Source organism: Streptomyces sp. NBC_00568, from assembly GCF_026341855.1.
In the GTDB taxonomy this organism is placed as follows: domain Bacteria; phylum Actinomycetota; class Actinomycetes; order Streptomycetales; family Streptomycetaceae; genus Streptomyces.
On sequence record NZ_JAPENW010000001.1, the window covers coordinates 3338668 to 3451442 of the forward strand.

The window sequence follows — 112775 nt, forward strand, 5'->3', positions numbered from 1 at the left end:
ACGATCGCCTCCAGCTGGGGCTCCCGCCGCACCCCGGGCGGCGGCAAGGCGGTGTGGTGCGAGTTCGCACTCCCGCGCGCGGGGAGCTGAATCGGGGGGCCTGACGCGGGGACTGAATCCTGGACGGAACCCGGGGTGATCCCGGGGCCGAATCCGGGGGTGATCCCGGGACTGGACCGGGGGTGATCCCGGGACTGGACCGGGGGTGATCCCGGGACTGGACCGGGGGTGATCCCGGGACTGGATCCGGGGGTGATCCCGGGGCCGAATCCGGGGGTGATCCCGGGACTGGATCCGGGGGTGATCCCGGGGGCCGGCGGGAGTGAACCCGGGGCCGGATTCGGTAGTGACCTCGGGGCCGAATCCGGGACCGGATTCGGTGGTGACCCGGGGGCGAACCCGGAGGACTGACTTCGGGCGTGGCCCGGCCCCCGCTTCCTCCGGCCGCGTCCCGTGAGTCCTTCCTCCGGCCGCATCCCCGGCATCCCACTTCCGGACGCACTCCGCGCGTCCTCTGGCCGAGCGGGCCGCCCGGTGCTAAGAGCTCCCCATGGCAGACGAATCGGGCTTTCAGCTCAAAGGAAGTGCCCCCGAGCGCTACGAGCGGTACGCCGCGCCGTTCATGACGCCCTTCGTGGACGCGATCCTGGACGCGGTCGACCTGTTCCCCGGCGCCAAGGTGCTCGACCTGGCCTGCGGCACCGGCTTCGCGGCCCGCGCGGCGGCGGCCCGGGTCGGCCCAGCGGGCCGGGTCTCGGGAGCGGACGTCAACCCGGGCATGATCAGAGTGGCCGGAGAACACGCGCCCCGTATGTATCCGGACATCGAGTTCACCGTCGCCCCCGCGGACAAGCTCCCCTATGAGGACGCGGCCTTCGACGCGGTCGTCTGCCAGCAGGGCGTCCAGTTCTTCCCCGACCTGGACGCCGCCTTCGCCGAGACGGCCCGCGTGACCCGCCCCGGCGGCCGCTTCGCCGCTTCCGCCTGGGCCGCCCGGGAATCGATCCCGTACTTCGTCGCCCAGTACGAGGCCGTCGCCGAGTACGGCGGCCCCGAGGTCGCCGCGGACTACGAGGGAGCCTTCTCCGGCACCCCCGAGCGACTCTCCGCCGCGCTGCGAGGCGCCGGCTTCCACGACGTCGCCGTCCACCAGGTCGGCTTCGGCATCGCCTTCCCGCCCCTCGCCGCCTACGCTCCCGGCCAGCTCTCGTCCACATCCTGGGGACAGGCGATCGTCGACACCGCGGGCGAGGACGCCCTTCTTCGCGCGGGCCGGGCCATCCACAGCCGCCTCGCCGACCACACCGCCCCCGACGGCAGCGCGACCCTCCCCTTCACCGCCAACCTGCTGACCGGCGTCCGCTGAGACCCGCGACCGCCCGCACGAAACGGCCGCCACCACGTCGCAACGTGATGGCGGCCGTCGTCCGTTGGTCCGCGTCCTGCGCCAGGCCTTCAGCTTGGGCCCGGCTGTCAGGCGCTCGCCGGCACCTGTTCCGCCGGAGCCCCGCCCTGCGCGACCACCCGGCTCCTCGCGAGCGACGGCTGATTCTGTACGGGGGTGAGCTGCCGCCCGAGCCGCACGGCCAGGAAGGTGATCCCGAGCGAGAAGAGAAGGAACGTCGCGATGTACGGGCCGTGCAGTGACGCGCCCATCGGACCGCCCACCGCGGGGCCGATCGCCAGCGCGAGCTGCTTCACCAGGGCGAAGGCGGAGTTGTACTGACCCGCCATGCCCGTCGGCGCCAGATCGGCGACCAGGGGCGCCACCGTCGGCGAGAGCATCGCCTCACCGAGACCGAAGAGCGCGTACGTCGAGACGAAGGCCGCCGTGGCCATGGTCTGGCTGCCGTGCCCGAGGCCCGCGTACCCGGCCGCCACCCACGCGACGGCCCAGATGAGCCCGACCGCGGCGATCACCCGGGACCGCTTGCGGCGCTCGACGAACTTCAGCACCGCGAACTGCGCGACCACGATCATCGCCGTGTTCGCCGCCATCGCCGTACCGAGCGCGGACGTGGAGATACCGGCCGCCTCCACGCCGTACGCGGAAAGACCCGACTCGAACTGCCCGTAGCAGGCGAAGAACAGCACGAAGCCCAGCACGGACAGCTGCACCATGGCCCGGTTGCCGAGGAGCTGCTTCCAGCTGCCACCCCTGGCCTGCGGGGTGTCCCCGTCGATCCGCGGCGCGTGCGGCATCCGCACGGTCGCCATCAGCACGACCAGCACCAGGAACATCGCGGCCTCGATCGCGAACAGCAGCGTGAACGAGCTCGCCCGGTTCGGGTCGACGATGTGACCGCCGATGAGACCGCCGACACCGAGGCCCAGGTTCTGCAGGAAGAACTGCGTCGCGAAGGCGCGCGAGCGGGTGTCCGCCGTGGAGCAGTCCACGATCATCGTCGCGAGCGACGGCTGCATCACGGCCTGGCCGGCACCGAGCGCCGCCGCCGACAGGACCACGGTCGTCGCGCTGTTCGCCAGCCCGAGGCTCAGTGCCCCGAGCGCGGCGGTGACGAGGGCGGTGAGCAGAACCGGCAGCGGGCCCCGCCGGACGATCGCCCGCCCGGCGAACGGCAGCACGACGAGAGCGGCCACGGCGAAGACGGCGAGCACGACGCCCGCCGTCATGGAGCCGAGTCCCCGCACCTGCGCCACATAGACGTAGAGGAAGGGGACGGTAAAGCCGAGCCCGAACGCACTGAGTGCGTTGCCCACGTGGATCCGGCGCATCGCTGCGCCCATCGCCCTGGTCACTTTCACCTGCCTTGGTCGTGAAGCCGTGGCGGTCCGCCCGCGCCCGGCGCCGTGTTCGCGACACGTTCCCCGTGCATGGATGCAGACCTGAAGACTTCGAAGCTAAAGTTCGAACTTGAACTGTACACCTCGAAGGACTTCGACGCCAAGCTGCGTCATGCGATACTCGGGCCATGGGCGACACCCCCGGCGTCAGTGAGCCGACACTCGAAGAACAGATCGCCGCATACCAGCGCGAGTTCCAGGACCTCGATCCCCAGGTCGAGAAGATCGTCTCGGCGCTGTCCCGCCTGAACCGGCGGATGAACGTCGCCTACGGCCGCCAGACCGCCGCGCTCGGCATCAGCAACGCCGAGTGGGAGGTCCTGAAGGCGCTCGTCCTGGCCGGTGCCCCGTACCGCCTAGGCCCGAGCGAACTCGCCAAGCGCCTCGGCCTCACCCCGGCCGCCATGACCCACCGCATCGACCGCATGGTCGCGGAGGGGCTGGTCACCCGGGAGCGCGACGAGTCCAACCGTGTGCGCGTGATCGTCGAGCTGACGGACGAGGGCCGCGAGAAGTGGCTCGAGGCGATGCGTCTCGCCACGGTCTTCGAGGAGGACCTGCTCCAGGATCTGTCCGCCGAGGACCGGAGTGTCCTGGGCGAGGTCCTGACCCGTCTTCTGCGACGGGTGGAGGACGCCCAGCCGGACGCCGGCGGTCGGCTCAGCGACCTCGATTAAAGATCTTGACAGGGGAGGTTGACACTGCCCTGGCGGATCCGTAAGGTTCTTCGAGTTGCCACGGGGCCGTAACGGTTCTGCGACAGCACCTCCGCCGCTGATGCGGCACTCAAACCACCAGCACGATCTCCCAACCGGGGCGAATTCGGCGTGCCCGAATTCAATTCGATTTGGGCGCGGCGGCCCGATTAGGAACTGCCGAGAAGATCCGCTAAAGTTTGAGACGTCGGAACGGCCCAACAGCCGCGAAGACAAGCCCCGCTGACTGGGAGTCAGGCCCGAAAGGATCTGATAGAGTCGGACTCGCCGGAAAGGGAAACGCGGAAGCGGGAACCTGGAAAGCACCGAGGAAATCGGATACGGAAACGGTCTGATAGAGTCGGAAACGCAAGACCGAAGGGAAGCGCCCGGAGGAAAGCCCGAGAGGGTGAGTACAAAGGAAGCGTCCGTTCCTTGAGAACTCAACAGCGTGCCAAAAATCAACGCCAGATATGTTGATACCCCGTCTCCGGCCGATCGGTCGGGACGAGGTTCCTTTGAAAAAGTCCTGCCGGGCACTGCCTGGTAGGCGCATCAGCGAGGACGCTGTGAACGACCGGTCCTATTCCGACCGGTTGTTCCGCTCTCGTGATGTTCCACCGGATTACCGGTAAACATTCACGGAGAGTTTGATCCTGGCTCAGGACGAACGCTGGCGGCGTGCTTAACACATGCAAGTCGAACGATGAAGCCCTTCGGGGTGGATTAGTGGCGAACGGGTGAGTAACACGTGGGCAATCTGCCCTTCACTCTGGGACAAGCCCTGGAAACGGGGTCTAATACCGGATAATACTCCTGCCTGCATGGGCGGGGGTTAAAAGCTCCGGCGGTGAAGGATGAGCCCGCGGCCTATCAGCTTGTTGGTGAGGTAGTGGCTCACCAAGGCGACGACGGGTAGCCGGCCTGAGAGGGCGACCGGCCACACTGGGACTGAGACACGGCCCAGACTCCTACGGGAGGCAGCAGTGGGGAATATTGCACAATGGGCGAAAGCCTGATGCAGCGACGCCGCGTGAGGGATGACGGCCTTCGGGTTGTAAACCTCTTTCAGCAGGGAAGAAGCGAAAGTGACGGTACCTGCAGAAGAAGCGCCGGCTAACTACGTGCCAGCAGCCGCGGTAATACGTAGGGCGCAAGCGTTGTCCGGAATTATTGGGCGTAAAGAGCTCGTAGGCGGCTTGTCACGTCGGTTGTGAAAGCCCGGGGCTTAACCCCGGGTCTGCAGTCGATACGGGCAGGCTAGAGTGTGGTAGGGGAGATCGGAATTCCTGGTGTAGCGGTGAAATGCGCAGATATCAGGAGGAACACCGGTGGCGAAGGCGGATCTCTGGGCCATTACTGACGCTGAGGAGCGAAAGCGTGGGGAGCGAACAGGATTAGATACCCTGGTAGTCCACGCCGTAAACGGTGGGAACTAGGTGTTGGCGACATTCCACGTCGTCGGTGCCGCAGCTAACGCATTAAGTTCCCCGCCTGGGGAGTACGGCCGCAAGGCTAAAACTCAAAGGAATTGACGGGGGCCCGCACAAGCAGCGGAGCATGTGGCTTAATTCGACGCAACGCGAAGAACCTTACCAAGGCTTGACATACACCGGAAAGCATTAGAGATAGTGCCCCCCTTGTGGTCGGTGTACAGGTGGTGCATGGCTGTCGTCAGCTCGTGTCGTGAGATGTTGGGTTAAGTCCCGCAACGAGCGCAACCCTTGTTCTGTGTTGCCAGCATGCCCTTCGGGGTGATGGGGACTCACAGGAGACTGCCGGGGTCAACTCGGAGGAAGGTGGGGACGACGTCAAGTCATCATGCCCCTTATGTCTTGGGCTGCACACGTGCTACAATGGCAGGTACAAAGAGCTGCGAAGCCGTGAGGCGGAGCGAATCTCAAAAAGCCTGTCTCAGTTCGGATTGGGGTCTGCAACTCGACCCCATGAAGTCGGAGTTGCTAGTAATCGCAGATCAGCATTGCTGCGGTGAATACGTTCCCGGGCCTTGTACACACCGCCCGTCACGTCACGAAAGTCGGTAACACCCGAAGCCGGTGGCCCAACCCCTTGTGGGAGGGAGCTGTCGAAGGTGGGACTGGCGATTGGGACGAAGTCGTAACAAGGTAGCCGTACCGGAAGGTGCGGCTGGATCACCTCCTTTCTAAGGAGCATCTAGGCCGCCAGGCATTGCCTGGTGGTCCAGGGCCATTACGTCGGCACACGTTCGACGGTGGTTGCTCATGGGTGGAACGTTGATTATTCGGCACTCTTGACTGTCTTCTCCTTCCAGTACTGCTCTTCGGGGCGTGGAAAGAATGAGGGAAGCGGTAAGGGTGTCGGGCACGCTGTTGGGTGTCTGAAGGTACGGCCGAGAGGCTGCCTTCAGTGCCGGCCCCAGTGAACTTGCCTCAGGGCAGGGTGATGGGTGGTTGGTCGTTGTTTGAGAACTGCACAGTGGACGCGAGCATCTGTGGCCAAGTTTTTAAGGGCGCACGGTGGATGCCTTGGCACCAGGAACCGATGAAGGACGTGGGAGGCCACGATAGTCCCCGGGGAGCCGTCAACCAGGCTTTGATCCGGGGGTTTCCGAATGGGGAAACCCGGCAGTCGTCATGGGCTGTCACCCTTGCCTGAACACATAGGGCAAGTGGAGGGAACGCGGGGAAGTGAAACATCTCAGTACCCGCAGGAAGAGAAAACAACCGTGATTCCGGGAGTAGTGGCGAGCGAAACCGGATGAGGCCAAACCTTGTATGTGTGAGACCCGGCAGGGGTTGCATGCAAGGGGTTGTGGGATCTCTCTTTCACAGTCTGCCGGCTGTGAGGCGAGTCAGAAACCGTTGATGTAGGCGAAGGACATGCGAAAGGTCCGGCGTAGAGGGTAAGACCCCCGTAGTCGAAACATCAACGGCTCGTTTGAGAGACACCCAAGTAGCACGGGGCCCGAGAAATCCCGTGTGAATCTGGCGGGACCACCCGCTAAGCCTAAATATTCCCTGGTGACCGATAGCGGATAGTACCGTGAGGGAATGGTGAAAAGTACCGCGGGAGCGGAGTGAAATAGTACCTGAAACCGTGTGCCTACAAGCCGTGGGAGCGTCGCGCATTGAGTTTACTCAGTGCGTCGTGACTGCGTGCCTTTTGAAGAATGAGCCTGCGAGTTTGCGGTGCGTTGCGAGGTTAACCCGTGTGGGGAAGCCGTAGCGAAAGCGAGTCCGAATAGGGCGATTCAGTAGCGCGCTCAAGACCCGAAGCGGAGTGATCTAGCCATGGGCAGGTTGAAGCGGCTGTAAGAGGTCGTGGAGGACCGAACCCACCAGGGTTGAAAACCTGGGGGATGACCTGTGGTTAGGGGTGAAAGGCCAATCAAACTCCGTGATAGCTGGTTCTCCCCGAAATGCATTTAGGTGCAGCGTCGTGTGTTTCTTGCCGGAGGTAGAGCACTGGATAGGCGATGGGCCCTACCGGGTTACTGACCTTAGCCAAACTCCGAATGCCGGTAAGTGAGAGCGCGGCAGTGAGACTGTGGGGGATAAGCTCCATGGTCGAGAGGGAAACAGCCCAGAGCATCGACTAAGGCCCCTAAGCGTACGCTAAGTGGGAAAGGATGTGGAGTCGCACAGACAACCAGGAGGTTGGCTTAGAAGCAGCCACCCTTGAAAGAGTGCGTAATAGCTCACTGGTCTAGTGATTCCGCGCCGACAATGTAGCGGGGCTCAAGCGTACCGCCGAAGTCGTGTCATTGCAGCAATAGGGCCAACGCCCGCTGTGATGGGTAGGGGAGCGTCGTGTGCCGGGTGAAGCCGCGCCGGAAGGCAGTGGTGGACGGTTCACGAGTGAGAATGCAGGCATGAGTAGCGATACACACGTGAGAAACGTGTGCGCCGATTGACTAAGGGTTCCTGGGTCAAGCTGATCTGCCCAGGGTAAGTCGGGACCTAAGGCGAGGCCGACAGGCGTAGTCGATGGATAACCGGTTGATATTCCGGTACCCGCTGTGAAGCGTCAAACATTGAACCAGGCGATGCTAAGTCCGTGAAGCCGCCCCGGAGCCTTCGGGCAAAGGGGAGTGGTGGAGCCGACGGACCAGACCTGCAGTAGGTGAGTGATGGGGTGACGCAGGAAGGTAGTCCATCCCGGGCGGTGGTTGTCCCGGGGTAAGGGTGTAGGCCGTGTGATAGGCAAATCCGTCACACATCAAGGCTGAGACCTGATGCCGAGCCGATTGTGGTGAAGTGGATGATCCTATGCTGTCGAGAAAAGCCTCTAGCGAGTTTCATGGCGGCCCGTACCCTAAACCGACTCAGGTGGTCAGGTAGAGAATACCGAGGCGTTCGGGTGAACTATGGTTAAGGAACTCGGCAAAATGCCCCCGTAACTTCGGGAGAAGGGGGGCCATCACTGGTGATCCGATTTACTCGGTGAGCTGGGGGTGGCCGCAGAGACCAGCGAGAAGCGACTGTTTACTAAAAACACAGGTCCGTGCGAAGCCGTAAGGCGATGTATACGGACTGACGCCTGCCCGGTGCTGGAACGTTAAGGGGACCGGTTAGTCACTCTTCGGGGTGGCGAAGCTGAGAACTTAAGCGCCAGTAAACGGCGGTGGTAACTATAACCATCCTAAGGTAGCGAAATTCCTTGTCGGGTAAGTTCCGACCTGCACGAATGGCGTAACGACTTCTCGACTGTCTCAACCATAGGCCCGGTGAAATTGCACTACGAGTAAAGATGCTCGTTTCGCGCAGCAGGACGGAAAGACCCCGGGACCTTTACTACAGTTTGATATTGGTGTTCGGTTCGGCTTGTGTAGGATAGGTGGGAGACTTTGAAGTCATGGCGCCAGCCATGGTGGAGTCGCCGTTGAAATACCACTCTGGTCGTGCTGGATGTCTAACCTGGGTCCGTGATCCGGATCAGGGACAGTGTCTGATGGGTAGTTTAACTGGGGCGGTTGCCTCCTAAAGAGTAACGGAGGCGCCCAAAGGTTCCCTCAGCCTGGTTGGTAATCAGGTGTTGAGTGTAAGTGCACAAGGGAGCTTGACTGTGAGACCGACGGGTCGAGCAGGGACGAAAGTCGGGACTAGTGATCCGGCGGTGGCTTGTGGAAGCGCCGTCGCTCAACGGATAAAAGGTACCCCGGGGATAACAGGCTGATCTTCCCCAAGAGTCCATATCGACGGGATGGTTTGGCACCTCGATGTCGGCTCGTCGCATCCTGGGGCTGGAGTCGGTCCCAAGGGTTGGGCTGTTCGCCCATTAAAGCGGTACGCGAGCTGGGTTTAGAACGTCGTGAGACAGTTCGGTCCCTATCCGCTGTGCGCGTAGGAATATTGAGAAGGGCTGTCCCTAGTACGAGAGGACCGGGACGGACGAACCTCTGGTGTGCCAGTTGTCCTGCCAAGGGCATGGCTGGTTGGCTACGTTCGGGAGGGATAACCGCTGAAAGCATCTAAGCGGGAAGCCTGCTTCGAGATGAGTATTCCCACCCCCTTGAGGGGTTAAGGCTCCCAGTAGACGACTGGGTTGATAGGCCAGATCTGGAAGGCGGGCAACCGCTGGAGGTGACTGGTACTAATAGGCCGAGGGCTTGTCCTCAGTTGCTCGCGTCCACTGTGTTGGTTCTGAAACCACGAACAACCGTCGTAGCTATGCCACGGCTCCGGTTGACAGTTTCATAGTGTTTCGGTGGTCATAGCGTGAGGGAAACGCCCGGTTACATTCCGAACCCGGAAGCTAAGCCTCACAGCGCCGATGGTACTGCAGGGGGGACCCTGTGGGAGAGTAGGACGCCGCCGAACAAATTTTGAAGAAAACCCCCGTACCGGGAAACCGGTGGCGGGGGTTTTCTGCGTTTAGGGTCCCTTTTCCGGAACCCCAAAGGCCGAGGCGTGGGGATATGACGGACCCCAAAGGGCCGAGGTGTGGGGATATGGCGGACCTCAAGGGGCCGGGGTCGAGGTATGACGGACTCCGAGGGCCCGGGGCGCAGAGATACGACGGACCTCAAGCGGACCGTTCGTAGGGATATGAGAAAGGGGGCGGTCTCCTCGTGGAGACCGCCCCCTTTCTCGTGGTGCGGTTACTTCAGGCGGGACGACGCGACGATCGAGACGATGTGGGCAGGTACGAGCAGCCACACGATCGCCGTCACCGCGACGGTCACGATCCGGGTGGCGGTCAGGTCGCCGAGGGCCAGGTCGATGACCGCGGTGACGAGCAGCAGGATGGTGCACTCGATGCCGTTGACCAGGCGGTGGAGGCCGACGGCCGAGGCGAGCCGGCGGATCTGGGCGAGTCCGCTGGAGCGCGGGACGACGGACGCGTCGGTCGCCTTCTGCATGCCGCTGTCGGAGCGGGCCACGTGGACGAGGTCGGAGGACGACTTCAGGAGCAGGACGCCGATGGCCGCGGCCAGGCCGGCCACCAGATAGAGGTCGAGGCCGAGTTGGGCGGCGCGGATGCCCATGCCGACCATCACGGCCGCGTCGGCGAGGTAGGCGCCGAGGCGGTCCAGGTAGACGCCGAGCGGGCTGAACTGGCGGCGCCAGCGGGCCACTTCGCCGTCGACGCAGTCGAGCAGCAGGTACAGCTGCATGAAGAGGACGGAGAGTACGGCACCGCCGAGGCCCGGCAGGATCAGGGCGACTCCGGAGAGCACTCCCGCGAAGACCATGATCACGGTGATCTGGTTCGGCGAGATGCGGGTGTCGACGAGGTGGCGGGTCACGCGGAGGGAGAGGGACCTCATGTAGAGGCGGCCGGCCCAGTGTTCGGCCCTGCTGTCCAGCTTGCCCGTGGGGTGAATGACGGTGCGGAGTTCCTCTAGTTGAACCTTGGGCATGCGGCGTTTCTCCCTGGCGAGCTGGCATGTGACCGGGTCGGTCGGTTGGCGATGTCGTACAGGGAAGAGCATGACGGGGGTCCGGACGGCGGTGTTCGGCAGGGTGGATATCAGGTGAGCCCGGTCGTACGCGCGTACTACGGTGATCCCCATGACCCAGGTGATCCGTTCCATACGTCCCGACGAGTGGCGTCAGGTGAAGGAGCTCAGACTCGACGCCCTGCGGGACCCCGTCGCGCATCTCGCGTTCCTCGAAACGCATGAGGAGGCGGCGGCCAAGTCCGATGCCTTCTGGCAGGACCGGACGGCCGGAGCGGCCGTCGGTGTCACCGAGCGGCAGCAGATCGTGGCCGTGGCCGAGGACGGGGTGTGGGCCGGGTCCGTGACCGTGCTGGTCGAGAAGGCCGGGGAGCGCGATCCGTTCGGGAAGGTGGCCGAGCTGAACCAGGGCCATCTGGTGGGGGTGTTCGTGCGGCCCGAGTACCGGGGGAGCGAGGCCGGGGTGACCCGGGCGCTCTTCGACGCCGCTCTCGCGTGGTCCTGGGGGATCGGGCTCGACCGTGTGCGGCTCTTCGTGCACGAGAGGAACGGCCGCGCCGAGGCGTTCTACCGGAAGGCGGGTTTCGTACCCACCGGAGAGACCGCCCCGATGCCCGGGGACACCGGGGAGTTGGAGCTGGAGTTCGTGATCACTCGGGGGTAGGGCGGCCCGCGGAGAGCGGCTTCCTCGGTCGGTCCGGGTGCGGGCGGCGTCGGGCCCGGTGTCAGACCGGAAGCTCGTACTGCGGCCAGCGCGACCGGAGTTGCTCGCGGGAGCGGAGGAGCGCCAGGGTCGGCAGGCCGCGGGCCGGTCCCGTGGTCAGGAGGTCCGGGAGCTGGGGGAGCGGAGCGACCGCCGCGACGTCGTCCAGGACGAGCGTGAGTGGTGGGTCGAGGCGACCGGAGGATGACCGTTCGGCCATGCGCCGGCCACGCTCGACCACGCTTGAGGCGAGAGCCGTGAGGAGCGGCATGGCGCCGGGGTTCGCCTTGGGGTCCTCGATGGGTTCGCCGACCACATAAAGCGTGCCCCCTTCGTTGACGAAGGAATCCAAGGCGAGGCTGTCAGTTCGGTTCGGAGCGCAGGACTCGCGGATGTTGACCGTGCCGAACGACGAAAGCGCACGCGCCGTCAGCTCCTGGGCGATGTCCCGGCGTTCGGGGTGCGAGATGAGGGCGGCCTCCAGCTCGCCGGCGGCGCCGGACGCGGCCTTGGGATTCGTCCGCAGGGCCCGTACGGCGTCCTGCACCTGGGAGCCCTGGGCCCAGCGGTGGACATGGCGGAAGGTCTTGCCCTCCACGGCGGCGGCGTGCAGATAGCTGCGCATGAGCGTTTCCGCCACATCGACCATCGCCTGGTCCGCCTTGGCGGTGGGGCGTACCGGGGCGAGGAGCGCGGCAGCCCTGGCAGCCGCCGTCTCCTTGTCCTCGCAGCCCCCCGCGGGGGACCAGTGGAGCCGGGCCGGGGTGTCGCAGAGGTGGGCCGGGTCGTAGAGGAGGACGGGACCCAGTTTGGTGCGGGCGTCCTTGGTCTCCGACCAGGTGCGGGGGTCGGAGGTGATGACGAGGACGGGGCCCTCGGCGTCGCGTACGGCCTGGGCCGCGGTGGGGTGGCGGGTCTCGGCGGGGGCGAGGACGACGGCGCGGGCGGACGTCCACGTGGGCTTCGGCTGGGCTGCCGCCGTGGGTTGGGCCGCCGCTGCGGGGCCGGGGTCCGGTGCTTCGGTGGGGGCGGCCTCCCAGCCGCCCTGACGTTCGCCCGTACGTTCGCCGGTACGTTCGTGTGCCCGCTCGCCCGCTCGCTCGCCCTCCGCCGCCGTGTAAGCGGCTTCCAGGGGCTGCGCCGGCATCGGCTGCCTCGCGGTGGGCCGTTGTTCCGTCCTGGCCGGCGGGACCAGCGGGCCGGGGGCGTCCGCGGCCGCGGCGGCCTGTGCCCGTCTTCGGGTCCGTCCCGCCCGCCAGCGTGCCACCGTCCCCATCACGAACACCGTGAGGACCAGCAGCACCATCAGCTGGCCGATGAACAGGCCCCAGAAGAGGCCGTAGCCGGACAGCTGCGCGGCGGGGGTGTCGGGCCAGGCGCCGGGGATGTCGTGCGGCGCGCCGATCAGGTGCCGCATGGCCAGTGGCGTACGGGCGAAGGTGATCGCGTCCGGCCAGGCGCCGCGGGAGAACCAGCCCGCGAGGCCCGTCGCCGTCCACACCATCAGCGTCATGCCGAGGAGGAAGCCCAGCACCCCGATCAGCAGGCCGTCGGGGATGCCGCCCGCTGCCTCGCGCCGGGGGTCGTGCCGGTCGTCCTGTCTCATCTCAGGCCACCGTGGACTCGGAGGAGCCGTCGAGATCGCTGAGGTGCTGCTCCATGAAGGCCGCCGCCCGTTCCTCGGCCTCCAGTTCGGCGGCGCGCATCGCGTCGTCGGAGAGGAGGAAGTCGGCGGACGACTCCGTCATCGCCCGGTCGGTGAAGACCAGCGGGCGTTCGGACTCGGTGATGAGGTGCTTGACCACCTGGACGTTGCCGTTGACGTCCCAGACCGCGATGCCGGGGGTCAGCGTCGGGATGATCTCGACCGCCCAGCGGGGCAGGCCGAGGACCCGGCCCGTCGATCGTGCCTCGTCCGCCTTCTGGGCGTAGATGGTTCTCGTCGACGCCATCTTCAGGATCGCGGCGGCCTCCTTGGCCGCCGCTCCGTCGACGACGTCCGACAGGTGGTGGACCACCGCCACGAAGGACAGGCCGAGGCGCCGCCCGAACTTCAGCAGACGCTGGAACAGCTGGGCCACGAAGGGGCTGTTGATGATGTGCCACGCCTCTTCCACCAGGAAGATGCGCTTCTTGCGGTCGGGCCGGATCCAGGTGTGCTCCAGCCACACACCCACGATCGCCATCAGGATCGGCATGGCGATGGAGTTCCGGTCGATGTGCGACAGGTCGAAGACGATGAGGGGGGCGTCCAGGTCGATGCCCACCGTCGTCGGGCCGTCGAACATGCCCCGCAGGTCACCGTCGACCAGCCGGTCCAGGACCAGTGCGACGTCCAGGCCCCACGCCCGTACGTCGTCTATGGCTACGTTCATCGCCTCGGCCGACTCCGGTTCGGGGTGGCGCAGTTGTTCCACGATGTCGGTGAGCACCGGCTGGCGCTCGACGATCGTCTCGTTGACGTAGGCGTGCGCGACCTTCAGGGCGAAGCCGGACCGCTCGTCGAGGCCGTGCCCCATCGCGACCTCGACGATGGTGCGCAGCAGGGCGAGCTGGCCCGTCGTCGTGATCGCGGGGTCGAGCGGGTTGAGCCGGATTCCCATGTCCAGGGCGGCCGTCGGGTCGAGCCGGATGGGAGTTATCCCCAGCTCCTGCGCGATGAGGTTCCATTCGCCGACACCGTCCTCGCCCTGGGCGTCGAGGACGACGACCTGGCGGTCGCGGAAGCGCAGCTGCCGCAGGACGTACGTCTTCTCCAGGGCGGACTTGCCGTTGCCGGACTCGCCGAGGACCAGCCAGTGCGGGGCCGGGAGCTGCTGCCCGTACAGCTGGAAGGGGTCGTAGATGTAGCCCTTGCCGGAGTACACCTCGCGGCCGATGATGACGCCCGAGTCGCCGAGGCCCGGCGCGGCGGTGGGCAGGTAGACCGCCTGCGCCTGGCCCGTGGAAGTGCGGACGGGCAGGCGGGTCGTCTCGACCTTGCCGAAGAGGAAGGACGTGAAGGCGTCCGTCGCGGCGGACAGCGGATCCCGCATCAGTGCATCAGCCCCTACCTGCGGATTCCGGTGGCGAACGGGAGGGTGTTGACGAAGGCCCGGTGGTGCTCGCGGTCGCACCACTCCAGCTTCAGGTACGACTTGCCAGCCGAGGCGCGGATGGTGCGCTTGTCGCGCGCGAGGGCCTCGGGGTTGCGGGAGGAGACGGTGATGTAGCCGACGAGGTTGACGCCCGCGGCGCCGCTCGCGAGGTCCTCACCGCGCTGGTCGAGGCGGTTGTGCGAGGCGATGTCGCGCGGGTCGACGGTCCGGTTCATCTTGGCGGCGCGGCTGGCCTCGGCATCGTCGTTCGTCTTCTCGGTCAGCATGCGTTCGATGGCGATCTCGGTGGGTTCGAGGTCCATGGTCACGGCGACCGTGCGGATGACGTCGGGGGTGTGGACGAGGAGCGGGGCGAGGAAGTTGACGCCCACCGGGGTCATCGGCCACTCCTTCACCCAGGCCGTGGCGTGGCACCAGGGCGCGCGGGTGGAGGACTCGCGGGTCTTCGCCTGGAGGTACGTCGGCTCCATGGCGTCCAGCTCGGCCGGCCAGGCGTTGCGCTTGGTCATCGCCTGGATGTGGTCGATCGGGTGGTCCGGGTCGTACATCGAGTGCACGAGGGAGGCCAGCCGTCCCTGACCGAGCGGCTGGCGTACGCGGATGTCGGCTTCCTGGAGCCGGGAGCAGATGTCGGTCAGCTCGCGGGCCATGACGACGGCGAGTCCGGCGTCCCGGTCGAGCCTCCGCCCGCCCTGCGGCCGCGCGGCCCGTGCCATGGCCTGCGCCTCGGAGGCCAGTTCGCGAGAGTAGTGCATACAGGCGACGAGATAGGCCCGGTGCTGCTCACTGCTGGTGGACACCATCGACTGGAGCTGGTCGTAGGACTGCTGGAGCCATCCGGGAGCCCGCTCGTCGCCGCGTACGGCGACGTCCTTGGCGTGGGCGTCCGGGTCGGCGGGGAGGGTGCGGGCGAGCATCTGGAGGCGGGTGACGAAGCCGTCGCCGTTCGCCACGTGCTTGAGCAGCGTGCCGAAACGGTCGACGAGGGCCTCCTGGTCCTCGCTGTCGCGCAGACCGACACCCGGCCCCTCGATCTCGATCGCGGCCGTCACGGTCCGCCGGTCGGCGTGCAGCAGCACGGCGATCTCGTCGGGTCCGAACGGGGCGGCGAGCCAGGAGATCCGCCCGATGCCGGGCGGCGGCCCGATCTCGATCTCCTTCCCGTCGACGCGGGTACCGGCCTCCATCACATGGCTGCGGTACTCCGTTCCCCGGCGCAGACTCCGCTTGTAACTGCGGTTGATCTCGAACCACTTGTAGAACGTGCGGCGCTTGTACGGGACGTACACCGCGGCGAGCGCGAGCAGGGGGAAGCCCATGAGCAGCACGATCCGCAGGGACAGGACCGGGACGAGCAGGCCGCACATCATGCCCAGGAACGCGCCCCCGATGATGAGCGCGATCTCGCCGGACTCGCGGTTCCGGCCGACGATCGCGTTCGGCCGGGCGCGGCCGATCAGATATGTACGGCGGGGCGTGACCGGATGGGACAAGTGGGACTCGGTCGTCAACGCCCTTCACCTCCCGTGCGGTTGGTACTGCTGTTGCGGGTATTGCTCGCGTGCGGGGTGTTGGCCGGGCTGGTACGCGGTGGGGGTGCGGCGGAGGGGACAGATCCGCCGCCTCCGTTCGGCGTACGACTGCTGTGCGCGGCCACACCGCCGGACGCGGGGTTGGAGGGGCGCGGCTGGCTGTTGCCGCCCCCTCCGCCGTTGTTGTCGGCGCGCGTGCTGTGCGTCTTGATGCCCTGCGCGACCAGGGTGGCCGGCGAGCTGATCACGGCGGCGGCCTTTCCTTCGGCGCCCTGCATGATGCGGTTGTTGCGGGAGCCGGCGATCTCGTCACCGAATCCCGGTACGAAGCGGTAGATCATCGCGCTGGCGAAGATGGCGAGCAGGATGATGGCGAGCCCGGAGACGACGGCGGAGAACGCGTCGGGTCCGCTGTCGGTGCTGAGGGCTCCGGCGAGGCCGAGCACTATCACGATGACCGGTTTGACCAGGATCACCGCGATCATGATGCCCGCCCAGCGGCGGACGTGGCCCCACAGGTTCTTGTCGACGAGGCCCGCGTAGACGACGGTGCCGAGGAGGGCTCCGACGTAGAGCAGGGCGGCCCGGATGACCAGCTCCAGCCAGAGGACTCCGGCGGCGAGGATCGAGACCAGCGAGACGACGATCAGCATGATCGGGCCGCCGCCGATGTCGTCGCCCTTGTTCAGCGCGCCGGAGAACGTCCCGAAGAACGCGTCCGTCTGGTTGCCGGTCGTCTTGGCCAGCACCTCCGTCACGCCGTCCGTCGCCGAGACCACCGTGTAGAGGATCAGCGGCGTGAACGCCGAGGCCAGCACCGTCAGCCAGAGGAAGCCGATCGCCTCGGAGAGGGCGGTGCTGAGGGGGACACCTCGCACGGCCCGCTTCGCCACGGCCAGCAGCCACAGCAGCAGGGTCAGGATCGAGGACGCCGCGAAGACGACGGCGTACTGCTGGAGGAACTTGGGGTTCGTGAAGTCGACGTTGGCGGTGTCGTTCACGGCGGCCGAGAGTTTGTCGACGGTCCAGGAGGCGGCGTCGGCACAGCCCTTGGCCAGGGAGGAGAGGGGGTCCAGCGTGGACCCGAGCCCGGGGTTGTCACTCAGGCCAGACCGGCCGGATCCCTTGTTGTCGCTCTCGCAGTATTTCTTGGCGGGGCCGATCAGGAGGCCGCACGGGTCCTCCTTGGAGGCCGAGGGCGTCGGAGTCGGCGCCGCGGCGGCACGGGTGGCGAGCAGGACGGCCGTGCTCTGTACGGCGGTGACGACGGCCGCGAGTTTGAGGACAGTGCTTCGGCTACCGGGCATACGTGAACCCTCCGTACTCCTCGATGGCCTTGCTGATCTCGTCGGAGGCGGCGGCTTTGTCGTCGCCGGGGACCGGGGCGGGCCCGTCCTTCTGGGAGTCCGTCGCGATTTTCCAGTCGCCGTTGTCCCACTGGAGCTCGAAGGTCCAGGTCTTCCACGTCGAACCGACCGGATCGGTCGACGTCTGCCCGGACATGCCGATGAGGCCCATGTACCAGACGGAGACCTTGGCGTCGGAGTCGCTGTACTGCTTGATCTTGGTGCCGACCGGGATCGTGCGCGAGACGAACGTGCTGCCCTGCGGCGCGTTCCCGTCCGCGTCGAGCCCCAGCTTGCTGAGAAAGTCCGTCGAGTAGGCCTGGTCCATCGGGTCCTGGAGCCGGTCGGCGGCGGCGGACGTGTAGATGGTGCCGACGATGTCGTGCCGCGTGGCCGTCTTGAACATGCCTGTCGAACCAAGCGCCACCGCGTAGTTCGCCGCCGCGCTCTGTGCGCCCTCGCCCGTGTGGGGGAAGCCCGAGGGGATGCCCGCGACCTTCGCGTCCACCGGGTGGTCGCCGGAGGCCGCCGTGGGAGAGGTCTTCGCCTTGTCGCCGTCCTCACCGCCCGAGGACGGCGAGTCGTCGCCGCGGTTCGCGAAGGCGATTGCGGCGATGAGGAGGACGACCACGCCGACGACCGTGATCAGGCTCCGTGAGGAGGATCCGCGGCGACGCGCGCCGCCGTAGACGTCGCCCGGGCGGTCGGGAAGGCGGGTGCGGGTCTGGCCGGAGCCCCCGTACCCCCCGTCCTCGCCGCGCGAGGCGTCGCCGTACCCGGGTTCGTCACCGAGACTCATGCCGCGTACGCCCCCTCAACCTCTCGCTGAACCAAGTAGTACGACGGTAGCCGTGCTGGTTCCCGCGCGGGCGCGGTGTGGTGACTCGACATCAGGGAAACGCAACCTCAGCCGGTGGGCACGACGGACGGGTGGGTCGGAGTGGAGAGAATCCGGGCGCGCCCGGCCGGGGACTGACGGTGCGCCAGGGGTGGCGCGCCCGGCCGGGCTACACGGCCATGCCGTACACGATGGTGAAGAGCGTGCCGAGGGATCCGATGATGAAGACTCCCGTGAGCCCGGCGATGATGAGGCCCTTGCCCTGTTCGGCGCTGAAGGTGTCGCGGAGGGCGGTCGCGCCGATGCGCTGCTTGGCCGCGCCCCAGATCGCGATGCCGAGGCAGAGCAGGATGGCGACCGCCATCACCACCTCGACCATCACCTTCGCTTCGTTGCCCAGGCTGCCGAAGGGGCCCCAGTCTGGGGCGATTCCACCGATGATTGTGTTGATGTCGCCCTTGTCGGCTGCGAAAAGCATGTAAGTCACCGCCCCTAGTGGGTAGTTCTGCACCCCCTGCCACTGCGCAGAGGTCGGGCCCATTCTCGCCGACAATGACGCCGTCGTATGTCGACTTGACGTCATTGGTTGGCGGGATTCGTACGAATTCCTTGTCACCGGCGTACGCGGGACCCTCGCGGGAGGCGTACGGCGGTATACGAAGAGTCGTATGGTCACTCTGTGTATCACGGCCGGTCACGCCGGGCAATGAAGTGGAAGCGAAACCTCGCGCGTGGTTCCGTCGTTGTCCCCTTCTACGGCTCACGCGCGGGACGCATTCGAACGGACGCGGCCCCGCAGTACCGCTTCTGACGGTCCGTCGAGCCGATGTTCCCCGGGTCCCGCGCCTGCGTGAGGTGGACGCAGTACGCCGAACCGGTGACCTAAAGGCTAACGCCCTCCGGGGTGCCCCGGGGCCTGCCCCCCTGGTGATATCGACGTGTGGCTGGACCGGTTCCGCGACGCCAAGGGAAGACCTCCGGAGGAGCAACCGTGATCGACGTGACCTACCAGATCAACGCCGTGCGCCGCAGCGTCGGCACGCGCGAGTTCAAGGCGGGCGAGGCCCGTGTGGTGACGCTGAGCCAGACCTACGACGCGACGGTCGAGGACGTCTGGGACGCCTGCACCAGCGCCGAGCGCATCCCCCGCTGGTTCCTGCCCGTCTCCGGTGACCTCCGCCTCGGCGGTACCTACCAGCTGGAGGGCAACGCGGGCGGCACGATCGAGCGCTGCGAGCCGCCGGAGAGCTTCGCCGCGACCTGGGAGTACGGCGGCGAGGTCAGCTGGATCGAGGTGAGCGTGACCCCGGAGGGGGACCGCACCCGCTTCCAGCTCGAACACATCGCCCACGTCGGCGACGAACGCTGGGACCAGTTCGGGCCCGGCGCGGTCGGCGTCGGCTGGGACCTCGGCATGATGGGCCTGGCCGGCCACCTCGGCTCCCCCGGAGGCTCCCTGGATCCGAAGGAGAGTATGGCCTGGCTGGCCTCCGACGAGGGCCTCCGCTTCATCACGCTGAGCAGCGAGAGCTGGTACGAGGCGAATGTCGCCGGTGGCGAGCCGGAGGAGGCCGCGCGGTCCTCGGCGGACCGGACCACGGCGGCGTACACGGGGGCCGAATCGGCGTGAGGCCGCCCGGCCTCATCTCATGAGCGGCCCTCGGCGGGAGCCGGGGGCCGCTCGTCCTCCAGCCCCGCCACGAAGTGGTCGAACTCGCCCGCCTGGACGCCCAGGACGAACGCGTCCCACTTCCTGCGGGTGGTGGTGACGACGTTCCCGGGGTCGCCGGTCTCCCGGATGTAGACCAGGTCGTCCGCGCCGAAGGCGAGTTCGATCCAGGGGCCCGGACCCGTCGCGCCCTCCGGGGCGGCACGCACCCAGTCGAGGTTCGGGGGGATGTCAGTCACGGTCCTGTTCCTTCTTGTCCTGCTTGAGGGTACGGAAAAAGGTGCGGAAGGCCGCGGGAGCGGCGGTGAGTATCGCTCCGCTCGGGTCGCCGGATTCGGTGAGGTGGATCGCGCCGGTGGCGCGCTCTCCGGCTATGTGGACGCAGGCTTCTCCCTCGCCGCAGTACGAGGACTTCTGCCAGGTGACGGTGGGCATGTCGGGTCCTTTCACAGGTCCTGGGCGATGGCGTGGATGAACTCGCGCGACTCGTGGGGGCCGAGGGCGAGGCCCGTCATGCGCTCCAGGAGTACGCGGTACTTGTCGAGCTGGGCCTCGGCGTCGAGCAGAGCGGAGCCGTGGGACTGGTCGAGGTGCACCGTGTCGAGCTGGGGGACCGCTCCGTGGGCGTACAGGATCGACTGCCCGGACCCGGGGTAGGCCCCGGCGGCGAACGGGATGACCTGGACGGTGATGTGCGCGCGCTCGCTCATGTCGAGGATGTGCCGGAGCTGCTTGGTCGCGACGGCGGGGCCGCCGAACTGCATGCGCAGGGCGGCTTCGTGGATGACGGCCCGATACGGCGTGGGGGAGTCCTTGAAGAGGACGGCCTGACGCTTGATCCGGAACGACAGCCGGTGTTCGACGTCGGGGGGTGAGAGCTCCGGCACGACCTGGCGGAAGACCTCGCGGGCATGGTCGTGGATCTGGAGCAGGCCGGGCACATGGGCGGTGACTCCGGCGGACAGACGGGTGGCGTGGTGCTCCATCTCGGCCAGGTCGATCAGGCCGCCCGGCAGGATCTCGCGGTACTCCTCCCACCAGCCGCGGATACGCTCGGCGGCCATGCTGCTGAGTGCCTCGACGAGGGTCCTGTCGGCACTGTCGTAGTGACAGGCCAGGGCGCGTACTCGCTCCGGGCTCACCCCGGCACGCCCGGCTTCCACGTTGCTGATCTGGTTCTGCCGGACTCCGAGCAGCTTGCCCGCCTGGGTGGAGGTCAGGCCCGCACGCTCCCGGAGCTTGCGCAACTCGGTACCCAATCGGAGTTGACGACCCGTCGGGTTGTTTCTCACGGGGCTGGCCCGCCTCCCTCGCGCAGCAGGTCACCCACACGGGTGATAGATCATCACTTTCACGGAAACCGTGTAAGACCTTTTACGGTTGCCGCTACTTTAAAGCTCGGGCCTCGCCCAGAAGCACCCCGCTCGACGGAGCGGCCGCGGTCACTGGGCAACGTAGCGACACGACACCACCCAACTCCCCTCCGTGATCGGAGACTTCCATGGCAACCGTATCCCCGCCCTGGTCCTACACCCTCCAACTCCCGCACGATCCCCGTGCCCCGGGCGTCGCCCGTGCCACCCTGCGTGCCGTTCTCGCCGCCCACGGGCTCACCGAACTCGCGCCCACGGCCGAGTTGTTGGCCTCCGAGCTCCTCGCCAACGCCCATCTGCACGCACCCGGCCCCTCCGCCCTTCGGCTCCTCTCGGCGGAGCCGGACCGGCTGAGGGTCGCCGTGTGGGACTCGGACCCGACCGTTCCGTCCGGATTCCGGGAGGGCGCTCCCGCAGGCCCGGCCCCGGAGGACGGCGAGCACGGCCGGGGGCTGCACCTCGTCCGGGCCTGCGCCGACGCCTGGGGCGTCGCCGTGCTGCGCGAGCTGGGGGCGTCGCGGGGCGGGAAGCTGCTGTGGGCGGAGTGCCGGGGTGCCGGGCGGGCGGCTCGGGGCTGAAGCGGTGCGTGGTGGCCGCCGGGCACCGGTGGCCGGGCGGGGCGGCCTCTCACAGGTGATACTCGGACTGGTCCGAGGGTTTTGCTCACCCGCTCGGGGCAAGGTGAGAGGCGATGAAGCGCACCCGCGTCACCCGTCCCCCCGGCGCCCGGCGGCCCGCGCTGCTCGGTGCGGCGGCCGTGCTGCTGGCCGCGACGTCCGCGTCCGTGGCGGCGGCCGACGACGGTCCGGGACCGTTCGGCGTGACCGTCCAGGCCGCCGAGAACGGCCGGACCGCCCGCGTGGGCGCCCTGTTCCACGGGAGCGCCGCGAGCGGCGGCAGCGGCGGGCACTTCTGCACCGCCTCCGTCGTGCACAGCGCGGGGCGGGATCTCGTCCTCACCGCAGCCCACTGCCTGGACGGGGGAGGAGCCCTCACCTTCGCGCCCGGCTACCGGGACGGCAGCGCGCCGTACGGGTTCTGGGACGTCGAGGGGGTCTTCCTCCCCGAGGGGTGGACGGACGGCCGGGACGAGGGCAGTGACATCGCCTTCGCCGTCCTCGGCACCCGCGACGGCAAGGAGGTCGAGGACGCCGTCGGCGGCGGGAACCCCTTCGCCGCGCACCGCGCCACCGGGGCCACCGCCGTCACCGTCACCGGGTACCCCAGCTCCGCCGACGCCCCCATCGCCTGCACGGACAAGCCCACCGCGCACAGCCGTACGCAGCAGCGCGTCGCATGTCCCGCCTTCACCGGCGGGACCAGCGGCAGTCCCTGGGTGAACGGGGACGGGGCGGTCGTCGGGGTGATCGGCGGCCACGAACAGGGCGGGAACAGCGCCGACGTCTCGTACAGCGCCGTGTTCGGGACCGAGGCCGCGAACCTCTACCGCGAGGCCGGCCGGGCGAGTTAGAGCCTGTCCGGCGCAATATGCCGCCGTCCTTGTGCGCGACAGCCCTGTCGCGCGGGGGCCGCCTCTACACTGACGTCGGCGGACTCCTGTGCGGTGAGGGGCGGTTGACGGTGCGTAAGGCATGGATCGCGGCGACCCTTGCCATCGGAGCGGCGCTCAGCCTCGTGATGCTGCTCGTCGTCGGCGTCTACATGGTGGCCGGGAACCTCGCCAACGGCATCGGCGGCGGATCGGTCGGACTCGCCAAGGGAGCCGTACCCGCCGCGTACCAGCCGCTCGTCCAGAAGTGGGGCAATCTCTGCGGCGCGATCAATCCCGCGCTGCTCGCCGCCCAGCTGTATCAGGAGAGCGGATTCAATCCGAACGCGAAGAGTCCGGCGAAAGCGGAGGGGATAGCGCAATTCATTCCGGGGACCTGGGCCACGCATGGAGTCGACGGCGACGGAGACGGCGACCGCGACGTATGGGACCCGAATGACGCGATTCCGTCGGCCGCCTCGTACGACTGCCAGCTCGCCTCCTATGTGAAGGACGCGCCGGGGAACCCCACCGAGAACATGCTCGCTGCCTACAACGCGGGCGCCTACGCGGTCATCAAGTACGGGGGCGTGCCGCCGTACAAGGAGACCCAGAACTATGTGAAGACGATCACCACGCTCTCCAAGAGCTTCGCCGCGCCGGTGACCCGGGTGGACCCCTCGAAGCAGGCCGCCGCCGCCATCACGTACGCGCAGAAGAAGCTCGGCACGCTCTATCTGTGGGGCGGCAACGGCACCGCTGACCAGGGTGGACGCTTCGACTGCTCGGGGCTCACCAAGGCCGCGTACGAGAGTGTCGGGGTCACCCTGCCGCGCGTCGCCAACGACCAGTACAACGCCGGGCCGCACCCGAAGCGGGAGGAGCTGCTGCCCGGGGATCTGGTCTTCTTCTCGGACGACCTCACCAACTCCCGTGCCATCCGGCACGTGGGCATCTATGTGGGCGGCGGCTACATGATCGACGCCCCCAGGCCGGGTGCCGTCATCCGCTTCGACCCCGTCGACACACCCGACTACTTCGGGGCCACCCGGGTGACGGAGGATGGCGCGAAAGCATTGCCCACTTCGGTCTGAACCCACCCTGATCTGCGACGATGTATCTCTCTTCGATAACGTCTGCGTGATCATTCCGTGGAGTGTGGAACGTAGTGGAGGGGACTGTGCGTTCCTTTTGACGTAGAGAACTGATCTACACCACGGGGGTGGATCGAGCGGCACGCGAAAGGGCGTGTCCGCGGGAAAGACGACGAAGGGGCCGCAGCACCATGGCTGGACTCGCCGAATCCGGTTCGAACCCCGACGTCGAGCTGCTGTACGACATCAATGGCCTGGCCAAGGACGCGCCGCACTGGTTCGACCGGATCATGGAGTTCGTCGGCGAGTGGGGTCTCCTGCTCGCGATGGTCCTCCTGGTCGTGTGGTGCTGGTGGAGCGTCCGGCGGCGGGCCGACACGGACGCGGCGTCGTCCGTGGCCGGACTCGTCTGGGCACCGCTCGCGGCCGGTATCGCGCTCCTCGTGAACGTTCCGATACGGGGTTTCGTGGAGCGCCCCCGCCCCTTCGTCGACCACCAGGGCCTCGACGTCCTCGTGAGCGGCAAGACCGACTTCTCCTTCGTCAGCGACCACGCGACGCTCACCATGGCGATGGGCGTCGGACTCTTCGTCGCCAACCGGAAGTTCGGACTCGCGGGGATAGGGCTCGCGCTGCTCGAAGGGTTCTGCCGGGTCTACATGGGCGTGCACTACCCGACGGACGTCATCGGCGGCTTCGCGCTCGGCACGGCCGTCGTCCTGCTGCTGTCCCCGCTCGCCATGGCGCTGCTGACCCCGGTCATGAAGGCCGTCGAGAAGGCCCCGCGCGCCGGCCGGCTGATCCGTGCGCGGGACGCCGTACCGGCTGGGCAGGAGACTCTGATCCCGGGGGCGCGGGCCGAGCAGTCCGAGGAACGGGACCTCGCCGCGTAGCGCTCGAGCCGCCCGGGCCTACGGCAGCGGGCGGCTCGGGGCGCGGGCGCCGCAGCGGCGACGCGCACTCGCGTGTGCGGCGCACGGTGTGTGTGCGGCGCACGGTGTGTGCGGCTGCGGAGCCTGTCCGCGGCTACAGCGCCTGGGGGAACGAGAAGAAGCGGTCCGGGTCGTAGCGGTGCTTCAGAGCCTTGAGACGCGTGGCCGCGTCGCCGTAGTACGCCTTGCGCCAGTCGGTCAGCGACGCGTCCGTGTAGTTCTGGTAGGCCGCGCCCGAGGCGTAGCGGGCCATCGCGTTGTGCGCGCCGGTCAGCCAGGACTGGGCGGTGGTGCCGGAGGTGCCCGCCTGCCAGGAGGCGATGTACTGGGCGAGCATGCGCGAGCGGCGGTGCACGAACGCCGTGGACGTCGGCGAGACGCGGTTGACGGCGCCGCCGAGCGCGGTGAGCGCGATGCTGCCCGCGCCGCCGCGGACCGCGGATATCTGATTCAGGAGCGTCTGCACGCCGGACGCCGATATCGAGCGGTCGAAGAAGTCCGAGCGGGCGGCGTACGTCTCGCGGCCGAGGGCGCCCTGCGGGCTGCGGCCCGGCGTCGAGCCCGGCAGATGGCACTGGGCGTCGGCGGAGAAGGACGAGCAGCCCGCGTACACCTCCATCGAGTCCTCGTACGAGCGCCGCTTGAGGGTGACACTGCGCGCCGGGGAGCCGATCTTGTCGGCCAGCCGGTCCACGGCGTTCTGGAGTTCGCCGTAGGTGCCGAGGGAGAAGGCGGCCACCGAGACGGTGGGCGTGCCGCCGGCCGCGCTGGACAGGTGGCAGGACGACCAGATCTCGTCCGGCTGGCTCGGCCCCCACTCCTGCCAGGCCTTCACCACGGCGGCCGCCTTGGCCCACGGCCAGGTCATGTACGCGGTGACGCCCTGCGGCGCCGGGTGGGTCTTGAAGCGGAGCTCGGTGACGACGCCGAAGTTGCCGTTGCCGGCGCCGCGCAGGGCCCAGAACAGGTCCTTGTTCTCGGTGGCGTTCGCGACGAGCTGCTTGCCGTCGGCGGTGATCAGCGTCGCCTGGGTGAGGCTGTCGCAGGTCAGTCCGTACGCCCGCGACACGACGCCGTGGCCGCCGCCGAGGGTCAGGCCGGAGACGCCCACGGTGGGGCAGGAACCCGCCGGGATGGTGACGCCCTTCGCGGCCAGCGCGCGGTACACGTCGATCAGCTTGGAACCCGCGCCGACGACCGCTTCGTTCGCCGACGCCCGGATCTTGTTCAGCTTGGACACGTCGATGACCAGGCGGCCGTTGCCTGAGGACCAACCGGCGTACGAGTGGCCGCCGTTGCGGATCGACACCTTCACGCCGTGGGCGCGGGCGTAGTCCATGGTGGTGCGGATGTCGTCGGCGTGCGCGACATAGGCGACGGCGGCGGGCTTCAGGTTGTCGAAGCGCGTGTTGTACAGCTGGTGGGCGGCCGGCCAGCTGCGGTCGCCGGGGCGGACCAGGGCGCCGTCCAGCTGATGGGAGAGCCCGGTCCAGTTGGCGGCCGCGCGGTTGGCGGCGGTCGCCGTGCGGATGCCGGTGCCCTCGGCGCTCGTGCTCTCGGCCGTGCCGGAAGCCTTGCCGTCACCACTGTCGCTGCCGTTGCACGCGGACGTCGCCGCCGCCGCGAGGACGGCGGTGGCTCCGCCGATGAACGTACGCCGTTGCATGTGCGCCTCCCGTGGGTTCCGTGGAACGAGACGGGCGCCCGGGCTCTGGGGTTCCAGGGCGCATGTCGCAGAACCGCTACAGCACCCGCATCCCAGCACGCGTGCTCCGGACCGGGCACGGCGGGGTGGGTGCGAGCGTGGGTGGGGGAGGAGCGGGGAGGGAGAGGGGCGAGGGACGCGGAGTCCCGGGGCAGGGCGCGCCAGGTGCGGCCGGGCGGACGAGACGTCGCGGGCAGCCCTGGGACAGAGGTCCTAGGCGATCACGGCCGTGGTGTGGGCCACTCCGTCCGTGCGGGCCTGGCTTCTGGCGCGGCGAGCGGGGCCCTGCCAGCCGCAGGTGCAGCGGGCCAGGCAGAACCGGCCTTGTTCGATCGTCGTCGTGAGGTGTTCGGGGGAAGCGTCCACGTGCCTCTGCTGCTCCACAACGACAACGTTACCCAAGGCAAGTGAACGGACTCCTCCCGCGTGACGAGCGCTCCCACCCGTCGTTAAGCGGAACGACAGGAAGGCCCGGGACGGACCGGCTGGGGGTCGGCGGACGATGGTGGCGCAGCAGCAGGGTCGGGCGGTCGTGATCGCGCTCGCCGCGGCGGGGCTCATGGTCTGTGGCACCGGATGCTCGGGCGGCGGTGCCGTCGCCCGCGACGTCCGCACCGGCCCCGGCACCGTCGAGACGCTGCGTCAGGCCGCGGGCGCGCTCGAGCGCGCGGGCACGGCGAAGGCCAGTACGTCGATGGAGATGGCAACCGGCGGGACCCGGGTCACCATCCGCGGGCAGGGCGTGTACGACTTCAGGAAGCAGACGGGGCGGCTGAAGGTGATGCTGCCGCAGGACCCCGCCGGGACGGCGGAGCACCGGCCGATCACCGAACTTCTCGCCCCGGGCGCTCTGTTCATGAAGAACCGGGGTGCCGGAGTGCCCGCCGACAAATGGGTCCGCGTGGCGACGGGCGGTCTCACGGACGGGAATCTGGTCACGGGCGGCGCCACCGACCCGTACGCCGCCGCCGAACTGCTGCGCGGCGCACGGGCGGTGACCTATGTGGGGAAGACCGAGCTGGCCGGGGTCCCGGTACGGCACTATCGCGGGACCGCAGACCTCGACATCGCCGCGCGGGACGCCTCGCGGGGGCAGCGGCCGGCGCTGAGGGCGGCGGCGAAAGGGTTCGCCACCACCGAGGTTCCGTTCGACGCCTACCTCGACGACCAGGGGCGGCTGCGGAAGGTCCGGCACCGGTTCAGCTTCGTCAACGGACAGCAGAAGGGAACCGTCGCCGTCGCCTCGACCATCCTGCTGTACGAGTTCGGCACCCCCGCCGACGTACGGCTGCCGGATTCCGCGGACATCTTCGCCGGCAAGATCGCGGACTAGTGGGTTCCGGAGAAATGGGCAAGAGCATCCGGAGCCGTAGCTTCACAGGAGGGCCGGAAATGGCCCTTCCGTGCCATGCGCGGTGCGTAGGCCGCTCCCTACTCTAGGAAGTCGGTGACGGCAGGAAGAGGTGATGCACGTGGCTCCGGTCGGCGGTACGGCAGTTCAGGACCACGTGGCCCTCGCCGAGATCGAACTGTGCGGCGAACTGATCATCGCGGCCTCTGCCGCCCACGAGGACCGGCTCAGCCTCGAGAGCATCGACGAGGTGCTGAAAGTGGCCGAAGAGCGCACCCGTGAGCGGGGTGCGGCGGAGTAGTCCTTCCCCGGTTCTTCCCGGGGGACCGGAGGTCCGTGCCGGGACCGGAGCTCCGTGCCGGCGTCCCGCTCGGCGGCTCGCGCGGCGTTCCGCCCGCTCGGAAGGCGCGCGTCTTGCGCGTCACACGCGTCGCGGGCGCCCTGAACGCCCCGCTGTATCCCGTACGGCATGTATGTCATCGGCGTCAGGGTTGTCGCATGTGCCGGATGCGCCGCATGCGTCGTATCTCTCACTTCCCCCGCGGCCCGCGCGTGTATTGCACCTAGCTCAGGTGCGGAGCAGGCGGCCGATCGCCTTCGTCGCTTCCTCGACCTTCGCTTCGATCTCGTCGCCGCCCTTGAGGGCCGCGTCCGCGACGCAGTGGCGCAGGTGCTCCTCCAGGAGCTGGAGGGCGAAGGACTGGAGGGCCTTCGTGGAGGCGGAGACCTGGGTGAGTATGTCGATGCAGTAGACGTCCTCGTCGACCATCCGCTGGAGACCGCGGATCTGCCCCTCGATGCGGCGCAGCCGCTTCAGGTGCTCGTCCTTCTGCTGGTGGTAGCCGTGGATGCCGCGGTCGTGGTCGGTCACGATCTCCTGCGCGTCGCCGGAGGGCGCCGTCGCGCCGGCCTCGGTGGTCGTCATCGCGTCCTCCTGCTGGATTCGAACGGCGATCATGTCTGAAACGCCACATACATATACCCCTGGTGGGTATATGGTATCGAACTTTGCTGGGTAGAGAGCCCTTGCCCGGCGCCGGTACCGGACCCTGTGCTGATCACTGTGCCTGATGGGCGACACTGGGGGACGGCCCATTAGCCGTGGCCGGATGATGCGCCTAGCATCAGCCTGACCGAACCGAAGCACCCCGAGGACCCCAACGTGCGCTTTCGTCTGACCCCCAGGGAGACGAGCTTCTACGACATGTTCTCCGCATCCGCGGACAACATCGTCACGGGCTCGAAACTCCTCATGGAACTGCTCGGGGCGGACGCGTCCGCCCGGGCCGAGATCGCAGAGCGTATGCGGGCCGCGGAGCACGCCGGTGACGACGCGACACACGCGATCTTCCACCAGCTGAACTCCTCCTTCATCACGCCGTTCGACCGCGAGGACATCTACAACCTCGCCTCCTCCCTCGACGACATCATGGACTTCATGGAGGAGGCCGTCGATCTGGTCGTCCTGTACCAGGTCGAGGAGCTGCCCAAGGGCGTCGAGCAGCAGATCGAGGTGCTGGCGCGGGCCGCGGAGCTCACCGCCGAGGCCATGCCCAACCTGCGGACCATGGACAACCTCACCGAGTACTGGATCGAGGTCAACCGTCTGGAGAACCAGGCCGACCAGATCCACCGCAAGCTGCTGGCCCACCTCTTCAACGGCAAGTACGACGCCATGGAGGTACTGAAGCTCAAGCAGATCGTGGACGTGCTGGAGGAGGCGGCCGACGCGTTCGAGCACGTGGCGAACACGGTGGAGACCATCGCCGTCAAGGAGTCCTGACCCGTTCATGGACACCTTCGCTTTGATCGTGACCATTGGGGTCGCGCTCGGATTCACGTACACGAACGGCTTCCACGACTCGGCGAACGCCATCGCCACCTCCGTGTCCACGCGTGCCCTGACGCCGCGGGCCGCGCTCGCCATGGCCGCGGTGATGAACCTCGCCGGTGCGTTCCTCGGCAGCGGGGTCGCCAAGACCGTCAGTGAGGGGCTGATCCAGACACCCGAGGGCTCGAAGGGGATGGGCATCCTCTTCGCGGCGCTCGTCGGCGCGATCACCTGGAACCTGATCACCTGGTACTTCGGTCTGCCGTCCTCGTCCTCGCACGCCCTGTTCGGCGGCATGGTCGGCGCGGCGCTGGCCGGTGGCACGACGGTCTACTGGAGCGGCCTGCTCGACAAGGTCATCATCCCGATGTTCCTCTCGCCGGTGATCGGCCTGCTCGTCGGCTATCTCGTGATGACCGCGATCATGTGGATGTTCCGGCGGTCCAACCCGCACAAGACCAAGCGCGGTTTCCGTATCGCGCAGACGGTGTCCGCGGCCGGCATGGCGCTCGGGCACGGTCTCCAGGACGCCCAGAAGACGATGGGCATCGTGGTGATGGCGCTGGTCATCGCCGGCGAACAGGGGCCGAACGACCCGATCCCGGTCTGGGTGAAGATCGTCTGCGCGACCATGCTGTCGCTGGGTACGTACGCGGGTGGCTGGCGCATCATGCGGACGCTCGGGCGGAAGATCATCGAGCTCGATCCGCCGCAGGGCTTCGCCGCGGAGACGACCGGTGCCTCGATCATGTTCGCGTCGGCCTACCTCTTCAAGGCGCCGATCTCCACGACCCATGTCATCACCTCGGCGATCATGGGTGTCGGGGCGACGAAGCGGGTGAACGCCGTGCGGTGGGGTGTCGCCAAGAACATCGTCCTCGGCTGGTTCATCACCATGCCGGCGGCGGCGGTCGTCGCGGCGGTCGCCTTCTGGATCGTGAACCTGGCGTTCCTGTAGGAGCGGGGTCGCTCCTGCGGCGCCCAGTCCTCACGGGGCCGGTCCTTCGGGACCGGCCCTTGGTGTTTTCGCCCCCTCCGCCCCTGCCCTTCCCGGCCCCGGGGCTGCGCCCCCAGACCCCCCTTCGGCCTGAACGGCCTCGTCCTCAAACGCCGGACGGGCTGCAAAGGGCCTGCCCGTCGGGAAGGCGGGCGCCGGGTGGCTGTGAGTGTGTCGGTGGGGTCGGGGTTGCGGCCCGGGTGCCGGTGGGGCCTGGTGGAGAGGTGGGGTGGGGAAAACGAGCGGGCCCGCCCCCGGGAGCCAGGGGCGGGCCCTTCTCGTCCTCGCGGTGGCACCGCCATGCAGCACCGCGAGGGGTTTTCGGGAGGCGGTCCGGTCAGCCGAAGCGACCGGAGATGTAGTCCTCCGTGGCCTGGACGGACGGGTTGGAGAAGATGCGCTCCGTGTCGTCTATCTCGATGAGGCGGCCGGGCTGGCCGACCGCGGACAGGTTGAAGAACGCGGTGCGGTCGGAGACGCGGGCGGCCTGCTGCATGTTGTGCGTCACGATGACGATCGTGAAGCGCTCCTTCAGCTCACCGATCAGGTCCTCGATCGCGAGGGTGGAGATCGGGTCCAGGGCCGAGCAGGGCTCGTCCATGAGGAGGACCTGCGGCTCCACCGCGATCGCCCGCGCGATGCACAGACGCTGCTGCTGACCGCCGGACAGGCCGGACCCGGGCTTGTTCAGCCGGTCCTTGACCTCGTTCCAGAGGTTCGCGCCCTTGAGGGACTTCTCGACGACGTCGCCGAGCTCGGACTTCTTGTACGAGCCGTTGAGCTTGAGGCCCGCCGCCACGTTGTCGAAGATCGACATCGTGGGGAAGGGGTTGGGACGCTGGAAGACCATGCCGATGGTGCGGCGCACCGCGACGGGGTCGATCCCGCTGCCGTACAGATCCTCGTCGTCCAGCAGCACCTTGCCCTCGACACGCCCGCCGGGGGTGACCTCGTGCATGCGGTTCAGGGTGCGCAGGAAGGTCGACTTGCCGCAGCCGGAGGGGCCGATGAAGGCCGTCACCGAGCGGGGCTCGACCGTCATGGAGATGTCTTCGATCGCCTTGTGGGCGCTGTAGTAGGCGGTCAGACCGCTTACGTCGATTCGCTTGGCCATGTCAGTCACTGCTTCTTTCGCGAAGGTTCGGGTCGCTGATCGGCCGCGTCAGCGGCCCGTCTTGGGTGCTTTCCAGCGTGCGATGGCGCGCGCACCCATGTTGAGGATCATGACGAAGAGGATGAGCGCCAGTGCTGCCGCCCAGGCCCGGTCGGTGGCCACGTCGGTTCCCGCGCTGTACTGACGGTAGATGTACAGCGGGAGCGAGGCCTGCGGGCCGTCGAACGGGTTGTTGTTGATGAAGTTCGTACCCCACACCAACAGCAGCACAGGGGCGGTCTCGCCGGCGATACGCGCGACGGCGAGCATCACACCCGTGGTGATACCGCCGATGGACGTCGGCAGGACCACCTTGATGATGGTGCGCCACTTCGGGATGCCGAGCGCGAGGGAGGCCTCGCGCAGCTCGTTCGGGACGAGCTTGAGCATCTCCTCGGTGGAGCGGACCACCACGGGCATCATCAGGATCGACAGGGCGAGCGCGCCGGCGAAACCGGAGTAGCCCATGTCGAGGATCAGGATCCAGAGGCTGAGAATGAACAGGCCGGCGACGATCGACGGGACACCGGTCATGACGTCGACGAAGAAGGTGACCGCCCTGGCGAGCTTGCCCCGTCCGTACTCGACGAGGTAGATCGCGGTCAGCACGCCGATCGGCACGGCGATCAGGGTCGCGATGCCCACCTGCTCCAGGGTGCCGAGGAGCGCGTGGTAGATACCGCCACCGGGCTCGTTGTCGGCGATCACACCCATGGAGTGGCTCAGGAAGTACATGTCGAAGGCCTTCACGCCACGCTTGACGGTCTCCCAGATCAGGGAGGCCAGCGGGATGACGGCGATGACGAAGCAGGCCCACACCAGGTTCGTGGCGACGCGGTCCTTGGCCTTGCGGCGGCCCTCGACGCGCGCGGCGACGACGTACGTACCGAGGACGAAGAGGATCGCGGCGAGCAGGCCCCACTGGACCTTGCTGTCCAGGCCGGCGGCCAGACCGATACCGGCGGCCACGGCGAGGGCGCCCGCGGCGATGGCCCAGGCGGACCACTTGGGGAGGCTGCCGCCGCGCAGGCTGCTGGCGTGCTTGCGGGTGACGGGTGCGTTGCTCATGCGTTGGCCCCCGAGTACTCCTTGCGGCGGTTGATGATGTAGCGCGCCGCGCCGTTGACCAGCAGGGTGATGACGAACAGGACGAGACCCGAGGCGATCAGGGCGTCCTGGCCGAACTCGTTGGCCTCGTTGAACTTGCTCGCGATGTTCTGCGCGAAGGTGCCGCCGCCCGGGTCGAGCAGGCTGGCGTTGATCTCGAAGGTCGGGGAGAGCACGGTGGCGACGGCCATCGTCTCGCCGAGCGCGCGGCCGAGGCCGAGCATCGAGGCGGAGATCACGCCGGAGCGGCCGAAGGGCAGCACCGACATACGGATGACCTCCCAGCGCGTGGCGCCGAGGGCCAGTGCGGCTTCCTGGTGCATCTGCGGTGCCTGCCGGAAGACCTCACGGCTGACGTTGGTGATGATCGGGAGGATCATGATCGCGAGCAGGATGCCGACGGTGAGCATCGAGCGGGGCGCTCCGCCCTGCCACTCGAAGATGCCGGTCCAGCCGAAGTAGTGGTCGAGCCAGCCGAACAGGCCGGTCATGTGCGGCACGAGGACGATGGCGCCCCAGAGGCCGTACACGATGGACGGGACGGCGGCGAGCAGGTCGATCACGTACGCGATGGGTCCGCCGAGCTTGCGCGGCGCGTAGTGCGTGATGAACAGGGCGATGCCGACCGCGACCGGGACCGCGAGGGCCATGGCGATGATCGCGGAGACGACCGTGCCGAAGGCCAGCACCGCGATGCCGAAGACCGGCGGTACGAGGTTGGTGTTCCACTCGAACGTGGTGAGGAAGTTGCCCTCGTTCTTGCTCAGCGCGAGGGAGGCGCGGTAGGTCAGGAAGACCGCGATGGCGGCCATGATCACCAGGAGCAGGATGCCGGAACCACGGGAGAGCGCGAGGAAGACGCGGTCGCCGGGACGGGTGGCGCCGCGTTCCGCACGCTTCTGCGTGGCATCGGAAATCGGTGGGGTCGGGGGAGGCGCGTCGGTGTTCTGTGTCGATATGTCCATCAGGAGTCTCCGGTCTGCGGAGCCGGATCGAGTGGCGGCTCCAGGCGGCGGTGCACCGGACGGTGCGGCCCGCCTCGGCGAGGCGGGCCACACTCGGGTCAGCTCAGGTTCGAGAGGGTGGAACGAACCTTGGTGATGATCTCTTCGGGGATCGGCGCGTACTGGGCGGCGGTCAGCTGGTCCTGGCCGTCCTTGCTCGCGATGTAGGTGAGGAAGGACTTGGTGGCGGCCAGGGTGTCGGCCTTGTTGCCCTTCTCGCAGACGATCTCGTAGGTGACCAGCGTGAGCGGGTAGGCGCCCTCGGCGGTCGGCTTGTAGTTCAGCTCCAGGGCCAGGTCGTTGCCGACGCCGGCGACCTTGGCGGTGGAGATGGCCTTGGTGGCGTTCTCGACGGTGGCCTTGACCGGGGTGGCGGCGTCCGTCTTCAGGTCGACGGTCTTGATGCCGTCAGCGGCGTAGGAGAGCTCGAAGTACGAGATCGCGCCCGAGGTCTGCTTCACCTGCTGGGCCAGGCCGGAGGAGCCCTGCGCGGACTGGCCGCCCTTGGCCTGCCAGGCCTTGCCGCCGGAGTAGCTCCAGTCGGAGGGGGCGACGGCCTTCAGGTACTTGGTGAAGTTGTCCGTGGTGCCGGACTCGTCCGAGCGGTGGAACGCCTGGATCTTGGTGCTGGGAAGCTTCGCGTCGGGGTTCAGGTCCGCGATCGCCTTGTCGTCCCACGTCTTGATCTTGCCGTCGAAGATCTTGGCGATCGTGGAGGCGTCCAGGACGAGGTTGTCGACACCGTCGACGTTGTAGCCGAGGGCGATGGGGCCGCCGACCATGGGCAGGTCGACCGCGGGATTGCCGTCGCAGACCTTCTTGGCGGCCGTGACCTCTTCGGGCTTGAGGGGCGAGTCCGAGCCGGCGAACGCGGTCTGGCCCTGGGTGAACGCCGTGACACCGGCGCCGGAGCCCGTCGGGTTGTAGTTGATCTGAACGTCCTTGCAGGCGGCCGTGTAGGCCTTCACCCAGGCGTCGATCGCGTTCTTCTGCGCGGAGGAGCCGGAGGCCTGCAGCTGACCCTTGGCGTCGTCACACTTGATGGAGCCCGCGGCCGCGGTCGGCGCCGAGCTGCCGCCGGCGTCGCCCTTGCCCGTGTCGTCAGAGCCGCACGCCGTGAGGGCCAGGGCGCCGGAGACGGCGAGAGCACCGAGGGTGAGGGCCCGCCGGTTCATGCGCTGAAGCTTCACTTCGGGAGTTCCTTCCAGGAGCCGCCGTCTGGTGGCGGCGTGCGAAGTCTGTGTAATGCGGTCCGTAGCGGTGCGGCGAGAACGTCCAGGACGTCCCTCGCACCGTGTAAGGCCGAAATTAGGCAGATCAGGTGAAGGCGCCGATGGCCATAAGTGAACGGGGGGTGAACCCCTGACGGCGGTGCGGTGAGGTCACGGAACGCTTACGTCGAGGACACGGCTGTATCCCGGCTCAGGGGGCCAGGAGGGAAACTCTAGGTAATCGAAAGGGTTCGCCCGTGTCTCGCACGGCACATGCTTCCGACATCCCTCGATCGCCTCACTATTTCTTGAGTACCGGCGAGGGGCGGGTGCTCACCACGGTGAGCAGGCCCGGGCGGCGTCAGGCGAGACGCAGCGCGTTCAGCAGCGCGTCCACGAGATCGCAGTCGCGCGGCTGGGAGAGGCGGTGGCGGGCGGCGGTGGGGGAGAGCCAGAGGACGCGGTCCACCTCGTCGTTCGGGGTGAAACAGCCGTCGGCCGCCTCGGCCGCCCAGTAGCGGACCTCCTTGGGGCGGCCGCCGACGAGGTAGTGGAGGGTGGGCAGGACCGCCCCGGGGACGGCGCCGTAGCCCGTCTCCTCCTCGACCTCGCGGAGCGCGCCGGCGAGGGAGGCCTCGCCGCGTTTCAGCTTCCCCTTGGGATGCGACCAGTCGTCGTACTTGGGCCGGTGGACGAGGCAGATCTCCAGCGCGGAGTCGACCGGGGAGCGGCGCCACAGGACGCAGCCCGCCGCTTGGATGGTGTCGTCAACCATGGGGCCTCCCTCAAGGGGTGGGTACGGCTTCCTTCTGCCAGGCCTGCTGGAAGGCGAACCGCGCCGCCTCCACCTCGTGCCGCTGGTCGGCGTGCAGTACACCGAGCGCGTACGCCGTCGCCGGCGCGATGCGCGGGGTGCGGGCCGCCGACGCCGCGGCGGACGCCGCCTCCGCCGCGTCCCGGTGCCGGTTGAGCGCCTGGCCGGCGCCGAGCAGGCGTACGTCGGCGGGGCACTCCCCGTGGTGCAGCACCTCGCGGGCGTAGCGGTGCAGCCGCAGCAGCAGCCGGACCTGGTGCCAGGGCGCGTCCTGCGGCTGGGGGGCGGTGTCGGCGGAGAGGCCGTGCACGAGGGCCTCCGCGTTGTAGGGGTGGCCCGCGGTGACCAGCGGCAGCGCGGTGACGGCGTCGGTCAGCCGGTCCTGGGCCGCGGCGGCGAGCGGTCGCAGGTCGGTCGAGTCCGCGGAGGGGGTCAGCGGCACCTCGCTGGCGAGTAAAGCGACGCTGTCGGCGACGGCGTGGAAGCGGGAGGAACCGAGCGCCTGGAGGGCCGCGGAGTGGGCGCGGGTCCGCGCGAGCGTCAGCTGCCGGTCGAGGAGTGCGCCCGCCTTCGCGGCGCCGACGGTCAGATGGCCCTTGGGGGCCGGGGCCCGTCCGGCCTGGGCGGGCAGCACGGCCGTGCCCGACAGCCGGTTCAGCGCGCCGAGCAGCCGCTCCAGGCGTGCGGCATAGGCGTGTTCGCGCGCCAGCGTGCCCGACAGCCAGGCCAGTTCGGGCCGCACCCCTTCCGACCAGTCCGCGTCGAGCAGCGGCCGGAAGGTGTGCAGGCTGCCGCTGATGCGGCGGGCGGAGCGGCGCAGGGAACGCGCCGCGTCGCCGGACTCCCCGGCACCGCTCGCCCCGGCACCGGTCTCCCGGTGCTGGCGCAGTGAGCGGAGGAACTCCGTGGCCTGGGCCCGCAGATAACCCGCCAGGGCGTCACCGATGGGGGCACCTCCCTCGTCGAGGGGGGCCGGGGCTGCCCTGGGGCCTGTCCCGGCCGCGGAGTTGGTGGGGGGATCAAGGTGCTGCTGTGCCACGCCGGCGCCTCCGGGCGTCTATGAGCATCTCCTGGACGTTCCGCAGGGGCTGGCCATCCGCGTCGGTCGCGTGTCGGGTCCACTCGCCGTCGGGGCCGAGGTGCCAGGAGGCCGTGGTGTCGGACATGCCGGTCTCCAGCAGCCGGTTGAGGGCTGCCCGGTGGGCCGGGTCGGTGACCCTGACCAGGGCCTCGATCCGCCGGTCGAGGTTGCGGTGCATCATGTCGGCGCTGCCGATCCACACCTCGGGTTCGCCGCCGTTGCCGAAGGTGAAGACCCGGGAGTGCTCCAGGAAGCGGCCGAGGACGGAGCGGACCCGTATGTTCTCGGACAGGCCCGTGACGCCGGGTCGGACGGCGCAGATTCCGCGCACCCAGATGTCGACCGGCACGCCGGCCTGGGAGGCGCGGTACAGCGAGTCGATGAGCGCCTCGTCCACCATCGAGTTGACCTTGATGCGGACGAAGGCGGGACGCCCGGCGTTGTGGTGCTGGACTTCCTTGTTGATCCGCGCGATCAGGCCGTCGCGCAGGGACTTGGGAGCGACGAGCAGACGGCGGTAGGTCTCGCGGCGCGAGTAGCCCGAGAGCCGGTTGAAGAGGTCGGAGAGGTCGGCGCCGACCTGCGGATCGGCGGTGAGCAGTCCCAGGTCCTCGTACAGCCGGGCGGTCTTCGGGTGGTAGTTGCCGGTGCCGACGTGGGAGTAGCGGCGCAGGGTGTCGCCCTCCTGCCGGACCACGAGCGACAGCTTGCAGTGGGTCTTCAGACCGACGAGGCCGTACACCACGTGGCAGCCGGACTCCTCGAGCTTCCTGGCCCACTTGATGTTGGCCTGCTCGTCGAAGCGGGCCTTGATCTCGACCAGGACGAGGACCTGCTTGCCGGACTCGGCCGCGTCTATCAGCGCGTCCACGATCGGCGAGTCGCCGGAGGTCCGGTAGAGCGTCTGCTTGATGGCGAGCACGTCCGGGTCGGCCGCGGCCTGCTCCAGGAACGCCTGCACGGAGGTGGAGAAGGAGTCGTACGGGTGGTGCAGCAGGACGTCGCGCTCGCGCAGCGCGGCGAAGATGTCGGGCGGGGACGCCGACTCGACCTCCGCGAGATCGCGGTGGGTGCCCGCGATGAACTTGGGGTACTTCAGCTCGGGCCGGTCCAGGGCTCCTATGCCGAAGAGGCCGGTGAGGTCCAGGGGACCCGGCAGCGGGTACACCTCGGCCTCGGAGATCTTCAGTTCGCGTACGAGGAGATCGAGGACGTACCGGTCGATGGACTCCTCGACCTCCAGGCGCACCGGCGGACCGAAGCGGCGCCGCATGAGCTCCTTCTCCAGGGCCTGGAGCAGGTTCTCGGCGTCGTCCTCCTCGACCTCCAGGTCCTCGTTCCGGGTGAGGCGGAAGGTGTGGTGCTCCAGCACCTCCATGCCGGGGAAGAGCTCCTCCAGGTGGGCCGCGATCACGTCCTCGATGGGGACGTAGCGGTTCGGGGAGGCCTCCAGGAAGCGGGAGAGCAGCGGCGGGACCTTGACGCGCGCGAAGTGGCGGTGGCCGCTGACCGGGTTCCGTACGACGACGGCGAGGTTCAGGGACAGGCCCGAGATGTACGGGAAGGGGTGCGCGGGGTCGACCGCCAGCGGGGTCAGCACCGGGAAGATCTGGTGCCGGAAGAGAGTGAACAGGCGGGCCTGCTCCTTCTCGGTCAGCTCGCTCCAGCGGACCAGGTGGATGCCCTCCTCCGCGAGCGCGGGGGCGACGTCCTCCTGGTAGCAGGCGGCGTGCCGGGCCATGAGCTCGCGGGAGCGGGCCCAGATCATCTCCAGGACCTCGCGGGGCTGGAGGCCCGACGCGGACTTGGTGGCGACACCGGTGGCGATACGGCGCTTCAGGCCGGCCACCCGGACCATGAAGAACTCGTCCAGGTTGCTGGCGAAGATCGCCAGGAAGTTGGCGCGCTCCAGAAGGGGTGTGTTCGGGTCCTCCGCGAGTTCCAGAACGCGCTCGTTGAACGCCAGCCAGCTGCGCTCACGGTCCAGGAACCGGCCTTGCGGCAGCATGATCCCGTCCTGCACGGTGTCCTCGTACTCGTCGAGGTCGGCGTCGAGGTCGGGCTCCAGGTCGGAGACGTTGGCCGCGACGGTGTGCGGACGATGTGCGGCGATGGAGCCGACGGAGGGCTGCGGGTGCTGCACGGGTGCCTGGGCGCTTGGCTGGTTCATGGACCCATTCTTCCGTGCCGAAGGCGAGACCGGCGCGTCGGAGAGGGCGGGGGCCAGCGCGGCGATGCGGAAATTGCCGTTCCGCATGGCTGGCGTACGCTCACTCCCCGTCGACGGTGAGGACTCGTTCTCCGGCGGGGGAGAAGGCTCGGGCACGGCGGGCTGCATTCCCTGAGCGTCGCAAGGTCACCTGAATCGATGGTTACGGGGACATGACGTGCGGGCTATCGGGGGGCGGCTCCCGGACGTCTGCACGCCCGGGAACCGTGTACACACCCACCCCCGTGAGGTGCGTGCCCGCCGTGGCCGCCGCGGGTCACGGAGTGCGACGGCGCAGCAGGGTGAACGCGGCGGCGGTCGCGAGCCCGGCGACGGCCAGGAGCAGGCCGCTCTCCACGAGCTGGAGGGGCCAGAAGTGCGACTCGGGCTGATAGGTGGCCCAGATACCGGACCGTCCGCCGGCGCTCGGCTCCGTACCGCGTTCGAGCACCAGGGCGCCGCGCGGGAAATGAAGGGGCGCTTGTCCGGTGACCGTCTCGGTGGGCCACAGGCTCATCCGGAAGGTGTCCAGCACGCCGTGCAGGACGAACACGGCCGCGAGGGCGGCCGCGGCGGCGGGCAGCGCTCTGCGCAGGACCAGGCCCGCGAGCGCGCCGAGGGCGAGGCCCGCGAGGGCGTACGCGACGGCCACCGGCCCGGAGGAGATGAAGACGTTCGTGTTGAACCAGTCGCCGACCAGCTCCCTGTTCCCGGCACGGCGGGTCCACGCGGCGAGCAGAACCGCCAGTGTGGTGCCCGCCGTGAGCAGGACCGCGGGGACGGCGAGCCTGGTGGCGAGCCAGCGTGCCGGGGTGACGGACTGGGTCCACGCCAGCTGCGCCGTGCCGCTCTCCAGCTCGCGGCCGGTCAGGGCGGCACCCGCCCAGACCGCGACCGGGAACATCAGATAGGTGACGCAGCCGGAGACCAGGTCGAGACCGTAGGTGTAGCCACTGTTCGCGGCGGTCGTGATGATTCCGCAGTCCATCGGAAAGGGGTCCGACGGGGCGCAGTCGCCGACGGCCGCGCGGGCGTCGGGACCGATGGCGTGCATCCAGATCAGGGCCGCCGCGGCGATGAGCAGGGCGGCGCCCCAGGCGTACAGGGCCGTGCGGTGCAGGCGCAGCACCGTCCAGGTCAGGCCGGACGGGCGGTACGCCACCAGGGCGGACGGGCGGTCCGGGGCGGGGCCGGAGGGGCGGTCCGGGGCCGGGCCGGACGGGTGGAGCCGGGTCGGGGCGCTCATGAGGTGGACGTCCTCCTCAGGACGCCGAAGGCGATGGCGACCACGATCGCGGTGACGGCCAGCAGGACACCGGTCTCCAGGAGCTGGCGGGGCCAGTAGTCGGGGGAGGGGAGGTACTCGCGGGTGAAGCCGACGACATCGTGCCGGGCGAGACACGGGCGGCTCTGGTAGCAGCCCGGGTCGCGGATCTCCGCGCCGGTGGAGGTGATCGCACGGCTTCGTACGGACAGCTCGGGCTGCTGGTAACTGCCCTGGAAAGGCCAGGAGTTGGCGCGGAACGCGATCGCTGCGGACTGGACGACACCGGCGACGGCGAGGGCGGGCAGGGTGCGGCGCAGCACGAGACCGGCGAGAACGCCGACGGCCAGGCCGAGGAGCGGCAGGGCGACGGTGCCCGGGCCGAGGGCGAAGTACAGGGCGCGCGGTCCGATGCCGGCCAGCAGGAGGTCGCTGTGGGCCGACCACAGCATCCGGTACAGCGCGACCAGCAGGCCTGTGCCCACGGTGATGAACAGCGCGGGCACCGCCAGTTTGGCGGCGAGCCAGCGGGCCGGGGTGACGGACTGGGTCCAGGCCAGCCGGGCGGTGCCGTTCTCCAGCTCGCGGGCGATCAGCGAGCCGCCCGCGAAGACGGCGACGGCGAACGAGGCGAGGTTGAGCAGGGAGGCCGGGTCGTAGAAGAGGTCGTTGTACGCGCCGGAAAAGGGGGAGCCGATGGTGCCGGCGGACCAGGCGTCCTCTTGCACGCCCGCGTAGCCGAAGGTGTCGAGGAGGTGTTGTGTGTGCGTGGCACCCGGGCCGTACAGCCACAGCAGCAGGCCGGCGGTGAGCACCACGAAGGCGGTCCAGATCCACAGGGCGGTGCGGTGCAGCCGCAGGACCGTCCAGACCAGGCCGCTCGGCCTGGGCAGAACGCGGCGCAGGGGGGATGTGAGGGTGGTGGCGCTCATCGGGTCACCTCCGCGGGGGTCGCGGTCGTGCCGGGCGTGAGCAGCGCCGGGGTCGAGGGGGAGCGCAGATGGGCGAGGAGCAGTTCCTCCAGGGACGGTGGCTCCGCCTCCCAGTGATCGTCCACCGGCCCGTCGTTGCGTATCAGGGCGGTGAGACCGCGGCCGGTGGCGCGGGACTCGACGACGAGGTGCGGTGCGAGGTCCGCGGGGGTGCCGCGTCCGGTCACCACCGTGTGCGCGAGGAGCAGGTCGTCCAGGCCGCCGCCGAGCCGGATGCGTCCGCCGCCCATGAGCAGCAGGTGATCGCAGGCGTCAGCGAGTTCGGTGACGATGTGCGAGGACATCAGCACCGTGGTCCCGCGTTCGGCGGCGTCCGCCATCAGGGTGCCCAGCAGTTCGTGGCGGGCCAGCGGGTCCAGGTCGGCCATCGGTTCGTCCAGCAGCATCAGGTCGGGCCGCTTGCCCAGTGCGAGGGCGAGGGCCACGCGGGTCCGCTGGCCGCCGGACAGGCCCCTGACCCTGGCCCCGGGGTCGAGCGAGCCCTGTTCCACGATCGCCGCGGCGTGCGAGGCGTCCCAGCGGGCCGGGTTGAGTTCGGCGCCCAGACGCAGGGTCTCGGCGATCGTGAGCTGGGGGTGCAACGGCTTGCTCTGGGAGAGGTAGGCGATCCGTTCGCGTGCTTCGGCCGGGCTGCCGCCCAGCACGGTGAGTGTGCCGGCGGCGGGCCGCAGCAGTCCGGCCGCCGCCGCCAGCAGCGTCGACTTGCCCGCGCCGTTGGGGCCGACGAGGGCGCTGATCCGCCCGGCCGGGAGGCGGAACGAGCAGTCGTCCAGCGCGGCGGCGGAGCGCCGGCCGTAGCGCATGGTGAGCCCGTGCGCCTCGACGGCGACGGTGGGGCGGGTGGTGCTGGTGGAACTCACTGGTCCCCCTTCGGGAAATGTGCGTCCAGTACGGAGCCGAACAGTGCTGCCACGTCCTCGCGGTCCAGGCCCGCCGAGCGGGCGTTCCGGGCCCAGGTCTCGAGGTCTTCGCGCAGGGGCGAGTCCGCCGGGGCGGCGCCGAGTGTCCTGCGGACGAAGGTGCCGAGGCCGCGCCTGGCCTCGACCAGACCCTCGCGCTCCAGTTCGCGGTAGGCCTTCAGGACGGTGTTCGGATTGATGGCGGTGGCTTCCACGACCTCGCGGGCCGTGGGGAGCTTGTCGCCCGGTTCGAGGAGGCCGAGACGCAGGGCCTGCTTGGTCTGCTGGACGATCTGGACGTAGGTGGCGACGCCGCTGCGCCGGTCGATGCGGTACGCGACCACTCGGACAACCACCCTTTCACTAATTGAGTAGTGAAAGGGTGGTGCAAGGGGGTGGTCGCCGTCAAGTGCGGGACGTCCGAACGGTGTTGCGCCGACGGTGGATCAGGCCGCCCACCAGGCACGGAACGGCGTTCGCAAATTCTTGGCCGATGGGTGAACCGATCGGTGGGGCTCGTCCGATGAGGGGTTGTGAGGGAAACGAGAAGCGACGGAGAGCTGCTGCGGGCCATCGCAGCGGACGGGGACCGTCGCGCCTTCGAAGAGCTGTACCGGCGGTACGCGCCATGGCTGACCGCGCGGCTGCGCGGCCGGTGCGCCGACGCCGGGATCGTCGACGACGTCGTCCAGGAGACCTTCCTCGCGGTCTGGCGCGGCACCGCCCGCTACCGCGAGGAGGGCGACCCGGCCGGCTGGCTGTGGCGTATCGGCTCGCGGCGGCTCGTCGACTCGATGCGCGGCGACGGCGCGCGCGGCCGGCTCCGGAACGCGCTGGCCCGGCTCCGGCACCGCGACGAGGCCTCGGCCGAGGAGCGCGTGCTGGCAGGCGTCGAGCACGGCGACCTGGCGGGCGCGCTGACCAGACTCTCGCCCGAACTCCGGGCGGTTCTCCAGGCCACGGTGATCGACGGGCTCAGCACCCGGGAAGCGGCCGTCCTGCTCGGTATTCCGCCGGGCACGGTCAAGACGCGGGCACTGCGTGCGCGCAAGCAGTTGCGGGAGGCGTTGGCATGAGCGACGACCGTCGCGGAAGCGATGGCAGCGGCAGGAGCGGTGACAGCCGTACGGCCTGGCATGTGCCGGAGGAGGACCTCCGGGCCTATACGCGGGGCGACTTGGCGCCGCCCCGCCTGTGGTCCGCCGACACCCACCTCGCCGCGTGCGCGCGGTGCCGCGAGACGCTGGCCGCGTTCAGCGACCCGGCGGCCCTCGACGCAGGCTGGGAGCGGCTCGACGCCGAACTGGACGCCCCGCGTCCGGGCCCGGTCGAGTGGCTGCTCGTCCGGCTCGGCGTCGCCGACCACACGGCGCGGCTGCTGGCCGCCGCCCCCGTCCTGCGCCGTTCCTGGCTGGGCGCGGTCGCCGCCGTGCTCGCCATGACCGTGGCCGCGGCCAACGCGGTGCAGGTCGCGAGCACCCCCATCCTCTTCCTGGCCCTCGCGCCGCTGCTCCCGCTCGCCGGGGTCGCCCTGTCCTACGGTCCGGCGCTCGACCCGACCTACGAGATGGCGGTCGTCTCCCCCATGCACGGCTTCCGGCTCCTGATGATCCGCACGGTCGCGGTTCTCGTCGTGGGTTTGGGGCTCAACGGCCTCGCGACCCTCGCCCTCCCCACCTACGGCCTGCACGCCCTGGCCTGGCTGCTGCCGGCTCTGGCCCTCACCGCGACCGGCCTCGCGCTCGCCTCCCGGCTCGGCCCCGTCCTCGCCCCCTCCCTGGTCGGCGGCGGCTGGATCGCCCTGCTGGCCGCGGCCCGCGCGACCACGGAGCCCGACGCCACACTCGCCCCGTTCACCGTGGCCGGGCAGGGCGTCGCCGGGGCCGTCGCCGCACTGGCCGCCGGACTCCTCTACCTCGCGCGGGACCGGTTCGACGCGTCGCGCCTCCCGCTCACCGACTTCACCGACAGGAATGCCGCATGATCCCCACCGTCTCCGCCTCCGGGCTGACCCTCCGCTTCGGGGGGACGCTCGCCCTCGACGACGTCTCCGTCCGCCTCGGCGAGGGAGTCACCGGACTCCTCGGGCCCAACGGCGCCGGAAAGACCACCCTGTTGCGGGTGCTCGCCACCGCCGTGCCCGCCGACCGGGGCTCCTTCACCGTCCTCGGACACGACCCTGGCACCACCGCCGGACGCATGGACGTGCGTCGCTCGCTGGGCTACCTGCCGCAGACCCCAGGGTTCCACCAGGACTTCTCGGCCTTCGAGTTCGTCGATTACGTGGCGATCCTCAAGGAGCTCACGGACCGCACCGCCCGGCACCGCGAGGTGCGCCGGGTGCTGGAGGCCGTCGCCCTCTCCGATGTGCGCGGCAAGCGCATCAAGCGGCTGTCCGGCGGTATGCGCCAGCGAGTCGCGCTGGCCGCCGCGCTCGTCGGAGACCCCGGCTTCCTGGTCCTCGACGAGCCGACCGTCGGCCTCGACCCCGAGCAGCGCATGCGCTTCCGGGAGCTGATCGCCCAGGCCGGAGAAGGCCGCACCGTCCTGCTCTCCACCCACCAGACCGAGGACGTGGCGATGCTCTGCCACCAGGTGATCGTCATGGCCTCGGGCCGCGTCCGCTTCGAGGGCACCCCCGCCGAGCTGACAGAACGCGCGGCCGGCCGGGTGTGGAGCAGCACGGAGCGCGATCCGGCCGCCAGAGCCGGATGGCGTACGGGCACGGGCGCCTTCCGCAATGTCGGCGACCCGCCCCAGGGCGCGGAACTGCTCGAACCAACCCTGGAAGACGGCTACTTGCTCACTCTCGACGGCGAGTCCGCGGAGGTGGCGGCATGAGCGCCACCACGGGCACGATCGCGCAGGCGGCTCCCACGGGGGTGGAGCCGCCTGCGCGGGGCCGGGAATCCCGGGCCGGCGCGGTCCTGGCTCTCGCCCGCTTCGAAGCACGCGAACTGCTGCTCCAGATCCCGATCCTGGTCTTCCTCGCGCTGTACGTCGGCTACACCGGCTGGACGCTGTTCTCCGGCAGCGAGGGCATGGACGACTTCCCGGTCCTCCAGGACGTCGACCGGTCCACGCAGGAAGTCCCCATACTCCTCGGCATCGCCCTGTTCGTCGGTGTGAACCGCGCGGTGCTGCGCTCCCGCCGGCAGTCCACCGACCGGCACTTCGACGTCCTGCCCATGGAGGCGTGGCGGCGTACGGTCGCGCACGCGCTGTCCGTGCTGCCGTTCGTCGCGATCACCGCACTGGTCGTCGGCTTCCAGTTCACCTGGTCGGCGCTGAAGCCGGGTGCCGTCGGCCACGGCTCACCCGCCGAACTGGCCGTGGGCCCCTTGGTGATCCTCCTGTCCGGTGTCCTCGGCGTCCTGCTCGCCCGGCTGATCCCGGTCGGGTTCATCGCACCGCCCTTCGTGATCGGCGCCTACGCCCTCACCGCCATGGTCTCCGCGTCCACGCAGGGAACGCACTGGGTGCGCTGGCTCGGACCGGTCATCTCCGACGCGGGCGCCGACCCCTTCCCCTCCGAGCTGCTGGGCCGCCCGGCCGCCTGGCACGCGCTCTATCTGACGGGCCTCGCGGTCCTGCTGCTGTGCCTCGCCGTACTGGTGAGCGGTGGCCGGACACGCCTGGTCCAGGCGATGACCGTGGTCGCCCTCGCGGTGACGGCCGTCGGCGTGGTGGGACAGTCCCCCGACGAGCCGGCCTCACTGATCGCGGCCCGCACCAAGGCGTCCGCGACCCCGGAGAAGGTGCAGACCTGCGTCCGGCACGGACGGTCCACGTACTGCGCCTACCCGGAGTGGGCCGGCCGCACCGCCGACTGGGCGGAGGCCGTCGACCGCATCCAGTCCCGCGCGGGGGGTTCGGCCGGAGGCCGGCCGCTGACCGTGCGCCAGGTGATCGACGCCCGGTACGGCCTCCAGAGCGACGCCGCGATCCCCGCGTCCACCACGCCGGGCGCCGTGACGGTCGGCACGCGCTGGGGCGGCAACCGCCTTCCCGAGTTCGCCGTCGGCGTCGCCTCGGTTCTGGTCGCGGGCGACCAGAACCGCGCCGGTGAGATGTGCGACGCCCGCGTGGTGACCACCATGTGGCTGGCGCTCAGCACACTGCCGGACCCGATGAAGTCCCTCCGCAGCGTCCGGCTCGACGACAGCATCGAGGGCTCCGCCATCGCGCTGACCCCCACGGAACCCGTCTCCATGTCGGCCCAGCAGACCACGGTGGTCCGCGAGTTGCTCCAGAAGCCGCACTACGGCGTCGCCGCCAAGGTGAAGGCCCACTGGACGGAGCTGACATCGGCGAAGACGTCCACGGCCCGGGTTGCCGAGCTGCTCGGGGTGCCGGCCGGAGGCAAGGGGACCGCGGCGGACAAGGGGAGCGGATCGTGCGGGGAGTAGCGGGAAGCGCGGGGGAGAAGGGGGAGGACGGCGGCGTTGCCTCGGGGATGAGGACGGCCGCCGCGGGGGACCGGAACGGTGCCGGGGCCATACCGTCCCCATCGCCCACGGGTCCCACTAATCCCACGGGTCCCACCGGCCCCGCAGGCTCTAACGGTTCCGCAGGTTCTACGGGTTCCGGTCCCACAGGCTCTCCCGGTCCCACAGGCTCTACGGGTTCCGGTCCCACAGGCTCTACCGGCCCCGCAGGTTCTACGGGTTCCGCAAGTTCTACCGGTTCCGCAGGTTCTACGGCTCCGGCAGGCTCTACGGGTGCCGTCCCTGTCGCCGGGCGGTCGTCCGCGTACGTCGTGGCTCTCGCCCTTCTCCGCCCCGTGTGGCGGGGCCTGCCCCACACGTCCCTGGCGACGGGAGCCGCCCTCGGGCTGCTGCTGGCCGGTGCTCCGCGGATGCTCTCCGCTCCGGCCGACCCGTGGCTCTGCCTCAACCTGCTGCGGGCCGCCGCGCTCGCCTTCGGCCTGGGCCTGGCCTTCCTGCTGGACGACCCGGCCCGGCACACCACGGCGGCGGTGCCGACCAGGCGTCCGGTGCGGACCGGGCTGCGGGTGGGGCTCGTCGTCCCGTTCACGGCGGCGTGGTGGACGGCCGCGCTGCTCCTCATACCCGACAAGGGCCGGCCCCCGGTGGGCGCGATCACCCTGGAGGCATCCGCCTTCGTCGTCCTCGCGCTGGCCGGCGCGCTCCTCGCCGTGCGGCACTCGGAAGTCACCGAGCCGGGCATCGCGGTGTCCGCCGGACTCGTGGGCGCGTCCTTCGCCGCCGCCCTGCTGCTCCCCGACCGGTGGGCGCTCTTCGTGGCCACGTCCGACCCGGACTGGGGCGACGCGCACCGGCGCTGGGCGGGCGTGCTGGTCGTGGCGGCGCTGACGGGGGTGTGTTCCCTGACCGAACCCCTGCGGCGGCGCCGGACAACCCTCCTTGCCCACCGCTGACTTCGGCTCCCGGGGCGGCGCTCGCGCGGCGGGCGGTCAGGACTCCGTTCGGTACATCAGGTCCGTCTCGTGGGTGACGAAGCCGAGACGCTCGTAGACGGTGACCGCGGCCTTGTTGTCGGCGTCCACGTAGAGCATCGCGGTGGGCATCCGCTGCGCGGCGAGGTGGCGCAGTCCGATCGTGGTCAGCGCCTTGCCGAGGCCGCCGCCCTGGGAGCCGGGGCGCACACCGAGGACGTACACCTCACCGAGCCCCTCCTCGGCGTGGACCTTGGTCCAGTGGAAGCCGACGAGTTCGTCGCCACGGAAGGCGAGGAAGAAGCCGGCCGGGTCGAACCACGGCTCGGCCGTCCGGTCGTCCAGATCGCGCTGGGTGAGGGAGCCCTGCTCGGGGTGGTGGGCGAAGGCCGCGGCGTTCACGGCGAGCCAGGCGGCGTCGTCCTGTCCCGGCACGAAGGTCCGGACGGTCACCCCATCCGGCAGCTTCGGTTCGGGCAGGTCGAGACCCTCCAACGGGCGTCGCATCTGGCGCAGTTCGCGGAAGAGGGTGAGGCCGAGGACCTGGGCGAGATGCCGGGCGGCGGAGTGCCCGCCGTGCGCCCACACCCGCAGCCGCTTCCCGGACTCGTGGAGCATGGCCGAGCCGAGCGCCCGTCCGTGCCCGTGCCCGCGGTGCGCCGGGTGGACGACCAGCTCGGCGGCCGGGGCCTCGACCGGGTCGGTGTCCTCCAGCTGTGCGTAGCCGACCAGTTCGTCGCCGAGGGTCAGCAGCAGATGCCGGACGCCGTCACGGCTCCCGCCCTTCAGCTGGAGCCGCCCCTGCTCGGACACCGCCTGCTGCCCGTCGGTCCGAGCGGCCTCCGAGAGCAGCCGGAGCACGTCGTCGGCCTGATCCGGGGTGAGCGCGGAGTAGGTCTCGATGGAGCGGGAGAGGGCGAAGGGTGCCGCGTCGTCGCTGGTCATGGATACGAGGGTACGGCTCGGTGATGGGCGGACAAGGAGTTGGGCGGGGTGGACGTGGATCGTGGCGGAGAGGGAGAGGCCGGGAGAGCGATGACGTGCTCGTCGGTCTCCGGTGAGGCGATGGCAATCACTCCGTAACCCCGAACCCCCTGTTGCGCTACGCGCGTTGATTCTAAAGTGCGTGCAAAAGCCACGGCTGTCACTCGGCCCGCACGGTTCGCACGGCACGCGTCATGTGCGGGACCGGCGGTACGCACAGCCCGCGCAACCCGCACCACCTGCGGGGCCCGCACACCACGCACCGCGTGCGGGGCCGGCAGTTCGCACAGCCCGCACCACCCGCGAGTCCCGCAGAGCAGGCGTCACCCGCGGGGCCCGACAGCCCGCACCGCACGCACCACCCGCTCGGCTCGCACACGTCACACCGCTCTCGCATCTCACCGTTCTCCAGGGGGAACCATGCCGCCCACGTTCCGGCACAGACGCACGCACCGCCTCCTCGCGGCAGCCGCCGGCCTCGCCACCGTCGGTGCGCTGGCTGCGGCGATGCCCGCGAGCGCGCACCAGGACAAGGCGACTCCGCTGCACCACCACGGCAGCGGCCGCTACCAGGACGTCCAGCTGCTGTCCTTCAACGATCTGCACGGCAACCTGGAGCCGCCGACCGGTTCCTCCGGGCGGGTCACGGAGCTGGCGGCGGACGGTACGACGAAGACCATCGACGCCGGTGGCGTCGAGTACCTGGCCACGCATCTGCGCAACGCCCGCCAGAACAACAAGTACTCGATCACCGCGGCCGCCGGTGACATGGTCGGCGCCTCCCCGCTGATCTCCGGTCTCTTCCACGACGAGCCCACGATCGAGGCGCTCAACGGCCTCGACCTCGATGTCACTTCGGTCGGCAACCACGAGTTCGACGAGGGCGCCAAGGAGCTGGCCCGGCTCCAGAAGGGCGGCTGCCACCCGACGGACGGCTGTTACGGCGGCGAGGAGTTCGGCGGCGCCGACTTCCCCTACCTCGCGGCGAACGTCACCGACGAGAAGACCAAGAAGCCGATCCTCAAGCCCTACTGGGTGTGGAAGAAGAACGGCGTCAAGGTCGGCTTCATCGGCGTCACGCTGGAGGGCACGCCGAACATCGTCTCCGCCGAGGGCGTCAAGGGCCTGAAGTTCGGCGACGAGGTCGAGACGATCAACAAGTACGCCAAGGAGCTCCAGCGCCAGGGCGTGAAGTCGATCGTCGCGCTGATCCACGAGGGCGGTTCGCCCGCGTCGACGGCGTACAACTACGACTGCGACAGCCCCGGCGCCGGTGACGGCATCTCCGGGCCGATCGTGGACATCGCCAAGAACGTCACGCCGGCCGTCGACGCGCTCGTCACCGGCCACACCCACCAGGCGTACGCGTGCACCATCCCCGACCCGGCGGGCAAGCCCCGCATGGTCACCTCGGCCTCCTCCTTCGGCCGGCTCTACACGGACACCACGCTGACGTACGACCGCTGGACCGGCGACATCGCCCGTACGGCGGTGAAGTCCGCGAACCACGTGGTCACCCGTGACGTCGCGAAGGCCGCCGACATGACGTCGCTCATCACCAAGTGGAAGACGCTCTCCGCGCCGGTCGCCTCGCGTCCCATCGGCTACATCGCGGGCGAGATCGGCAACACGGGGACCGAGTCCCCGATGGGCGACCTCATCGCCGACGCGCAGCTCGCGTACGCCAAGTCGGTCGACGCCGAGGCCGACCTCGCGGTGATGAACCCGGGCGGCATCCGCGCCGGGCTCACGTACGCGGCGAGCGGCGGTGAGGGCGACGGGGTGGTGACCTTCGGGGAGGCGTACACGGTCCAGCCCTTCGCCAACACCGTCAACCTGGTCGACCTCACCGGCGCCCAGGTCGTCACCGCACTCCAGCAGCAGGTCAGCGGCTCCAACGAGGCCGCCCCGAAGATCCTCCAGATCTCCAAGGGCCTCACCTACACGCTCGACCTGACCAAGACCGGCGCGGCGCGTGTCGTGGCCGACTCGGTCAAGCTCAACGGCACGGCGATCGATCCGGCCGCCACCTACCGCGTCGCGATGAACTCCTTCCTCGCGGGCGGCGGCGACGGCTTCGCCGAGCTCGGCAAGGGCGCCAACGTCCGTGTCGGCAGCGACGACCTGGCGGCCCTGGAGGCCTACCTGACGGCCAACTCCTCGGCCACCACGCCGTACCCGGTGCCGACGGCGAACCGGATCACGGTCGTCAAGTAGCCGCCGGCGCCGCGTCCCGATCCGCCGAAGGCGACGCGGATCGGGACGCGGACCGTGAAGCGGAAGGTGACGCGGACCGTGAAGCGGACCGTGAAGTTGATCGCATACGGGCGGTAGCGGTTGCGGGCAGGGGCGGTGCGCATGGTCGGATGAGACGATGCGTACCCCCCACCGCATAACAACGCATCCCTGTCCGAACCCGTACGAAGAACTGGGCGCCCTCGATGACGTAGGGCCGTTGGAGGAGTTCCTCCGCGAGGACCGGCCGCCGGACGAGCCGTCGCGCGAGCCGACGGAAGAACCGGACGACGGCTGGTCCCCGCCCAACCACCGCCGCGGCGGCAGGCGCCGCCGCAAACGCCTCGCCGGACTTCCGTTCGCGGTGAAGGCGACCGCGTTCGTCCTGTCCCTCGCCGCGTTCCTCGCTCTCGCCGATCGCTGGGCGCTGCTGTACGCCGAACACCGGGCGGCGGACCGGGTCAAGGACCAGCTGCGTCTGACCGCCGCGCCCGAGGTCGAGATCGGGGGCTTCCCCTTCCTCACTCAGCTCGCCCGCGGCCGGCTGGACTCCGTGAAGGTGACCGTGCCCGACGTGGCCGCCGACCGGGTCTCCCTGGCGAAGGTGTCGGCCACGGCGACGGACGTACGGCTCGACGGCGACGGCCCTACCAGCGTGCGCGGCGCCCGTATCCCCCGGCTGCACGGTGAGGTGCTGCTCTCCTTCGACGACCTGAACCGTGAACTGGGCGCGTCGCAGGTGACGTTCACCGGACACGGCCGCGACCGGGTGCGGGCGCGCGGCACACTGCCCGTCGCCGGACACGATCTGTCGCTCAGGGCCGACGCGCGCATCCGGCGTGACGGCGCCCGCGGCATCTCCACCCGCATCGGCGGAATGCGCCTGGACATCGGCGACTTGGCGACCTACCGCCCCGGCGTGCGCGCCTCGGAAGGCCTCCACCTCACCCGGCCCACGGCCGCCCGGCTCGGAGAGGAGACCGCGAAGGCGCGGGCCCTCCTCTCCGTCCCGTCGATCGTCCGCAGGCTCGGCGTGCCCGACGCGGCGGTGCGCGAGGCGCTGCGCGACGACACGAAGCTCAAGTCCCTGACGGGAGCGCCCGCCTTCGTCCACCGGGCGATGCGGCTGAACCTTCTCGACGTGGCGGTGGCCCACCCGGAGCTCCTTCGGCGGCTGGGCTTCGACCCGACCCTGCTCAAGGACCTGACCCGTCTCACCCGCCCCGTTCTCGCCGACCGGCTCTCGCTGGGATTCCGGCTGCCGCGTCCGGCGGACGGTGCGGTCCGGCTGCGGGACGTACGGGTGGAGCGGGACGGGATACGGGTCGAGGTGTCGGGCGCGGACCTGCGGCTCGGGCGCTGACCGGGAGCTCATGAATTCAATGACCCTGGCAATTACCTCGGTAAATTCCAGGTGAGTTCGGTAATAAAGTCTGTGTGAGTTCCGGATCTGTTCCGGGGTTCGACTGAGAATTCATTTCAGTCGCAATTCATCGAGGTCTCAGCCGGTTCGGTCATTTCCGGGTTCGAGGTCCCGTAGTGTTTTCCATGTCGAAAGCGAACAGCGCGAACGGCAAAGGGAATTCACCCGCACGGAAGAAGGAGAACCCATGAGCTTCCACAAGATCGTCCCGGTCAAGAAGCAGCACAAGGACGCTCCCAAGCGGGCCGCCAAGCCGGCGCCGAAGCCCGCCGCCAAGAAGGCCGCCGCTCCGAAGCGGCGCCCGGTGGGCCGTCAGGGCCGCTGACAGCCACCACGAGGCGGGGCACCGGATTGGTCCGGTGCCCCGCCTCGGCCATGTCCGAAGGGAGTTGAATCCGTATGCGGGAAATCAAGGAGGCATTCGCGCGCTTCTGGCCGCTGACACGCGGAGACCGTAAATGGCTGGTGCTGATCATCGGCTGCGTGATCGCGGCGGCACTCGCCGAGACCGCCTCGATCCTGCTCTTCGCGGAACTCACCGACCACGCCTTGCAGGCGGGGTCGCTGTCCGCGTTCTGGGGACCCGCCGGGGCCTGGCTCGGCGTCGCCGTACTCGGCGCGCTCGTCGGATTTCTCGGCAACTCGCTCGCCGTGTGGACCGCGGAGAGATTCGTCCTGAGGCTGCGGGCGGGCGTCTTCCGGCACGTCCAGGATCTGCCGCCGCACTTCTTCCAGAAGCATCGCCGGGGCGACCTGGTCGAGCGGCTCACCGGAGATGTCGAGGCCATCGAGCAGATGGTCGTCTCGGGTGTGGTCGGCACGGTCTCCGCGGCCTTCTCCGCCGTCTTCTACGCCGCCGCGGCCCTCTGGCTGCGCTGGGACCTCGCCCTCGTCACCTTCGTCCTCGCCCCGCTCTTCCTCGTCGCGGCCCGCCGGTTCTCCGGGCGGATCAGGACCGCCGCCCAGGAGGAACGAGCCGCCGACGGCGCGATCACCTCCGTCGTCGAGGAGTCGCTCGCCAACGTGGTGCTGACGCAGGCGTACAACCGGCGCGGCGCCGAGGAGAAGCGGCTCGACCGCGAGGCACGTGCCTGGATGCGGGCGTCCGTGCGCGGGGCACGGGCGAGCGAGATGTACGAGCAGTTCGTCGAGGTCGTCGAGACGTTCTGCGTGCTCGCCGTGATCGGGTTCGGTGCCTGGGAGATCTCCCAGGGGCGCATGTCGCTCGGGCAGCTGCTCGCCTTCGCGGCCTTCCTCGGGTACCTGTATCCGCCGATCCGCGATCTGGGGCAGCTCGGGCTCACCCTCACCGCCGCGACCGCGGGCGCCGAGCGGCTCCAGGAGATCCTGGACGCGCGACCGGCGGTCACGGACCCCGCCGAACCCGTCCCCGCCTGGCCCGTGCGCGGCTGGGTCGCCTTCCACGGCACGTCGTTCCGCTACCCGGGCGCCGGGCGCGACTCCCTGCACGGGGTGACCTTCACGGCGGGACCCGGTGAACTGGTCCTCGTCACTGGCCCGAGCGGCGCCGGGAAATCGACGCTGTCCAAGCTGCTGACCCGCTTCTACGACCCCACGGCGGGCGTCATCAGCCTGGACGGCGTGCCGCTGACCGACGTGTCCCTGCCGTTCCTGCGCGAGAGCGTGGCGCTGCTGCCCCAGGAGACGCTGATCCTGCGCGGCACCGTCCGCGAGAACATCGCCTGCGGACGACCGGGAGCCTCTCCCGCCGACATCGAACGCGCCGCCGTCGACGCCGTCGCGCACGAGTTCATCAGTGCCCTGCCCGAGGGGTACGACACCGAGATCGCACCCGGCACGGCCACGCTCTCCGGCGGCCAGCTCCAGCGCATCGCCATCGCCCGCGCCATGCTGCGCGGCGCACCCGTCCTGGTCCTCGACGAGCCCACGGCCGGGCTGGACTCGGTGGCCGCGCGCCGGGTGGTGCAGCCGTTGCGCCGGCTGATGAAGGGCCGTACGACCATCATGATCACGCACGATCTGTCACTGGCGCCCGACGCCGACCGGATCCTGGTCGTGGACGGCGGACGCCTGGTGGAGGCCGGCACCCATGACGAACTGATGGCACACGACGGGATGTACGCCCGCCTGGCGACACCCGGGTCGACACAGACACAGACACCGGCACCGACACAGACACCGGCACCGGCCTCGACCTCCGTACCGGCCTCGACCCTGGCCTGACACGGGAGCCGAACGGGCCCCGTGAGACGAACGAGCCCCCACCCGAATCCGGGTGGGGGCTCGTTCGTCGGGAGCGGCCGCTACGGCTACGGCATTCCGGGCGGAGCCGTCGGAGCCCCCGGAAGCCGTACGATCGCGATCGTGCCGACACCGTCCGCGGGGCGCAGCGACACCTCGCCGCCGGACTGCTGGACGGTGCGGGCCACGATGGACAGGCCGAGGCCCGAGCCGGGGAGGGCCCGCGCGTCGGGGGAACGCCAGAAGCGGTCGAAGACGTGCGGGAGTTCGTCGGTGGGGATGCCGGGCCCGTGGTCGCGCACGGTCAGCTCGCCGTCCTTCAGACGGACGTCGATCGTGCCGCCCCCGGGGCTGAACTTCACCGCGTTGTCCAGGATGTTCACGATCGCCCGTTCCAGCGCGGAGGGCTCCGCCCGGACGTACCAGGGTTCCAGATCGGCCGTGATCGTCAGTTCCGGTCCGCGCAGCCGGGCCCTGCGCAGGGCCGCTTCCACGGTGTCCTGGAGCGCCACGACCTCCACGCGGTCGGCCGGGTGTCCCGCGTCCGAACGTGACAACGTCTGAAGGTCGCCGATCAGCGCAGCCAGCTCGGTCATCTGCGCGGTCACCGAGGTGAGCAGCGCCTTGCGGTCCGCCGGGGGGATCGGGCGGCCGATCTCCTCGCTGCGGGTGAGGAGTTCGATGTTCGTCCGCAGGGAGGTGAGCGGCGTCCGCAGTTCGTGTCCGGCGTCGGCGATGAGCTGCTGCTGCACCTCGCGCGAGGTCGCGAGGGAGGCGGTCATCGAGTTGAAGGAACGGGAGAGCCGGGCGATCTCGTCGTCGCTCTCCTCGTCCACGGGGATGCGGATGGTGAGGTCCTCGGTCCGGGCGACGTGCTCGACGGCCTCGGTCAGCTCGTCGACGGGACGGAGCCCGGCGCGGGCGACCCAGAGGCCCACGGCTCCGGCGCCGACCACTCCGATGCCGGAGACGAGCAGCAGGACCAGCGCCAGATCGTTGAGCGTGGACTGGGTGCTCTTCAGAGAGACGGCGATCATGAGACCCACGTTGGGGCCGGGCCGTCCGTCGGCCGCGGTGGCCAGCGGCTGAAGCATCACGCGCACCGCGTTGCCGTCCTCGTCGGTGCCGTCGCGGAAGTAGGACTTGTCGAGGTCGCCGCTCTTGATCGCGGTCTTGTCGGACTGGGTGACCTTGACCTTGCCGACGGAGTTGTCGAGAACGCAGGCCGTTCCGTCTTCCTTGACCACTTGGACGTAGTTGTTCCGGAAGGGGGGAACAGCGGTGTCCGGGGTCGCGGTGCAGTAGTTGAGGGCGCTGACGATCGCGGGGTTCGGGGCCCTCATACCCCGCTGCAGATCTTTGTCGACCTGCTCGTACAGCTTCCCCTGCACGATGAACCAGCAGGTGACCGAGACGGTCGCCACCCCGAACGCCACGGCCGCGGCAACGAGAAGCGACAGCCGGGCCCGGATGGGCAGGGACCGGAACCGGCGCAGTACCTTTCTCACTCCGCGCCACCGGACCGCAGCACATACCCCACGCCCCGGACCGTGTGGACGAGGCGCGGCTCGCCGCCCGCCTCCGTCTTGCGGCGCAGATACATGACGTACACGTCGAGCGAGTTCGACGACGGCTCGAAGTCGAAGCCCCAGACGGCCTTCAGGATCTGCTCGCGGGTGAGGACCTGGCGCGGGTGGGCCAGGAACATCTCCAGCAGGGTGAACTCGGTGCGGGTGAGCTCCACCGGGCGCCCCGCACGGGTGACCTCGCGCGTCGACAGGTCCATGCGCAGGTCGCCGAAGGCCAGCGCGTCGTCCTCGACGACGGCACCCGTCGACGCCGCGTACGAGCTGCGCCGCAGCAACGCCCGGATGCGGGCGAAGAGTTCGTCGAGCTCGAAGGGCTTGACGAGGTAGTCGTCCGCCCCGGCGTCCAGCCCCGTGACCCGGTCACCGACCGTGTCACGGGCCGTCAGCATGAGGATCGGCGTGGTCGTGCCCGCGCCGCGCATCCGGCGGGCCGCCGTGAGACCGTCCATGCGGGGCATCTGGATGTCGAGGACGACCAGGTCGGGCTGGTAGGCCGTCGCCTTCTCCAGGGCGTCCGCGCCGTCGACCGCGACCTCGGTGTCGTACCCCTCGAAGGCGAGGCTGCGCTTGAGTGCGTCGCGCACGGCCGGCTCGTCGTCGACGATCAGGATGCGCTGGGTGTCACGGTCGCCTTCGGCGGAGCTCATGGGTGTGGGTTCCTCGAGTGGGATGGGTCGTGATCGGGTGCTTTCAGCCTCGCACGTTCCTGGCTGTCCCGGAATGGATCAGCTTCGTACGGTACGGCGGTGGGCGGAGGGCCGGTGCGCGGCGGGCCGGGAGACGGCGGGGACCAGTTCCGGGGCCCGCCGCGCGGGTGCGTGCAGCTCGCGGGCGACCGCGAGGGCGAGGCGGAGTCCGGCCGGGTCGCCATCGCTGTCCGAGGCGGTGTGCGCGACGTTCTGGATCATCATGGCGACCTCCGGGGTCAGCTGTCGGAACCGCCGGCCCGCAGTGTGGCCAGGTCGGACTTGACGGTGTTGATCGGGATGGCGAAGCCGAGGCCGACGCTGCCCGCGCTCGACGAGGACGACGAGGAGTCCGAAGCGGCCGAGTACATCGCGGAGTTGATGCCGACGATGTTGCCGTTCATGTCGATCAGGGCGCCGCCGGAGTTGCCCGGGTTGAGCGAGGCGTCGGTCTGCAGGGCCTTGTACGTCGTCGTGGAGGAACCGGTGTCACCGTTGAACTCCCGGCCGCCGAACTCGAACGGCCACTGGCCGCTGCCGCCGTCCTGCTGTTGCTGCCGGCCCTGGCTCTCGTCGGTGGAGACGGTGACGTCCCGGTCGAGTGCGGAGACGATTCCGCTGGTGACGGTGCCGGTCAGGCCCTCGGGGGAGCCGATCGCGACGACCTGGTCACCGACCTGGACGCCGTCGGAGTCGCCGAGTGTCGCGGTCTTGAGCCCGGACGGCGCGCTCTCGAGCTTGATCAGCGCGAGGTCCTTCTTGCTGTCGGTGCCGAGGACCTTCGCGGTGTACGACTTTCCGTTGTTCAGCTGCACCTTGATCTCGGAGGCTCCCGAGATGACGTGGTTGTTGGTGATGATCTCGCCGCCGGTCGTGATGATCACGCCCGAGCCGGTGGACGAGCCCGCGTTCGAGGTCGCGCTGATCTCGACGATGCTCGGGCTGACCGCCTTCGCGACGCCGGAGACCGTGCCCTTCTGGCTGGTCGGCACCACGCTGGTGCTGGTGCTGCTGGAGGCGACGGTGTCGTTGCCGGTCAGCTCCTGGAAGCCGTACGCGGTGCCGCCGCCGATCGCCGCCGCGACGATCGCGACGGCGGCGAGCAGGGCGAACGGGCCCTTGGCGCGCCGCTTGGCGGGGGCGGGGCCGGCGGGCTCCTGCCCGCCGGGAACCGTGGAGAACACCGCGGTGGAGCCGGCGGCCTCGGGCTCGGGGTGGCCGGCGTACGGGCCGGCGCCGTGGCCGCCGTTCCCGCCGCCACCGTGACCGGAGCCCGGCCACACGGTGGTGCCCGGTTCGACGTGGACCGGCGTGACCGGGGCGTACGCCGGCGGGGGAGGCCACTCGGGGTTCACGGGGGTGGAGGGGTGCGACTGCTGCTGGGGGTACGCGGACCCGTGGTCGTCGCCCTGGGGGTACTCGCCGCTGCGGCGGAAGCTCTCGGTCATGAAAAAAGACTGTCCCCCGATCATGAGAGCTCCCTGAGTGGCCCCTGAGAAGCCCGACAGAACCTCGTATGCCCGATATAAAGGCGCTTCCTGTGAGCTCCCGGTGGGTGCTCGCGACCCGCTACCGGTGGAGCTCGCGGCCCGCTCCCGGTGTGCTCGCGACCCTTCCCGGCGCCTTCGGGACGGGCTCGGCGAACAGTGGGTTGCACCCGGGTGATGTCACGGAAGGCCGGGGGCGAACACTTGCCCGACCGCTGTGAAGGCCGTGTGTTCAGGGGCGGGTGGTGCCTACGATCTCCGGGCCGGAGGGGGGCTCCGCGGTTACGCCCGATGTCGATGCAAGCGATTGCCGTCGTCGATCGGGCCGGTGCGTCGTATGCCCTTCCCGGGCCTCTGACGAAGACAGCTCACGCACCCATCCCAGGAGTCCTGAGTGATACCTGCCCTGCGCGCCCGCTGGAGACGCTCCGCCACGGCGTTGCCGGCGGCCGCTGTCGCGCTGGCGCTGACCTGCGCCGGCGCCCTCGCGGCACAGCCCGCCACCGCGGCCGACAACCCGGCCGGACTGCCCGACGCGAGCGTCGCCCGGTCCGCGGCGGCGCCCGCGCCGACCGCCTCCGACAAGGAGCTGCGCCACCGTGTCGTCGAGGCCGCCAAGACCCAGGCGACCCCCGACACCGCGCCCAAGAAGACGCATTTCATCATCGGCGGCAGCGAGACGACGATCTCCTCCGCGCCGTGGATGGTCCAGCTCTCCTACTACGACAGCACGGCCGGGGCCGGCTACTTCTGCGGCGGCACCCTCGTCGCCCCGAACAAGGTCCTGACGGCCGCGCACTGCGTCGCCGGCCTGGACTGGGTGGACAACGGCGCCGTCGTCGCCGGTGCCACCGGTCTGCTGGACGACACCAACGGCACCGTCGCGGGCGTCTACCGCCAGTGGAACCACCCGCACTACAACGAGACGACCATCCAGAACGACATCGCGGTCCTCACGCTGGACCGCCCGCTGGAACAGCAGTGGACGAAGCTGGTGGCCGCGGGCGACAGCGCCTCGTACAAGACCGGCAACTCCGCCACCGTCTACGGCTGGGGCCTGACCTCCGGCGCCGAGGACGCCGACCTGTCGGCGAACCTGCGCAAGGTCACCCTGCCGCTGGTCGCCGACTCCACCTGCGACACCGCGATGCGGTCGGTCCTCGGTGAGGACGACTTCGTCGAGGGCTCGATGTTCTGTGCGGGCACCCCGGCGACCGGCACCGACGAGGGCACCAAGAGCCCGTGCAACGGCGACTCCGGCGGTCCGGTGATCGTCGGCGGCAAGGTCGTCGGCATCGTCTCGTGGGGTGTCTCCGGCTGCACCGCGAAGGGCGCCTACCCGGTGTTCACCAAGGTGTCCTCGTACACGTGGGCCGCCCAGCCCCGCATCGACGACACGGACCTGACCTTCGACGGCCGCGCCGACCTGCTGGAGCGCACACCCTCGGGCGGTCTGTTCGAGCAGGACAGCAAGGGCACCTCGCTGGCCGCCCGCGCCTACCAGGGCAACGGCTGGCAGAACGCCACCTGGGTGATGCAGGCCGACCTGGACCGGGACTTCTTCCAGGACCTGATCGTCCGCGACAAGGGGGACGGCAAGCTGTACCGCAGCTACCTGAACCACGGCTCGGGCGAGTTCGAGTGGATGCCGATCAGCTCGGTGTGGGGCGGCTACAAGTCCTACGCCATCCCCGGCGACCTGACCGGTGACTCCCGCCCCGACCTGGTCGCGGTGGACGCCGACGGCTCGGTCTACCTCTACCCGGGCAAGGGCACCGGCCAGTTCTACGGCCGCGTCAAGGTCGTCGACAAGGCGTGGAAGAACGTCAAGATCTTCGGCCGCGGCGACCTGTCCGGCGACGGCCGTGCCGACCTGCTGGTCCGCAACAGCTCCGGCGTCCTGTACCTCTACCGGGGTACGCAGGTCGAGAAGACCCCGTTCGCCGCGCGCATCCAGGCTCGTACGGGCTGGAACTTCACGTCGTACGTGGCCAACGGGGACATGACCGGCGACGGTATCGCCGACGTCCTCACCCGCGACTCGGGCGGCACGCTCTGGCTCTACCCCGGCACCAACAAGGCTTCCAGCAGCCTCTTCGGCACCCGGAAGAGTCTCGGCACCGGCTTCAACCAGTACAACCTGCTGTTCTAGCTCCTGCCTCTCCCGCCCCTCCCGCTCTTCCTTCCTTCGGAAAGCAGAGATCCCCGCGCCCCGTCAGGGGCGCGGGGATCTCCGCTTTCGTATGCGTGGTGCGTGGCGCGTGGCGCGTGTGGCCTCGTCGGCCCGCGGGGCCTACGCGCAGCCGCAGGACTGGCGTACCACCAGCCGCGAGGGGAACAGCTTCAGCCGCTCGCGCCGGGAGCCGGCCACCCGCAGCCCGTCGTCCAGGACGAGGTCCACGGCCGCGCGGGCCATCGCGGAGCGGTCCGATGCGATCGTTGTCAGAGGGGGGTCGGTCAGGGCCGCTTCCTTGACGTCGTCGAACCCTGCGACGGCCAGCTGCCCCGGCACGTCGATGCGCAGTTCGCGCGCGGCGCGCAGGACACCGATCGCCTGGTCGTCCGTGGAGCAGAAGATGGCCGGCGGCCGGTGCGGCCCGGCGAGCAGTTCCAGGCCGACCTTGTAGGCGTCGTACCGGTTGTACGGGGCCTCGAAGAGGCGTCCCTCGGTCGGTTTGCCGGCTTCCTGCATGGCGCGCCGCCAGCCCTCGACGTGGTCGGAGACGGGGTCGCCGACGGCGGGCGTCTCGGCCGTACCGCCGAGACAGGCCACGTACTCGTACCCGTGCTCCAGAAGGTGCCGGGTGGCGAGCTGGGCGCCCCCTATGTCGTCGGTGACGACGGCGACGTCGTCGATCGCCTCGGGGCGCTCGTGGAGGAGCACCACGCGCGCGTCCCACGCGTCGATCTCGGCGGCCGCGTGGTCGTTCAGCGCGTGGCTGACGAGGATCAGTCCGGAGACCCGCATGCCGAGGAAGGCGCGCAGATAGTGGACCTCGCGCTCGGCGATGTAGTCGGAGTTGCCGACCAGGACCATTTTCCCGCGCTCGGCGGCGGCCTGTTCGACGGCGTGCGCCATCTCCCCGAAGAAGGGCTGGCGCGCGTCCGGCACGATCAGTCCTATGAGCTCCGTCTTCCGCGAGGCCATGGCCTGGGCGACCCGGTCGGGCCGGTACCCCAGCTCCTTGATCGCGGCGAGAACGCGCTCGCGCGTGGCCGGGGCGACCGGCCGGGGTCCGTTGTTGATGACATAGCTGACGACGGCGGTGGACGTACCCGCCAGTCGCGCTACATCATCCCTAGTCACCTTGGCCACGCGCGGAGTCTACGCGGATGGACCTACCTCTGGGCAGGGCGTACGGAGGCTTCCTGCGGCTCCGCCGGGGCCTGTGCCGGGGTGGCGGCGTCCAGGTGCGCCGTCTCGTCCACATCATCCGGCTTTGGCTGGGCCGCCTTGGCCTTCGCCTCGTCCGCGGCGCGGTCCACTTTCTCGGGGGTAACGAATCGATAACCGACGTTCCGGACGGTCCCGATCAGCGACTCGTGCTCGGGCCCGAGCTTCGCGCGCAGTCGTCGTACGTGGACGTCGACCGTCCGCGTACCGCCGAAGTAGTCGTAGCCCCAGACCTCCTGCAGCAGCTGGGCGCGGGTGAAGACCCGGCCCGGGTGCTGCGCGAGGTACTTCAGGAGCTCGAACTCCTTGAAGGTCAGGTCGAGGACCCGGCCCTTGAGCTTGGCGCTGTACGTCGCCTCGTCCACGGAGAGGTCGCCGTTGCGGATCTCCATCGGGGAGTCGTCGTTGACGATCTGCTGGCGGCCCATCGCGAGCCGCAGGCGCGCCTCGACCTCGGCCGGACCGGCGGTGTCGAGAAGTACGTCGTCGATGCCCCAGTCGGCGGTGACGGCCGCGAGGCCGCCCTCCGTCACGACGAGGATGAGCGGACAGCCGGGGCCCGTGGAACGCAGCAGCTGGCACAGGCTGCGGACCTGCGGGAGATCACGTCGTCCGTCGATCAGGATGACGTCGGCACCCGGGGTGTCGACGAGAGCTGGGCCCTCCGCCGGAGCCACGCGCACGTTGTGCAGCAGCAGGCCGAGAGCGGGAAGCACCTCCGTCGACGGCTGAAGGGCATTGGTCAGGAGCAAGAGAGAACTCATCGCGCCTCACCCACTTGGGTCGTACTGCCTTCGTGCACGGTTCGCTCGCCCATAACGTCTGGTTCCTCCTCGGTCCCTGCGAGGACGTTTGCGGCACTGCTCTGTACGTGCGGTTCCCGCGCCCCTGGGATCCGCTGCACGTCCGGAGCCCCGTACACCTGCGGTTTCCCGCTTCGTATACAACGCTTCCGAAAGCACAAAAGGACCCGGGGGCTACTCTGCCCGAGTCCTCATGCCCAGCAGAATAGCCCACATGAGCTCAGGTCCGGCAGGTCAAGTGACGCGATCTTTCAATAGTCCACGCCTTGAGACAGCGTCGCGCGTCCCTTCGCGGAGGTTTCTGCGCACGGTCGACGGGGTGACGATCGATGCCGCCTACGACCCCGGAACGGGTTCTTCAGGTGACCTTGCGTTCATCGTCGCGCACGGATTCACCGGAGATCTGGACCGCCCGCACGTGCGCCGGGCGGCCGGCGTCCTGGGCCGCCGTGCGGCGGTGGTCACCTTTTCCTTCCGTGGTCACGGCGGATCGGGCGGCCGTTCCACGGTCGGCGACCGCGAGATCCACGATCTGGCGGCCGCGGTCGCCTGGGCGCGTGAACTCGGGCACACCCGGATCGTGACGGTCGGCTTCTCGATGGGCGGCTCGGTGGTGCTGCGGCACGCGGCGCTGTACGGGGGAGAGGGCCCGGAGCACGGTCGTGAGCCGGTGCCCGGCCGGGAGCACGAGGGGCGCACGGAGGCGCGACCGGACGCGGTGGTTTCGGTGAGCGCACCGGCCCGCTGGTACTACCGGGGCACGGCCCCTATGCGGCGGGTGCACTGGCTGGTAACCCGCCCGGCGGGCCGGGTCGTGGGCCGTCTCGGCCTCGGGACCCGTATCCACCACCGCGACTGGGACCCGGTGCCGGCGTCCCCGGTCGAGTGCGTTCCGCGCATCGCGCCGACCCCGCTCCTCATCGTCCACGGCGACCGGGACGGCTACTTCCCGGTGGACCACCCCCGGATGCTGGCCGAGGCCTCCGGCGGCCACGCCGACCTGTGGCTGGAGCACGGCATGGGGCACGCCGAGAACGCCGCCGCGGACGACCTGCTCGCCCGTATCGGTGACTGGGCTCTCGCACACGCGGGCTAGCCTGACGGGGTTCACGCGGACACGCGCGCGGACGACCACAGACACCGGATCGCTGATTGAGGGACGAGATGGCAAAGGGCACGGTGCGTTACTGGGCCGCCGCCAAGGCCGCGGCAGGCGTCGCCGAGGAGCCGTACGAGGCGGGCACGCTCGCCGAGGCACTCGACGCTGCCCGCGAACGACACCCCGGCGAACTCGTCCGCGTCCTGCGGCGATGCTCGTTCCTCATCGACGGTGATCCCGTGGGTACCCGAGGGCATGAGACGGTACGGCTGGCCGAGGGCGGCACGGTCGAGGTGCTCCCGCCGTTCGCAGGAGGGTGAGCGAGACGATGAGCAACCAGCCGTACGAGGGTCAGTACGAGGGGTACGACCCGTATCAGCAGCAGCAGCAGCCGCAGCAGCAACAGCCGCAGCGGCAGTCCCAGCGGCAACAGCCCCAGCAGCAGCCCGAGTGGCAGCAGCACACCCAGCAGTGGGAGGGGCAGACCTGGGAGACGCAGGCGCAGACTCCGGTCTCCGCGGCGGACACCGCGTATCTGCCCCCGCAGGGCTACCAGTCCTACGGCGAGCCCCAGGGGTACGGCGGCGCCGTGGGAGACCCCCTGCCGCCCGAGGCCCCGGAGCAGCCCTGGACCCCTGAGCACGCGCAGGCCGCCCCCGGGGCACCCGGCACCGACGGCCGGGCCGACCCCTCCCGTCCCGGCGCGACGCTCCGCGAGAGCGCGAGCGAGGCCGGCGGGGGGTACGGCCCCGCGACCGTCACGGGCAACGCCCGGATCACCGACGCCCAGCGCGCCCGCGCCGAGGGACGGTCGCCGATCATCGAGCCCGGGATGCAGCCTGCCGCGCTGACGGCGGTGCTCGCGCTGCTGCTCTCCGGGGCGGCGGCGATCGGGGAGTACGCGCTCGTCGTCCCGCTCGTCCTGCTCCAGGCCGTCACCGCGGCGGGTTGGTTCCGGCTGAACGGGATGTGGCCCGCCCGGCAGGGCATCGCGCTGGCGTTCGCCGGTGCGCTGACCGCGGACGTCGCGCTGCTCGCCGCGGGCCGGGAGAACGCGCCGGCCGCGATCCTCGGCACCCTCGGTGTCTGGGTGCTGCTGACCCTCGTGCTGCAACTGCGCAGCCACGCCGACCCGGACACCCGGATGTACGGCCTGATGGCGACCGTCGTCTCCGCGGCACTGTCGATCATCGCGACCGGGCATCTGGCGGCCGAGCCGGACGCCGTGACGGTGGGCGCCGCCGCGGTCGCCGTGGCGATCCTGGCCCGCGCGCTGCCGCTGCCCACGGCCGCCTCCGTGGTCGTCGCGCTGCTGGCCGCCGCGGGCGCCGGCATCGCGGTCGGCGGAATGACGGACCTGGGCACGCAGGGCGCCTTCCTGGGCCTCGGCGCGGGTGTGTGCGCGCTGATCGGGCACCGGGTGGCGAGCTACGACTACCCGTCCCGCTTCGTCCACTTCACCGCGGGTGTGGCGCTGCCGCTGGCCGCCGCCGCTCCGGCGGTCTACCTGCTGGGCCGCGCGCTGGGCTGATCGGCCGTTCCGGCCGTTCGGATCCGGTCGTCCGGCCGCGCCGAATCGTCACAGCTGATCGACAAGCACCATGAAGGGCCCCCGTTCCGGGGGCCCTTCGGGGTTAGGCTCACGCTCGGCGGCCACTCGGCTGTCCGGACGGGGCCGTCAAAGGTGGGGGAACACCGAGCATGCGCGCACTGCGAATAACCCTGATTCTCTTCGTCATTCTCGGCGGTCTGTTCGTGCTGGCCGACCGGGTGGCGGTCGGGTTCGCGGAGGACGAGGCGGCGGACCGGATCAGGACCACCGAGGGCCTCGCGGCCACCCCCGACGTGTCCATCGGGGGCTTCCCCTTCCTCACCCAGGTCGTCGGCGGCGAGCTCGACGACGTGACGATCGGCATCAAGAACTACGAGGCGTCGACGGGCGGCACGGACTCCGCCGCCGGCACGATCCGCATCGACGACCTCAACGCCGAGATGCACGGCGTCGCCTTCAGCGGCGACTACAGCTCCGCCACCGCCAACAGCGCCACGGGCACCGCGTCGATCACGTACGCCGAGTTGCTCAAGGCCGCGAAGTCCGAGCCCGTGGACGTCGGGTTCGGCATCAAGACCCAGGTCACCGGCCTCTCCTACGGCGGTGACGGCAAGGTCAAGGTCGCCGTCGCGGTGACGATCCCCGGCGCCAAGTCGTCCCGGACGCTCTCGGTGCTCAGCTCCGTCGCGGTCTCCGGCGACACGGTGAAGGTGCACGCCGACTCCCTGCCCAAGCTGGGCGTCCAGCTCGCCGAGGGCAAGATCCGCTCGATCACCGACTTCCAGCAGAAGATCGACGAACTGCCCGGCGGCATCAAGCTCGACAAGGTCGAGGCGGCCCCGGGCGGCGTCGAGATCTCGGTGAAGGGTTCGGACGTCCGGCTGGTCGGGTAGAAGGCCCTACCGGACGGGCCGGGTGGCAGGCTCCACCGGGCCGGCCCGGTCGTCGGTCCTGCCGTCGGTCCCGCCGGATTCCCCTGGCAGATGGCCCTGCCGGGGCTGATCCCGCAGATCGCCCGGCCTCACCGGGCGGCTCCGGTGGAAGTCCCTTCGGAGGGCGGCTGTCCGAAAGGCGAGACGGCCCCGTCCGTACCGCAGATGCGCTGTCGATGTGGCGACCGATACAGGCCCCCGGAACCCGTGCGGGCCGGGCCCCGACAGTGCACGCGTACCACTATTCGGACGATCGCGTCTCAATATACGACACACCGGTGACATGCCCGCCTGTCCGTCCCTACGATCGGACCCATGAAGCGACAGGCGGATCTCACGAAGCGGCGGGCAGTAGACCTGTGCCGCGTCGCCGCCATGCTCTGTCGCACCTTCTGAGCGGAAGCTTTCCGTCTTCCGCGAGCCGGGCCCTTGGACCTCTCTCGTCAGGGCCACCATTGCGCCGCGCAGCCCTCACCGGCCCGCATGACCGCGCACCCTCTCCATCGCACCACCCCGCCGCAACTGCCCCGGAGGAGAACGAGCATGAGCCGCAGCGACGTCCTGGTAGACGCCGACTGGGTCCAGGATCACCTGGACGACCCGAACGTGGCCGTCGTCGAGGTCGACGAGGACACGTCGGCGTACGAGAAGAACCACATCAAGAACGCCATCCGGATCGACTGGACCAAGGACCTCCAGGACCCGGTCCGCCGTGACTTCATCGACCAGGAGGGCTTCGAGGAGCTCCTCTCGTCGAAGGGCATCGGCAACGACACGCTGGTCGTCCTCTACGGCGGCAACAACAACTGGTTCGCGTCCTACGCCTACTGGTACTTCAAGCTCTACGGCCACGAGAACGTGAAGCTGCTCGACGGCGGTCGTAAGAAGTGGGAGCTCGACTCCCGCGACCTGGTCGACGGTTCGCAGATCCCCGAGCGCGCCGCCACCGCCTACAAGGCCAAGGCCCAGAACACCTCGATCCGCGCCTTCCGTGACGACGTCGTCGCCGCGATCGGTTCGCAGAACCTGGTCGACGTCCGTTCGCCCGACGAGTTCAGCGGCAAGCTGCTCGCGCCGGCGCACCTGCCGCAGGAGCAGTCGCAGCGTCCGGGCCACGTCCCGAGCGCCCGCAACATCCCGTGGTCGAAGAACGCCAACGACGACGGCACCTTCAAGTCGGACGACGAGCTCAAGGAGCTCTACGCCGCCGAGCAGGTCGACCTCGCCAAGGACACGATCGCGTACTGCCGCATCGGTGAGCGTTCCGCGCTCACCTGGTTCGTGCTGCACGAGCTGCTCGGTGTGCAGAACGTCAAGAACTACGACGGCTCCTGGACCGAGTACGGCTCCCTCGTCGGCGTGCCGATCGAGCTCGGCGCCAACAAGTAACCCTCAAGGCCTGAAGGACGGAATCGAAATATGTGTGGAGCGAAGGCCGGCGGCCCCGACGCCTCGACGATCAAGCCCGGTGAGACGACGATCCAGGGTCAGGTGACCCGCGACGGCGAGCCGGTGACGGGCTACGTCCGTCTCCTGGACTCGACCGGCGAGTTCACCGCGGAGGTCCCCACCTCCGCGACGGGCCAGTTCCGCTTCTACGCGGCCGAGGGCACGTGGACCGTCCGGGCCCTGGTCCCGGGTGGCACCGCCGACCGCACGGTCGTCGCCCAGACGGGCGGCCTCGCCGAGGTCGCGATCGCCGTCTGAACGGCAGACCGCCGTCCGTGACGGCAGTCGACTGAACGGCCGAAGGGCCGCACCCCCGGGGGTTGGACGCTTACCGGATCGGGGTGCGGCCCTTCGGCTCGTCCTGGCTTCGCCCGCCCCGTCCCTCAGGGGTCCGCCGACGCTGCGCCGGACGGGTTGTCCGGGCCTACGCTGGTGGTATGTACGCGCGCAGGCGTCACCTGTACTTCGCCATGATGGGGACGTGCATCGGGCTGTTCGTCCTCGCCTGGAGCGTCGTACGGCTGTGGTCGGTTCCCGTGGCCGTCGGAATGTGCGTGGTGGCCATGGTGATCCCGCCGGTGGCCGCGATGGTGGCCAACCGGCGGGGGCCCGAGGACAGATGGTGGGACGACCCGTCCGGCGACGCCAAGTCCGACGAGTGGTGGGACGAGCTGGACGGCAAGAAACGGCGGCAGCAGTGAGCCGGCGGCAGCGGTGAATCGGCGGCAGCGGTAGGAGCGGAAAAGCGTCTATGTCGCGTACGAGGTTGTCCACGGTGGTGCTCGACGCGCCCGACGCCCATGAACTGGCCGACTTCTACCGGCGGCTGCTCGGATACGAGGTGCGCGCCGAGGAGCCCGACTGGGTGCTGATCGGCCCGCCGTTCGGCGGGATCGCGCTCGCCTTCGAGACCGAGCCGCTCTACACACCCCCGGTCTGGCCCGCGGGCCCGGGCGACCAGCGGATGATGCTGCACCTCGACATCGAGGTCGACGATCTGGCCGAGGAGACCGCCCACGCCGTCGGCCAGGGCGCCCGGCTCGCCGACCACCAGCCCCAGGATGACGTACGGGTGCTCTTCGACCCGGCGGGCCACCCCTTCTGCCTCTGGGTGGACACGCGCGGGAGGCGCGGACGCGGCTAGTAGAGCGCGGGCGCGGCCGGCAGAGGCGCGGGCGCGGTCGGCAGAGGCGCGGGCGCCGTGAGCCGGGGCGCGGTGCCGTCAGTAGACCAGCGCCTGTGTCCCGTCCGCCATCGCCTCCTGCACGAACACCTGCGCCCCCGCGATCCGTACGCCCTCCAGGACGTCCTTCTCCGTGATGTCGCGCCGGGCCGCGCACTGGGTGCACAGGGTGATGCGTCCGGCCGCCAGGATCGAGTCGATCAGATCGGGCAGCGGCGCCGCGTGCGGCAGCTCGAACTCCGTGGCGCGGCCCGGCAGCGCGAACCACGCGGACTCGCCGGTCAGCCACAGGGAGACCTCGACGCCACTGGCCACGGCCACCGCCGCGACGGTGAACGCCTGTGAGCAGCGCTCCGGGGCATCGGCCCCCGCCGTCACCTTGATCACGAGCTTGTTCGCCATGGCCGCCATGGTATTCCGAATCGTGATCATCGCCAGGGCAACCCCATGTATGGGTCATGGGTCTCCTGTGCGCGCGGATACGGAATCCGTGCTTCACGTTCGTGGGGGGACGTCTTGGTAGTACCCGAACGACCCGAAACACCGGAAAGACCGAGCGTGTCCGAGGGCGCGCCGATTGTCGATCCCGGTACGACACCGCGTGAGCCGGCCCGGCCCGCGCCGACCGAGGAATCTTCGGCCCCGGCCCCGGCTGCGGCATCGGCAGAGCCCACGCCGGTTGTGAAGTCCGCAGAGCCCGCGAAACCCGTGAAGTCCGAGGAACCCGTGGCCCCTGCCGAGCAGTCGGCTCCTGCGGCTCCTGCGGCTCCTGCGGCTCCTGCGGCTCCTGCGGCTCCTGCGGTGCCCGTGGCGCCCGTGGAGGCGGTGGGCTCGGCGGTGTCCGTCGAGTCCGTCCAGCCGGTCCCCGATGACGCCCCGGCCGTACCGCGTGCGCGTCGGCGCGGCCGTACGGCCCTGCTCATCGCCACGGCCGCCGTGCTCGGTCTCGTCGCCGGGACCTGCACCGGATTCCTGGTCCAGGCCGACCGCGAGCCCACCAAGCTGCCCTCGTTGTCGCAGCCGGTGGTGTCCCAGGCCAAGGGCGGAGGCCCCGAGCCGCTGTCCGCCGCCCAGGACCACCGGGTGAGGACGGACGGCGACCTGCGCAAGCTGCTGGTCAAGCGGCCGCACGGTTCCCGGGACCTCGAATACGCGGTCGGTGACGACGGCTGGATGGACCTGCCGCAGTACGCGGACGCCTACGAGAAGCCCGTCACCGCCTTCGCCGACCTCCTCGCCGAGGAGTTCCGCCGCGCGGCCGTCACCGGATGGCAGCAGGGCAGTACCTATGCCGTGGAGGTCCGCCTGGTGCAGTTCCGCCAGGAGGAGACCCTCGAAGCCGCCGACGCCTCGGAGAGCGGGCACTACTGGGCGGAGAAGGAGGCCGGCACCCGTAGCTGGCCGGTCCCCGGCACCGGTGACGGCATGGCGTACGTCCACACCCGGCCCGACAGGGAGCCGGGTTACCTCCCGGTGTACTCGGCGGAGGCGCACGCCTGGCGCGGTGACATCCACATGGAGATCTGGATCTACGACACCAAGCCGATCCCCAAGGAGAAGATCATGGATCTGGCCGAACGGCAGATGAGGCAGCTGTGAGCGAGAACCATGTCGAGACTCCCGCTGGAAGCCTCGCCGGGGTTTCCAGCGAGGCCGCCGGCGAGAACTCCACGGCCGTCTCCACCGAGAACTCCACCGAGAACTCCGGCGAGAACTCCGGCGAGAACTCCGGCGAGAACTCCGGCGAGAACTCCGGCGAGAACTCCGGCGGGGGTCCCGCCCAGAGCTTCGGTGAGCCCGCCGGTGAGCCCGCCGCGGGTGACAGCGCCGTGCCCAGGAAGCGGCTGCGCCGGGGCCGTATCGCCGCGGTCTCCGGTGCCGTCCTGCTGCTCGGTGCCGTCGTCGCCGGTGTCGGCCACACCGTCGTGACCGTGGACGAGGCCGACCGTGACCCGGGGAAGCCCACCTGGCATTTCCCGAAGGCCGTGAAGGACAAGAAGCCGAAGGCCGCCACCGGCCTGGAGGGCATGCTCCTGCCCTACGACGAGGGCTACACGCGCGGCCCGGACCTCGGTGAGTTCGGGTCCGGCACCGAACTGACCGGCCGCCAGGCCGCCGCGGTGCGCAAGGAGGCGATCAGCGGGCTGCCGCGCACCCAGCGGCGGCAGTTGGAGAAGCGGATCGACGAGCAGCACATCAAGGGCATGGTGATGCGCAGCTACCTGAGCTCCGACCCGTATGCCGTCTACAAGAAGAAGTCCTTCATCGTCAGCGTCACGCTGTCCCAGATGGAGAACCAGCGGACCGTGCGGGAGATCTCGGCGGGACAGAACAGGTTCTTCGACGGACTCGGGATCTTCCGGAAGGGCCCGAAGATCGAGGGGCACAAGGACGCCGGGTGCTTCCTGCCGCCCAAGGACAGTGACGAAAAGCTCGACGAGATGATCTGCTCCGCGTACGTGGGAGACGTGCTGGTGAGCGCGACGGTGTCCGGCGTCAAGCCGCTGGACAGCCAGGCCGTCTCCCGCTTCCTGGCCGCCCAGCTCGACCGGATCACGGACCCGGGGGAGGCCGTATGACCGAGAACCTTTCCGTGCCGCTTGATACCGAAGCGCCGACGGAAGTACAGACGGAGGCACCGACCGAAGTGCGGACGGAAGCGCCGACGGAGGCATCGACCGAAGTGCGGACGGAAGCGCCCACGGACGTACTGCCGGAAGCGCCGGTGGGCGGGCTGGACGGGCCGCCGGCCGTGTCCCCGGCCGATCCGTTCCCGGCGCAGCCCCCTGTGAAGAAGGATCGTCGTGTCCTCCGCGCCACGCTGCGCTGGACCGCGGCGGTCGTGGCGTTCGCGGCGGCCTGCACGGCCGCCACGTACGGCATCACGGAGATGAAGCGCACCGACGTCCCGGGGCTGGCCACCGCCTCCGACGGGCGGTGGGACTACCCCGAGATCCAGCTGCCGCCGCTGCCCTCGGGCAGCCCGCGCCCCTTCGACGAGGCGAACACGACCAGCGTCCACCACGCCGACCTGCGGAAGCTGCTGCTGCCCTCGCCCAAGGGCGCGACGGCCGACAAGGGCCTGCGCGGTGCGGACGGCTGGCTGCCGAGGAAGGACTTCCTGGCCGGGTACGCCTCGAAGGACGACCGCGACGACATCGGCCAGTTGCTGACCGACTACGGCCTGCGGCACATCGCCGCCCGCGGCTGGACCACCCCGGACGGCACCCACACCCGGATCTACCTGCTCCGGTTCGATACTGCCGCGGTCGTCGACGCGCTCCAGCAGGACGAGTTCACGAGCTGGGACAGCCCGAACTTCGCGCTCCGGGGCGCCGCCGACGTGCACAGCGACGAGAGCTTCCCGGACAGCACCCGGATGGACGACGTCGCCCGCTACGCGTACACGGAGGCCAAGCCGTACGGCGCCGAGCAGGTCCGGCAGGCGTACCTGGTGGCCGGAGACACCCTCGGGCTGGTGGTGCAGTCCCGCAAGGGCCGGGCGCTCGCGGTTCCCTTCCAGCAGACGGTGGTCCTGCAGAGCCAGCTCCTCGGCTGAGGCCGGACGCCCCGACAGGGTGTACCTGAAAGAGAGTGCCGGGCCCCAGCCGCGTAAGCTGGGGCCCGGCCTTGTGTACCTCCCCAGTCTCGGCTGCGCCCGGGCGGGGACCCCGTTCCGCTCATCGAGGAGCACCCCGTGGAGATCTTCTTCGAAACCCTGCTGGTCCTGGTCTGCGTCGGCGTGCTCGCCTTCGCCGGACTGGCCGTGAAGAAGCTGTACCAGGGCCAGCGCTGACCCCCATCAAGGAACTGCTCAGCTCATGATCGAGATCCCGTCGGACCTCCATAAGGACCTGGTCCCCCTTGTCTTCCTGCTCGGCGACTGGGCCGGAGTCGGTGTCCACGACTTCCCCGGCTCCGAGAAGTGCAACTTCGGGCAGGAGGTCAGCTTCACGCACGACGGGCGGGACTTCCTGGAGTACCGCTCGCACAGCTGGGTGCTCGACGCGGACGGCGAGAAGGTCCGGCCGCTGGAGTCGGAGGCCGGTTTCTGGCGTATCGACTCCGACCGCAAGGTCGAGGTCGTGATGACCCGCGACGACGGCGTCGTCGAGATCTGGTACGGCGAGCTGGCCGACAAGAAGCCGCAGATCGACCTGGTCACCGACGCCGTGGCCCGTACGGCCGCGGCCGGTCCCTACAGCGGCGGCAAGCGCCTCTACGGCTATGTGAACAGCGACCTCATGTGGGTCGGCGAGAAGCAGACCCCCGAGGTCGAGCTGCGCCCCTACATGTCCGGACACCTGAAGAAGGTCGTCACCCCGGAGGACGTCGAGCGCTGGGCCAAGGCCCTGCCCGACGACATGCCGGACGACGGGATCGCCTTCTTCAAGTAGGCCGCCGTGTAGTTCATCAGGTCGGCACCGACGGGAATGGTCCTAGACTTCCAGTGTGGTGAGCACCGACTGGAAGAGCGACCTCAGGCAGCGCGGCTACCGGCTGACGCCGCAGCGCCAGCTTGTCCTCGAAGCAGTGGACACCCTGGAGCACGCGACCCCCGACGACATCCTCGTGGAAGTGAGGAAGACGGCGTCGGGGGTCAACATTTCCACCGTGTACCGGACCCTGGAGCTTCTGGAGGAGCTCGGGCTGGTCAGCCATGCCCATCTGGGGCACGGCGCGCCGACCTACCATCTGGCCGACCGGCACCACCACATCCACCTCGTCTGCCGTGACTGCACGAACGTCATCGAGGCCGACGTCTCGGTCGCCGCCGAGTTCACCGCGAAGCTCCGGGACACCTTCGGCTTCGAGACGGACATGAAGCACTTCGCCATCTTCGGACGCTGCAAGGACTGCGCGGCCCGGAAGAAGTGATCGTGAAGAGGCGATCGTGAAGGTGCGACGTGGAGGGACGATCGGATCAGGTGATCATGCGGTCGTCGTCCCAGAAATAAAATCGGCGACCTCGCGGTCGTAGTGTGTATGTCCATGAAGAGCTCCCTCCTGTCCCTGCCCGGAGCCGTTCCCGCCGAGGGCGTGGACGAAGGCGTCGCCGCCCACTACGGCGACCTGTTCCGTGAGCAGCGTGCCCTTGCCGACGGCATCGGCTTCGTGGACCTCTCGCACCGCGGAGTCGTCACCGTCACCGGCGGCGACCGGCTGGCCTGGCTTCACCTGCTGCTCACCCAGCACGTCACCGACCTCCCGGTGGGCCGCGCCACCGAGGCGCTGATCCTCTCCGCGAACGGCCACATCGAGCACGCGCTGTACCTCGTGGACGACGGCACGACGGTGTGGATGCACACGGAACCCGACACCCAGGAGGCGCTGATCGCCTACCTGGAGTCGATGAAGTTCTTCTACCGCGTCGAAGTCGCCGACCGCACCGCCGACTTCGCGGTCGTCGAGCTCCCGGCCGGTTCGATCGCCGAGGTCCCCGAGGGCGTCGTCGTCCGCGAGACGCCGTACGGCCGTGATCTCTTCCTCCCGCGCGCGGACCTGGACGCGTACGCCGCCAAGGCCGGCCCCGCGGCCGGACTCCTCGCCCACGAGGCCCTGCGCGTCGAGCAGCACCGGCCCCGCCTCGGCTTCGAGACCGACCACCGCACCATCCCGCACGAGCTGGGCTGGATCGGCACCGCGGTGCACCTCCAGAAGGGCTGCTACCGCGGCCAGGAGACGGTCGCCCGCGTCCAGAACCTGGGCAAGCCCCCGCGCCGGCTGGTCTTCCTCCACCTCGACGGCAGCGAGGTCCATCTGCCCCCGCACGGGACCGAGCTGCGCCTCGCGTCCGAGGACCCCGACGGCCGCAAGATCGGCTTCATCACGACGTCCGTACGCCATCACGAACTGGGCCCGATCGCGCTGGCGCTCGTGAAGCGCAACGTGCCGCTGGACGCCGCGCTGATGGCGGACTCGACGGCGGCGGCACAGGAGGTCGTGGTCGAGCCGTAGGGCTCACATCTCCGGGAGGGGCCATGTCCTCGGGAGGGGCGATGCCCTCGGGAGGGATCAGTCCTCGGGAGGGCTCACATCTCCAGGAGGACGGTGAACGGGCCGTCGTTCGTCAGTGAGACCCGCATCTGGGCGCCGAAGCGGCCCGTGGCCACCGTGGCACCCAGGGCGCGGAGTTGGGCGACGACCTCGTCGACGAGGGGCTCGGCCACCTCGCCGGGGGCGGCGGCGTTCCAGGTGGGGCGGCGGCCCTTGCGGGCGTCGCCGTACAGCGTGAACTGGCTGATGACGAGCAGCGGCGCGTCGATGTCGGAGCAGGACCGTTCGTCGGCCAGCATCCGAACGGACCAGAGTTTGCGAGCGAGTTGGGCCGCCTTCTCCTTGGTGTCCTCGTGCGTGACCCCGACCAGGACGCACAGTCCCTCGCCGCTGATCTCGCCGACCGTCTCGCCGTCCACGACGACGCTCGCGCCGTCCACCCTCTGCACCACCGCACGCATGCGGACCATGATGCCGTGTCACGCCGGGGTCACGCGCTGCGGGCCCTTCGCGTGATTTCTGAGGGTAACCAACCCGCCATCTGGGGCCGATAGGGTCACTCGGGCACATAGCGACCATCCGGGGTGGCACCATGCGGGGTGTCGCGGTGCACCCGTTGGGTGGACCGCTGTTCGAGGGGACGGTAGAGGCACATGAGCACATCGAGGACCGGGCAGCAGCCCGGGGCCGTGTCATTGACCCGCACGAGTGAACGGGCGCGGAGGATGACGGCCCGGCCGCCGGTGCAGCGCACCGACAGCGGCCCGCGGGCCGCCGAACCGGCCCGGCCCGGCGTCGCCTCGCTCCGGCTGCCCGAACTGCGGACGCTGCGCCGCGACGCCCAGCGGGACGAGGCCGACCTCAGTTATGTCCGGCGGCTGCTCCAGGGGCGTATCGACATCCTGCGCGCGGAGCTCGCGCGCCGCGGGGAGCGCCGGGTGCCCGGCGCGGTCTCCGGACCCTGGTCGCTGGTGGACGGCGGGAAGCCGTCCGTCGTCGAGCGGCTCTCGGAGATCCTGACGGACGCGCCGGCCCGGTACCGCTCCTCGGCCCGCCATGTGACGGTGGGCACGCCGCACGGCGAGGAGTACCGGGCGCTGGCCGCCGACATGCTCGCCGAGGTGGAGCTGTCGGACCTGGACGCCCGGACGGACGAAGAGCTGGTCGCGGGACTGGGACGCCTCGTCCGCTATGAGCAGCAGGTCTCCCGGCAGCGCCAGCAGCTTCAGCGCACGGCCGACGACTGCAGCGCCGAGATCGCCCGCAGGTACCGTGAAGGCGAAGCACAAGTAGACGACCTGCTCATGTGACGTGGCGGCCCCGGCGATCCCGGGGCCGAGGGCGCGCCGGAATCCAGGAGGCGCGCGCCCGCTCCACGCGGGTGGGGCGCGGTCCGGGACACGACCCGGCCGACGCCTTCCGAGCGGGTCCCCGTTCCGGAAGGCCACCGCCGATGTCCGTCGCTCCCAGCACGCCCGAAGGTTCCCCCGCTCCCGACGACACCTCCCGCATACCCGGCACCTCCGGCATACCCGCCACGCCGAGTGTGCCCGGCACGACGGGCGGCACGGGCAGCACGGGAACGCCAGGTGCGGCCGGTACACCCGCCGCACCGGGCACGTCCGGTACACCCGGTACACCCGCCGCTCCCGGCACGCCCGGACCCGTCGCTCCCGGACCCGCCGCTCCTGGCACGTCCGGTACACCCGCCGCTCCCGCCGCCCCCGGCATGCCCGGCACGCCCGGTGGGCTCCCGGTTCTCGCCGAGATCGTGCGGTCCGGCTTCGTCGAGGGCCGCCACCGCGGCAGCCTGGTCGTGCTCGCCGCCGACGGGACGGTCGAGCTGGCGCTCGGCGACGTGACGGCGCCGGTCTTCCCCCGCTCGTCGAACAAGCCCATGCAGGCCGCGGGCGTCCTGCGCGCGGGCCTGGATCTGGCCGGGGAGCGCCTCGCCCTCGCCGCCGCGAGCCACTCCGGGGAGATCTTCCACCGCGACCTGGTGCAGAAGATGCTCGTCGAGCACGGACTGATCACCGAGCAGCTCCAGTGCCCGCCGGACCTGCCGCTGGACCCCGTCGAGGCCGAGGCCTACCTGGCCTCCGGTGCCGTCCGCGACCGGGTCACCATGAACTGCTCCGGCAAGCACACGGCGATGCTCGCGGTGTGCGCGCTGCGCGGATGGCCCACCGAGTCGTACCTCGATCCCGGGCACCCCCTCCAGCAGCTGATCCACTCCGTGGTCGAGGAGGCCGCCGGGGAGCGGGTCGCCGCGGTCGGCACGGACGGCTGCGGGGCGCCCCTGATGGCCATCACCCTCACCGGCCTCGCCCGCGCCTTCCGCTCCTTCGTCCTCGCGGCCCCCGGCTCCGCCGAACGCCGCGTCGCCGACGCCATGCGCACCCACCCCGAGTACGTGGCCGGCACCCGGCGCCCCGACACCTGGCTGATGCGCGAGGTCCCGGGCGCTCTCTCCAAGATGGGCGCCGAGGCCGTCCAGGCGGTCGCCCTCCCCGACGGCCGTGCCCTCGCCTTCAAGATCGACGACGGCGGGGGCCGGGCACTGGGCCCCGTCCTGGCCCGCGCGCTGGGACTGCTGGGCGTGGAAGCGCCGGTGGTGACCAGGATCGGCAGCGCACCTCTGCTGGGCGGCGGGCGCGAGGTGGGGGAGATCCGGGCGGCGTTCTGAGAAGGACGTCGTGGGCCGGAGTGTCCCGCGTCAGGGGCGCGGGGACTGGCGGGACCGGCCCCCACCGGCCCGCGGTGGGGCAACGCTCCCGCGGTGGGGGAACGCCGTCGCGGTGGGGGGAACGCCCCGGGGGAACGCCCTCGCGGTGAGGGGAACGCCCCGGGGGAACGCCCTCGCGGTGAGGGGAACGCCCCGGGGGAACGCCCCCGCGGTGGAAGAACGTCCGTGGCATGGTCCCCGTGCGGAAGGGGCGGGACGGTCTGGAGGGCGTCAGGAGGGGAGGCGCGGAAATCCCCGCGACACCCCGTCGGCGTACACCTAGCGTGGCCCCATGACCCCGCACGACGCCATCGACACGATCGATGTACGACCCATCACCACCCCCGACATCCCCGACTGGCTGCGCGCGCTGAAAACGGGGTTCCTGCGGGCGCCGACCGTGTCGGAGCAGGAGGCCGAGGCGCGGGCGCCGGGGCTCCTCCTGCCGAGGACGCTGGGCGCGTTCGACGGCGACCGCTGTGTCGCGACCTTCAGGTCGTTCCCGCAGGAGCTCACCGTGGTCGGCGGAGCCGCCGTCCCCGCGGACGCGATCTCCAACGTGACCGTCTCGCCCACGCACCGCCGCCGGGGCCTCCTGACCCGCATGATGGCGGCCGACCTGGCGGCGGCGAAGGAGCGGGGCGATGTCGTCGCGACGCTCATCGCCGCCGAGTACCCGATCTACGGCCGCTACGGCTTCGGCCCCGTCACCACCAGCGCCGAGTGGACCGTCGACGTACCGCGCACCGGTCTGGACCCCCGCTGGGCGGGGCCGGACGACGGCGGCCGTATCGACCTGGAGGACGCCGAGGACGTCCGCAAGATGGGTCCCGACCTGCACGAACGCTTCCGGCGCGGCCGGCCCGGCGCGGTCAGCCGCGACGACCGCTGGTGGCAGGTCGACACCGGCCTGCTGAATCTCGGCGGCGACCCCTGGAAGGAACCGTTCTACGCCGCGTACCGATCGGCGTCCGGCGAGGTCGAGGGCCTGGTCGCCTACGAGTCGGACGACAACTGGGGTGACACCAACCAGCCCCAGAACACGGCCGAGGTGCGCTGGCTGCTCGCGGTGACACCGGCGGCCGAGCGCGCCTTGTGGCGGTACCTCTGCTCGATCGACTGGATCGCCCGGGTCAAGACCGGCCGACGCGCCCCCGACGACCTGCTGCCGCACTTCCTGCCGGACCCGCGCGCCGCCCGCATCACCACCCAGTCGGACTGGCTCTGGGTGCGGATCCTGGACGTCGTACGGGCTCTGGAGGCACGGACGTACGGGGCTGCCGGGACGCTCGTGCTGGAGGTGCTGGACGGGAGCGGGCCGGCCGGCGGCCGCTATCGGCTCCAGGCCGCCCCGGACGGTACGGCGACCTGCTCACCTACCGCCGAGGAGGCCCAACTGACCCTGTCCGTGGCGGACTTGGCGACGTTGTGGCTCGGTGACGAGTCCGCGGTACGGCTGGTGGCGCTGGGCCGGGTCCGGGAACGGCAAGAGGGCGCCGCCTCCGTTGCCGACGCCCTGCTGCGGACGTCCAGGCGACCGTGGTGCCCGGACATCTTCTGAACTGCTGCTGCCGGTCGGGTGGTTCTCCTTCCACGCGGGTGCCGAGTTCTGATCCGTAGCGATTCAGTTGTGGTGGTGCGGGTTGGTGCGGTGGTGCGGACCGACCGGGCTCCCGGCTCCCCTCCGGAGGGGAGCCCGGTCGGCCGGACTGGCGGACGGTGGCGTCCGGTCAGCCGGACTGGGCGAGCAGCATCACGAGGATCACGGCCCCGATGCCGCTGATCATGGTGTTCCTGGCCTTGAGCCCGACGGACAGCGCGACGAACGCGATGATGCCCATCGGCCCGTACTCCCACTGGATGAGTTGCTCGAATCCGATGGCAAGGGCGGCGACGGCGAGGGCGACGAGCGGCATGACGGTCCCTCCTTCGGGACGGGGAGGCGGACCCCCGCTGAGGACCGTCCGCCGACCACCTGCCGTGCAGGCGGGGCTTCGGCGGCCAACCCTCCGGAAGCTTGACCATGTTGTGCAAGTTGGCGACCAACTCACTCTTAGTTATCTCCGTGTTGGGGCGACTAATAACCACCTATCCTGCAACTGCCCAAAGATGGCGGGAAGTTGTAGGGTTCTGGTTGTGGAGCCGGAGCATGCCGCCGTCAACGGGCGGAACAGGTCACCACGGCCGCCGAGGTCACACCGCGAGGTGGCCGACGAGCTGCGCAGCCGGATCAGGTCCGGTCAGCTGCGGGCCGGCCAGCGCATGCCGACCCAGGCCAAGCTGGCCGACGAGTTCGGCGTCGAGCGCGGCGCGGTGCGCCAGGCGCTGCGCATCCTGCAGTCGGAGCACCTGCTCGTCAACATGTCCAAGGGGAGCCCGGCGACGGTCGCGGACCATCCGGAAGGGGCTCTGACCGGGCCCGGAGCCGAACCCCTGCCCACGACGGTGGCACTCGGCCCGCGCATAGCGGCCGCCTTCGCCGCTCCTCGTGTGGCGATAGACGCCCTCTGTCTCACGTCGGTCTCGCTGACCCTCGCCATGAGCGAGCCCCTGCGGCAGATTCACGCCGGGCGAATAAAACCGGCCAGGGTTGATGTCCGGGTGCTGCTTCCGAGCGGTGACATCGATCTCGCCTTCCCGGCGCCGGTCGACGCGGGCTCCGACGGCCGGCTCCAGCGCGGCTGGCTGGCCAACCGCAACGCCCAGGGGCAGGTGCTGCGGCACAACCTGCTGGCGCTGCGGGCCACGCACGGCATCGACGTGAACATCACCTTCCGCGCGCTGCCCTTCACTCCGCCGGTGAAGTTGTACCTGCTCAACGAGGCGGAGGCGCTCTTCGCGTACTACACGCTCACGCGGCGGGGCGAGGAGATCGACCACGAATACCTGGAGATGTACGACGCCGAGGGAACGCAGTCGATGCTGTTTCCCTTCGGCCAGGGGGCGGGACTGCGGGACACCACGTTCGTGGAGCAGTCCCACCTCTGGTTCAACGCGCTGTGGGAGACCATCAGTTCGGAACTGCAGCTCACGAACTGATGGCCGGCCCGGCGACCATGAGAGCCAGTACGACGGCCCCGACGGAGCTGCACGTGGGGCTCTTCGCCTTGATCCCGATGGTGAGCAGCAGCAGTCCGACGATGCCCGCCGGTCCGTACTGCCATTGAACGAGTTGCTCGAAGCCGATGACGAAGACGGCGGAGAGGAGGGCGAGGGCGGGCATGGTGGTTCCTCCTGCTTCTTCAGTGACGTGCTCGGGGCGGTAGATGCCGCAGATGGTCGAGAGGAGGCAAAAGTTCCGCCATCTTGGCCAAGTTGGCAACCAACTATGCTTATGTTGTCCCCACTTGGCGGCCGTCCATAAACAACTTTCAAACAACTCCCCGTAGATGGGGGAGAGTTGTACCGTTTGGTCGTGACTCAGGAGAACGTTGTGGTGAGTGACAGCGGCAGAAGGCTTTCGCCCCAGCAGGTCGCCGACGTCCTGCGGGAGCGCATCCGCTCCGGCGAGCTGAAGGCGGGCGACCGCCTGCCCACCCAGGCTGAGCTGGCCGACGAGTTCGGTGTCGAGCGCGGTGCCGTCCGGATGGCACTGCGCGCGCTCCAGGAGGACGGCCTTCTCAGCAACGTCAGCAAGGGCAGTCCGCCGCGGATCGCCGACACCGCTCCCACCCGGGACGGGCCGCAGCCGACGATGGTGGGCCTCGCTCCCCGTCTCGCCGAGGCGTTCTCCGTGCCCCATGTGCGGATCGACGCGGCCTGTCTCACCGCGGAGACGTTGATGGTGGCGCTCGGTGAGCCGGTCCGCCAGATCCACGACGGCAGGATCCGCCCGGAGCGCATCGACGTCCGGATCCTGCTGCCCAGCCGGGAGATCAACCTGGCGTTCCCGATCTCCGTCGACGGCCGCGGCGACGACGACCCGGTCCACCGGCGCTGGCTGGAGCAGCGCAACGCCCAGGGGCAGGTCCTGCGCCACAATCTCCGGTCCCTGCGCTCGTCCCACGGCATCGACGTCCGCGTGACCTTCCGGGCACTCCCCTTCACGCCGCCGGTGAAGCTCTATCTGCTCAACCAGACGGAGGCGCTGATCGCGTACTACATGGTCGCCAAGCGCGAGGAGACCGTGGACAGCGGACTCCTGGAGATGTACGACACCCTCGGCTCCGAGTCCCTCCTCTTCTCCTTCGAGAAGGGAACGAGCGGGCGGGACGCCGCGTTCGTCGACGAATCCCAGAAGTGGTTCGACGCTCTGTGGGAAACCATCACCACGGACCTGAAACTCAGCTGACGCACGTCGCGCACCACGCTCGGTGGCCACGACGGCGCCCGGAGACCGCTTGTGAACCAGGAGAACGTGGCAGTGAACGGCAGCCGGAAGACCACACCGCAGGAGATCGCCGACACCCTTCGGGAGCGCATAAACGAGGGCCGCCTCAAGGCGGGCGACCGGCTCTCGACCCAGGCCGAACTCGCGGACGAGTTCCGGGTCGAGAGGGGCGCCGTCCGGCTGGCCCTGCAGATCCTCAAGGACGCGGGACTGCTCGACAACGTCTCCAAGGGGAGCCCGCCGCGTGTGGCCGAGCTGCCGCCGGACGAGCCTCAGCGGCCCAGGGCGACCGTCCTGAGCCTCAACGACCATCTGGTCCAGGCGTTCTCGTCCCCCGACGTGACGATCGACGCGGTCTGCTTCACGGCGGAGACGCTGATGCTGGGGCTGAACCACATGCGGGGCGTCATCGAACAGGGCACGGTCTGCCCCGAGTCGATCACCATGCGCTGTCTGCTGCCGGGGCCCCAGGTCGAACTGGCCTTTCCCGTCCCGGTGCCCAGGCCGGACCGTACGGCCGCCGCACAGCGGGAACTGACGACGACCGTCCAGCGGAAGCTGAGGAGCCAGATCCAGAACCAGAAGACGGTCATGGAGCGGACGTTCTACGCCTGGCGCGAGGTCAGGCGCATCCGCGCGACCGTCTCCTTCGGCTGGCTCCCGACCACGCCGATGCAGAAGTGGTACGTGCTGAACGGCGAACAGGTGCTGCTCGGCGACTACGTGACGGCCAAGTACCCGCCCAGCGACGACCCCGACGGGTACGAGATCGAGGTCTACGACGTGCGCGGATTCAACACGCCCCTGTTCGCGTTCCGGATCGAGGACGGTCCGCGGGACGCCGCGCTCGTCGAGGAGAAGCAGAAAACGTTCAACGCCGTCTGGGCAACGTACGCGGACTGGCCGACACTCGCTTAGTGACTGCTGAGACTGGACAGACCGATTTGGTGACAAGTGAGATCGAGAATGTTCGGGAACTGGTCGCACAGACACGGTATGTCCTCTTCGATTTCGACGGCCCGATCTGCCAGCTGTTCGCCGGCCACTCGGCGGAGGTCATCGCCCGGGCTCAGGTGAAGTGGTTGAAGGAGCGGGGCCTGTACGCGGTGCTCACCGAGGACGAGCGCATCCGTCCGGACCCGCACGGCGTGCTGAGTACGGTGGCCCGACGGCATCCCGGCAGCGATCTGGTGGCGGAGCTCGAAGAACGCCTCACGCAGGAGGAGTTGAAGGCCGTCCGGAACGCGATGCCGACGGCCTACGCGGATCCGCTGATCCGCACCTGGGTGGCGGTCGGGGCGAGGCTGGCCATAGCGACCAACAACTCGGCCCGGACGGTGACGTCGTACCTGAGCGGACGGGGTCTCATGCCCTGCTTCGCTCCGTACATATACGGCCGTACCCAGGACCTGAGCCTGCTCAAGCCGCATCCGGCGACCTTGAAGCGCGCCTTGAACGCGATGGGCGCGTCGCCGGAGGCCTCGCTGATGATCGGCGACACTCCCTCGGACCACGCGGCGGCGGCCCGGGCCGGGGTGCCCTTCCTCGGCTACGCCCGCAATCCCGCCAAGGCGAGGGTGCTGTTGGCCGCCGGGGTGCCGCAGCGGAGCATCATGAACTCGCTCGAGCCGTTGCTGCATGCCGTGCGTGCTCATTCCTGAGCCGTCCGGTCCCTAGGCCTGAACCGTCAGCATGATCAGCACCAGTGCGCCCGCGTAGGCCAGTGTCGTGTTGACCGCCCTCAGTCCAATTGTCAGCAGAAGGAAGCCCAAAAGGCCGAGTACGCCGAAGGCCCCCTGGAGCTCCTGCTCGATGCCTATGAGCGTGATGCCTACGCCGATCTCCACCCACTCCGACTCTTTCATGGTCCCCCCAGACGAGCGTCAACCTGTCGACCAATTGGACTGGTTGCTCTAGGTTGACTGTTCCCGGTTGGGTTGATCCGTTAACCACCAGTCCAATAGGTGGGGATTCTTGACGGGAAGTGGTGTCATCGGTGCGGGAAGGCGGTAGGTTCAGCCTGTGACTGCATCAGATCCCGAGACCGGTCCGGAAGGCGATGAGAGCGGCGGCCGGCCGTTCCAGCGTGTGGAGACCGCCCTGCGGCTGCGGTTGGCGGACGGGACGTACCGCAAGGGCGACATGCTGCCGTCGCAGCGGACCCTCGCGCGCGACCTCAGGGTCTCGCGGGACACCGTCCAGAACGTGCTGAAGGCGCTGGCCGAGGAAGGGTGGATCACCTCCAGGCAGGGCAGCGGCAGCAGGGTGCTGAAGGTTCCGTCGGCGGCCACGCCCCAAGGGCGGCCGCAGCTCTACAACTTCATGCACGACGCGTTCTGGCAGGCCGAGGTGTCCCTGGACGTCTCCGCGCTGACGGGCGAGTCGTTCGTCGGCCTCTTCGACCTGCAAGTAGGGCGTGTGGAGGCCGAGGAGATCACTCCGCGCCGGGTGCGCGTGCGGATGATGCTGCCCTCGGAGGACACGGACCTGCTCTATCCGCGTGCCTGGGATCCGAAGGACGGCCGGGTCCACCGGCGCTGGCGGAACAGGGCGCGGATGAACGTCGCCGACATGAACGACTTCTGCGAGCGGCTCAAGGCCAAGGGGGTCGACGCCGGCCTGGAGGTCCACAGGGTCCCGTGGACCCCGCAGTTCAAGCTCTACATCGTCAACGACGCCCACGCGCTCGTTGGCTTCTACTCCCCGGTCAGGGGGCCGATCAGGCTCGAGGACGGGATGAGCATCGTCGACGCCGTGGACGTCAAGGGCGTGGGGGCGACCCTCCATCACCATCCGCGGCCCCAGGAGGAGAACGCCCGCCAGGGCTCGTACTTCGCCGACTGCCGGGACTGGTTCGACTCCAACTGGGACCGGCTCGTCAAGCAGCCGAAGTCTGGCCGAAACGAAGCTGGTTAGGGCGTCGTTCGTCGGGTTCTGGCAGGGAGGTGTCCACATAGTGACACGCTGTGATGAGGATCACGCCACCCGCTACCCTGTGCGCTCATGGCGCATCACCTGCCCCCTGGAGCACACCGCGCGCTCGTGCGCGCGCTTGCGGAGGTGCAGCGACGCCGTCCCGGCGGTGCCACCGTCACCGGTCACCACAACCGCAATCGCATCGCGCCGCTGGGCCGGCCGCTGGCCTATTTGCTGGGTGCGGATTCCGGACAGGTGCGGGCCAAGTTCCGCATGCCGTTCGAGACGGTGGAGGTCGTGCCGCGCCACTGGCGGCGCGAAGCGGATGTGCTGCGGGTGGTGAGCGCACGGCTCGGTGAAGTCCCGCGCTGCCTGGCGGACTTCGGCACGTGGTCCGTGCACCTGTATCTCGAGGGCAGGGCACTGGCGGATGTGATCCCGAAGGGGCCGATCGGGGACGCGAACCTCGAAGCGCTGGCGGGCTTCTTCGCCCGTCTGGCCCATGTGCCGTGCGAGACCCTCCCGGACCCCCCGGGCGACTGGCCGGCCGACGGCGACAGCGCCGGCTTCCTGCGCCGACTGGCCCGGTTCACCGAGCAGCGGGTGCACCTGCCGAACCGGCCGCGCTTCGGGCGGCTCTTCGAGGCGGTCGGAGTACCCCGTGACGCCATGGACCGGTTCCTGCGGTCGGTACCGGACCTCACCCGACGCCCGTTCACCCTGCTCCACACGGATGTCCACCGGGCCAACGTGGTGCTGACGCAGGTGGGGGACGAGGAACGGGTCGCCGTCATCGACTGGGAACTCGCGCTGTACGGGGACCCGCTGCACGACCTGGCGACGCACCTCGTGCGGATGGACTACGAGGAGCCGGAGCGGGAGCGCATGACCGGCCTGTGGGCCGCCGCGATGCGGAAGGCGGGCCGCCCGGAGATGACAGCCGGACTGGACCGCGACCTGGGCCTCTACCTGGACTTCGAGCACGCCCAGTCGGTGTACCCCGACATCATGCGCGCGGCCCTCGCCCTGCCGGCCCGGCCGCAGGACGCCCACTTCGAGGCGGCCGCCGACGGGGTGTGCCGCGCGCTGCGGCGCGCCTGGCGGCCACTCGACCTCGAAGGCGAACCGCTGGACGAGCGCGCCGCCGCACAGGCGTTGCGGCGGTGGCACACCGAGGACCGGGCCAAGGGCGCACCCGGAAAGCGCCGCCGGGACGAACCGCGGGACTCCGGACGCGGCGGCGGGCGGCCGCCTGCCGGGGAGGCGGACGAGTCCGCCGGGCCGCGGCAGTTCTCCCGTGGGCGCGGTGCCGCGCGGATGGCGTTCCGCAGACCGGCGGACGGAGCGGCGCGCCTTGACGCGCGCGAGTCGCCGGAACGGCCGGAACTGCCGGAACTGCTGGGGGGTCGGGAACGACATGGCTGTTGACGTCGACGAGATCGAGGACGTACGCGCCTTGCTCGCGACCGCGCGCGGGGTTCTCTTCGACTTCGACGGCCCCGTGTGCCGGCTCTTTCCCGACGACTCGTCGCTGCCCGTCGCGGACGAACTCAGGGAACTCGTGGCCCGTGAGGGCGCCCGGGGCCTGCTGACGGCGGGGGAGGCGAGGGACAAGGACCCGCACGCCGTCCTCCGGGCCGTGCACCGGGGCCGCCGCGGGCACGAGGGCCTGGTCGGGGTGCTCGAGGAGCGGGTCAGTGTCCGAGAGCTGGACGCGGCCAGGAGGGCGATGCCCACCCCGGACGCGGCACAGCTCATCCGGACGCTGTCCGGAAGGGGACTCCGGCTCGCCGTGGTCACCAACAACTCGTCCCGGGCCGCCTCCTACTACCTCGAATCGCACGGGCTGCGGGGCTGCTTCGACGTGGTCCACGGCCGGACCCGCGACGTCCATCTGATGAAGCCGCACCCCGATGTCGTCATCCGGGCCCTGCGCAGCCTGGGGCTGCGCCCCGAGGACGCGGTGATGATCGGGGACTCCCCGGCGGACGTGGGGGCGGCGGCGCGGGCCGGGGTGCGCTTCATCGGTTACGGGCGCAACGCCCGCAAGGAATCCGGATTGCGCGATGCCGGCGCCACGGTCGTGCTCAGCTCGTATGCTCTTCTCCTTGATGAGGCGTGAGAACGCGGCACCTGACACGACTGGACGCGCCCGCCGGCGCGCTGCGGAAGTCGCCGGGGCGCAGCCCCTGCACGGGCCTCTGGCGGGCTACCACCACGAGACGTACGCCTTCCCGCTTCCCCAGGGTGTGGACAGGGGGGACGGGCCGAGCCGGTGGAAGCTCAGGGAACCGAGAGCGAACGTGATCTGGTTCGACCGGCGGGCATTCGTGGGGGAAGAGGAACTGCTCGCCGCGCTGGCGGGCCGGGTCCGGGGGATCCCGGACGTCACCCACGTCGGATCCGTGGCACTCCAGCGGTACATCGAGGGGGAGACCCTGGGCTCGCGATTCCGGCAGGGGACGGGGATACCGCCCGCCATGGTCGCCCAGCTCATCGCGCTGGCGGGGGAACTGGCCTCGATACCGCCGGACTCGCTCTGCGTGCGGCGGCACTGCCTCGCGGAGGGGCGGATCGCGGACGGTGACAGCCACGGCTTCATCGATCGCCTGGTGCTGTTCGCCGAGGAGCACGTGTACGGGCGCAACGAGCACAGGTTCGGGACGCTGTTCGGGGATCTCGGCATCGACGGGAACGCGTTCCGGCGGCTGCGGGAGCGACTCGGCGGGATCTCCGAGCGTCCGTTCCGGCTGCTCCACGGGGATCTGCACCGCGAGAACCTGATCATCGATCCCCAGGACAGGCTGTGGGCCATCGACTGGGAGCTGGCCGTCTTCGGCGATCCGCTGTACGACCTCGCCACTCACCTGTATCTGATGGGCTACCCTCCGCGCCAGGCCCGGCGGGTGGCCGAACGGTGGACGACGGCGGTGGAGGGCGTGGCGGCCGGCGCCTCCCGCTGCTGGCGGTCGGACCTGCCCCGCATCATCGCGTTCAAGCGTGCGCAGTCCGTCTTCACGGATGCCATCAGGGCCGCGCTCAGCCTGGCGGACGGCGCCGCGCTGCGGGTGACGGTGCCGCGGCTGCGCAGGGTGCTGAAGGCGGGCGCCGAGCCGCTCGGCCTGGCGGCGGTGCCGACGCCGTGGGAGACGGCGGTGGCGTTGACGCGATGGCGGCGGAGCTACGCTTCACGACCATGAGCAGCGGCACCGCGGGACTGCGTGAACGCAAGAAGCGACGGATGTACCAGGCCGTCTCCGACACCGCCATCGGCCTCTTCCTCGAGAAGGGGTTCGACGCCGTGTCCGTCGCCGAGGTCGCGGCCGCCGCCGAGATCTCCAAGCCGACGCTCTTCCGGTACTTCCCGTCCAAGGAGGACCTGGTCCTGCACCGGTTCGCGGACCACGAGACGGAGGCCGCGCGGGTCGTCGAGGAAGGGCGGGCGGCCGGGAGGTCCGCGATCGACGCGCTCCGCGAGCACTTCCTGGACGGGCTGCGGCGCGACGATCCCGTCACCGGGCTCAACGAACATCCCGCCGTCCTCGCGTTCCAGCGGCTGCTGTACGGGACGCCGTCGCTGGTGGCCCGGCTGTACGGGTACCTGGAGCGGTCCGAGGCCGCGCTCGCCGAGGCCCTCGCCGAGCCGCTGGGCGACCCGCTCGACGCACGGCTCGCCGCCGGACAGATCACCGCCGTGCGCCGCATTCTCGCCGAGGAGAACGTGCGGCGGATCATGGAGGGGGAGCGCGCGGCGGACGTGCGTCGCGACGCCGTGGCGGCGGCCGAGCGGGCCTTCGCGCAGCTGGCGGCGGGGTTTCCGGGGCTTGCCTGAGGGGCTTGCCTGAGGGGGTGGGCGAGACGGGTGTCCGCGACCCCGACCTGATCTGCCCGGGTAAATAATGTTACTCGGTAACGTTATTCCGCTACTCTGGATCGAATGACGCCCGATCCCTCCCGGAGGCATGCCCCGGACCCGCCGCTCGCCCGCTTCCTCTCCCATGAGCGCGCCTTCCACGACACCTGCCGGGCCGCCCTCGCCGCGATGGTCGACGGTGCCGAGGAGCAGGTCGTCACCGGTGAGGACGTCTCCGCCTCCGGCGCCGACGCCGAGGTGCTCGGGTATGTGCTGCGCAGTCAGGCGAAGGAGCTGCGGGAGCTGCCCCAAGGGCCTCTGTTCTTCGGCCGGTTGGACTTCGAGGACGCGCGTGCGGCGGCCGGCGACCATGCCGGGCAGAGCTATCACATCGGGCGGCTGCGGATCAGGGAGCACCCCGCCGCCCCGCCCCTCGTCGTCGACTGGCGCGCCCCGGTCTCGCGCGCCTTCTACCAGGCGAGCGTCCGCGACCCCCAGGGCGTAGCCGTCCGCCGCCGCTTCGGCTGGGCCCCCGGCAGCCGGGTTGACTCCGGCGACCTCACGGGCCTGGAGGACGAGCACATCGGGGCGGACCGGATCGGGGCGGAGCCCACCGGGGCCCCCGGTGCCGGAGGCGCGGGCATCGAGGGTCGGAGCATCGACGGCGAGAGCGGGAGCGGGGGTGACGGCGAGGGGCATGGGCACGGCGGCGGGGCTGCCGGGGGTTCGGCCGGCTACGGCGGTCCGGCTGCCTACGGCGGTTCGATCCTCGCCGGGGAGATCGAGCGCCCCCGTGTCGGACCGATGCGTGACATCGCCGCCACCATCCAGCCCGAGCAGGACGATCTGGTACGAGGTGATCTCGCGGCCTCGGTCTGTGTGCAGGGCGCCCCGGGCACCGGCAAGACGGCCGTCGGCCTGCACCGGGCCGCCTACCTCCTCTACACGCACCCGCAGCGCATCCGCCGCGGTGGCCTGCTGATCCTCGGCCCCAACCGCACGTTCCTGTCGTACATCGCGGAGGTGCTGCCCGCTCTCGGGGAGACGGGTGTGCGGCAGTCGACGATCGCGGAGGAGATCGCCGGCCACCCGGTGACCGGCGAGGACGACGAGTGTGCCGCGGTCGTCAAGCACGACGCCCGGATGGCGGAGGTGCTGCGCCGGGCGCTGTACGGGCACATCGGCGTACCGGCCGAACCCGTCGCCGTGCCGGACGGGACGTACCGCTGGCGCGTCCCCGTCGGCGTGCTGCGCGGCATCGTGGACGGCGTACGCGCGGAGGAACCGCCGTACGCCGTCGGGCGGGAGCGGGTGCGGACACGGGTGGTGCGGTACGTGCGGGAGCGGGCAGAGCTGCGGGCCGGGCCGCAGACGAACGCCTGGGCGCAGCGGATCTCGCGGGCCCGGCCGGTCGGCGCGTACGTCGACGCGGTGTGGCCCCGGGTGCGACCCGAGGAACTGCTCACCCGGCTCCTGACCGACGCGGACGCGTTGGCGCGCGTGGCCGAGGGGATCCTCGACGCCGACGAGCGGAAGGCGGTCCTGTGGACGAAGCCGCCGCGTTCGTGGAAGTCGGCGCGGTGGTCGGCCGCCGATCTCGTCCTCCTCGACGAGATCGCCGGGCTGATCGAACACCCCGAGGGATACGGCCACTTGGTGATCGACGAAGCGCAGGATCTTTCGCCGATGGAGTGCCGGGTGATCGCGCGGCGGGCTTCTTTCGGTTCGCTGACCGTGCTCGGCGACCTGGCGCAGGGCACGACTCCCTGGGCGGCCCGGGAGTGGGACGAACTCCTGGTCCACCTCGGCAAACCGGAGGCCGACGTCGTCCCCCTGACGACCGGATTCCGGGTGCCCGAGGTCATCGTCGAACTCGCCAACCGGGTGCTGGACCGCCTCGGGGTGGGCGTTCCTCCGGCTCGGTCCCTCCGCAGGGACGGCGCGTTGACGATCCGGCCGACCTCCGACCCCTCGGCCGAGGCCGTCGCGGCCGTGCGGGAGGCACTCGAACACGAGGGGTCCATCGGCGTCATCACCGCCGACACGGATGTCGTACGGGTACGAGAGGCGCTCGGCGCCGCCGGGATCAGCGCGGCCGGAGCCGACGAACCGGGCGCCCGGGTCGCGGTGCTGCCCGCGAGCCTCGCCAAGGGGCTGGAGTACGACCATGTCGTGGCCGTGGAACCGGCCGCGATCGCGGAGGCGGAGTCCCGCGGGCTGCACCGCCTCTACGTGGTGCTGACCCGGGCGGTGTCCCGCCTGGACGTGATCCACGCACGACCCCTGCCCTGGTGATCCCTGCCCTCGTGACCCCGGCGGTTCACCAGGACAGGGGGCGGCCGTCGCGGAAGAAGCCCCCGGTGGGGCCGTCGTCCGGAAGGGTGGCCGCCCAGACGACGCGCGCGGCGCCCTCCTCGACGGGTCGGCCGCCCGGCCCGCCCATGTCGGTCGCGACCCAGCCCGGACAGACCGCGTTCACCAGAATCCCGTCGGAACGCAGTTCGGCGGCGAACATCCTGGTCAGGGCGTTGAGAGCCGCCTTCGACGCCGAGTAGGCCGGGGTTCCGCCGCCCATGCCGGCGAGGGACGCGGCCTCGCTGGAGACGTTCACGATCCGCGGGTGCCCGCTCGCGCGCAGCAGCGGGAGCAGCGCCTGGGTCAGCCGCCAGGGCCCGTACAGATTGGTCTCGGCCGCCTGGCGTACGACGTCCAGGTCGGCGGTCGTGGCGCGCTGCCAGGTGTCGTACGTGATCGCCGCGTTGTTGATCAGAACGTCGAGGGCGTCGATGTCCCGGGCCGCCGCGGCGATGTCCGCCTCGGAGGTGACGTCGAGGCGGAGCGGGCGGACATCGGGCAGTCCGATGGCCCCGGGCGCGTCGGCGGCGGCCTCCGCGGACCGGGCCGTCAGATACACGGTGTGGCCCGCGACGGCCAGCAGCCGGGCGACCTCGTGGCCGATACCGCGGTTGGCGCCGGTGACGAGCGCGATCACCGGGTCGCTCCGGCGGGGTCCAGGAGTGGGATCAACTGCTCTTCCTCATACGTCAGATGGGCTTCGAGCTCGCTCGTGAGGCGGTCCACCTCGGAGAGTACGCGGCCGGCGTCCGCGTCCTCGGCAGCGACGACCCGGCGCAGCTCGTCGAGGAGTTCGGCGATCCGCTCGTGCTCGTGACGCAGCCGGTCGAGGACGGGCGCCGCTTCGGGACGGTGGCCGGCGAGCATCGGGAAGATGCCCAGTTCCTCGCCGGTGTGGTGGTTGTGCAGGCCCTGGCAGAGCGTGAGGCAGTTGACGCGGAGCTGGGCGCCGAGGGACGCCGTGCCCTGTTCCGTCACCTCCTTGCGGATCAGGACGAGTTCGCGCCGGAAGGCGTCGTGGACGACCTTCAGAGCCTCGGCCATGGAGCCGGCGTTGATGTCGGGCGGGCCGTCCTTGGGGAGCGCGCGCAGGGCGACGACGGGGATGACGCGGTCCGTCTTCGCCTGGTACTCCGCCCACCCCGGGTCGGCCTCCACCGCACGGGCGAAGACACGGTCGCGCTCGGCGCGTTCGAGGACGACGGCCTCCGCCTCGTACCTGAACACGCCGTCCTCGACGGTCACCCGCGGATGCGCGACGAGGTTGCGGAACCAGTCGGGATGCCGGGGGGCGCCACCGGCCGACGCGATGACGAGCACCCGCTCGCCCCCGTCGGGGTAGTAGCCGACGGGGGTCGTGTGCGGGGTCCCCGTCCGTGCCCCGACGGTTGTCAGCAGAATCAGCCGCGCTCCCTCGAAATAACCGCCGACGCGCCCGCCATTGGCGCGGAATTCCTCGATGACCTGCTCATTGAAAGGGTTGGGCATTCTCTTCCTTTTTCTGTTTTCGGGCAGGGTGAATTACCGCGGGGTGAATGCGGTCCGCGGTGTGTCAGGTGCTCGGTGGATTGCGCGATCGCGCGCGGGCCTGTGTCCCGTACGAGGGGTACGCAGAGGGGAACGCCTACGGGCGTGGGGTCCGTACGAGCTCGCAGGGGGCGCGCACAGGCAGCGCGCGCAGGATGCGCGCAGGGAAAGGCGTACGAGAAGAGAACTCGTACGAAGGAAGGGAACGGGGGGCGGCGCTCTGGCCCGCCCCGGCCTCACTCGGAGGCCGGGTACCCGATTCGCTCACGGCACAGGGCCGACCCGGCAGTCATGAACGTCACCGTAATGCCTCTCCGCCGCGCAAGGCAATACCGATTTCCGTAAGGGCTGCCGAATCGGCGACTGTGCCGGTGTTCCCTGGTGTTCCCTGGCGTTCCGTGTTTCAGGCGTCGAGAGCCGCGACTTCGATGCGGCGCAGTTCGTCCGGTTCGGCGATGACCTTGATCTCGGTGATGAGGCCGTCGTCCGTGACGGCGAAGGTGAGAACCAGGCTGAGCCGGCCGAAGGGGGCCATGACGAGCCCGACCGTGCCGTCCAGAAGTGCGGGGCTGGTGAAGCGGGCGCGGCCGGTGGCGGCCATCGCGCTCCCGGCGACCGTGGCCGCGCCGCCGAACACGACCGGTTCGGGGGTCGGGATGACGGACCGGTCGGCGTGCAGGACGACATCGGGATGCAGGAGGGCGACCAGCGCCTCGAAGTCTCCGCCGCGGGTGGCGGCCAGGAACGCGTCGACCACGCGGCGCCGACGGGCCAGATCGGCCTCCGGCAGGGGAGAGGCGCCCTTCACGCGGCGACGGGCGCGGCTCGCGAGCTGTCGTACCGCCGCGGGAGACCGTTCGAGCAGCGGGCCGATCTCGTCGAACGGCACGGTGAACAGGTCGTGCAGCACGAAGGCGAGCCGCTCGGCCGGGGTGAGGGTGTCGAGGACGACCAGCAGCGCCACTCCGACCGAATCGGCGAGCACCGCCTCCTCTTCGGGGTCGCCGCCGCTCCCGGGGCCGACGGGCCGGTCGGCGGTCCGCGGGTCGAGAGGCTCCTCGCGCCGGCGTTCCCGCGTACGGAGCATGTTCAGACACACCCGCGCCACGATCGTGGTCAGCCAGCCGGCGAGGTTGCCGACGGCGTCGATGTCCGCCTGGGCGGCCCGCAGCCACGCTTCCTGGACGGCGTCATCGGCCTCGCTCACCGAGCCGAGCATCCGGTAGGCGACCGCCCGCAGATGCGGCCGATGCTCCTCAAAACGCTCGGCCGGCCACGCGCTCTCGGTCACCGTGTCACATTCCCTTCACCCGTGGTGTCAGTGAAGTAGAACATCGGAACCCGCTGACGGGGCCCGGGTTTTCACACCCCCGGCCCCCACCACCTTGGGAGCAGCCATGACGACCAGCTCGGTGAACCCGTCCGACCGGTCCACTCCGTCCACCCCGTCGACGATCCTGGTCACCGGCGGTACGGGCACGCTCGGAAGCCTCGTCGTCCCGCTGTTGCGCGAGGCCGGTCACGACGTGCGTGTCCTGAGCCGGCACGGCCGGGGGACCGTCGACGGTGTCGCGCACGTGGCCGTCGACCTCCTCGAGGGCGACGGCATCGAGGCCGCTCTGACCGGCGTCGGAACCGTCCTGCATCTCGCGGGCGGCCCCAAGGGCGATGACATCGCGACCCGCAACCTCGTGCGGGCCGCCCAGGACGCGGACGTACGGCACTTCGTCTACATCTCCGTCATCGGCGCGGACCGTGTCCCGCTGGCCTGGCTCAGGTCCAAGCTGGACGCCGAGCGCACCATCGCCGGGTCGGGGCTGCCGTGGACGACGCTGCGGGCGGCCCAGTTCAACGAGTTGGTCCTGAAGACGGTGGCCACGATGGCGAAGCTGCCGGTGTTCCCGGCGCCGGGCGGCCTGCGGCTTCAGCCGGTCGACGCGCGCGATGTGGCGGCCCGCATCACGGAACTCGCGCTCGGCGGCCCGTCCGGCCTGGTCCCCGACCTCGCCGGACCCGAGGTCCACACCCTCACCGAACTCGCCGACGGCTACGCCGGGGCCCGCGGCAAGCGGCGCCGTCCGGCACTGCCGGTCCGGATCCCGGGCAAGGCGGGACGCGCTTACCGGGCGGGCGACAACCTCGCGCGGGCCGGGGCGCAGACAGGAAAGCGGACGTGGGAGGACTTCCTGGCGGAGCGGGTGGGTCAGGGAACGCCGGTCGCGTCGGCGGGGGGCCGTGACGCCGGGTAGAGGGCGCTCACGCGCGGCCGCCTGGCCCGCGGCGGGCGGACGAACAGCAAAGGCAAGGAGGTCAGCCGCTCCTTGCCACTCTCAACGTATAGCGCGCCGGGGGGCTTGCGGCAAGGCCCGGGTCGTGCCGCAGAATCGTCGATCTGGGTCAGAACCTGCGGAAACAGCGATACGCGAGGTACGTGCGCTGTTGTCGGCGTTCGCGTCACGCGCGGACGTCGAACCGTCGGTGGGACGCGCGGAGCGGGCCGGCCCCAACGCACCATCGTCATATGGGGGTTCTCGTGATGGACGTGATCGTGGTCGGCGGCGGGCCGACCGGTTTGATGCTGGCGAGCGAGCTGCGGCTGCACGGCGTGCACGTGGTCGTGCTGGAGAGGCTGACCGAGCCGACCAAGGAGACCCGCGGGCGCGGCCTGCACGCGCGCAGCGTCGAGGTGATGGACCAGCGGGGGCTGCTGGACCGGTTCCTCGCGGTCAGTGAGAAGTTCCAGGTCGGCGGCTTCTTCGGCGGCATCATGAAGCCCTGGCCGGACCGGTTGGACACCGCGCACCCGTACGGCCTCTCCACCCTGCAGCCGGTCACCGAGCGGCTGCTCCACGAACGTGCCGTCGAACTCGGTGCCGAGATCCGGCGTGGCTGTGAAGTGGTCGGGCTGAGCCAGGACGGGGCCGGGGTGAGCGTCGAGCTGGCGGACGGGACACGGCTGCGCTCGCGCTACCTCGTCGGGTGCGACGGCGGCCGCAGCGTGGTGCGCAAGCTGCTCGGTGTCGCATTCCCCGGCGAACCCGCCACGGTCGAGACGCTGCTGGGCGACATGGAGATGACCGAGGATCCGGCGAGGGTCGAGGCCGTCGTCGCGGAAGTCCGCAGGACCCATCTGCGGTTCGGCACGATCGCCAACGGGGACGGGACGCATCGCGTCATCGTGCCCGCCGACGGCGTGTCCGAGGACCGGGCGACCGCCCCGACCCTCGAGGAGTTCAGGCAGCGGCTGCGGGCGGTCGCGGGTACCGACTTCGGCGTGCACTCCCCGCGCTGGCTGTCCCGGTTCGGCGACGCCACCCGGCAGGCCGAGCGTTACCGGGTGGACCGGGTGATGCTGGCCGGCGACGCGGCGCACATCCACCCGCCGACCGGTGGGCAGGGGCTCAACCTCGGCGTGCAGGACGCGTTCAACCTCGGCTGGAAGCTGGCCGCCGCCGTCGACGGCTGGGCGCCGGAGGGTCTCCTCGACAGCTACCACGCCGAACGGCACCCGGTGGGAGCCCGCGTGCTGGACAACACCCGCGCGCAGATCACGCTGCTGGGGACCGACGCGGGTGCGGTCGCGCTGCGGGAGCTGTTCTCGAAGCTGATGGACTTCGAGGAGGTGAACCGGTACGTGACCGGGATGATCACGGCGGTCGACGTCCGCTACGACGTCGGACAGGAAGGCGACGAGGGCGACGAGGGCGACGCGTCCGCCGGCCACGCGCTGCTGGGCCGGCGGATGCGGGACGTGAAGCTGAAGCAGGGCCGCCTGTACGAGCTGATGCACGACGGGCGCGGACTGCTGCTCGACCGGACCGGGAGCCTCTCGGTGGCGGGCTGGACGGACCGGGTCGACCACGTCGTCGACGTCAGTGAGGAACAGGACGTACCCGCGGTCCTGCTGCGGCCGGACGGTCACGTCGTCTGGACCGGCGAGGACCAGCAGGACCTGCTCGGCCGGCTGCCCCGGTGGTTCGGCGCCCCCACCGACTGAGCGCGCGGCCGTGGCCGTCCTGTGTCAGGCAGGCCCGGGCATCATGTCGCTTCGGCACCCGTGAAGTCGTACACGCCCCAGTCGGCGAGCGTGCGATAGCCGAGGCGCTGGTAGAGGGCGTTGCTGGTGGGGTTGGACAGGTCCGCGAACAGCACGATCTCCCTCGCGCCCGCGGCCAGGGCGGCCCGGCTCACCTCCGCCGTCACGGCGGCCGCGTAACCGCGACCGCGCAGCCGGGCCGGGGTGTAGACGATGTCCACCTGGATCTGGCCGCCGATCGACGGGTTCATGCCCGCGACGGAGACGGGGGTGCCGTCCGGGGTCTCCCACAGTGTGTAGCGCTTGTCGGCGAAGCGGGTGCCGGCCCAGGAGCCGGCGTCCAGGGAGACGACCTCCCCGACCGCCTCGGCGAACTCACCGCACCAGAACATGACTTCCTCGAGGTCCTGCTCGCCCAGGACGCGGCTCCGGCCCGCCGGTGGCGGCTCCGGCGGGGTCAGCGTGCCGAGGCGGTACAGACGGAGCCGCGTGTCGCGGAGTTCCGGCGTCGCGCCGGTGTGCCGCTGCCAGGCCCCGGCGAAAGCGGTGGCCGTGCTGTGGTCCGCGCTGACGGAGGGAAGGGAGTACCCGAGAGCGGCCAGGCGGGCGGCGAGGGAGTCGGCCTGCTCGGGCGTGAGCGGGGAGAGGCCCAAACCGCGGGGCGGGAGGCGGTAGAAGGTGGCGTGGACTTCGCCCGCTCGCTCCAGCACGCCGAAGACGGGGGCTTCGTCGCCGAACGCCTCCGCACCACGCGCTCGCACTCTCTCGGCCCAGGTCAGCTGCATGACGTGCCGGCCGGGCCGAGAGCGCAGGAAGTCTCCGGCTCGGGCGAGAAAAACGTCGACGTCTTCGGTGAGGCTCCAGTCATCCGGTCGCATGCCTCATGATTTCCCACGCTGTGGAAATGGCAGACGGTTTTCCGTCAGGGCGAGGAAGCAGACGGTGGGCCTCAGGGCCGGGCCGGGCTCAGCCCCGCGTCCAGGTTCGGCCGCCGGGTCCGAACGGAGACGGGAGGTGCCAGGTGAAGGGTCCCGGCGCGAGGCACGAGACCCTGTACCGCCTCCGGCGCCCGGTCCTCAGGCGGGGCGCTTGGCCATGACGACCAGCCCCGGCCCGCTCTGCTCGTCCGCGGGGAGCCGAAGTTCGGCGACCGGGTGCAGTCCAGCCTGCTCGATCAGGTCCACGAGCTGTTCCGGCCGCCATTTGTGCGTCGTCCAGCGCACGGGTACACCTCCGTAGGCCTCGGTGCGCACCGCGTCTTCGTCGCCGACGTGCGTCGCGGTGATGAAGTGGCCGCCCGGCTTCAGCGCGCGGGCGAACAGGGCGAGGACCTGAGGAAGGACGTCGCGAGGGAGGTTGAACAGTGACCACCATCCGAGCACGCCGCCGAGGGACGCTTCTCCAAGGCTGAGGTCGGTGGCGGAAGCGACGCTGAAGCGGCATTGCGGATGAAGGCGGCGCGCGTTTTCGATCATGCGGGGTGAGAGGTCGACCCCGGACACGTCGAGTCCGCGTTCGGCGAGGTAGGCGGTCACCGTGCCGGGCCCGCAGCCGACGTCGAGGACCGGCCCGAGGCCGCTCACCGTGTCGGCGAAGGCGTCGATCGATGCCTTGAGCCAGGGATGTTTACGGATGTCGCCGAATCCCGTCGTCAGCACCATGTGGGCGTAGTTGTCGGCCACCCGGTCATAGGACTCACGGACCACGTCGAGATCGGCTGGGCGGTCGACAGGGTGTGCGCGCATCAGCCAACAATAGGACGACGGGTTCGCCGGGTCAGCGGGTTCGAACGACTCGGTCGAGCAGCCAGGGCACCGCACCGCGGGTCGCGCCGGAAGGTCGCGGGCGGGCCGGGAAGGGACCGTCGCGGAGCGGCCCGGAGGGGCGCGCGGAGTGGCGTGACACACTTTTGCAAGCAGGTGCTTGCAAAAGTTAGCGACGGTGCGGCAAGGTGGGGGCATGGCATCGCTCAACGTCGGCAACCTTGGTGAGTATCTGCGGGAACAGCGGCGCAGCGCGCAGCTGTCGCTGCGGCAGCTCGCCGACGCCGCCGGGGTGTCCAATCCGTATCTGAGCCAGATCGAGCGCGGGCTGCGCAAGCCGAGCGCGGAGGTGCTCCAGCAGGTCGCCAAGGCGCTGCGGATCTCCGCCGAGACGCTGTATGTGCGGGCCGGCATTCTCGACGCCGAGCGGGACCGGGACGAGGTGGAGACGCGTGCCGTCATCCTTGCCGATCCCACGCTGAACGAGCGGCAGAAGCAGGTGCTGCTCCAGATCTACGAGTCCTTCCGCAAGGAGAACGGATTCGAGATCGCGCCGGCGGACGAGAACGCTCACGGCGTCGAGGTGCCCGGGACCGAAGAAGGTCGCGGCGCCGACGTATCCGTGGCTCAGGACATACCGGGCGCCCAGCCTTCACAGGACACCGCCGTCCGCGGCCCCCGCACGGCCGACGGCAGCGATGCCGGTCCGCAGCAGACCGCGAGTTGACCGCATGCGGATCACAAAACCCTCAGCTGAAAGCGATCACGGGAGGACCATCGCCATGGCCATCACCGACGACATCCGCAAGGCCGCCACGGACCCGACCCCGCTCTACTTCCTGGCCGGCACCGCCGACCTGGCCGTTCAGCAGGCGAAGAAGGTCCCCGGCATCGTGGAGCAGATCCGTGCCGAGGCTCCGGCGCGCATCGACACCGTGAAGAACATCGACCCGAACGCCGTCCAGGAGAAGGCCACCGCCCGCGCCAAGGTGGCGCAGGAGAGCCTGCAGACCAAGGTGACGGAAATCCTCAGCACCCTCGACACCGACCTGAAGAAGCTCGGTGAGTCCGCCCAGGACTTCGCCCTGCGCGGTGTCGGCGTCGCCGCCGAGTACGCCGTCAAGGCCCGGGAGACGTACGAGAAGGTCGCCGAGCACGGCGAGCAGACCGTACGGACCTGGCGCGGCGAGGCCGCCGAGGAGATCGAGGAGCTCGCCATCGCCGTCGAGCCGAAGACCGAGACGGTCGAGGTCAAGGAAGAGGAGAAGCCGGCGGCCGCCGCCGAGTCCGCTTCCTCCAAGAAGGCCCCGGCGAAGAAGGCCCCGGCCCGCAAGCCGGTCGCCAAGAAGACGACTCCGCCCGCGAAGTAGGCGAGCGGCGGCAAGACAACTCCGCCTTACGCGGACGGGCCGGGCACTCTCCGAGTTCCCGGCCCGTTCTCCGGGTACGGTGGCCGTAGAGACGACTCGACCCGGGCGGTGGGCATTGTGCTGATGACGGCATTCGGCGGCCTGATGTGGCTGATCTTCACAGCCATGCTGGTGCTTGCCGTGGTGGCGCTGGTGATGGCCGCGGTGGCCCGCGAGGACGCCTACCGCGCCGCCGGCAAGCAGAACAAGGTGTTCTGGCTGATCATCCTCGGCATCACGGTGGCTGTGAACCTCCTCGTGCCGATGCTCTTCCTGCAGATCGCGGGCCTGGTCGCCACGATCGTCTTCTTCGTCGACGTCCGCCCCGCGCTGCGCCAGGTCTCCGGCGGCGGCCGTGGCCGCCGCGGCGGAAGCAGCAGCGACGGCCCGTACGGCCCGTACAACGGCGGCAGGTAAGCCACCCCACCGCCGGGCGACGAGGACCCGGGGGAACCGGCGTTCACACGACCTGGGATGTACCGGCACGGCCCCGACCCGCAGGCAGGCGCCCGCACCCGGAACGCCGGCGCGAGCGAACCCGGCCCGGGACCGGGACCGAATGCGCTACGGCGTCCGGTCCAGCAGCAGTACTGCCACGTCGTCCGCCAGCTCCCCGCCGTTGAGTTCGCGCACCTCGTTCACCGCCGCGCGCAGCAACTCCTCGCCCTGGAGCCCCTGGGCGAGCTGACGGCGGACCATCTCCACCATGCCGTCCTGGCCCAGGCGTTCCTTGCCCACGCCCGTGTGGCCCTCGATCAGGCCGTCGGTGTAGAGCATCAGGCTCCACTCGGCACCCAGTTCCACCTGCATGCGCGGCCAGCGGGCGTTCGGGAGCAGACCGAGCGCGGGGCCGTTGTTCTCGTACGGCAGCAGTTTCGCGGGCCGGCCCGGGCGGGCGATCAGCGGCGACGGGTGACCGGCGAGGCAGAGCCCCGCGCGACGGCCGTCCGGCGCGATGTCCACCGTGCACAGCGTCGCGAAGATCTCGTCGTTCTCGCGCTCGTGCTCCAAAACCTGCTGCAGCGTGGACAGGAGTTCGTCGCCGCACAGGCCCGCGAACGTCAGCGCGCGCCAGGCGATGCGCAGTTCCACACCGAGCGCCGCCTCGTCGGGCCCGTGCCCGCAGACGTCGCCGATCATCGCGTGCACCGTGCCGTCGGCCGTGCGCACGGTGTCGTAGAAGTCGCCGCCGAGCAGGGCGCGGGAGCGGCCCGGACGGTAGCGCGCGGCGAACCGCAGCGGGGAGCCCTCCAGGAGCGGGGTCGGCAGCAGACCGCGCTCCAGACGGGCGTTCTCCTGGGCGCGCAGCTTGGACTCGGTGAGTCGTCGCTCGGCCTTGTCGGAACGTTTCCGCTCCACCGCGTACCGGATCGCGCGGCTCAGCAGCCGGCTGTCCAGCTCGTCGCGGAAGAGATAGTCCTGGGCGCCGACGCGCACCGCCTCCGCACCGCGTTCGGCGTCGCCGGACGCGGTGAGCGCGAGGACGGCGTGCCCGGGCGCCAGCCGCAGCACGTGCTTGAGCGTCGCCAGCTCGTCGGCGCTGTCCGCCGCCCGGCCCGGCGCGGGCAGCGCGAGGTCGAGCAGGATGCAGTGGACGTCGTCGGTGAGCAGCCGCTCGGCCTCGGTGAGGTTGCGGGCGGTACGGATCCGGATGGGCTTGCCGGCCGCGTCGAGCATTTCGGGCACGCCGAGCGAACCCGCCGGGTCGTCTTCGATGACCAGGAGAGTCAGATTGGTGGTGCTCGGGACAGGGGCCGTGGCACGAGGTTCCGGTGCTGCCCCGGCGGGGCCGCCGGTGGTGTCTCCGGATGGGCCGCCGGGTGAGAACACGGCTCGAGCCTGACCACTTTCCACGGCCGGGATCGCTCTCTGCCGCGGTACGGGTACGGGCATCGTCTGGGTTCCTTCCCTCCCCCCGAGGGCGTGGTGGGCGAAGGACCTCGACCCACCGACGGGGACCATAGCGCCCGCCGGTGCCGCAGCGGAATGGCGTACGGCGCGGCGTCCGGCGAAGCGCCACCGTCATATGCCGCATCCCGTAACGCATTTGGACAGGACGCGCTTCTGTCAGGGATGACGAAGGTCACGTCCCCGAGGTTGCGCGGGCGGGGCAACCGTGCGGTGTGTCACGTGCGGTGCGTCACGCGCACGGCGCCGCGCGCCCCACTCGCGTGCAGGCGAGAGGAGCCGGCGCAGCACGCCGGTCCCGTGCGCGGGCGTGAGGAGTCGACGCAGCACGCCGGGCCCGTGCGCAGGCCGGGGGAGCCCCGCCGTGTCCCACCTGCACCTGGGCATCACTTGGCCCGTGGGCAGGCCAGGGGGAGGTGCGGCGCGCTGTACCTGTACCTGTACCTGTACCTGCGCATCACCTCGGCCCGCGCACGGGCGGGAGCGGTAGCCCCCGCCCGTCATCCGGGGCCTTACGCGTCCGGCCGCACGACACCCAGGATCTGCATCGAACCCGCCCCCGCGATCGTCACCGTCCGTCCGGGGCGAGGAGCGTGCACGACCGCGCCGTCTCCTATGTACATCCCGACATGGCTGGCGTCGTCGAAGTAGATGATCAGGTCGCCGGGGCGCATGTCCTTGACGTCGACGTGCTTGAGCTGCTTCCACTGCTCCTGCGAGGTGCGGGGGATGGGGTGGCCGGCGGACGCCCAGGCCTGTGAGGTGAGCCCCGAGCAGTCGAACGTCTTCGGACCCTCCGCGCCCCACTCGTACGGCTTGCCGATCTGGTCGGTCGCGTACTTCACGGCCTCCCTGCCCTGTTCGGACGCCTCGCTCTTGATGTCCGCGAGGACACCGGAGCTCAGCCAGACCGACTGCGCCTGGTGCGCGGCCTCTTCCTCCAGCTTCGCCAGCCGCTCCTTCTCCTTACGCTCCAGCTGGGACTCCAGCTTCTTGGCGTCGGAGATCCGCTGCTTGATCTTCTTCTTGGCCCCGGCCTTGGCCTTGCGGTTGGCCTCCAGCTTCCGCCACTGCGCGGAGGCGTCCTTCTCGTACTGCTCCAAGTCCTGCTGGGTGCGCGTCATCTCGCCCAGCAGCCCCTTGGTGGCGTGCTCGCCCTGCCGTACGCGTCCCGCGCCGTCGAGGAACTCCTGCGGGTCGTCGCTCAGCCACAGCCGCGCCCCGGGCGGCAGCCCGCCTCCCCGGTACTGCGCGCGGGCCGCGGCACCCGCGCGGTCCTGCAACTTGTCCAGCTTCGCCTGGCCCTTGACGATCTCCCGGGCCAGGTCGACGATCTCGGCGGACTGCTTCTGGGCCTTCTCCTCGGCGGCGTTGTACGCGTCCGTGGCGACCGCCGCGTCGTGGTAGAGCTTCTCGAGCTTCTTGCGGACCGCTTCAAGGTCCTTGTTGCTCACAGGCTTCGGGGTCGCCGTGGGGGTTCTGGTCGGCGCCGGTGTCGGTGTCGGGCTCGCGTAGGCCACCCCTGGTGTCGCCAGCACCACGCAGGCACATGCGCAGGCCAGGGCCATGGCCGCCGTGGTCAGACTCCGCTTGCCGGATCCCATTACTCCGCCCCCAAACTGATTTACCGTCAGTAACTTACGGCGCCTCGGGGGATCGTGCCATGTCGACGCGCAATGCGACAGAGTCGGGCAAGAACTCCCTCCTCCGGCCTTCGGGCCGGGCATGAACTCCCTTCCCCCGGGCCCGCTCCGGCATGACGATCTCGCCCCCCGGCGTGTGTGACGTGTGACTCATCGAGATCGTTCCCTGCGGTGCGCGCGCACGCGCCGCCAGATCCCGCCCCCCCTGGTCGGTCGGGTCCGGCGCTTCCCCGGGCCGACCGCTGTCGTGGTCGGTCAGGTGCGCGGGGCCAACGCCTCCCAGCGCACCGTCACTTCGCCCTGGCGCCAGCGGGTGATCCCGTCCGTGACCGGCCAGTCGGCCGTCAGGTCGCGGACCGTGCGTATCCAGCGCTGCCGGGCGCCGTACGCGGCGTACGGCGCGGCTGCCGCCCAGGCGCGGTCGAAGTCGCGCAGGAAGGCGTGCACGGGCTCGCCCGGGACATTGCGGTGGATGAGGGCCTTCGGCAGCCGCTCGGCCAGGTCGGACGGGCGGTCGAGCGAGCCGAGGCGGGTGGCGAAGGTGACCGTGCGCGGGCCTTCCGGGCCGAGGGCCACCCAGACGTGCCGGCGGCCGATCTCGTCGCAGGTCCCTTCGACGAGCAGTCCGCCCCGGGAGTCGTGACCCGCCGGGGCGAGCCGCGCGCGCAGCCGCTGCCAGACCTCGGCGACCTGCTCCTCGTCGTACTGGCGCAGCACGTTCGCCGCGCGGATCAGGTGCGGCCGGCCCGGCACCGGGACCTCGAAGCCGCCGTGCCGGAAGGCGAGGCCCTCGCGTTCGTACGGGCGGGCGGCGGCGACCCGGGCCGGTTCGATCTCGATGCCGAAGACGCGGGTGCGGGGAGCGGTGGTGCGCAGGCGGGTCAGCAGCTCGACCGCGGTCCACGGCGCCGCGCCGTAACCGAGGTCGATCGCCACCGGCTCCGGCGTCCTGCGGAGTTGGGCGCCGTGCACCGCCGCGATCCAGCGGTCCATGCGGCGCAGACGGTTGGGATTCGTCGTCCCGCGCGTCACCGTACCCACGATGGGGGTGCCACCGCTCGAGCGAAGCCGAGAGTGGGCGAGGGACGCCGCGCGGGTTGTCATGCGTACGAGAGTAGGCGGCCCCGCCGGGCACCGGTGAGCCTGTGGACAACCGCCGGCCGGCCCCGATGTCGCTGTGGAAAACCTGGTGGGCAGGGAGGCAGACGCACCTGGATGTCGAACGGTTGAGCGACCAGCGGTAATGATTCGGCAAAGAGGAAATGGAGCGGAGGGCTCCGGCGTTCCATCACCTGGAGGGCGTGACACGTCCTCCGAAAGGCATGCCCGCAGCGAGGAGGAACGCCACGTGAGCCAGTACGTCAGCAGGCTCGGGCGTCGCTCACCGGCGGCCCCCTCACGGCTCAGGCTGCACCGCAGGCCCCGTCGCGTCGCGATGCTCTCCGTGCACACCTCGCCCCTGCACCAGCCCGGTACGGGCGACGCGGGCGGGATGAACGTCTACATCGTGGAACTCGCCCAGCGGCTCGCCGCGATCAACATCGAGGTCGAGATCTTCACGCGGGCCACCACCGCCGCACTCCCGCCGGCCGTCGAGCTGGCCCCGGGCGTCCTCGTCCGGCACGTCGACGCGGGCCCCTACGAAGGCCTCGCCAAGGAAGACCTGCCCGCCCAGCTCTGCGCGTTCACGCACGGCGTCATGCAGGCCTGGGCGGGTCACCGCCCCGGCTACTACGACCTCGTGCACTCGCACTACTGGCTCTCCGGCCACGTCGGCTGGCTGGCCGCCGAGCGCTGGGGCGCGCCCCTGGTGCACGCGATGCACACCATGGCCAAGGTCAAGAACGCGGCGCTGGCCGAGGGCGACACCCCCGAGCCCGCCGCCCGTGTCATCGGCGAGACCCAGATCGTGCGCGCCGCGGACCGCCTGATCGCGAACACCGCGGAGGAGGCCGACGAACTCGTCCGCCATTACGAGGCCGAGGCCGGCAAGGTCGCCGTCGTCCACCCGGGCGTCAACCTCGACCGCTTCCGTCCCGCGGACGGCCGCGCCGCCGCCCGTGCCCGGCTCGGCCTCCCGCAGGACGCCCTGATCCCCCTCTTCGCGGGCCGCATACAGCCCCTGAAGGCCCCGGACGTGCTGCTGCGCGCGGTCGCCGTGCTGCTCGACGAGCGACCGGAGCTGCGCCGCAGGATCGTCGTCCCCGTGGTGGGCGGTCCGAGCGGCAGCGGGCTCGCCAAGCCGGAGGGGCTCCAGAAGCTGGCCGCGCGGCTGGGCATCGCCGATGTCGTACGGTTCCGGCCGCCCGTCGGGCAGGAACAGCTGGCCGACTGGTTCCGGGCCGCGTCCGTGCTGGTCATGCCCTCGTACAGCGAGTCGTTCGGACTGGTCGCCATCGAGGCGCAGGCGGCCGGTACGCCCGTCCTCGCGGCCGAGGTCGGTGGCCTGCCGGTGGCCGTCCGCCACCAGGAGACCGGCTTCCTCGTCCCCGGCCACCATCCCGCCGACTACGCGCGCGTGCTGCGCGATTTCGCCGACGACGAGACGCTCGCGGCCCGGATGGGTGCCGCCGCGGCGCGCCACGCGGAGCAGTTCGGCTGGGACACCGCGGCCGCCGCGACGGCGGACGTGTACACGGCGGCGACGCAGGACCACCGGCGCCGGGTGCGGGCACGTCACGCCTGACACCGGTCACGTACGCTCCCCTCATGGCTGACGCAGCGTCGATCATCGAGCAGGTCCTCACCGAGGCCGAGCTGGAGTGGGAGAGCCCCGGGGCGGGTTCGTACGTCGTGAAACTGCCCGGCACCCGCAAGCTCTCGACGACGGTCTCGCTGATCGTCGGCCGCCATTCGCTGTCGCTGAACGCGTTCGTGATCCGCCACCCCGACGAGAACCACGAAGCCGTCCACCGCTGGCTTCTGGAGCGCAATCTCAAGCTCTACGGCGTCGCCTACGCGGTCGACCCCCTGGGGGACGTGTACCTGGTCGGCAAGCTTCCGCTGACCGCCGTCACCCCCGAGGAGGTGGACCGTCTCCTCGGCTCCGTCCTCGAAGCCGCCGACGGCTCCTTCAACACCCTCCTGGAACTCGGTTTCGCCTCGGCGATCCGCAAGGAGTACGCCTGGCGGGTGTCTCGCGGTGAGTCGACGCGCAATCTGGACGCGTTCACGCATCTGACCCAGCGTCCTGCCAACTGATTCTCGCCCCCCATTGTTCAGGCATTGCGCGACCCCTTCCGTGTCGGGGGTCCTCGTGGCATGCTCACCGCCGACGCAGATCTGAACGTCGTTCACATCCATGAAGAACGTGAGAGTCGCATGGAAGGGCGGACGGGCATGACCACCAACAGGCACGGACACGCGGGGATCACCAGACGGGCCCTGCTCGGCAGCGCCACGGCCGTGGCGGCCGTCGCCGTGACCGGCACCGCGACAGCTCCGGCCGCCGCCTCGCCGGGGGCCACGGCGGCAGCACCACCACCCGGTCGGGGGACGGCCGCCGCGTCATCCGGGGGTGCGCCCGGCGCCCTCGCCCGGTCCGGCGAAGTCCCGGCACTCTGGCGCGAGTTCACCCGCTCCCCCTTCACCCACCCGCAGATCCCGTACGTCGGAAGGGCCGGCTCGCACCGCGGGGCCGCGCGCCTGCCCCGCCGCCCCGTCGTGACCGACATCCGTGACCACGGTCCCGTCGCCGACGACGGCACCACGGACTGCGCTCCCGCGATCAACCGTGCCATCGCCGCTGCCGGAAGGGCCGGCGGTGGCACGGTCACCATCCCGCCCGGGACGTTCCGCATCGACGACCTGATCCGCGTCGGCCACTCGAACGTGGTCCTCCGGGGCGCCGGCAGCGGCCGTACGACCCTGTACGCGACCAAGAACCTCACCGAGCTGATCGGTGTCTACGGCTCCCGTTACGGCGGCGACAAGTCGTCCTGGTCCTGGGCCGGCGGCCTCATCTGGCTCGCCCCCACGGCCCGTTGGGACTCCCTCGTCGCGGCCGTCAGGGCCAAGGCATGGCCCTTCGAGGGCTGGACCGGCAACACGCGCGACGCCTGGCAGACCCTCACGACGGTCGAGCCCGCACGCCGGGGCTCCTGGACGGTGACCGTCGCGGACGCCTCGAGGCTGCGCCCCGGCGCACTCGTCCTGCTCCGGCTCGCCGACGACGCCGACCACACGTTCCTCGAGCACATGTCGGGCGGCGGACCCGGCCCGAGGCGTACTACTGGGACGACAAGACCAAACTGACCTCGTACGTCCCCTACGAGTGGCCCGTCCGCGTCGCGCGCGTGCGCGGCCGCCGGGTCACCCTCGAACGCCCCCTCCCGCTCGACGTACGCCCCGAGTGGGACCCGCGACTGACCACGCACGCCGAGGAGCTGACCGGCTCCGGCGTGGAGGGGCTCACCCTGGAGGCCGTGGAGACACCGCAGTCCCCGCACCTCCTCGACAAGGGCTACAACGGCGTCGTCCTCCAGTGCGCCTACGACTGCTGGGTGGACGACGTCACGGTCCGCCACGTCGACAACGGCTTCGGGCTCGTCGCCGCCTCCGCCTGCACCCTGCGCCGTACCAGGGTCGCGGGACGCGGCTCGCACCACCCGTACTTCTGCCGCGAGGGCTCGCACGACAACCTGATCGAGGACTTCACCGTCGAGGAGCGCACCGTCCCCGCGCCCGCCGGGACCCAGCTGCACGGCATCAACGTCGAGGGCCTGTCCTCGTACAACGTCTGGTCGCGCGGTGACCTCCGGATGGGCACCTTCGACTCGCACCGCGGGCTGCCGTTCGCCAACGTCCGCACCGACATCACCGTGGACAACGACGGCCGGCACGGCGGCGACGCCTCCGCCGGACCGCTCTTCGGCGCCCGCTTCACCCACTGGAACATCCGGGTCACCAACGGCCGGGCCGGCCTGATGAAGATCGACGGCCTCGCCCCCTACAGCGCCACCGTCGGCCTCAACGAGGTCACCGAGTTCGACCAGATCGACGTTCCCGACTTCACCGGGGACCTGCACTCCCGCCTGGAGCTGTACGGGACGACGGACGCCGTACGGCCGCGCAACCTGTACGAGGCCCAGCGCGACCTCTAGGCCGGACCGTTCGCGACCGTCCCTGGGCCAGGGAGGTTCACGACCGTCCTTACGCCACCGGACAGTTCACGACCGTCCCCGCGGCACCGGACAGTTCACGACCGTCCGTACGCCACCGGCTCGCTCACGACCGTCCGTACGCCACCCGCTCGCTCACGACCGTGCGTACCGCCCCGGAGTCACCCCCACCAACCGCCTGAAATGACGGGTGAGATGGGACTGGTCGTAGAAGCCGGTCGTGATGGCCACCTCGCCCGGCGGCCGCCCGTCGAGCAGCAGCCGGCGGGCGCGGTCCACCCGGCGGGACATCAGGTACTGGTGCGGGGCGATGCCGAACGCGCCGCTGAACGCGCGGACCAGGTGGGCGGGGTGGGCGTGGACGAGCCGTGCGGCCTCGTCGAGGGCGATCCCCTCGACGAGCCGTTCGTCGAGGAGTTCGCGCAGCCGGTGGGCGAGCGGCCGATCGGGGCGAGGGGGCCGCGGGGCCGGGCCGGGGCTCAGCCTGCCGCGCAGCCGCTCCGCGATCAGCGTCAGCCTGCTGTCGGCCTCCAGTTCGTCCCCGGGGTGCGCGAGCGCCGTGTGCAGCTGCCCGACCCGGCGCCGCAGCACGGGATCCACCAGATCGGGCCCGTCCACCGCCGGACCGATGAGGTCGTCGGCCAGGCGCGAGCTGTCGAGGTAGAGGACCCGTTTGCGGAAACCGTGCTCGGTGGCCGGGGCACCGTTGTGCGGGATGTGCGGCGGCAGCAGTGACACCGTGTCGTGCGGGGTGCCGTGCTCATGCCGGTCGAGGTCGTAGCGGACGGCGCCGTCGTCGACGATCAGCAGCGTCCAGGCCTCGTGCACGTGCATCGGGTACGCGTACTCGGTGTAGTGCGCGTGGAAGACCTCGACGACGCCCGGGATGCTCGGGCGCCACGCGGTCATCTCGCGCTGGGGGGCCATGCAAAGAACGTACAAGACCACGACGTCCGCCGGTCGGCAGTCTCTTCGTATGAGCAGCGTGAGCAGCAACAGCCCGTCCGGTGCGAGCGGCATGAGCCCTTCGGACGACGCACCCGTCCGCTTCGACACCAAGATCACCGTCGTCCTGCGCGAGGACCTGGAGCCCTGGCAGCGGCTCAATGTGACCGCCTTCCTCGTCAGCGGCCTGGGGACGGCGGTCTCCGAGGTGATCGGGGAGCCGTACGAGGATGCCGACGGGGTCGCCTACCTCCCGATGTTCCGGCAGCCCGTGCTGGTCTTCGAGGGGTCGAAGGAGACGCTGACCGCCGCCCACGGCCGCGCGCTGTCCCGGGCGCTGCCGCGAGCGGTCTTCACGTCGGACCTGTTCACGACGGGCAACGACCGGGACAACCGCGCGGCCGTACGGGCCGTGCCGAGCGGCGACCTCGATCTGGTGGGAATCGCGGTGTACGGGCCGCGGAACGCGGTCGACAAGGTGGTGAAGGGGGCGCGGATGCATCCCTGAGGGGGCGCGGACGCATGGAGGGGGCCGGGGCGGCCGGGTGTCCGGGGGCGGGTGAATGGCCTGCGCCTGCCTCAGGTGCCCGAGTGCTCCGGGCGCCCCGAGTGCCCCGAGTGCCCCGGGCGGCTGGGGCGGCTGGGGTGGCGTCAGGCGGGCGTGTGCCCGGGCGGCTGGGGTGCCGTCAGGCCGGAGCGGCCTCCGCCTGGGGCGCCGGACCGGCCTCCACCACAGGGCTGATCCTGGTCGCGACCGGGGTGACCTGTACCGCGGAGTCCCGAGCCACCGCCCCGGAGGGCTCCCCCGTCACCGCCCCGGAGGGCTCCCGCGCCACGACCCGGGAGGGCTCCCGTCCGGACTCCCGCACGGACTCCTCCGCCGGAAGCCGCCGCATGAGCAGCCCGTAGCCGAGCCCCGCCGCCGTACCGACCACCGCGCACAGCCCCCAGAGCCAGGCCGCGCCGAAGCGGTCGATGACGACGCCGGACATCACGGGCGCGATGAGCGCGGCCAGTGCCCAGGAGAGGGTGTACATCCCCTGGTAGCGGCCCCGGCCGTGGACGGGGGAGAGGCGGACGACGAGACCGGTCTGCGTCGGCGCGTTGACGATCTCCGCGAGGGTCCACACGCAGACGGTGAGCGTGAAGACCGCCACCGACCCGGCGAAGGCGGTGAGCCCGAACCCGTACCCGGCGAGCACCGACGAGATGACGAGGAGGCGCTTGGGGTCCCGGTGTTCGATGAAACGGCCGACCGGGATCTGGAGCGCGACGATTATGACGCCGTTGACGGCCATGGCCATGCCGTAGTCGGCCGGGGTGAAGCCGGCCCGGCCCATGGCGACCGGCAGCCCGACGGACCCCTGCTGGAAGACGAGGGCGACGAGGAACGACAGCCCGACCACGCTCATGAACCGTCCGTCGCGCAGCACCGTCCCGAGCCCGACCGCGGGTTCCGTGTCCTTGGCGACCTGCACCGGCTTGGACTCCGGGAGCTTCGCGAAGACGACGAGCGCGCAGACGAGAGTCATACCGGCCTCGATGAGGAAGCCCGCGAGGTAGCTGAACTCGGCGATGAAACCGGCGCCCATGGAGGACACGGCGAAACCGAGGTTGACGGCCCAGTAGTTGAGGGAGAAGGCGCGGACGCGGTCCTCGGGCCGGACGATGTCGGCCATCATCGCCTGCACGGCGGGCCGGGAGGCGTTGCTGGCCATGCCGACCAGGAAGGCGACCGAGGCGATGGCCACCGGGTGGTGCATGAAGCCGAGCAGCGCGACCGAGCCGGCCGTCGACACCTGCGCGACGAGCAGCGTGGGCCGCCGGCCGAACCGGTCGGTCATCACTCCGGCGGCGAGCGAGGAGACCACACCGCCGAGGCCGTGCAGGGACGCGACCAGACCGGCGTACGAGGCGGAGTAGCCGCGGTCGAGGGTCAGGTACAGGGCCATGAAGGTGGCCACGAAGGCCCCGAGCCGGTTGACGAGTGTGCTGGTCCACAGCCACCAGAACTCGCGGGGGAGTCCTGAGACGGTCTCCCGGACGGCACGTCTCAGGACGGCGTGTGGCATGGATCCCCTACGGATGTAAGCAGCTCGGGCGGTGATCACAACTTACGAGCGGGCCGCCTCGGAAGGCCACTCAATTAACAGATGCCGTCAACTGAAGGGCGGCGGAGGGGGTGCGGGGCGGCCGGTCGGGGGTTCCCGTGTCCGACTGATGGCCTAGGGCGCGAGGGGTCGCGGGGTTCGATTACGCTCGGAGCCATGGCCGACGCACCGTACAAGCTGATCCTCCTCCGCCACGGCGAGAGCGAATGGAACGCGAAGAACCTGTTCACCGGTTGGGTGGACGTCAACCTCAACGAGAAGGGCGAGAAGGAGGCAGTACGCGGCGGTGAGCTGCTCAAGGACGCCGGCCTGCTGCCCGACGTGGTTCACACCTCGCTCCAGAAGCGCGCGATCCGCACCGCGCAGCTGGCGCTGGAGTCCGCGGACCGCCTCTGGATCCCGGTCCACCGCAGCTGGCGCCTGAACGAGCGTCACTACGGCGCCCTTCAGGGCAAGGACAAGGCCCAGACGCTCGCCGAGTTCGGCGAGGAGCAGTTCATGCTGTGGCGTCGCTCGTACGACACCCCGCCGCCGGCGCTCGACCGCGACTCCGAGTACTCCCAGTTCGACGACCCGCGCTACGCGGCGCTGCCGCCGGAGCTGCGTCCGCAGACGGAGTGCCTCAAGGACGTCGTCGTCCGCATGCTTCCGTACTGGTTCGACGGCATCGTCCCGGACCTCCTCACCGGCCGTACGGTCCTGGTCGCGGCCCACGGCAACTCGCTGCGCGCCCTGGTCAAGCACCTCGACGGCATCTCCGACGCCGACATCGCGGGCCTGAACATCCCCACCGGCATCCCCCTCTCCTACGAGCTGGACGCCGACTTCAAGCCCCTCAACCCGGGCGGCACCTACCTCGACCCGGACGCGGCCGCGGCCGCGATCGAGGCGGTCAAGAACCAGGGCAAGAAGAAGTAACGCAACACCAGCAGGCCCCCGACCTGCTGTTTCCTGGCAGGGCGGGGGCTTTTTGGTGGGGCTGGGCCGTCTCTGGGCCGTCAGGTGCTTGGTCGGGCCATCAGACGTGTCGGCGCCAGCGGCGGATGCGGATGTCGAGGACGATCAGCAAGGCCGTGGGGATCGCGATCTGGGCGGGGGCGTTCGCCCAGAGGGCGAGGGTGCCGCCAGCCGTGCCGATGAGCGCCATGGGCAGGTCGCGAGGATGGATGTCGACCGTGACGCCTGTGCGTGGGACCATGGGTCCTCCATGTGTGATCGGTTCCTGGTAAGGGTTTCCGGGCGCAGATATGGAAGCGAATGCCGCCCCAGCCCGGGCGGCATTCGCATGCTGCGGAAACTTTCCCATAGTCGTCACGTGTGAACCAAACACACAGCTAGGCGCCACCTTGTCCGTTTGGATGGACAGATTGTCCACGACCGTGGACAGCCAGAGCGTTCCGAAAACCTTGGAAAACTTCCCAAACTTTCCAATCTTTTCAGGAGTCGTCTCGTGTCGCCCCACGTGACTCCCCGCCGCCCCTGTTGCCTCGTGCTGCCTCGCTCTTCAGGGACGCCGCCACCGTTGTTGCGTGCTAGCCAGGGATCCCAGCTCCTGGCAGGGGGCAGGGATCCGGTTAGTTGCTAAGCGGCGCTGATCGGCTTTA

At 70.1% G+C, this 112775-nt stretch carries 109 protein-coding genes, 3 rRNA genes and 1 pseudogene (1 of these 113 running past the window's edge); 64 read left to right on the forward strand and 49 right to left on the reverse strand.

Features of this window, described 5'->3' with window-relative positions; genetic code table 11:
• Positions 1–90 carry the 3' end of a SpoIIE family protein phosphatase gene (locus OOK38_RS14540; protein WP_266760274.1) on the forward strand. The gene continues 1578 nt to the left of window position 1, outside the view, so 90 of the gene's 1668 nt are visible here — the last part of the coding sequence; the start codon falls outside the window, past its left edge; the stop codon is at positions 88–90.
• Positions 91–550: 460 nt separating this feature from the next.
• Positions 551–1366 carry a class I SAM-dependent methyltransferase gene (locus tag OOK38_RS14545; RefSeq protein WP_266760273.1) on the forward strand — a complete coding sequence of 272 codons (816 nt, stop codon included), beginning with the start codon at positions 551–553 and terminating at the stop codon, positions 1364–1366.
• A 107-nt stretch (positions 1367–1473) separates the two neighbouring features.
• Here OOK38_RS14545 and OOK38_RS14550 read toward each other — a convergent pair whose 3' ends face one another.
• The gene (locus OOK38_RS14550) at positions 1474–2748 is read right to left on the reverse strand and encodes an MFS transporter (protein WP_266760271.1); all 1275 of its coding nucleotides are present in this window, start codon (positions 2746–2748) and stop codon (positions 1474–1476) included.
• 185 nt (positions 2749–2933) lie between these two features.
• Between OOK38_RS14550 and OOK38_RS14555 the strand changes: the two genes are divergently transcribed.
• The 4 genes from OOK38_RS14555 (at position 2934) to rrf (ending at position 9301) form a co-directional block, all read left to right on the forward strand.
• A complete protein-coding gene (locus OOK38_RS14555) occupies positions 2934–3482 on the forward strand; it encodes a MarR family winged helix-turn-helix transcriptional regulator (RefSeq protein ID WP_266760269.1) in 549 nt (182 codons plus the stop codon).
• Between the two features lie 656 nt (positions 3483–4138).
• A 16S ribosomal RNA gene (locus tag OOK38_RS14560) occupies positions 4139–5664 on the forward strand.
• Between the two features lie 311 nt (positions 5665–5975).
• Positions 5976–9098, forward strand: a 23S ribosomal RNA gene (locus tag OOK38_RS14565).
• A gap of 86 nt (positions 9099–9184) precedes the next feature.
• A 5S ribosomal RNA gene (rrf, locus tag OOK38_RS14570) occupies positions 9185–9301 on the forward strand.
• Together the 16S, 23S and 5S rRNA genes form the textbook arrangement of a ribosomal RNA operon.
• A 281-nt stretch (positions 9302–9582) precedes the next feature.
• Here rrf and OOK38_RS14575 read toward each other — a convergent pair.
• A complete protein-coding gene (locus OOK38_RS14575; RefSeq protein WP_266760267.1) occupies positions 9583–10344 on the reverse strand; it encodes a CDP-alcohol phosphatidyltransferase family protein in 762 nt (253 codons plus the stop codon).
• A 151-nt stretch (positions 10345–10495) separates the two neighbouring features.
• Between OOK38_RS14575 and OOK38_RS14580 the strand changes: the two genes are divergently transcribed.
• Positions 10496–11047 carry a GNAT family N-acetyltransferase gene (locus OOK38_RS14580; RefSeq protein ID WP_266760265.1) on the forward strand — a complete coding sequence of 184 codons (552 nt, stop codon included), beginning with the start codon at positions 10496–10498 and terminating at the stop codon, positions 11045–11047.
• Positions 11048–11108: 61 nt separating this feature from the next.
• Here OOK38_RS14580 and OOK38_RS14585 read toward each other — a convergent pair whose 3' ends face one another.
• From OOK38_RS14585 to OOK38_RS14610, 6 genes are all read right to left on the reverse strand, one after another.
• Positions 11109–12692, reverse strand: a complete 1584-nt coding sequence (locus OOK38_RS14585; RefSeq protein ID WP_266760264.1) for a type IV secretory system conjugative DNA transfer family protein — start codon at positions 12690–12692, stop codon at positions 11109–11111.
• A 1-nt stretch (position 12693) separates the two neighbouring features.
• Positions 12694–14121, reverse strand: a complete 1428-nt coding sequence (locus OOK38_RS14590) for an ATP-binding protein (RefSeq protein WP_266760263.1) — start codon at positions 14119–14121, stop codon at positions 12694–12696.
• 14 nt (positions 14122–14135) lie between these two features.
• Positions 14136–15695 carry an SCO6880 family protein gene (locus tag OOK38_RS14595; protein WP_266760261.1) on the reverse strand — a complete coding sequence of 520 codons (1560 nt, stop codon included), beginning with the start codon at positions 15693–15695 and terminating at the stop codon, positions 14136–14138.
• On the reverse strand, positions 15692–17023 hold the full coding sequence (locus OOK38_RS14600; protein WP_266760259.1) for a hypothetical protein: 1332 nt from the start codon (positions 17021–17023) through the stop codon (positions 15692–15694). Before OOK38_RS14600 ends, OOK38_RS14595 begins: the two co-directional genes overlap by 4 nt.
• The gene (locus OOK38_RS14605; protein WP_266760257.1) at positions 17013–17861 is read right to left on the reverse strand and encodes a hypothetical protein; all 849 of its coding nucleotides are present in this window, start codon (positions 17859–17861) and stop codon (positions 17013–17015) included. The genes OOK38_RS14600 and OOK38_RS14605 overlap by 11 nt, the downstream gene beginning before the upstream one ends.
• A 208-nt stretch (positions 17862–18069) precedes the next feature.
• Entirely contained in the window at positions 18070–18378 is a 309-nt protein-coding gene (locus OOK38_RS14610; RefSeq protein WP_037622434.1) for a hypothetical protein, read from the reverse strand.
• Positions 18379–18891: 513 nt separating this feature from the next.
• Here OOK38_RS14610 and OOK38_RS14615 point away from each other — a divergent pair.
• Entirely contained in the window at positions 18892–19530 is a 639-nt protein-coding gene (locus OOK38_RS14615) for an SRPBCC family protein (RefSeq protein WP_266760255.1), read from the forward strand.
• Positions 19531–19547: 17 nt separating this feature from the next.
• On the opposite strand, the gene OOK38_RS14620 is transcribed toward OOK38_RS14615, so the two are convergent.
• The 3 genes from OOK38_RS14620 to OOK38_RS14630 are packed head-to-tail and all read right to left on the reverse strand — an operon-like array spanning position 19548 to position 20861.
• Complete coding sequence (locus tag OOK38_RS14620; RefSeq protein WP_266760254.1) at positions 19548–19808, reverse strand: DUF397 domain-containing protein; 261 nt, start codon at positions 19806–19808, stop codon at positions 19548–19550.
• Positions 19801–20004, reverse strand: a complete 204-nt coding sequence (locus OOK38_RS14625; RefSeq protein ID WP_266760252.1) for a DUF397 domain-containing protein — start codon at positions 20002–20004, stop codon at positions 19801–19803. Before OOK38_RS14625 ends, OOK38_RS14620 begins: the two co-directional genes overlap by 8 nt.
• A gap of 11 nt (positions 20005–20015) precedes the next feature.
• Positions 20016–20861, reverse strand: coding sequence for a helix-turn-helix transcriptional regulator (locus OOK38_RS14630; protein ID WP_266760250.1), 846 nt, complete (start codon positions 20859–20861; stop codon positions 20016–20018).
• A gap of 209 nt (positions 20862–21070) precedes the next feature.
• On the opposite strand from OOK38_RS14630, the gene OOK38_RS14635 reads away from it, so the two are divergent.
• From OOK38_RS14635 to OOK38_RS14650, 4 genes are all read left to right on the forward strand, one after another.
• On the forward strand, positions 21071–21520 hold the full coding sequence (locus OOK38_RS14635; RefSeq protein ID WP_266760248.1) for an ATP-binding protein: 450 nt from the start codon (positions 21071–21073) through the stop codon (positions 21518–21520).
• A 113-nt stretch (positions 21521–21633) separates the two neighbouring features.
• Positions 21634–22413, forward strand: coding sequence for a serine protease (locus OOK38_RS14640; RefSeq protein WP_266848482.1), 780 nt, complete (start codon positions 21634–21636; stop codon positions 22411–22413).
• A 110-nt stretch (positions 22414–22523) separates the two neighbouring features.
• Complete coding sequence (locus OOK38_RS14645) at positions 22524–23525, forward strand: bifunctional lytic transglycosylase/C40 family peptidase (RefSeq protein ID WP_266760245.1); 1002 nt, start codon at positions 22524–22526, stop codon at positions 23523–23525.
• A 191-nt stretch (positions 23526–23716) separates the two neighbouring features.
• Entirely contained in the window at positions 23717–24418 is a 702-nt protein-coding gene (locus OOK38_RS14650) for a phosphatase PAP2 family protein (RefSeq protein WP_266760243.1), read from the forward strand.
• A 133-nt stretch (positions 24419–24551) separates the two neighbouring features.
• On the opposite strand, the gene OOK38_RS14655 is transcribed toward OOK38_RS14650, so the two are convergent.
• Together OOK38_RS14655 and OOK38_RS14660 are read right to left on the reverse strand one after the other, a co-directional pair.
• Positions 24552–26123, reverse strand: a complete 1572-nt coding sequence (locus tag OOK38_RS14655) for an FAD-binding oxidoreductase (protein WP_266760241.1) — start codon at positions 26121–26123, stop codon at positions 24552–24554.
• Between the two features lie 252 nt (positions 26124–26375).
• A complete protein-coding gene (locus OOK38_RS14660) occupies positions 26376–26546 on the reverse strand; it encodes a hypothetical protein (protein WP_266760240.1) in 171 nt (56 codons plus the stop codon).
• A 118-nt stretch (positions 26547–26664) separates the two neighbouring features.
• On the opposite strand from OOK38_RS14660, the gene OOK38_RS14665 reads away from it, so the two are divergent.
• Entirely contained in the window at positions 26665–27495 is an 831-nt protein-coding gene (locus OOK38_RS14665; RefSeq protein ID WP_266760238.1) for a hypothetical protein, read from the forward strand.
• Between the two features lie 133 nt (positions 27496–27628).
• A complete protein-coding gene (locus OOK38_RS14670) occupies positions 27629–27814 on the forward strand; it encodes a hypothetical protein (RefSeq protein WP_266760236.1) in 186 nt (61 codons plus the stop codon).
• Positions 27815–28081: 267 nt separating this feature from the next.
• Here the strand turns inward: OOK38_RS14670 and OOK38_RS14675 are convergent, their stop codons facing one another.
• Complete coding sequence (locus OOK38_RS14675; protein ID WP_266765753.1) at positions 28082–28438, reverse strand: metal-sensitive transcriptional regulator; 357 nt, start codon at positions 28436–28438, stop codon at positions 28082–28084.
• 237 nt (positions 28439–28675) lie between these two features.
• Here OOK38_RS14675 and OOK38_RS14680 point away from each other — a divergent pair, with 237 nt between their 5' ends.
• Positions 28676–29296 carry a DUF47 domain-containing protein gene (locus tag OOK38_RS14680; protein ID WP_266760234.1) on the forward strand — a complete coding sequence of 207 codons (621 nt, stop codon included), beginning with the start codon at positions 28676–28678 and terminating at the stop codon, positions 29294–29296.
• Positions 29297–29303: 7 nt separating this feature from the next.
• Positions 29304–30302: an inorganic phosphate transporter gene (locus tag OOK38_RS14685; protein ID WP_266760233.1), complete on the forward strand. Its 999-nt coding sequence runs from the start codon at positions 29304–29306 to the stop codon at positions 30300–30302.
• A 376-nt stretch (positions 30303–30678) separates the two neighbouring features.
• Here OOK38_RS14685 and pstB read toward each other — a convergent pair whose 3' ends face one another.
• The 11 genes from pstB to OOK38_RS14740 form a co-directional block, all read right to left on the reverse strand.
• Positions 30679–31455, reverse strand: coding sequence for a phosphate ABC transporter ATP-binding protein PstB (gene pstB / locus OOK38_RS14690; protein WP_266760231.1), 777 nt, complete (start codon positions 31453–31455; stop codon positions 30679–30681).
• Between the two features lie 48 nt (positions 31456–31503).
• Positions 31504–32562 carry a phosphate ABC transporter permease PstA gene (pstA, locus tag OOK38_RS14695; protein WP_266760229.1) on the reverse strand — a complete coding sequence of 353 codons (1059 nt, stop codon included), beginning with the start codon at positions 32560–32562 and terminating at the stop codon, positions 31504–31506.
• Positions 32559–33566, reverse strand: coding sequence for a phosphate ABC transporter permease subunit PstC (gene pstC / locus OOK38_RS14700; protein WP_266760227.1), 1008 nt, complete (start codon positions 33564–33566; stop codon positions 32559–32561). Before pstC ends, pstA begins: the two co-directional genes overlap by 4 nt.
• A 98-nt stretch (positions 33567–33664) precedes the next feature.
• Positions 33665–34795, reverse strand: a complete 1131-nt coding sequence (gene pstS / locus OOK38_RS14705) for a phosphate ABC transporter substrate-binding protein PstS (RefSeq protein WP_266760225.1) — start codon at positions 34793–34795, stop codon at positions 33665–33667.
• Between the two features lie 382 nt (positions 34796–35177).
• On the reverse strand, positions 35178–35591 hold the full coding sequence (locus OOK38_RS14710; RefSeq protein WP_266760223.1) for an NUDIX hydrolase: 414 nt from the start codon (positions 35589–35591) through the stop codon (positions 35178–35180).
• Between the two features lie 10 nt (positions 35592–35601).
• Entirely contained in the window at positions 35602–36576 is a 975-nt protein-coding gene (locus tag OOK38_RS14715) for a CHAD domain-containing protein (RefSeq protein ID WP_266765752.1), read from the reverse strand.
• A 73-nt stretch (positions 36577–36649) separates the two neighbouring features.
• On the reverse strand, positions 36650–38881 hold the full coding sequence (locus tag OOK38_RS14720) for an RNA degradosome polyphosphate kinase (protein WP_266760221.1): 2232 nt from the start codon (positions 38879–38881) through the stop codon (positions 36650–36652).
• Between the two features lie 316 nt (positions 38882–39197).
• The gene (locus OOK38_RS14725; protein ID WP_266760220.1) at positions 39198–40166 is read right to left on the reverse strand and encodes a hypothetical protein; all 969 of its coding nucleotides are present in this window, start codon (positions 40164–40166) and stop codon (positions 39198–39200) included.
• Complete coding sequence (locus tag OOK38_RS14730) at positions 40163–41116, reverse strand: hypothetical protein (RefSeq protein ID WP_266760218.1); 954 nt, start codon at positions 41114–41116, stop codon at positions 40163–40165. Before OOK38_RS14730 ends, OOK38_RS14725 begins: the two co-directional genes overlap by 4 nt.
• The gene (locus OOK38_RS14735) at positions 41113–42036 is read right to left on the reverse strand and encodes an ABC transporter ATP-binding protein (protein ID WP_266760216.1); all 924 of its coding nucleotides are present in this window, start codon (positions 42034–42036) and stop codon (positions 41113–41115) included. Before OOK38_RS14735 ends, OOK38_RS14730 begins: the two co-directional genes overlap by 4 nt.
• Positions 42033–42419, reverse strand: coding sequence for a GntR family transcriptional regulator (locus tag OOK38_RS14740; protein WP_266765751.1), 387 nt, complete (start codon positions 42417–42419; stop codon positions 42033–42035). The genes OOK38_RS14735 and OOK38_RS14740 overlap by 4 nt, the downstream gene beginning before the upstream one ends.
• A 189-nt stretch (positions 42420–42608) precedes the next feature.
• Between OOK38_RS14740 and OOK38_RS14745 the strand changes: the two genes are divergently transcribed.
• From OOK38_RS14745 to OOK38_RS14765, 5 genes are all read left to right on the forward strand, one after another.
• On the forward strand, positions 42609–43151 hold the full coding sequence (locus tag OOK38_RS14745; protein WP_266760215.1) for an RNA polymerase sigma factor: 543 nt from the start codon (positions 42609–42611) through the stop codon (positions 43149–43151).
• Positions 43148–44059: a zf-HC2 domain-containing protein gene (locus OOK38_RS14750; protein WP_266760214.1), complete on the forward strand. Its 912-nt coding sequence runs from the start codon at positions 43148–43150 to the stop codon at positions 44057–44059. The genes OOK38_RS14745 and OOK38_RS14750 overlap by 4 nt, the downstream gene beginning before the upstream one ends.
• Entirely contained in the window at positions 44056–44916 is an 861-nt protein-coding gene (locus OOK38_RS14755; RefSeq protein ID WP_266760212.1) for an ABC transporter ATP-binding protein, read from the forward strand. The genes OOK38_RS14750 and OOK38_RS14755 overlap by 4 nt, the downstream gene beginning before the upstream one ends.
• A complete protein-coding gene (locus OOK38_RS14760; protein WP_266760210.1) occupies positions 44913–46484 on the forward strand; it encodes an ABC transporter permease in 1572 nt (523 codons plus the stop codon). The genes OOK38_RS14755 and OOK38_RS14760 overlap by 4 nt, the downstream gene beginning before the upstream one ends.
• A gap of 350 nt (positions 46485–46834) precedes the next feature.
• Positions 46835–47476: an ABC transporter gene (locus tag OOK38_RS14765; protein WP_266760208.1), complete on the forward strand. Its 642-nt coding sequence runs from the start codon at positions 46835–46837 to the stop codon at positions 47474–47476.
• A gap of 36 nt (positions 47477–47512) precedes the next feature.
• Here OOK38_RS14765 and mshD read toward each other — a convergent pair whose 3' ends face one another.
• Positions 47513–48439, reverse strand: a complete 927-nt coding sequence (gene mshD / locus OOK38_RS14770; protein WP_266760206.1) for a mycothiol synthase — start codon at positions 48437–48439, stop codon at positions 47513–47515.
• A gap of 459 nt (positions 48440–48898) precedes the next feature.
• Here mshD and OOK38_RS14775 point away from each other — a divergent pair, with 459 nt between their 5' ends.
• Positions 48899–50695: a bifunctional UDP-sugar hydrolase/5'-nucleotidase gene (locus tag OOK38_RS14775; RefSeq protein WP_266760204.1), complete on the forward strand. Its 1797-nt coding sequence runs from the start codon at positions 48899–48901 to the stop codon at positions 50693–50695.
• On the opposite strand, the gene OOK38_RS14780 is transcribed toward OOK38_RS14775, so the two are convergent.
• Entirely contained in the window at positions 50620–50838 is a 219-nt protein-coding gene (locus OOK38_RS14780) for a hypothetical protein (protein ID WP_266760202.1), read from the reverse strand. The genes OOK38_RS14775 and OOK38_RS14780 overlap by 76 nt on opposite strands.
• A gap of 14 nt (positions 50839–50852) precedes the next feature.
• Here OOK38_RS14780 and OOK38_RS14785 point away from each other — a divergent pair, with 14 nt between their 5' ends.
• The 3 genes from OOK38_RS14785 (at position 50853) to OOK38_RS14795 (ending at position 54341) form a co-directional block, all read left to right on the forward strand.
• Positions 50853–52076, forward strand: a complete 1224-nt coding sequence (locus tag OOK38_RS14785) for a DUF2993 domain-containing protein (protein WP_266760201.1) — start codon at positions 50853–50855, stop codon at positions 52074–52076.
• Positions 52077–52323: 247 nt separating this feature from the next.
• Positions 52324–52461 carry a hypothetical protein gene (locus OOK38_RS14790; RefSeq protein WP_266760200.1) on the forward strand — a complete coding sequence of 46 codons (138 nt, stop codon included), beginning with the start codon at positions 52324–52326 and terminating at the stop codon, positions 52459–52461.
• Positions 52462–52535: 74 nt separating this feature from the next.
• Positions 52536–54341 (forward strand): ABC transporter ATP-binding protein, encoded by a 1806-nt coding sequence (locus tag OOK38_RS14795; protein ID WP_266760198.1) that lies wholly within the window; start codon positions 52536–52538, stop codon positions 54339–54341.
• An 86-nt stretch (positions 54342–54427) separates the two neighbouring features.
• Here the strand turns inward: OOK38_RS14795 and OOK38_RS14800 are convergent, their stop codons facing one another.
• From OOK38_RS14800 to OOK38_RS14815, 4 genes are all read right to left on the reverse strand, one after another.
• Positions 54428–55867, reverse strand: a complete 1440-nt coding sequence (locus tag OOK38_RS14800) for a HAMP domain-containing sensor histidine kinase (protein WP_266760196.1) — start codon at positions 55865–55867, stop codon at positions 54428–54430.
• Complete coding sequence (locus OOK38_RS14805; RefSeq protein ID WP_266760194.1) at positions 55864–56595, reverse strand: response regulator transcription factor; 732 nt, start codon at positions 56593–56595, stop codon at positions 55864–55866. Before OOK38_RS14805 ends, OOK38_RS14800 begins: the two co-directional genes overlap by 4 nt.
• Positions 56596–56673: 78 nt before the next feature.
• Positions 56674–56856, reverse strand: coding sequence for a hypothetical protein (locus OOK38_RS14810; RefSeq protein ID WP_266765750.1), 183 nt, complete (start codon positions 56854–56856; stop codon positions 56674–56676).
• Between the two features lie 17 nt (positions 56857–56873).
• On the reverse strand, positions 56874–58082 hold the full coding sequence (locus tag OOK38_RS14815) for a S1C family serine protease (RefSeq protein WP_266760192.1): 1209 nt from the start codon (positions 58080–58082) through the stop codon (positions 56874–56876).
• 433 nt (positions 58083–58515) lie between these two features.
• Here OOK38_RS14815 and OOK38_RS14820 point away from each other — a divergent pair, with 433 nt between their 5' ends.
• Complete coding sequence (locus OOK38_RS14820; RefSeq protein ID WP_266760190.1) at positions 58516–60273, forward strand: trypsin-like serine protease; 1758 nt, start codon at positions 58516–58518, stop codon at positions 60271–60273.
• A 141-nt stretch (positions 60274–60414) separates the two neighbouring features.
• Here the strand turns inward: OOK38_RS14820 and OOK38_RS14825 are convergent, their stop codons facing one another.
• Together OOK38_RS14825 and OOK38_RS14830 are read right to left on the reverse strand one after the other, a co-directional pair.
• Complete coding sequence (locus OOK38_RS14825) at positions 60415–61437, reverse strand: LacI family DNA-binding transcriptional regulator (protein ID WP_266760188.1); 1023 nt, start codon at positions 61435–61437, stop codon at positions 60415–60417.
• A gap of 23 nt (positions 61438–61460) precedes the next feature.
• Complete coding sequence (locus OOK38_RS14830) at positions 61461–62279, reverse strand: response regulator transcription factor (protein WP_266760186.1); 819 nt, start codon at positions 62277–62279, stop codon at positions 61461–61463.
• Positions 62280–62532: 253 nt separating this feature from the next.
• On the opposite strand from OOK38_RS14830, the gene OOK38_RS14835 reads away from it, so the two are divergent.
• The 9 genes from OOK38_RS14835 (at position 62533) to OOK38_RS14870 (ending at position 68494) form a co-directional block, all read left to right on the forward strand.
• Positions 62533–63414, forward strand: a complete 882-nt coding sequence (locus tag OOK38_RS14835; RefSeq protein ID WP_266760184.1) for a S9 family peptidase — start codon at positions 62533–62535, stop codon at positions 63412–63414.
• A gap of 68 nt (positions 63415–63482) precedes the next feature.
• Entirely contained in the window at positions 63483–63737 is a 255-nt protein-coding gene (locus OOK38_RS14840) for a MoaD/ThiS family protein (RefSeq protein WP_081218128.1), read from the forward strand.
• Between the two features lie 8 nt (positions 63738–63745).
• Entirely contained in the window at positions 63746–64948 is a 1203-nt protein-coding gene (locus OOK38_RS14845; protein WP_266848484.1) for a hypothetical protein, read from the forward strand.
• 170 nt (positions 64949–65118) lie between these two features.
• Positions 65119–65862, forward strand: a complete 744-nt coding sequence (locus OOK38_RS14850) for a DUF2993 domain-containing protein (protein WP_266760180.1) — start codon at positions 65119–65121, stop codon at positions 65860–65862.
• Between the two features lie 354 nt (positions 65863–66216).
• Positions 66217–66297 (forward strand): putative leader peptide, encoded by an 81-nt coding sequence (locus OOK38_RS34620; RefSeq protein ID WP_350310325.1) that lies wholly within the window; start codon positions 66217–66219, stop codon positions 66295–66297.
• A gap of 147 nt (positions 66298–66444) precedes the next feature.
• Positions 66445–67290, forward strand: a complete 846-nt coding sequence (locus OOK38_RS14855; protein WP_266848486.1) for a sulfurtransferase — start codon at positions 66445–66447, stop codon at positions 67288–67290.
• 30 nt (positions 67291–67320) lie between these two features.
• Entirely contained in the window at positions 67321–67608 is a 288-nt protein-coding gene (locus tag OOK38_RS14860) for a DUF1416 domain-containing protein (RefSeq protein WP_054232391.1), read from the forward strand.
• 179 nt (positions 67609–67787) lie between these two features.
• A complete protein-coding gene (locus OOK38_RS14865) occupies positions 67788–68051 on the forward strand; it encodes a DUF3099 domain-containing protein (RefSeq protein ID WP_266760176.1) in 264 nt (87 codons plus the stop codon).
• Between the two features lie 50 nt (positions 68052–68101).
• The gene (locus OOK38_RS14870) at positions 68102–68494 is read left to right on the forward strand and encodes a VOC family protein (protein WP_266848487.1); all 393 of its coding nucleotides are present in this window, start codon (positions 68102–68104) and stop codon (positions 68492–68494) included.
• 78 nt (positions 68495–68572) lie between these two features.
• Here the strand turns inward: OOK38_RS14870 and OOK38_RS14875 are convergent, their stop codons facing one another.
• Positions 68573–68935 carry a DsrE family protein gene (locus OOK38_RS14875; RefSeq protein WP_266848489.1) on the reverse strand — a complete coding sequence of 121 codons (363 nt, stop codon included), beginning with the start codon at positions 68933–68935 and terminating at the stop codon, positions 68573–68575.
• Positions 68936–69334: 399 nt separating this feature from the next.
• On the opposite strand from OOK38_RS14875, the gene OOK38_RS14880 reads away from it, so the two are divergent.
• The 6 genes from OOK38_RS14880 to OOK38_RS14905 all read left to right on the forward strand — a co-directional run bounded on the left by OOK38_RS14880 (position 69335) and on the right by OOK38_RS14905 (position 74491).
• Complete coding sequence (locus OOK38_RS14880; RefSeq protein ID WP_266848491.1) at positions 69335–70132, forward strand: hypothetical protein; 798 nt, start codon at positions 69335–69337, stop codon at positions 70130–70132.
• Positions 70129–71112, forward strand: a complete 984-nt coding sequence (locus OOK38_RS14885) for a hypothetical protein (RefSeq protein ID WP_266848492.1) — start codon at positions 70129–70131, stop codon at positions 71110–71112. Before OOK38_RS14880 ends, OOK38_RS14885 begins: the two co-directional genes overlap by 4 nt.
• On the forward strand, positions 71109–72092 hold the full coding sequence (locus tag OOK38_RS14890) for a hypothetical protein (RefSeq protein ID WP_266760169.1): 984 nt from the start codon (positions 71109–71111) through the stop codon (positions 72090–72092). The genes OOK38_RS14885 and OOK38_RS14890 overlap by 4 nt, the downstream gene beginning before the upstream one ends.
• 262 nt (positions 72093–72354) lie before the next feature.
• Positions 72355–72930, forward strand: coding sequence for an FABP family protein (locus OOK38_RS14895; RefSeq protein WP_266760167.1), 576 nt, complete (start codon positions 72355–72357; stop codon positions 72928–72930).
• 55 nt (positions 72931–72985) lie between these two features.
• A complete protein-coding gene (locus OOK38_RS14900) occupies positions 72986–73411 on the forward strand; it encodes a Fur family transcriptional regulator (RefSeq protein WP_266760165.1) in 426 nt (141 codons plus the stop codon).
• 114 nt (positions 73412–73525) lie between these two features.
• Positions 73526–74491, forward strand: coding sequence for a folate-binding protein YgfZ (locus tag OOK38_RS14905; protein WP_266760163.1), 966 nt, complete (start codon positions 73526–73528; stop codon positions 74489–74491).
• Positions 74492–74565: 74 nt separating this feature from the next.
• Here OOK38_RS14905 and dtd read toward each other — a convergent pair whose 3' ends face one another.
• Positions 74566–74991 carry a D-aminoacyl-tRNA deacylase gene (gene dtd / locus OOK38_RS14910; protein ID WP_266760162.1) on the reverse strand — a complete coding sequence of 142 codons (426 nt, stop codon included), beginning with the start codon at positions 74989–74991 and terminating at the stop codon, positions 74566–74568.
• A 192-nt stretch (positions 74992–75183) separates the two neighbouring features.
• On the opposite strand from dtd, the gene OOK38_RS14915 reads away from it, so the two are divergent.
• The 3 genes from OOK38_RS14915 to OOK38_RS14925 all read left to right on the forward strand — a co-directional run bounded on the left by OOK38_RS14915 (position 75184) and on the right by OOK38_RS14925 (position 78816).
• Positions 75184–75840, forward strand: a complete 657-nt coding sequence (locus tag OOK38_RS14915) for an AmfC protein (RefSeq protein ID WP_266760160.1) — start codon at positions 75184–75186, stop codon at positions 75838–75840.
• A gap of 419 nt (positions 75841–76259) precedes the next feature.
• Positions 76260–77216, forward strand: coding sequence for an asparaginase (locus OOK38_RS14920; protein WP_266765748.1), 957 nt, complete (start codon positions 76260–76262; stop codon positions 77214–77216).
• 331 nt (positions 77217–77547) lie between these two features.
• On the forward strand, positions 77548–78816 hold the full coding sequence (locus tag OOK38_RS14925) for a GNAT family N-acetyltransferase (protein WP_266760159.1): 1269 nt from the start codon (positions 77548–77550) through the stop codon (positions 78814–78816).
• A 169-nt stretch (positions 78817–78985) separates the two neighbouring features.
• On the opposite strand, the gene OOK38_RS14930 is transcribed toward OOK38_RS14925, so the two are convergent.
• Entirely contained in the window at positions 78986–79171 is a 186-nt protein-coding gene (locus tag OOK38_RS14930; protein ID WP_266760158.1) for a hypothetical protein, read from the reverse strand.
• A gap of 214 nt (positions 79172–79385) precedes the next feature.
• On the opposite strand from OOK38_RS14930, the gene OOK38_RS14935 reads away from it, so the two are divergent.
• Complete coding sequence (locus tag OOK38_RS14935) at positions 79386–80294, forward strand: GntR family transcriptional regulator (RefSeq protein ID WP_266765747.1); 909 nt, start codon at positions 79386–79388, stop codon at positions 80292–80294.
• Here the strand turns inward: OOK38_RS14935 and OOK38_RS14940 are convergent.
• Positions 80284–80478, reverse strand: coding sequence for a hypothetical protein (locus OOK38_RS14940; RefSeq protein ID WP_266760157.1), 195 nt, complete (start codon positions 80476–80478; stop codon positions 80284–80286). The two genes, OOK38_RS14935 and OOK38_RS14940, sit on opposite strands and share 11 nt — an antisense overlap.
• Positions 80479–80664: 186 nt before the next feature.
• Between OOK38_RS14940 and OOK38_RS14945 the strand changes: the two genes are divergently transcribed.
• The 3 genes from OOK38_RS14945 to OOK38_RS14955 all read left to right on the forward strand — a co-directional run bounded on the left by OOK38_RS14945 (position 80665) and on the right by OOK38_RS14955 (position 83246).
• Complete coding sequence (locus OOK38_RS14945; RefSeq protein ID WP_266760156.1) at positions 80665–81546, forward strand: winged helix-turn-helix domain-containing protein; 882 nt, start codon at positions 80665–80667, stop codon at positions 81544–81546.
• Positions 81547–81618: 72 nt separating this feature from the next.
• A complete protein-coding gene (locus tag OOK38_RS14950) occupies positions 81619–82503 on the forward strand; it encodes a FadR/GntR family transcriptional regulator (RefSeq protein WP_266760155.1) in 885 nt (294 codons plus the stop codon).
• On the forward strand, positions 82503–83246 hold the full coding sequence (locus tag OOK38_RS14955) for an HAD family hydrolase (protein WP_266760154.1): 744 nt from the start codon (positions 82503–82505) through the stop codon (positions 83244–83246). The genes OOK38_RS14950 and OOK38_RS14955 overlap by 1 nt, the downstream gene beginning before the upstream one ends.
• 12 nt (positions 83247–83258) lie before the next feature.
• Here OOK38_RS14955 and OOK38_RS14960 read toward each other — a convergent pair whose 3' ends face one another.
• Entirely contained in the window at positions 83259–83450 is a 192-nt protein-coding gene (locus OOK38_RS14960) for a hypothetical protein (protein WP_266760153.1), read from the reverse strand.
• Positions 83451–83607: 157 nt separating this feature from the next.
• Between OOK38_RS14960 and OOK38_RS14965 the strand changes: the two genes are divergently transcribed.
• From OOK38_RS14965 to OOK38_RS14990, 6 genes are all read left to right on the forward strand, one after another.
• Entirely contained in the window at positions 83608–84501 is an 894-nt protein-coding gene (locus OOK38_RS14965) for a winged helix-turn-helix domain-containing protein (protein WP_266760152.1), read from the forward strand.
• Between the two features lie 87 nt (positions 84502–84588).
• Complete coding sequence (locus tag OOK38_RS14970; protein ID WP_266760151.1) at positions 84589–85929, forward strand: phosphotransferase family protein; 1341 nt, start codon at positions 84589–84591, stop codon at positions 85927–85929.
• Positions 85919–86623 (forward strand): HAD family hydrolase, encoded by a 705-nt coding sequence (locus OOK38_RS14975; RefSeq protein ID WP_266760149.1) that lies wholly within the window; start codon positions 85919–85921, stop codon positions 86621–86623. The genes OOK38_RS14970 and OOK38_RS14975 overlap by 11 nt, the downstream gene beginning before the upstream one ends.
• Before the next feature lie 181 nt (positions 86624–86804).
• Positions 86805–87701 carry a phosphotransferase gene (locus OOK38_RS14980; RefSeq protein WP_266760147.1) on the forward strand — a complete coding sequence of 299 codons (897 nt, stop codon included), beginning with the start codon at positions 86805–86807 and terminating at the stop codon, positions 87699–87701.
• Positions 87698–88333: a TetR/AcrR family transcriptional regulator gene (locus OOK38_RS14985; protein ID WP_266760146.1), complete on the forward strand. Its 636-nt coding sequence runs from the start codon at positions 87698–87700 to the stop codon at positions 88331–88333. The genes OOK38_RS14980 and OOK38_RS14985 overlap by 4 nt, the downstream gene beginning before the upstream one ends.
• Before the next feature lie 105 nt (positions 88334–88438).
• Entirely contained in the window at positions 88439–90649 is a 2211-nt protein-coding gene (locus OOK38_RS14990; RefSeq protein WP_266760145.1) for an AAA family ATPase, read from the forward strand.
• Positions 90650–90674: 25 nt separating this feature from the next.
• On the opposite strand, the gene OOK38_RS14995 is transcribed toward OOK38_RS14990, so the two are convergent.
• The 3 genes from OOK38_RS14995 to OOK38_RS15005 all read right to left on the reverse strand — a co-directional run bounded on the left by OOK38_RS14995 (position 90675) and on the right by OOK38_RS15005 (position 93527).
• Positions 90675–91346 carry an SDR family NAD(P)-dependent oxidoreductase gene (locus tag OOK38_RS14995; RefSeq protein WP_266760143.1) on the reverse strand — a complete coding sequence of 224 codons (672 nt, stop codon included), beginning with the start codon at positions 91344–91346 and terminating at the stop codon, positions 90675–90677.
• Positions 91343–92197 (reverse strand): nitroreductase/quinone reductase family protein, encoded by an 855-nt coding sequence (locus OOK38_RS15000; RefSeq protein ID WP_266760141.1) that lies wholly within the window; start codon positions 92195–92197, stop codon positions 91343–91345. The genes OOK38_RS14995 and OOK38_RS15000 overlap by 4 nt, the downstream gene beginning before the upstream one ends.
• Positions 92198–92639: 442 nt before the next feature.
• A complete protein-coding gene (locus tag OOK38_RS15005) occupies positions 92640–93527 on the reverse strand; it encodes a sigma-70 family RNA polymerase sigma factor (protein ID WP_266848494.1) in 888 nt (295 codons plus the stop codon).
• Between the two features lie 106 nt (positions 93528–93633).
• Between OOK38_RS15005 and OOK38_RS15010 the strand changes: the two genes are divergently transcribed.
• Together OOK38_RS15010 and rox are read left to right on the forward strand one after the other, a co-directional pair.
• Positions 93634–94485 carry an SDR family oxidoreductase gene (locus OOK38_RS15010; protein WP_266760137.1) on the forward strand — a complete coding sequence of 284 codons (852 nt, stop codon included), beginning with the start codon at positions 93634–93636 and terminating at the stop codon, positions 94483–94485.
• A gap of 284 nt (positions 94486–94769) precedes the next feature.
• Positions 94770–96233 carry a rifampin monooxygenase gene (gene rox, locus OOK38_RS15015; protein ID WP_266765746.1) on the forward strand — a complete coding sequence of 488 codons (1464 nt, stop codon included), beginning with the start codon at positions 94770–94772 and terminating at the stop codon, positions 96231–96233.
• A 41-nt stretch (positions 96234–96274) separates the two neighbouring features.
• Here the strand turns inward: rox and OOK38_RS15020 are convergent, their stop codons facing one another.
• Both OOK38_RS15020 and OOK38_RS15025 read right to left on the reverse strand, forming a co-directional pair.
• Positions 96275–97150, reverse strand: a complete 876-nt coding sequence (locus OOK38_RS15020; RefSeq protein WP_266760135.1) for a GNAT family N-acetyltransferase — start codon at positions 97148–97150, stop codon at positions 96275–96277.
• 198 nt (positions 97151–97348) lie between these two features.
• Positions 97349–98017 carry a class I SAM-dependent methyltransferase gene (locus OOK38_RS15025; RefSeq protein ID WP_266760134.1) on the reverse strand — a complete coding sequence of 223 codons (669 nt, stop codon included), beginning with the start codon at positions 98015–98017 and terminating at the stop codon, positions 97349–97351.
• A 214-nt stretch (positions 98018–98231) separates the two neighbouring features.
• Between OOK38_RS15025 and OOK38_RS15030 the strand changes: the two genes are divergently transcribed.
• From OOK38_RS15030 to OOK38_RS15040, 3 genes are all read left to right on the forward strand, one after another.
• Positions 98232–98762, forward strand: a complete 531-nt coding sequence (locus OOK38_RS15030; RefSeq protein WP_266760133.1) for a helix-turn-helix domain-containing protein — start codon at positions 98232–98234, stop codon at positions 98760–98762.
• Positions 98763–98817: 55 nt separating this feature from the next.
• Positions 98818–99405, forward strand: a complete 588-nt coding sequence (locus OOK38_RS15035; protein WP_266760123.1) for a hypothetical protein — start codon at positions 98818–98820, stop codon at positions 99403–99405.
• A gap of 117 nt (positions 99406–99522) precedes the next feature.
• The gene (locus OOK38_RS15040) at positions 99523–99861 is read left to right on the forward strand and encodes a DUF2516 family protein (protein ID WP_266760121.1); all 339 of its coding nucleotides are present in this window, start codon (positions 99523–99525) and stop codon (positions 99859–99861) included.
• A gap of 147 nt (positions 99862–100008) precedes the next feature.
• Here OOK38_RS15040 and OOK38_RS15045 read toward each other — a convergent pair whose 3' ends face one another.
• The 3 genes from OOK38_RS15045 to OOK38_RS15055 form a co-directional block, all read right to left on the reverse strand.
• Positions 100009–101337 carry a PP2C family protein-serine/threonine phosphatase gene (locus OOK38_RS15045; protein WP_266760119.1) on the reverse strand — a complete coding sequence of 443 codons (1329 nt, stop codon included), beginning with the start codon at positions 101335–101337 and terminating at the stop codon, positions 100009–100011.
• 527 nt (positions 101338–101864) lie between these two features.
• On the reverse strand, positions 101865–102956 hold the full coding sequence (locus OOK38_RS15050) for a C40 family peptidase (RefSeq protein ID WP_266760117.1): 1092 nt from the start codon (positions 102954–102956) through the stop codon (positions 101865–101867).
• Between the two features lie 294 nt (positions 102957–103250).
• Positions 103251–104036 (reverse strand): class I SAM-dependent methyltransferase, encoded by a 786-nt coding sequence (locus OOK38_RS15055; protein ID WP_266765745.1) that lies wholly within the window; start codon positions 104034–104036, stop codon positions 103251–103253.
• Positions 104037–104343: 307 nt separating this feature from the next.
• Between OOK38_RS15055 and mshA the strand changes: the two genes are divergently transcribed.
• From mshA to OOK38_RS15070, 3 genes and pseudogenes are all read left to right on the forward strand, one after another.
• The gene (gene mshA / locus OOK38_RS15060; protein WP_266760115.1) at positions 104344–105681 is read left to right on the forward strand and encodes a D-inositol-3-phosphate glycosyltransferase; all 1338 of its coding nucleotides are present in this window, start codon (positions 104344–104346) and stop codon (positions 105679–105681) included.
• Positions 105682–105704: 23 nt separating this feature from the next.
• Positions 105705–106196, forward strand: a complete 492-nt coding sequence (locus OOK38_RS15065) for a YbjN domain-containing protein (protein ID WP_266760114.1) — start codon at positions 105705–105707, stop codon at positions 106194–106196.
• Positions 106197–106316: 120 nt separating this feature from the next.
• Positions 106317–108097 (forward strand): annotated as a pseudogene (locus OOK38_RS15070) (glycosyl hydrolase family 28-related protein).
• Positions 108098–108250: 153 nt separating this feature from the next.
• On the opposite strand, the gene OOK38_RS15075 reads toward OOK38_RS15070, so the two are convergent.
• Positions 108251–109042, reverse strand: a complete 792-nt coding sequence (locus OOK38_RS15075; RefSeq protein WP_266760112.1) for an AraC family transcriptional regulator — start codon at positions 109040–109042, stop codon at positions 108251–108253.
• A gap of 49 nt (positions 109043–109091) precedes the next feature.
• Between OOK38_RS15075 and OOK38_RS15080 the strand changes: the two genes are divergently transcribed.
• Positions 109092–109568, forward strand: a complete 477-nt coding sequence (locus OOK38_RS15080; protein ID WP_266760110.1) for a DUF2000 domain-containing protein — start codon at positions 109092–109094, stop codon at positions 109566–109568.
• A gap of 178 nt (positions 109569–109746) precedes the next feature.
• On the opposite strand, the gene OOK38_RS15085 is transcribed toward OOK38_RS15080, so the two are convergent.
• Positions 109747–111132, reverse strand: a complete 1386-nt coding sequence (locus tag OOK38_RS15085; protein WP_266760108.1) for an MFS transporter — start codon at positions 111130–111132, stop codon at positions 109747–109749.
• Between the two features lie 195 nt (positions 111133–111327).
• Between OOK38_RS15085 and OOK38_RS15090 the strand changes: the two genes are divergently transcribed.
• Entirely contained in the window at positions 111328–112089 is a 762-nt protein-coding gene (locus OOK38_RS15090; protein ID WP_261702045.1) for a phosphoglyceromutase, read from the forward strand.
• A gap of 100 nt (positions 112090–112189) precedes the next feature.
• Here the strand turns inward: OOK38_RS15090 and OOK38_RS15095 are convergent, their stop codons facing one another.
• Entirely contained in the window at positions 112190–112369 is a 180-nt protein-coding gene (locus OOK38_RS15095) for a hypothetical protein (protein WP_266760105.1), read from the reverse strand.
• Between the last annotated feature and the right edge of the window lie 406 nt (positions 112370–112775).

Coding starts and splice junctions, on each gene's coding strand:
- pstC (WP_266760227.1), bottom strand. CDS start 33,566: ATGGACATATCGACACAGAACACCGACGCGCCTCCCCCGACCCCACCG.
- OOK38_RS14640 (WP_266848482.1), top strand. CDS start 21,634: ATGAAGCGCACCCGCGTCACCCGTCCCCCCGGCGCCCGGCGGCCCGCG.
- OOK38_RS14580 (WP_266760265.1), top strand. CDS start 10,496: ATGACCCAGGTGATCCGTTCCATACGTCCCGACGAGTGGCGTCAGGTG.
- OOK38_RS14905 (WP_266760163.1), top strand. CDS start 73,526: ATGAAGAGCTCCCTCCTGTCCCTGCCCGGAGCCGTTCCCGCCGAGGGC.
- OOK38_RS14855 (WP_266848486.1), top strand. CDS start 66,445: ATGAGCCGCAGCGACGTCCTGGTAGACGCCGACTGGGTCCAGGATCAC.
- OOK38_RS14600 (WP_266760259.1), bottom strand. CDS start 17,023: ATGCCCGGTAGCCGAAGCACTGTCCTCAAACTCGCGGCCGTCGTCACC.
- OOK38_RS15010 (WP_266760137.1), top strand. CDS start 93,634: ATGACGACCAGCTCGGTGAACCCGTCCGACCGGTCCACTCCGTCCACC.
- OOK38_RS14590 (WP_266760263.1), bottom strand. CDS start 14,121: ATGCGGGATCCGCTGTCCGCCGCGACGGACGCCTTCACGTCCTTCCTC.
- OOK38_RS14625 (WP_266760252.1), bottom strand. CDS start 20,004: ATGCCCACCGTCACCTGGCAGAAGTCCTCGTACTGCGGCGAGGGAGAA.
- OOK38_RS14755 (WP_266760212.1), top strand. CDS start 44,056: ATGATCCCCACCGTCTCCGCCTCCGGGCTGACCCTCCGCTTCGGGGGG.
- OOK38_RS14790 (WP_266760200.1), top strand. CDS start 52,324: ATGAGCTTCCACAAGATCGTCCCGGTCAAGAAGCAGCACAAGGACGCT.
- OOK38_RS14815 (WP_266760192.1), bottom strand. CDS start 58,082: ATGACCGAGAGCTTCCGCCGCAGCGGCGAGTACCCCCAGGGCGACGAC.
- OOK38_RS14915 (WP_266760160.1), top strand. CDS start 75,184: ATGAGCACATCGAGGACCGGGCAGCAGCCCGGGGCCGTGTCATTGACC.
- OOK38_RS14665 (WP_266760238.1), top strand. CDS start 26,665: ATGGTGGCGCAGCAGCAGGGTCGGGCGGTCGTGATCGCGCTCGCCGCG.
- OOK38_RS15030 (WP_266760133.1), top strand. CDS start 98,232: ATGGCATCGCTCAACGTCGGCAACCTTGGTGAGTATCTGCGGGAACAG.
- OOK38_RS14860 (WP_054232391.1), top strand. CDS start 67,321: ATGTGTGGAGCGAAGGCCGGCGGCCCCGACGCCTCGACGATCAAGCCC.
- OOK38_RS14655 (WP_266760241.1), bottom strand. CDS start 26,123: ATGCAACGGCGTACGTTCATCGGCGGAGCCACCGCCGTCCTCGCGGCG.
- OOK38_RS14760 (WP_266760210.1), top strand. CDS start 44,913: ATGAGCGCCACCACGGGCACGATCGCGCAGGCGGCTCCCACGGGGGTG.
- dtd (WP_266760162.1), bottom strand. CDS start 74,991: ATGCGTGCGGTGGTGCAGAGGGTGGACGGCGCGAGCGTCGTCGTGGAC.
- OOK38_RS14775 (WP_266760204.1), top strand. CDS start 48,899: ATGCCGCCCACGTTCCGGCACAGACGCACGCACCGCCTCCTCGCGGCA.
- OOK38_RS15035 (WP_266760123.1), top strand. CDS start 98,818: ATGGCCATCACCGACGACATCCGCAAGGCCGCCACGGACCCGACCCCG.
- OOK38_RS14930 (WP_266760158.1), bottom strand. CDS start 79,171: ATGCCGCTCGTCGCCCTCGCCGTCGCCGCCCTTGCCATCGGATTCGAG.
- OOK38_RS15095 (WP_266760105.1), bottom strand. CDS start 112,369: ATGGTCCCACGCACAGGCGTCACGGTCGACATCCATCCTCGCGACCTG.
- OOK38_RS14925 (WP_266760159.1), top strand. CDS start 77,548: ATGACCCCGCACGACGCCATCGACACGATCGATGTACGACCCATCACC.
- OOK38_RS14810 (WP_266765750.1), bottom strand. CDS start 56,856: ATGATCCAGAACGTCGCGCACACCGCCTCGGACAGCGATGGCGACCCG.
- OOK38_RS14550 (WP_266760271.1), bottom strand. CDS start 2,748: ATGGGCGCAGCGATGCGCCGGATCCACGTGGGCAACGCACTCAGTGCG.
- OOK38_RS14605 (WP_266760257.1), bottom strand. CDS start 17,861: ATGAGTCTCGGTGACGAACCCGGGTACGGCGACGCCTCGCGCGGCGAG.
- OOK38_RS15045 (WP_266760119.1), bottom strand. CDS start 101,337: ATGCCCGTACCCGTACCGCGGCAGAGAGCGATCCCGGCCGTGGAAAGT.
- OOK38_RS14725 (WP_266760220.1), bottom strand. CDS start 40,166: ATGAGCGCCCCGACCCGGCTCCACCCGTCCGGCCCGGCCCCGGACCGC.
- OOK38_RS14960 (WP_266760153.1), bottom strand. CDS start 83,450: ATGAAAGAGTCGGAGTGGGTGGAGATCGGCGTAGGCATCACGCTCATA.
- OOK38_RS34620 (WP_350310325.1), top strand. CDS start 66,217: ATGAAGCGACAGGCGGATCTCACGAAGCGGCGGGCAGTAGACCTGTGC.
- OOK38_RS14975 (WP_266760149.1), top strand. CDS start 85,919: ATGGCTGTTGACGTCGACGAGATCGAGGACGTACGCGCCTTGCTCGCG.
- OOK38_RS14575 (WP_266760267.1), bottom strand. CDS start 10,344: ATGCCCAAGGTTCAACTAGAGGAACTCCGCACCGTCATTCACCCCACG.
- OOK38_RS14940 (WP_266760157.1), bottom strand. CDS start 80,478: ATGCCCGCCCTCGCCCTCCTCTCCGCCGTCTTCGTCATCGGCTTCGAG.
- OOK38_RS14805 (WP_266760194.1), bottom strand. CDS start 56,595: ATGAGCTCCGCCGAAGGCGACCGTGACACCCAGCGCATCCTGATCGTC.
- OOK38_RS14985 (WP_266760146.1), top strand. CDS start 87,698: ATGAGCAGCGGCACCGCGGGACTGCGTGAACGCAAGAAGCGACGGATG.
- OOK38_RS14780 (WP_266760202.1), bottom strand. CDS start 50,838: ATGCGCACCGCCCCTGCCCGCAACCGCTACCGCCCGTATGCGATCAAC.
- OOK38_RS15020 (WP_266760135.1), bottom strand. CDS start 97,150: ATGCGACCGGATGACTGGAGCCTCACCGAAGACGTCGACGTTTTTCTC.
- OOK38_RS14720 (WP_266760221.1), bottom strand. CDS start 38,881: ATGAACCAGCCAAGCGCCCAGGCACCCGTGCAGCACCCGCAGCCCTCC.
- OOK38_RS14545 (WP_266760273.1), top strand. CDS start 551: ATGGCAGACGAATCGGGCTTTCAGCTCAAAGGAAGTGCCCCCGAGCGC.
- OOK38_RS15025 (WP_266760134.1), bottom strand. CDS start 98,017: ATGCGCGCACACCCTGTCGACCGCCCAGCCGATCTCGACGTGGTCCGT.
- OOK38_RS14685 (WP_266760233.1), top strand. CDS start 29,304: ATGGACACCTTCGCTTTGATCGTGACCATTGGGGTCGCGCTCGGATTC.
- pstB (WP_266760231.1), bottom strand. CDS start 31,455: ATGGCCAAGCGAATCGACGTAAGCGGTCTGACCGCCTACTACAGCGCC.
- OOK38_RS14585 (WP_266760264.1), bottom strand. CDS start 12,692: ATGAGACAGGACGACCGGCACGACCCCCGGCGCGAGGCAGCGGGCGGC.
- OOK38_RS14750 (WP_266760214.1), top strand. CDS start 43,148: ATGAGCGACGACCGTCGCGGAAGCGATGGCAGCGGCAGGAGCGGTGAC.
- OOK38_RS14865 (WP_266760176.1), top strand. CDS start 67,788: ATGTACGCGCGCAGGCGTCACCTGTACTTCGCCATGATGGGGACGTGC.
- OOK38_RS14785 (WP_266760201.1), top strand. CDS start 50,853: ATGCGTACCCCCCACCGCATAACAACGCATCCCTGTCCGAACCCGTAC.
- OOK38_RS14990 (WP_266760145.1), top strand. CDS start 88,439: ATGACGCCCGATCCCTCCCGGAGGCATGCCCCGGACCCGCCGCTCGCC.
- mshD (WP_266760206.1), bottom strand. CDS start 48,439: ATGACCAGCGACGACGCGGCACCCTTCGCCCTCTCCCGCTCCATCGAG.
- OOK38_RS15075 (WP_266760112.1), bottom strand. CDS start 109,042: ATGGCCCCCCAGCGCGAGATGACCGCGTGGCGCCCGAGCATCCCGGGC.
- OOK38_RS14610 (WP_037622434.1), bottom strand. CDS start 18,378: ATGCTTTTCGCAGCCGACAAGGGCGACATCAACACAATCATCGGTGGA.
- OOK38_RS14675 (WP_266765753.1), bottom strand. CDS start 28,438: ATGACGACCACCGAGGCCGGCGCGACGGCGCCCTCCGGCGACGCGCAG.
- OOK38_RS14635 (WP_266760248.1), top strand. CDS start 21,071: ATGGCAACCGTATCCCCGCCCTGGTCCTACACCCTCCAACTCCCGCAC.
- OOK38_RS14830 (WP_266760186.1), bottom strand. CDS start 62,279: ATGAGTTCTCTCTTGCTCCTGACCAATGCCCTTCAGCCGTCGACGGAG.
- OOK38_RS14840 (WP_081218128.1), top strand. CDS start 63,483: ATGGCAAAGGGCACGGTGCGTTACTGGGCCGCCGCCAAGGCCGCGGCA.
- OOK38_RS15090 (WP_261702045.1), top strand. CDS start 111,328: ATGGCCGACGCACCGTACAAGCTGATCCTCCTCCGCCACGGCGAGAGC.
- OOK38_RS15000 (WP_266760141.1), bottom strand. CDS start 92,197: ATGCCCAACCCTTTCAATGAGCAGGTCATCGAGGAATTCCGCGCCAAT.
- pstA (WP_266760229.1), bottom strand. CDS start 32,562: ATGAGCAACGCACCCGTCACCCGCAAGCACGCCAGCAGCCTGCGCGGC.
- OOK38_RS14845 (WP_266848484.1), top strand. CDS start 63,746: ATGAGCAACCAGCCGTACGAGGGTCAGTACGAGGGGTACGACCCGTAT.
- OOK38_RS14850 (WP_266760180.1), top strand. CDS start 65,119: ATGCGCGCACTGCGAATAACCCTGATTCTCTTCGTCATTCTCGGCGGT.
- OOK38_RS14890 (WP_266760169.1), top strand. CDS start 71,109: ATGACCGAGAACCTTTCCGTGCCGCTTGATACCGAAGCGCCGACGGAA.
- OOK38_RS14555 (WP_266760269.1), top strand. CDS start 2,934: ATGGGCGACACCCCCGGCGTCAGTGAGCCGACACTCGAAGAACAGATC.
- OOK38_RS14875 (WP_266848489.1), bottom strand. CDS start 68,935: ATGGCGAACAAGCTCGTGATCAAGGTGACGGCGGGGGCCGATGCCCCG.
- OOK38_RS14710 (WP_266760223.1), bottom strand. CDS start 35,591: ATGGTTGACGACACCATCCAAGCGGCGGGCTGCGTCCTGTGGCGCCGC.
- OOK38_RS15085 (WP_266760108.1), bottom strand. CDS start 111,132: ATGCCACACGCCGTCCTGAGACGTGCCGTCCGGGAGACCGTCTCAGGA.
- OOK38_RS14895 (WP_266760167.1), top strand. CDS start 72,355: ATGATCGAGATCCCGTCGGACCTCCATAAGGACCTGGTCCCCCTTGTC.
- OOK38_RS14870 (WP_266848487.1), top strand. CDS start 68,102: ATGTCGCGTACGAGGTTGTCCACGGTGGTGCTCGACGCGCCCGACGCC.
- OOK38_RS14920 (WP_266765748.1), top strand. CDS start 76,260: ATGCCCGGCACGCCCGGTGGGCTCCCGGTTCTCGCCGAGATCGTGCGG.
- OOK38_RS15050 (WP_266760117.1), bottom strand. CDS start 102,956: ATGGGATCCGGCAAGCGGAGTCTGACCACGGCGGCCATGGCCCTGGCC.
- OOK38_RS14730 (WP_266760218.1), bottom strand. CDS start 41,116: ATGAGCGCCACCACCCTCACATCCCCCCTGCGCCGCGTTCTGCCCAGG.
- OOK38_RS14650 (WP_266760243.1), top strand. CDS start 23,717: ATGGCTGGACTCGCCGAATCCGGTTCGAACCCCGACGTCGAGCTGCTG.
- OOK38_RS15065 (WP_266760114.1), top strand. CDS start 105,705: ATGGCTGACGCAGCGTCGATCATCGAGCAGGTCCTCACCGAGGCCGAG.
- OOK38_RS14795 (WP_266760198.1), top strand. CDS start 52,536: ATGCGGGAAATCAAGGAGGCATTCGCGCGCTTCTGGCCGCTGACACGC.
- OOK38_RS15080 (WP_266760110.1), top strand. CDS start 109,092: ATGAGCAGCGTGAGCAGCAACAGCCCGTCCGGTGCGAGCGGCATGAGC.
- OOK38_RS14970 (WP_266760151.1), top strand. CDS start 84,589: ATGGCGCATCACCTGCCCCCTGGAGCACACCGCGCGCTCGTGCGCGCG.
- OOK38_RS14670 (WP_266760236.1), top strand. CDS start 27,629: ATGCACGTGGCTCCGGTCGGCGGTACGGCAGTTCAGGACCACGTGGCC.
- OOK38_RS14835 (WP_266760184.1), top strand. CDS start 62,533: ATGAGCTCAGGTCCGGCAGGTCAAGTGACGCGATCTTTCAATAGTCCA.